An 82,352-nucleotide genomic window follows, 5' to 3' on the forward strand; every position below is an offset into this window, starting at 1 on the left:
CGTCGGGCCCGGTCCCGACGGTCCCCGGGACCCTGCCCCGCCCGGCGCCCCCGCCCCGGTACCTGCTCCGCCCGGCATCCCCCGGCATCCTGCTCCGCCCCGGCACCCTTGCGCCGCCCCGGCCGCCCCGGCCGCCGCTGCCGCCTCCGGCCCTACGGGGCCTCCAGCCACCCCTCGTACTCCGCCGCGAAGGCGTCGAGAGCGTCGGTGTCCAGCCGCCCGTCCGGGTCCTCCACGACCACCAGCCACTGGGCGTCCTCGGCGTCGTCCTCACCGGCCAGCGCGTCCCTCAGCACCTGCGGTTCCTCGCCGACGGCGAAGCGGTCGGGGAGTTCTTCGGCCACCTCCCGGGCGGCGTCACGGTCGGGCAGCACCAGTACGTGTCTCACATCGCTCACCCCCGTATTCTCGCCCGCGTTCCACCGTGCCCAAGACCCGGGACCGGGGACCGGGGGCCCGGACCGGGGACCGGGGGCAGGGGCAGGCGGCAGACCGGGCGGGTGGCAGCGGCGGCAGACCGCGCTGTCGGTGGGGCGTGGGATGCTGGACGGCGATGGCCACCAGAAGGAACCCCACCGACGACCCGCTCGCCCCTGTCACGCTCGCCGTGGGCCAGGAGGACCTCCTCCTCGACCGCGCCGTGCAGCAGGTGGTGGCGGCTGCCCGCGCCGCCGACGCCGACACGGACGTCCGCGATCTCGCCTCGGAGCAGTTGCAGCCCGGCACGCTCGCCGAGCTGACCAGCCCGTCCCTCTTCGCCGAGCGGAAGGTGGTGATCGTCCGCAACGCCCACGATCTCTCCGCCGACACCGTGAAGGACGTCAAGGCGTACCTCGACTCCCCGGCCGAGGAGATCACCCTGGTGCTGCTCCACGCGGGCGGCGCCAAGGGCAAGGGCCTGCTGGACGCGGCCCGCAAGGCCGGAGCGCGTGAGGTCGCCTGCCCGAAGACGACGAAGCCGGCCGAGCGGCTCACCTTCGTACGGTCGGAGTTCCGGGCGCTGGGCCGTTCGGCCACCCCCGAGGCGTGCCAGTCCCTGGTGGACTCCATCGGCAGCGACCTGCGGGAGCTGGCGAGCGCCGTCTCCCAGCTCGTCGCGGACGTGGAAGGCACCATCGACGAGGCTGTCGTCGGGCGCTACTACACGGGCCGCGCCGAGGCGTCCTCGTTCACCGTCGCCGACCGGGCGGTCGAAGGGCGGGCGGCCGAGGCCCTGGAGGCGCTGCGCTGGTCGCTGTCGACGGGGGTCGCCCCCGTCCTCATCACCAGCGCTCTCGCCCAGGGGGTCCGGGCCATCGGCAAGCTCTCCTCCGCCAGGGGCGGACGCCCCGCCGACCTGGCCCGCGAGCTGGGCATGCCGCCGTGGAAGATCGACCGGGTACGCCAGCAGATGCGCGGCTGGACCCCGGACGGGATCGCGGCGGCGACCCAGGCCGTGGCCGCCGCCGACGCGGGCGTCAAGGGCGGCGGGGACGACCCGGAGTACGCCCTGGAGAAAGCGGTCGTCGCCGTGGCGCGAGCCGCCCGCGCGGGCCGCTGAGCGCCCGCGCCCGCCGTACATCCACGCCCCCCTCGTACACCCGCGTCCTCGTACGTCCGCGCCGCACACGCGGACACTTCCGCACCGTACAAGCGGACACCTCCGCGCCGCACACGCGGAAAGGCCCCGTTCGTCGCCCCGGGGGAGGGGGACGAACGGGGCCTTTCCGTTCACGCTCTGGTGTGCCGCACCCGCGTGGCGAACGCAGGTTCGGTGTGCGGCACGGGGTGCCGGTCAGGAGCGGGAGAGAGGGCCCGCTGTGTCCGTTCCGGCGATCACATCAGGGTGCTCAGGCGCTGAGGGCGGCAACCTTGGAGGCCAGGGCCGACTTCTTGTTGGCCGCGGCGTTCTTGTGGATGACACCCTTGGAGACGGCCTTGTCGAGCGCGCGGGAAGCGTCGCGAGCGGCCAGGGTGGCCTTCTCGACGTCACCGGCGACGGCAGCCTCACGGGCCTTGCGGATCGCGGTCTTGAGCGACGACTTGACGGCCTTGTTGCGCAGGCGCGCCTTCTCGTTGGTCTTGTTCCGCTTGATCTGGGACTTGATGTTCGCCACGAGAGAGCCTTTTCAGGTTCGTTGGATCTTCTGAGTGCGCCGCGCGTCTCCGCGGTATCACCCAGGGAGCCACGAGGCACAGCTGCCCACGGTACCAGTCACCCTCCTACCGGCCCAAACCCGTGGCTGCGGCCCGGGCGTGGGACGATGGAAGCTACGTATAGATCCGACCCGACCCGACATCGACCCGAGACACGGCGTTCGGCGTCTCAAGAATCAGGACCCTGCGTGCCCGCGACTCCCACCAACGTGCCTGCGCCGAGCCGTACCGACCCGGCGCTGATCCGCAACTTCTGCATCATCGCGCACATCGACCACGGCAAGTCGACCCTTGCCGACCGGATGCTCCAGCTGACGGGCGTGGTCGACCAGCGGCAGATGCGCGCCCAGTACCTCGACCGGATGGACATCGAGCGCGAGCGCGGTATCACCATCAAGTCCCAGGCGGTCCGTCTGCCGTGGGCGCCCACCACGGCGGAGGGCAAGGGCAGCACCCACATCCTCAACATGATCGACACCCCCGGGCACGTGGACTTCACGTACGAGGTGTCGCGTTCGCTCGCCGCCTGCGAGGGCACGATCCTGCTGGTCGACGCGGCCCAGGGCATCGAGGCGCAGACCCTGGCCAACCTCTACCTGGCCATGGAGAACGACCTCACCATCGTTCCGGTGCTGAACAAGATCGACCTTCCGGCGGCGCAGCCCGAGAAGTTCTCGGAGGAGCTGGCGAACCTCATCGGCTGCCAGCCGGAGGACGTCCTCAGGGTCTCGGCGAAGACCGGCGTCGGCGTGGACGCGCTGCTGGACCGGGTGGTCCGCGACGTTCCGGCGCCCGTGGGCAACGCGGACGCCCCCGCCCGCGCGATGATCTTCGACTCGGTCTACGACTCCTACCGCGGTGTCGTCACGTACGTCCGTGTGGTCGACGGCCAGCTCAACAAGCGCGAGCGCATCCGGATGATGTCGACCGGTGCCACGCACGAGCTGCTGGAGATCGGTGTCTCCTCCCCGGAGATGACCCCGGCGGACGGTCTCGGCGTGGGTGAGGTCGGTTACCTCATCACCGGCGTGAAGGACGTCCGCCAGTCCAAGGTCGGTGACACGATCACCTCCCTGAACAACGGCGCCACCGAGGCGCTGGGCGGTTACAAGGACCCGAAGCCGATGGTGTTCTCGGGCCTCTACCCGCTGGACGGCTCGGACTACCCGGACCTGCGCGAGGCCCTGGACAAGCTCCAGCTCAACGACGCGGCCCTGGTCTACGAGCCGGAGACCTCCGCCGCGCTCGGCTTCGGTTTCCGGGTGGGCTTCCTCGGCCTGCTCCACCTCGACGTGATCCGTGAGCGCCTGGAGCGCGAGTTCGGTCTCGACCTCATCGCCACCGCACCGAACGTGGTGTACCGGGTGACGATGGAGGACGGCACCGAGCACACCGTCACCAACCCGAGCGAGTTCCCCGAGGGCAAGATCGACTCGGTGCACGAGCCGGTCGTCCGGGCCACTGTCCTCGCGCCCAGCGAGTTCATCGGCGCGATCATGGAGCTCTGCCAGAACCGGCGCGGCACCCTGATCGGCATGGACTACCTCTCCGAGGACCGGGTGGAGATCCGCTACACCCTGCCGCTCGCCGAGATCGTCTTCGACTTCTTCGACCAGCTGAAGTCGAAGACCCGCGGGTACGCCTCGCTCGACTACGAGCCCACCGGCGAGCAGTCGGCGCAGCTCGTCAAGGTCGACATCCTGCTGCACGGCGACAAGGTGGACGCGTTCTCCGCCGTCACCCACAAGGACAAGGCGTACGCGTACGGTGTGCGGCTCGTCGCCAAGCTGCAGAAGCTCATCCCCCGGCAGAACTTCGAGGTGCCGATCCAGGCGGCCATCGGCTCCCGGGTCATCGCCCGTGAGACCGTCCGCGCCATCCGCAAGGACGTCCTCGCCAAGTGCTACGGCGGTGACATCTCCCGTAAGCGGAAGCTGCTGGAGAAGCAGAAGGAAGGCAAGAAGCGGATGAAGATGGTCGGCAACGTCGAGGTGCCGCAGGACGCGTTCATCGCGGTCCTGTCCACCGACGATTCCGGCGCCGAGGCCAAGAGCAAGAAGTAGCCCCGCCCCGCGGCCCCGCCGGCCGCGGCATCTCCGCGTTCGACGCGTCACACGTTCGGGCCCCTGTTCCTCCGCACAGCGCGGAGGGCGGGGGCCCGTTCGTTATCAACCGGCGGCCCGTGGCCCCTTACGCGGACACCGGGCGCGCTTTACCCTGATCACGGCTCGGTTAGTTACTCGCCAGTTAAGCAAGCCGGTGGCGAGCCGGCCGTGCGGTCGGTGGTGAGCCGGCCGGGCAGGGCGGGAACAGTCGAGCGAGCGGGACGAGCAGGACGCGCGGTGGATCAGGATCACGCGCAGAGCGGGAACGAGAAGCAAGCAGACACAGCAGGATCACCAAGCGGCCGGTCGTAGTGATGCCGCAGGCCCGGAGGACGTCGTGAGCGACACACCACAGACCCTGATCGACAACCGACCGCCCTCCGTGGCGCATCTCTTCATCGAGCGGGTGGCCGCCACGCCGGACGGTGAGGCGTACCGCTACCCGGTGCCCTCGTCCACGGGCGAGGGGCCGGACGAGTGGAAGTCGCTGACCTGGGGAGAGTCCGCCGAACGGGTCTACGCCATCGCGGCGGGCCTGATCGCGCTCGGCGTGCGGCCCGAGGAGCGGGTCGCGCTCGCGTCCTCCACCCGGGTCGAGTGGATCCTCGCCGACCTGGGCGTGATGTGCGCCGGGGCCGCGACGACCACGGTCTACCCCTCCACCAACACCGAGGAGTCCGCCTTCATCCTGGCCGACTCCGAGAGCCGGGTGCTGATCGCGGAGGATGCGGCCCAGGTCGCGAAGGCCCGCGAGGCCCGGGACGAGCTGCCCGACCTCACCCGTGTCGTCGTCATCGACCCGGCCGCCGCCGAGCCCGCCGAGGGCGACCCCGAGGGGTGGCTGCTGACCCTCGCCGAGCTGGAGGCGCGGGGCACCGCGTACCTGGCGGAGCACCCGGAGGCCGTCGAGGAGCGGGTGGCGGCCATCGCCGCCGACCAGCTGGCCACCCTGATCTACACCTCCGGCACCACCGGGCGGCCCAAGGGCGTGCGGCTGCCGCACGACAACTGGTCGTACATGGCCAAGGCCATCCCGGCGAGCGGGCTGGTCAGCACGGAGGACGTCCAGTACCTCTGGCTGCCGCTCGCGCACGTCTTCGGCAAGGTGCTGATCTCCGGCCAGATCGAGGTCGGTCACGTCACCGCCGTCGACGGCCGGGTCGACAAGATCATCGAGAACCTTCCGGTGGTCCGCCCCACCTACATGGCGGCCGTCCCGCGCATCTTCGAGAAGGTCTACAACGGCGTCGCCGCGAAGGCCCGCGCCGGCGGCGGGGCCAAGTACAAGATCTTCCAGTGGTCGGTGGGCGTCGCCCGCGAGTACGCCAAGGTCTCGCAGGACAACTTCCGCCGTACGGGCACCGCCTCCGTCCCCTTCACCCTCGCCGCCAAGCACCGGACCGCGGACGCCCTCGTCTTCGCGAAGATCCGCGAGGCGTTCGGCGGCCGGCTGCGCGCCTGCGTCTCCGGCTCGGCCGCCCTCGCCCCGGACATCGGCTACTTCTTCGCCGGAGCGGGCGTGCACATCCTGGAGGGGTACGGCCTCACCGAGTCCAGCGCCGCCTCCTTCTGCAACCCGGGCGAGGCCTACCGCACCGGCACCGTCGGCAAGCCGCTCCCCGGTACCGAGGTCCGCATCGCCGACGACGGCGAGGTGCTGCTGCGCGGCCCCGGCATCATGCAGGGCTACCACCGGCTCCCGGACAAGTCGGCCGAGGTGCTGGAGTCCGACGGCTGGCTGCACACCGGCGACATCGGCGAACTCTCCGTCGACGGGTACCTGAGCATCACGGACCGGAAGAAGGACCTGATCAAGACCTCGGGCGGCAAGTACGTCGCGCCGGCCGAGGTCGAGGGCCAGTTCAAGGCGGTCTGCCCGTTCGTCTCCAACATCCTGGTGCACGGCGCGGACCGGAACTTCTGCACCGCGCTCATCGCCCTGGACGAGCCCGCGATCCTCGGCTGGGCGGCCGAGAACGGCCTGGACGGCAGGTCGTACGCCGAAGTGGTGGCCGCCCCGCAGACCGTTGAGCTCATCGAGGGCTACGTCAAGGAGCTCAACGGGGGACTTCAGCGGTGGCAGACCATCAAGAAGTTCCGCCTCCTCCCGCGTGATCTGGACATCGAACACGGCGAGCTGACGCCCAGCCTCAAGCTGAAGCGGCCGGTTGTCGAGCGCGCCTACAAGTCGCTGATCGAGGACATGTACGCGGGGACGCGCGAGGCCTGAGCGCGGGCGGCGCGGGGGCCGGGGGCGCGGGGCCGGGGCGGTACGGCGGACGGCCGTGCCGCCCCGCGCTCCTTCCGGGGCCGTTCCCGCGCTTCCTCCGGGGCCGCCCCGCGCTCCTTCCGGGGCCGTTCCCGCGCTTCCTCCGGGGCCGCCCCGCGCTCCTTCCGGGGCCGCCCCGCGCTCTCCTTCCGGGCTGCTCCTCGACCGGCGCGCCCTCCGGCCGACCCTCCGGCGGGCGCGTCGGGCCGGATCCGCCGCGCCGTGGCCGCGCTCCCCGCTGCCTACGCCATGCGCCCGCCGTGCGCCCCGGCGTGCGACCCGCGCGGGGTTGGCGTGTATTCCTTCTCCCAGTTCGGTAACTCCGTGCGCCTGTGCACGGTCGGTCTGTCACTCTGTCGTGTGTCGGCGGCGTTTCGAGATCCGGAGGAGCCGCACCGTGGGGCCAATTCCACTGCAACGGGCCACCATTCACCGGCCGGGTGGCACCGACGCGGACCGGGCGGGCGGAACCCCGCTCGTCAGTACGACCAGCCTGCCCGCGACACCGCAGTCCCCCTCCGGGGCCCGCCGGTTCGTCCGCGCCGTGCTGGCCGAGTGGGCCGGGCTCGGGGTGCCGGCCGCCGTGGGGTTCAGCGACCGGCTCGCCGACGACCTGGTGAACGTCGCCAGCGAGCTGGTCACCAACGCCGTGGTGCACGCCGGGACCGTGGTCGACGTGCTGGTGCGCCTGGAGCACGCGACCGGCGAGGAACCCGCCGCCCTGGTCCTGGAGGTCACCGACCACCACCCGGCCCGCGCGACCGGGGAAGAGGCCGGGGACCCGGCCACCGCGCCCAAGGCGCTCCCCGGCGCGGGCGCGGCCACCCCGCCCGCCGTCACCGCCGCCACGGCCACCGTCACCGCTCCCGCTCCCGGGGCGCCCGGCGCCTTCGACCCGTACGGTCTGGCCGAGTACGGGCGCGGGCTCGACCTCGTCGCCGCGCTCTCCGTCGCCTGGGGCATCACCTACCGGACCGGGCACAAGACCGTCTGGGCCCGGCTCCCCGTGGACGACTGGGGCGCCGGCGCGCCGGCCTGCCCGGACACCCCGGTCGAGCACCGGCAGGGCGCCGAGCCCGCGGCGGCTGCGTCCGGCCACCCGGTCCTGGTGCCCCCGCAGCCCGCCGCGGACCACTTGGTGGCCGCCGCTCCGCCGGGGGCGCGCGACGACAGCGTCTGGGACCGGCAGGGTGCGCTCGCCTTCCTCGCGGAGGCCTCCGACCTGCTCACCGGCCAGCTCGACGAGGAGCTGGTGGCGACGATAGCGGGCCGGATGCTCGTCCCCCGGCTGGTCGACTGGTGCGCGATCTGGCTGGACGAGGAGGGCTCGGGCGCTCCGGGCGCACCCCGTCTCACCCGGGTGCGGCACGGCGAGGAGCCGGGCGCGGGTCCGCTGGGCGGGGCGCTGGAGAGCGAACCGTTGCTGCCGGGCGGCGCCGGACCGGGGCCCGTGCCGCTGCCCTGGCCGCCCGGCGGACGGGAGCCGGGCGCCCACGACGGGGCCGCCCTCGCCTGCCGCATCACGGCGGGCGGACGCACGCTCGGCACCGTGCTCGTCGGCCGCGACCACGACTCCGGCGCCGAGCTGCCCGAGGCCGTGGTCCGGGTCGTGGAGGACTTCGTGCGCCGCCTCGGGCAGGCGGTCGGCGCCGCCCGCGCCTACACCCGGCAGGCCACCATCAGCCGCATCCTCCAGCGCGGACTGCTGCCCAACAAGGTCGCCGACATCCCCGGCATGAGCAGCGCCGTCGTCTACGAGCCCAGCGACGACGGCGTGGTCGGAGGCGATTTCTACGACATCTTCCCGTGCCCGAAGAGCCGCTGGTGCTTCGTCCTCGGCGACGTCCAGGGCAGCGGCCCGGAGGCGGCGGTGGTGACCGGTCTGGCCCGGCCCTGGCTCCGGCTGCTGTCCCGCGAGGGCTTCGGGGTCGGCGAGGTGCTGGACCGGCTGAACCGGCTGCTGCTGGACGACGCCATGGAGGCCGCCGAGGCCGCCGCCCTGATGGTCGCGGCGGCGGGCGGGCAGCAGCTGACGGACGCCGGGCAGTCCCGGTTCCTGTCGCTGCTCTACGGCGAGGTCGTCCCGCTCCCCGGCGGCGGTGCCCGGTGCACGGTGGCCAGCGCGGGCCACCCGCTGCCGCTGCTGCTCCGCCCGGACGGCACGGTGCGCCCGGTCGCCGAGCCGCAGGTGCTGCTCGGGGTGGTGGAGGACGTGGCGTACGAGAGCCAGAGCTTCGTCCTGGAGCCGGGCGACAGCCTGCTCTGTGTCACCGACGGGGTCACCGAGCGGCGGTCCGGCTCTGCGCTCTTCGACGACGGCGACGGCCTCTCCCGGGCCCTCGCGACCTGCGCCGGGCGGAGCGCGTCGCAGGTCGCGGAGGAGATCCGCCGGGCCGTGCACGGCTTCTCCGAGCTGCCGCCGGACGACGACGTGGCGCTGCTGGTGCTGCGCGCCGACTGAGCGGCCGGGACCGGGTGATCCCGGCAGCCCGTCGGCTCACTCCTGGCCGGCGGGCTCCTCGGTGGTGCGGGAGTCGGTGAGGGTGAGCGCACCGGCTGCCGAGATCAGGCCGACGACGACCGCCAGCACGGCGTAGGTGATCCGCTCGCCGTGGAAGAACGAGGCCACCAGGGTGCCGCTCCAGGTGCCCGCGGGCAGCTGGGTGGTGACCAGCGCGGCGATCAGGGTGCCGACCACCGCGGTGCCGATGCTGCTTCCGACCTCCTGGGCGGTGTCGTTGAGCGCCGTACCGATCGACGTGCGGTTGGCGGGCATCGCGTCGACGAGGGCGATGGCGCAGATGGTCATGACGGTGCGCAGTCCGATGGTCATCACGACCATGCAGACCGCGATGGCGGCGTACCCGTGGCTGACGCCCCAGGACAGGCCGGCGAGGGAGCCGGCCAGGCAGGCCGCGCCGACCAGGCAGGCGACGCGGTGGCCGAACCGTCCCGCGAGCCATTCGGAGAGCGGAGTCGCGGCGATCATGGTCACGATGAGCGGCAGGTTGGCCAGGCCGGCCCGGACGGGGCTCCACCCGTAGGCGTACTGGAAGTGGAGGATCAGCCCGAACATCACCGCGGCCATCGCGATGGCCGTGCCGATCTGCGCGAGGGCGGCGCCGCGGACCGTGCCGCCGGCGAAGAGGCGGAGGTCCAGCATGGGTGCGGCGCTGCGGCGTTCGCGCACCACGAACGCGAGGCCCGCCGCGAGGGCGCCGAGGACCGAGGCGAACGTGGCGGCGGAGAGCCAGCCGTGTTCGACGCCGCTGGTCAGCGCGTAGCAGGCGAGGCCGATGGTGGCGACGCTCAGCGCGGCACCGGGCAGGTCGAGCTTGTCGCGGGTCAGGTCCTCGGGGCGGTCGGCCGGGACGCCGAGGCGGACGCCGACGGCGGCGATCAGCGCGATCGGAGCGTTGACGAGCAGCAGCCACTGCCACCGCGCGTGGGCCAGGGCGGTGCCGCCCAGCAGGGGGCCGAGGACGAAACCGGACATGCCGACGGTGATCATCAACGTCATCGCGCGCATCCGCAGCGCCTTGTCGTCGAAGAGCCGGAAGACCAGCGAGTTGGTGATGGGGGCCATCGCCGCCGCGGCGATGCCGAGGCCGGCCCGCAGGGCGATGAGCTCGCCCGAGGTGCTGACCGCGGCGACGCCCAGGCTCAGCAGGCCGAACACCGCCAGGCCCACCAGCAGCACCCGTCGGCGTCCGAGCCGGTCGGCCATCGATCCCGCCGTCAGCAGCAGGCCGCCGAAGGTCAGGGAGTACGCGCCGGTGACCCATTGGAGCGCGGTCGTGCCGCTGCCGAGGTCGCGGCCGATCGTGGGGAGCGCGATCGACAGCAGGGTGTTGTCGACCATCTCGACGAAGAAGGCCAGGCAGAGCGCGGCCAGCGGGATCCAGGCCGCCCGCAGGGACGGATAGGTGCGCGACGCCTCGGGCGGCGCGGGGGCGGTCGTGGTCATGGCGGGGCCTCCACACGGAACGTCACCGTTGTCGAACGATGTTCTATAGAACGGTGTTCCAAGATAGAACCACGTTCGAGAAGATGGCAAGCTGTGATTGGATGTGGACCATGACAGGCCCGCGCCCCCGACCCGCCGACCGTCCCGCACGCGGACGCCGGCGCGGGTCGCACTCCATCGAGACCGTCCTGTCCGCAGCCGTGGACCTGCTCGACGAGTCGGGCGAGCCGGCGCTGACCCTGCGCGCCCTCGCGGCCCGGCTCGGCACCGGCGTCGGCAGCATCTACTGGTACGTCTCCGGCAAGCACGACCTGCTCGACCGCGCCATCGACCACGTGCTCTCCGGCGTGCTGACCGCCGTCGAGGCGCAGCCCCGCACCGACGACGCGATCGACGACCTGCGCGTGATGGCTTTCACACTGTTCGACGCGATCGTGGACCGGCCGTGGCTGGGCGCGCACTTCATGCGCACCGCCGTCGTCCGCGGCAATTCGCTGCGGCTCTACGAGATGCTGGGCGAGCAGACGCTCCGGCTCGACCTCACCCCGCGCCAGCGGTTCCACGCCGTGTCGGCGATCGTGAGCGTGGTGGTCGGCAGCGCCGCCGACATGGGGCAGGAGCCGCCCCCGGAAGTGCTCGACGGTTCCGTTGACCGCGACGAGTTCCTCGGCCGTTTCGCCGACACGTGGCGGTCCCTCCCCGCCGAGGAGTTCCCGTTCGTGCGCGACATCGTCGAGGAGTTCGACGGGCACGACGACAAGGAACAGTTCCTCGCCGCCTTGGAGCTGAGCCTGGCGGGCCTGCGCCTCCAGGCCGGGGCCTGACACCAAGGAGTCTCCCGGGCCCGGCCGGCGGTTCCGCGCCCCGCCGCGGGTGCCCCGCCGCGGGTGCCCCGCCCCGGGTGCCCCGCCCCGGGTGGGACCCGTGTGGCCGGGGCCACTCCGACGGCGAGCGACAATGGACCCCATGCCTTCCGTACTGCCCGATGGTGAGCCCGTGCCCGACGACGGGGCGCTGCCCCGCCATGCCCTGGAAGGCGCCGCCGACCGCCCCCTCGGCTTCTACCTGCACGTTCCGTACTGCGCGACCCGCTGCGGCTACTGCGACTTCAACACCTACACCGCCACCGAGCTGCGCGGTTCCGGCGGTGCCCTGGCCTCCCGCGACAACTACGCGGCCCACCTCGTCGAGGAGGTCCGCCAGGCCCGCAAGGTCCTCGGCGACGACCCGCGCCCGGTGCGCACGGTCTTCGTCGGCGGGGGGACGCCCACCCTGCTGGCCGCCGCCGACCTGGTCCGGATGCTCGCGGCGATCCGCGACGAGTTCGGACTCGCCCCGGACGCGGAGATCACCACCGAGGCCAACCCGGAGTCGGTGAACCCGGACTATCTGGCCCAACTGCGCGCGGGCGGCTTCAACCGGATCTCCTTCGGCATGCAGAGCGCCAGGCAGCACGTGCTGAAGATCCTCGACCGCACCCACACCCCGGGCCGCCCCGAGGCCTGTGTCGCCGAGGCCAGGAAGGCCGGGTTCGACCACGTCAACCTGGACCTGATCTACGGCACCCCCGGCGAGTCGGACGACGACTGGCGGGCCTCCCTGGACGCGGCGATCGGCGCCGGTCCCGACCACGTCTCGGCGTACGCGCTGATCGTGGAGGAGGGCACCCAGCTGGCCCGCCGCATCCGGCGCGGCGAGGTCCCGATGACCGACGACGACGTGCACGCCGACCGGTACCTGATCGCCGACGAGGCGATGGCCGCCGCGGGCTTCTCCTGGTACGAGGTGTCGAACTGGGCCCGCACCCCCGAGGGCCGCTGCCTGCACAACGAGCTGTACTGGCGCGGCGCCGACTGGTGGGGCGCCGGACCCGGCGCGCACAGCCACGTCGGCGGGGTGCGCTGGTGGAACGTGAAGCACCCGGGGGCGTACGCCCAGGCGCTCTCCGAGGGCCGCTCACCGGGCGCGGGCCGGGAGATCCTCTCCGCCGAGGACCGCCGCGTCGAACGCGTCCTGCTGGAGCTCCGGCTCCGCGAGGGCTGCCCGCTCTCCCTGCTCAAGCCGGACGGCCTCGCCGCCTCCCGCCGCGTCCTCGGCGAGGGCCTGCTGGAGCCGGGACCGTACGAGGAGGGCCGCGCGGTCCTCACCCTGCGCGGGCGCCTGCTCGCCGACGCGGTCGTGCGCGACCTGGTCGACTGAGGCCGAAGCCGAAGCCGAAGCCGAAGCCGAAGCCGGGGGCCGGGGCCGGGGCCGGAGCCGGGTCCAGGGCCGGAGCCGGGGCCCGGGGACCGGAGTCACGGCCTGCACAGCTCCGGGGTCAGTTTCGGCGCCGGGCCCGCGGGCTTGCCGCACACGACGCTGCTGACCGTCTGCTCCCCCCGGCGGGTGACCTTGACCACGTCGATCCCGTGCAGGTTGTCGCTGACCGACGAGGGCGAACCCGCCAGTGAGATCGTCCCGGTGGGCATGTTCTCGCGGTTGACCGTGTGCAGCAGCGCCCAGGTCTCGGCGGCGCTCCTCGGGACGTCGCGCCGGGCGGCGGCGTCGTAGAGGGCGGTCGTCGCGCTGTAGGACATGACGATCTGACCGCTCGCGAAGAGGGCGTTGCCGTATCCCGGCGGACCGGTCTCGGCGGCCGTACGCTCGGTGCCCTCCGGGAGCAGCGCGGCGAGGGCGGCGGCGGCGCTCCGGTAGAAGGCGGAGCCGCGCTGCGGGGCCATCGGGGCGAGAGCCGTGTAGTAGAGGGTGACCCTGCTCGTGTCGTTGAAGGTGGCCTTGGTCAGGTCGTCGCCCGTGAAGACGGTGATGTCCTTCTCCGAACAGCCCGCGGTCTGCGACAACTTGTCCAGCAGCGGGTTGATGTCTTCGGCCCGCCCCGCGAAGTACAGCGCGTCCGGGACGGGCTGCTCCTCGCACATCTCGCCGACCGCGCCGCCCAGGGCCGCCGCGCCGTTCTCGGCGAGCGGGTAGCCGACGTTCTCGCCCACCTGGTAGCCCGCGGATTCGAGCATCGCCCGGCCCGCGTCCCGCTGGTCGATCGTGTACTGGTCCTTGTCGCCGTTCTCCTCCAGCCGGGAGAGCACGCGCGCGTGGCCGGTGCCGCCCTCGGGCCGCAGCTGGCGGGCGACGAGCCCGAGCGCGTACGTCTGCTCCGTGTCGGTCGCCGCGAGCCCGAAGTAGTTCGACTCCTTGGGCAGTTTGCTGCTGGAGTTGGTGGTGTCCACCACGGCGAGCCCCGCTTTGCGGAGTGCTTCGGTGGCGGCCGGGCTCTCGGTGGTGTTCCGGCCCATGCCCACCACCCCCACGACGTGCGGGTCCCGGCGGGCCACCTCGATGATCTTCCGCACGGCGACGGTCTGCCGCAGCATGTCCTCACCGCCGTTGGCCAGGAGAACCTTCAGTTTGACGGGGTGCTCGTCGGTGGTGGTGCCGTTGACCGACTGCTGCTCCAGGTAGACCCCGGTGAGCTCTTCCAGCCCCTTGCGGGTGTCCGTCTCCTCCTCGGCGGTGAGCGGACCGGCGTAGACGACCGTGACGTACGACTCGGTGGGGCCGATCCGGGCGTTCTCGTCCCGGATCGCCTGCTCGACGCGTTCGAACGTGACCCCCGCGCCGAGCCCCTTCAGCTCCAGGTGGTTCCCCTTCGCGAACCGCACCTCGGGCGCCGTGGCCACGCCGACGCACTCCTTGGGCCCGTGGCCCGGGGAACTCCACACGGCGTCCGTGTTCCGGTCGGTCAGCGGCCCGTGGCAGTAGGTGTCCTGCCAGTGCACGCTCCAGAGATAGGTACCGAGCAGGCTCCCGACGAGGACCAGCGCGACCGTCGTCCGGGACATCACGTACCAGGCCCACGTCCGGCGCACCCGCTCCGTGCGCAGCTGGGCGTCCGCGTGGTCGTGGGTCAGCTGCGCGGTGGAGAGCGGCAGGCGCAGCACCCAGGAGAGCGACGAGGCGCCGGCGGGGGACTGGCCGACGCTCAGCTCGTCCACCCACAGCCGGTAGCGGGCCTGCGCCCCCAGCCACGGCGCCCGGCCGCCCGCCGCCGGCCGGCCGGGCGGCTGCGAGGGGGTGTGGACCAGCTCCTCGGCGGCCGGCAGCGTGGCCAGGAGCAGCAGCGGGTCGACCTCGCTGCGGCGCGAGCGCACGTTGTTGATCGCGTTGATCAGCAGCACGCCCCCGTTCTCGTTGGTCGCCGTCGGCAGCAGCACCACCGGGGGGACGGTGCGCTTGCTGCGCCGCCAGTCCAGCGCGCGCGGCCGGTAGCTGTGGCGCAGGTCCTCCAGGAGCGCCTGGACCCGCAGCTCCAGATGGAACTGGCGGGCGGCGGCGTCGCCCTCCTCGGCCTCCGCCACCCGGAGCGCGACGGCGGCGGCGCGGGCCCGGATCACCCGCCACGAGCCGCGCGGCGACAGCCAGGACCAGCCGTCGGAGGGGTACCCGGTGCTGGAGGCGGCGAGCGAGGAGGTGGTGGCGAACCAGCGGCTGGCCCGCCGCAGCCAGAGCAGCGGGGGAGCCGAGGTCGTCAGCAGCCGGACCACCGCCAGGACCAGCGTCGCGGCGGCGGTCAGCAGCAGGGTGGCGGTCCAGCCGATCTCGCCGAGCAGGGTGCCCAGCACCGCGATGAACACGGCGCCCAGGAAGGTCTCGGGGCGGACGGACGCGCGCAGCGAGCGGGACCAGTCGCCGCCCCCGGACCGGGCGGGCCGCCAGCGCAGCGCGCCCAGCTCCTCCAGGATGCGTTCGCCGCGGTCGGCCCGGGTGGCGGGGCCCGGCTGCGCGAGCACCTGGGCGGTCGCCTGCTCGATGGCGCCCAGCAGCCGCGACCGGGGAAAGGTGAAGGGCTTGTACTGGCTGCGCTCCCGGGTCTCCCAGGGGCGCTCACCCAGCCTGCGCACCATGTCGAGCGCCGACGCGTACGGGGAGGTGCCCCGGCTCTCCAGCAGCCGCACCGGGACCCGGCGCGGCTCGTTGGCGCGGTACACCAGGTGCGCGATCTCCCGGACCCGGTCGTCGATCTCGGGCGGGGCCCCGCCGTCGTCGGCCTGGACCACCATGATCGGCATCACCGGGCGGTTGATCCGGTACCGGTCGACGAGTTCCTGCACGAGGTGGAAGACGGCGGAGGACGCCTCGTTTCCGCCGCTTTCCTGCCAGTCCCCTTGCGACATCCCCGTATCCCCCCGTCGCAGACGAATCGCGTACTCCCAATTAACCGGTCAGGAGTGCGAACCGCAGCGCTTTCTCCGGATCGGAACCCGATCCGGCGCAGCGGTTGCGGGGCGGCGGCGCGAGCGGCTTCGGGCGTCACCCCGGAAGCGTGACAAAGTCAATCAATTCCTCTACGCGGCCGAGGAGTTGAGGCTCAAGATCCTTGTACGAGCGGACCCCCGACAGGATGCGCTGCCAGGCCGCCCCGGTGTTCTCCGGCCACCCCAGCGCCCGGCACACCCCGGTCTTCCAGTCCTGCCCGCGCGGTACGGACGGCCAGCCGGCGATCCCCACCGAGGCGGGCTTCACCGCCTCCCAGACGTCGATGAAGGGGTGCCCCACCACCAGCAGGTGCGGATCGGACACCTCGGCCGCGATCCGGGACTCCTTGGAGCCCGGTACGAGATGGTCCACCAGGACCCCGAGCCGCGCGTCCGGCCCCGGACCGAACTCCCGCACGATCGCCGGAAGATCGTCGATGCCCTCCAGGTACTCCACGACCACCCCCTCGATCCGCAGGTCGTCGCCCCACACCCGCTCGACCAGCTCGGCGTCGTGCCGGCCCTCCACGTAGATCCGCCCGGCCCGCGCCACCCGCGCCCGCGCACCCGGCACCGCCACCGACCCGGAGGCCGTACGCGCCGGGACCACCGGGCCGCCGGACGACGGGCGCACCAGCGTCACCACCCGCCCCTCCAGCAGGAAGCCGCGCGGCTCCATCGGGAACACCCGGTGCTTGCCGAAGCGGTCCTCCAGCGTCACCACCGGACCCTGGGCGGACTTCTCGCAGCGGATCACCGCACCGCAGAAGCCGGTGGACACCTCCTCCACGACCAGATCCGGATCGGCGGGCACCTCGGGCACGGGGGCGGACCTCTTCCACGGCGGGGTCAGGTCCGGCTGGTAACTGCGCATGGCACGACGATAATTCGGCCCACGTCCGGCACGGGGGAGCCCCCGCCCCGGCGCACCGCCCGTCCGCGCGCCGTCACACGCCGAAGCGCCCCGCCAGCAGCTCCCGCTGCGCCCGCACGAACGCCGCGTCCACCGCAGCCCCGTGCCCCGGCACGTACACCGCGTCCTCGCCACCCAGCGCGAGGAGCCGGTCCAGGGCGGCGGGCCAGCGGGGCGGCACCGAGTCCGGGCCCGTCTGCGGCTCACCGGACTCCTCGATCAGGTCTCCGCAGAGCACCACCGCGCGCGCCCCCGGGGACCCCGACCCGGGCACCAGGACCGCCAGATCGTGCCCGGTGTGCCCCGGCCCCACGTTGGCGAGCACCACTTCGCGCCCGCCGCCCAGGTCGAGCGTCCAGCGGTGGCACACCTCGCGGCCGGGGAGCACCAGCGCGTCCACCGCCTCCGCCGCGTCGTGCTCGGGCAGACCGTTGCGCACCGCGTCGGCGTGCATCTCGTCCACCGACCCCCGCATCCGCGCCGCCGCCCCGTACGCACCGAACACCTCCGTGCCCGCGAAGGCCGCGGTGCCGAAGACGTGGTCGAAGTGGGGATGGGTCAGTGCGACATGGGTCACCCTGCGGCCCAGCAGCCGCTGCGCCTCGATCCGCAGCCCGACGCCCTCGCGCACGCTCGCGCCGGTGTCCACCACCAGCGCGCGGTCCGCCCCGGCGACCAGGGCGGCGGTCGCGTCCCAGCCGGGAAGCCGCCGGCGGCCCACGCCGTGGCCCAACCGCTCCCAGCCCAGCTCTTCCCAAGAGAGGTCCATGAGGAGACGCTATCCGCATCGACCTGCGCGGTCTCGCGGACCGCGGCCGGTCGCCCTTGCCCGGTGCCCTCCCCACCCCCGTACACTGGCCGGGGGGAAGCTGGCACTCAGACGCACAGAGTGCCAGGCAGAAGCCACCACGACCGACAGCTGGAGGTGTGCGCGATGCTCAGCGAACGCAGACTTGAAGTGCTGCGCGCCATCGTCCAGGACTACGTCGGCACCGAGGAGCCGGTCGGCTCCAAGGCGCTCACCGAGCGGCACCGGCTCGGGGTCTCCCCGGCCACCGTCCGCAACGACATGGCGGTGCTGGAGGACGAGGGCTTCATCGCCCAGCCCCACACCAGCGCCGGGCGCATCCCCACGGACAAGGGGTACCGCCTCTTCGTCGACCGGCTCGCGGGCGTCAAGCCCCTGTCGTCGCCGGAGCGCCGGGCGATCCACAACTTCCTGGACTGCGCGGTCGACCTCGACGACGTCGTGGCCCGCACGGTACGGCTGCTCGCGCAGCTGACCCGGCAGGTCGCCATCGTCCAGTACCCCTCACTGACCCGCTCCACGGTGCGTCACGTGGAGCTGCTGGCCCTGTCGCCGGCCCGGCTGATGCTGGTCCTGATCACCGACACCGGCCGGGTCGAACAGCGTATGATCGACTGCCCCGCGCCGTTCGGCGAGACCCCTCTCGCCGATCTGCGGGCCCGGCTCAACAGCAGGGTCGTGGGACGCCGCTTCAGCGACGTCCCACAGCTCGTGCAGGACCTGCCGGAATCCTTCGAGAACGAGGACCGCGGGACGGTTTCCACGGTCCTGACCACCCTCCTCGAAACCCTGGTCGAGGAGACGGAGGAGCGGCTGATGATCGGCGGCACCTCCAACCTCACCCGCTTCGGGCACGACTTCCCCCTGGTGATCCGGCCCGTGCTGGAAGCGCTGGAGGAGCAGGTCGTCCTGCTGAAGCTGCTCGGTGAGGCCACGGACTCGGGCATGACCGTACGGATCGGGCACGAGAACGCCCACGAGGGCCTCACCTCCACGTCCGTCGTCACGGTCGGCTACGGTTCGGGCGACGAGGCAGTCGCCAAACTCGGCGTGGTCGGACCGACCCGCATGGACTACCCCGGAACGATGGGAGCGGTACGCGCAGTGGCACGTTACGTCGGACAGATCCTGGCGGAGTCGTAAGTGGCCACCGATTACTACGCCGTGCTCGGCGTACGGCGCGACGCGTCGCAGGACGAGATCAAGAAGGCATTCCGTCGGCTCGCCCGCGAGCTGCACCCGGATGTCAACCCCGACCCGAAGACCCAGGAGCGGTTCAAGGAGATCAACGCCGCTTACGAGGTGCTCTCCGACGCCCAGAAGAAGCAGGTCTACGACCTGGGCGGGGACCCGCTGTCGGCCTCGGGCGGCGGCGGGGGCGCGGGCGGCTTCGGCGCCGGCGGCTTCGGCAACTTCTCCGACATCATGGACGCCTTCTTCGGCACGGCCTCGCAGCGCGGACCCCGTTCGCGCACGCGGCGCGGCCAGGACGCCATGATCCGGCTGGAGATCGACCTCGCCGAGGCGGCCTTCGGAACCACCAAGGACATCCAGGTCGACACCGCCGTCGTCTGCACCACGTGCAGCGGCGAGGGCGCGGCCCCCGGCACCTCGGCCCAGACCTGCGACATGTGTCGCGGGCGCGGCGAGGTGTCCCAGGTCACCCGGTCGTTCCTCGGCCAGGTCATGACCTCGCGGCCCTGCCCGCAGTGCCAGGGCTTCGGCACCGTCGTGCCGACCCCCTGCCCGGAGTGCGCCGGCGACGGCCGCGTCCGCTCGCGGCGCACCCTCACGGTCAAGATCCCCGCGGGTGTCGACAACGGGACCCGCATCCAGCTGGCCGGCGAGGGCGAGGTCGGCCCCGGCGGCGGCCCGGCCGGTGACCTCTACGTCGAGATCCACGAGGTCTCGCACGCGGTCTTCCAGCGGCGCGGCGACGACCTGCACTGCACGGTCACCATCCCCATGACCGCGGGCGCGCTCGGCACCAAGGTGCCGCTGGAGACGCTCGACGGCATGGAGGAGATCGACATCAGGCCCGGCACCCAGTCCGGCCAGTCGGTCCCGCTGCACGGACGCGGCATCACGCATCTGCGTGGCGGCGGCCGGGGCGACCTGATCGTGCACGTCGAGGTGCTGACCCCGAACAAGCTCGACCCGGAGCAGGAACGCCTGCTGCGGGAGCTGGCCAAGCTGCGCGGCGAGGAGCGGCCCACCGGGCAGTTCCAGCCCGGACAGCAGGGGCTCTTCTCCCGTCTGAAGGACGCCTTCAACGGCCGCTGAGGCCCGTACGTCCTTGCACTCCGCACCGCCCGCCGGGATCCGTCCCGGCGGGCGGTGCGCGTGTGCGGCACCACCGGCCGGTCGCGGATTCGGCACGGCGGACCGGACATGACACGATGCGGGGATGTCCTCCCTGACCGATCTCTGCCGATATCCGATCGTGCAGGCGCCGATGGCGGGCGGGCCCTCCACCCCCCGGCTCGTCGCCGCCGTCGCCGACGCGGGCGGGCTCGGCTTCCTCGCCGCCGGGTACCGGACGGGCGGGGAGATGCGCCAGGAGATCGACCAGGTCCGCTCGACGACCGCCGGAGCCTTCGGCGTGAACCTCTTCATGCCGCAGCCCCCGCCCGCCGACCCGGGCGCCGCGGCGGCGTACCGCGACCGCCTCGCTGCCGTGGCCGGCACGTACGACACCGCGCTCGGCGACCCCGGTCCCGGCTCCGACGACCCCGACGATTCCGAAGGCTCCGACAAGTTCGACGGCTCCGACGGTTACGACGCCAAGGTGGCCGCCCTCCTGGCGGAGCCGGTCCCGGTGGTCTCCTTCACCTTCGGCTGCCCCACCCGCGACACCCTGGACGCCTTCGCCCGCGCCGGTACGTACACGATCGTCACGGTCACGACCGCCGAGGAGGCGCGCGACGCCCAGTGGGCCGGGGCCGACGCCGTCTGCGCCCAGGGCGTCGAGGCGGGCGGCCACCAGTCCACCCACCACGACGACCCGCGGGCCGACCACACCGGCATCGGGCTGCTCACCCTCGTCACCCAGGTCCGCGAGACCGTGCAGCTGCCGGTCGTCGCGGCGGGCGGGATCATGCGCGGCGCGCAGATCGCCGCCGCCCTCGCGGCCGGGGCCGACGCCGCGCAGCTGGGCACCGCCTTCCTCGCCTGCCCGGAGTCCGGCGCGCACCCGCTGCACAAGCAGGCCCTGACCAGCCCGATGTTCGTCCGCACCGCGCTGACCCGCGCCTTCTCCGGACGGCCCGCCCGGGGGCTGGTCAACCGCTTCGTGCGCGAGCACGACCCGTACGCCCCTGCCGCCTACCCCCAGGTGCACCGCGTCACCTCCGGGCTGCGCAAGGCGGCGGCCCGGGCCGGGGACGCCCAGTCGATGGCGCTCTGGGCGGGGCAGGGCCACCGGATGGCACGCGAGCTGCCCGCCGGGGAACTCGTCGAACTGCTCGCGGCGGAAATGTCGGAGACGGCCCAGCGCGCCGTCGGCATGAGGAGTGCACAGTGACCGCACCGGTCTTCGTCGTCGAGAAGCTGCCCACCGGGCCCGAGTTCGTGCTGGAGGGCCCCGAGGGACGGCACGCCGTCTCCGTGAAACGCCTCCAGCCGGGCGAGGAGGTCGTACTGACCGACGGGCTCGGCCGCTGGGCCGAGGGCGTCGTACGCGCCGCCGAGGGCAAGGACCGGCTGGTCGTCACCGTGGAGCCGGTCCAGGAGGAGGAGCTTCCCGCCCCCCGGATCACGGTCGTCCAGGCGCTGCCCAAGGGCGACCGGGGCGAGGTCGCCGTCGAGACGATGACCGAGACCGGCGTCGACGCGATCGTGCCCTGGCAGGCCGGCCGCTGCATCACCCAGTGGAAGGGCGACCGGGGACTGAAGTCGCTCGCCAAGTGGCGCTCCACCGCCCGCGAGGCGGGCAAGCAGTCCCGCCGGGTGCGGTTCCCCGAGGTCGCCGAGGCGATGTCCACCAAGCAGGTCGCGGCGCTGCTGGCCGCCGCCGACTTCGCGGGCGTGCTGCACGAGGACCGCGACTGCGACAGCGAACCGCTGGCCACCGCCGAACTCCCCGCGACCGGCGAGATCGTGCTCGTCGTCGGCCCCGAGGGCGGGGTCTCCCCGCAGGAGCTGGAGGCCTTCGCCGCCGCCGGGGCCCGTACGTACCGGCTGGGCCGCAGCGTGCTGCGCACCTCCACCGCCGGGACCGCCGCGACCGCGCTGCTGCTGGGGCGCACCGGCCGCTGGGGCTGACCCCGCCGCGGGCGGGCGCGGCTCCGTGCCGCCCCGCCGCGGGCGGTGCCCGCCCCGATACGATGCGCTGAACGGATCATCGGCGTCACCGCCCGATGTCATCAGCGTCACACGCACCGAGGAGGCCGGCCCATGGCGGGAGAGCCGCAGCCCGACTGCCTGTTCTGCAAGATCGTTTCCGGAGAGGTCCCGGCGACCATCGTCCGCGAGAGCGACACCACCGTCGCCTTCCGGGACATCAACCCGCAGGCACCGACCCACGTCCTGGTCATCCCCAAGGTCCACTACCCGGACGCCGCGTCGCTCGCCGCCGCCGAACCGCAGATCGCCGCCGACGTGCTGCGCGAGGCCGGAGCGGTCGCCACCGGGGACAAGGTCGACGGCAACGGCTACCGCGTCGTCTTCAACACCGGCGCCGGCGCCGGCCAGACCGTCTTCCACGCGCACGCGCACGTCCTGGGCGGACGCGGCCTCCAGTGGCCCCCCGGCTGACCGGAGCGCCCATCCATGTCCGCACGTGAGCTGGTGGTGCTCGGCACCGCCAGCCAGGTCCCCACCCGCCACCGCAACCACAACGGCTACCTGCTGCGCTGGGACGGCCAGGGCATCCTCTTCGACCCCGGCGAGGGCACCCAGCGCCAGATGCTGCGGGCCGGTGTCGCCGCGCACGACATCGACCGGATCTGCGTCACCCACTTCCACGGCGACCACTCGCTCGGGCTGGCCGGGGTGATCCAGCGGATCAACCTCGACCGGGTCCCGCACCCCGTCACCGCCCACTACCCGGCGAGCGGGCAGCATTTCTTCGAGCGCCTCCGGTACGCCACCGCCTACCGCGAGACCGTCGAGCTCACCGAGGCCCCGGTCGCAGCCGACGGTGTGCTCGCCATCACCGGCGCGTACACCCTGGACTCGTTCCGGCTCTCGCACCCCGTCGAGTCGTACGGCTACCGCCTCACCGAGCCCGACGGGCGCCGCATGGTCCCCGCGCTCCTCGCCGCCCACGGCATCCAGGGCCCCGACGTCGGCCGCATCCAGCGCGAGGGCTCCCTCGGCGGCGTCCCGCTCGACGCGGTCTCCGAGCACCGGCCCGGACAGCGGTTCGCGTTCGTCATGGACACCAGGCTGTGCGACGGTGTGTACAGGCTCGCCGAGGGATGCGACCTGCTGGTCATCGAATCGACCTTCCTCGACGAAGACCTCGCCCTGGCCACCGACCACGGCCACCTGACCGCCGGCCAGGCGGGCCGGGTGGCCGCCGAAGCGGGCGTACGCCACCTCGTACTCACCCACTTCTCCCAGCGGTACGACGACCCGGAACTCTTCGAGGTCCAGGCCCGCGCCGCCGGGTTCGAGGGCGCGATCACCGTCGCCCAGGACCTGACCGTGGTACCGGTCCCCACCCGGCACCACTGACGTACCGGTGCCGACCCCGGCGCCACCGAACCACCCACCGGTGCCCACCCGGCGCCACCGAAGTACAGGTGCCCCACCGGGCACCACCGAACCACCCACCGGTGCCCACCCGGCACCACCGAAGTACCGGTGCCGACCCGGCACCACCGATTCACGTCACCACCCCCCTTTCGTGAGCGAGACACCGTGCACCTCCCCAAGGCAGAACTCCACCTCCACATCGAAGGGACCCTCGAACCCGAGCTGGCCTTCGCGCTGGCCCGGCGCAACGGGGTGACCCTGCCCTACGCCACCACCGACGAGCTGCGCACCGCGTACCTCTTCGACGACCTGCAGAGCTTCCTCGACCTGTACTACGCGCTGATGGCCGTGCTCCGGACCGAGGAGGACTTCGCCGAACTCGCCGACGCCTACCTCACCCGGGCCGCCGCCCAGGGCGTCCGGCACGCGGAGATCTTCTTCGACCCGCAGGCGCACACCGCCCGGGGCGTGCCCATCGGCACCGTCATCGAGGGGCTCGGCCGCGCGCTGGAGCGCAGCGAGGAGACGCACGGCATCTCCACCCGGCTCATCCTCTGCTTCCTGCGCGACCAGTCGGCCGCATCGGCCCTGGAGACGCTGGAGGCCGCCAAGCCGTACCTGCACCGGATCACCGCCGTCGGCCTCGACTCCGCGGAGGTCGGCCACCCGCCGGCCAAGTTCCGCGAGGTCTACGAGGAGGCCGGGAAGCTCGGCCTGCGCAAGGTCGCCCACGCCGGTGAGGAGGGCCCGCCGGAGTACATCCGCGAGGCCCTCGACGTCCTCGGCGTCGAGCGCGTCGACCACGGGCTGCGCTGCATGGAGGACCCCGAGCTGGTCGCCCGGCTCGTCGCCGACCGCGTACCGCTCACCCTCTGCCCGCTCTCCAACGTCCGGCTGCGCGCCATCGACGTCCTGGAGGAGCACCCGCTGCCCGCCATGCTGGCGGCCGGGCTGCACTGCACGGTGAACTCCGACGACCCGGCCTACTTCGGCGGGTACGTCGGAGACACCTTCCACGCGGTCCACGAAGCGCTCGCCCTCGACCACGAGCAGCTGCGCACGCTGGCCCGCAACTCCTTCGAGGCGGCCTTCCTCGACGACGACGAGGAGCGCAGGGCGCGCTACCTGTCCGAGGTCGAGGCGTACGCGTTCGACTGACCGATCCCGCCCGCCGGACCGGCCGTCCGGAACGCGCTCCGCCCCAGCCGCCTGCGGCGCAGGGCGGGTACGGCGAGTTCCGTGACGGCCTGCTCCGGCGCGCCGAGCTTCGGTACGGCCCCCGGCAGACCGCCCGTCGTCGCGGCGAGCAGCGCGGCCGGGGCGCCACCGCGGCGGCGCACCGAACCGGGCACCAGCGGACGCCCGCCCGCGTGCAGGGCCACCGCCGTGACCGGGGCCGCCACCAGCAGGGTCGCCGCCCCGAGGATCAGGCCCATGGCGGGGAACCCGGCGCCCTCGGAGAGCACGCTGCCGAGCACCGGCCCGCAGGCCACCCCCACCGAGGAGGCGGACCCGGCGAGCACCGCCCAGCGGCCCCGTACGTCGAGTGAGGCGGCCAGGCCGATCAGATACGAGAGGACCACCGGGTAGACGGTGTTCCACAGGATCTCGCCGGTCGCGAACGAGCCGAGACCGCGCGCCGAGGCGCTCAGCACGATGCTCCCGGCGATGACGACCGTGCCGCAGCCGATCGGGACCGCGCGGCCCAGCCGGGAGCCCAGCGCCCCGGCGCCCATGACGCCGAGCAGCCCGGCGCCCAGCGCGGCGGCGAACACCGCGCCGACGGTGACCTCGGAGAGCCCGACCTGGTCCACGCCGATCCGGCTGCTGACGCCCCAGAGCGCGTTCTGCGCCATGGACCAGACGAGCATCCCGCCCGCCAGCAGAAGACCCGAACGCCGGTGCGGCAGACGACCGGTGACCGGGGTGCCGGTCGCGGCGGGGACCGGGGCGGCGAGGCGCGAGGTGGCCGGCCAGACGAGCAGGGCGACCAGCGCGATGGCGGCGAAGGGCAGCCGGTGGCCGCCGCCCAGGTGCGGGATCGTCAGGTAGAGGGCGCCCGCGGTCGCGGAGACGCTGAGCAGCCCGAGCGAGGAGGTGCGGTGCGGGTCGCTCTGCGCCGCGATCCCGGACGCGGCGACGGCGGTGGCCGTGCCGGAGCCGAAGCCGCCGACCGTCGCGCCCAGCACCACCAGCGGCACCGAGGTGGTCAGCGCGGCGCAGCCGTATCCGGTGACCGCGAGGAGAAGCCCGAGCCGCGCGGGACCGCGGGCCCCGAACCGCTCGACCCGGCCCGCCAGCGAGAAACCGGCGGAGGCCGAACTCAGCAGCAGGGCGCTGCCGACGAGGCCGGCCTGAGCGGTCGTCAGGCCGAGATGGGCGCTGAGCCGCCCGACGACGGTGGGAAGGAGGTAGGCAGCGAGGTAACCGGCGGTGAACACGGCGACCAGGGGCCACGCGGCGCGAGGGCGCGAGGACATGGGCGTTCCTGAAGACATGCCGGAGGCCGGCAGGGAGGTGGGGGGAGAGGTGGGGCACGGGTGAAGAGAGGTGGGGGAGCACCAGGGTGACGCGAGAAATGGGGGGAGAAGGGCGGTTCCCCGGTCTTCGTACCCGATCGTGTTCGCCGGGCAATTTGTATCAAGCACGCACAGGTGATCGAAAGGCGGGATTATGTGATCCGCGCCACTTCTGTGTTTGCTGCCGTGTCATGGGGGTAGCGGTCGAGGTTCGCCCAGGTCGACCGCAGGGGTGCGAAGGCGTGTGTGGCCTGCGGAAGCACCCGTGAATCGGGCAGACTGACCGGATTCCGCAGGGTCGCGGAGCACGTCGGCGCAGAGCGCCGACGGAGCGCACCGGAGAGCCCGCGGACCGCGTCGGCACGACTCGACACGTCAGCGCGGCACGTCAACACGGCACCACACGCCCGGGGAGCGCGAGATGAGCACGGAGAGCAGCCCAGCCGTCGATCCACTGGTGGGGCTGCGCGTCCCCGAGGACCCGGCCTGCGACGTCTTCCTGACCGGCACCGTCTTCCTCGACATCGTCTTCACCGGCCTGGACAGCGCCCCCGTGCGCGGTACGGAGTCCTGGGCCCGGGGCATGGGCTCCAGCCCCGGCGGCGTCGCCAACATGGCCACCGCCCTCGCCCGCCTCGGCCTGCGCACCTCGCTCGCCGCCGCCTTCGGCGACGACCACTACGGCGAGTACTGCTGGGACGCCCTCGAACAGGGCGAGGGCATCGACCTGTCGATGTCGCACACCGTCCCCGGCTGGCACTCGCCCGTCACCGTCTCCATGGCGTACGAGGGCGAGCGCACGATGGTCTCGCACGGCCACGAGGCCCCGCTCCCGGCCGCCGCCCCCGGTACGGAATGCCGCCCCTTCCCGCACTGCCCGCCCCGCGCCCGCGCGGCCGTCGCCTCGCTCACCCCCGGCCGCAGCGAACCCTGGGTCGCCGCGGCGGCCCGGCACGGCGCCCAGATCTTCGCCGACGTCGGCTGGGACGAGACCGGCCGCTGGGACCTAGCCGCCCTCCCCGACCTCGCGCACTGCGCCGCCTTCCTGCCCAACGCGGAGGAGGCCATGCGCTACACCGGCCGCGACACCCCCCGCGCCGCCGCCCACGCGCTGGCCGACCACGTACCGCTCGCCGTGGTCACCCTCGGCGCGGAGGGCGCCTACGCCGTGGACGCGGCCACCGGCACCACCGCCGAGGTCCCCGCCATCGACGTGGCGGCCCTCGACCCCACCGGCGCCGGGGACGTCTTCGTCGCCGGGTTCGTCACCGGCACCCTCGCGGACTGGCCGCTCGCCGACCGCCTCGCCTTCGCCGGCCTCACCGCCGCCCTCTCCGTACAGGAGTTCGGCGGCTCGCTCTCCGCCCCCGGCTGGGCCGAGATCGCCGCCTGGTGGCAGCAGGTACGCACCTTCGAGGCCCAGGACCCGGCCGCCCTGGAGCGGTACGCCTTCCTGGAGCGCCTGCTGCCCGCCGCCGCCCGCCCCTGGCCACTGCGCCGCGCGGTGCCCACCATCGGCTTCCGGGCGCCCTGAAGCACCATGGTGCGCCCCGTCCCCGTGCCGGAGAACGGGGCGCAAAAGCCCTCGGCGTTGTCGGCGCGGAGTCGTAGGCTGGACACAGAGGTTGTCGACCGGCGAGAACCCCGCAACAGGAGGTATGCGCAGGCCCGAGGGCCGGCCCATGACTCAGTCACCCACACGGCCACAGGCGCGTGCCCACATCAGGATTCCGGCCGCTCACCCCATGGTGATGCTCCTGGGATCGGGCGACTCGCTGCTGCGCGTGATCGAAACGGCGTTCCCGGCCGCCGACATCCATGTCCGGGGAAACGAGATAAGCGCTACGGGCGACCCCGCCGACGTCGCCCTCATCCAGCGCTTGTTCGACGAGATGGTGCTGGTGCTCCGCACCGGGCAGCCGATGACGGAGGACGCAGTGGAACGCTCGATCGCCATGCTCAGGGCGTCCGGCAACGGCGAGGGCGACCCGCGGGGCGAGACCCCCGCCGAGGTGCTCACGCAGAACATCCTCTCCAACCGCGGGCGCACCATCCGGCCCAAGACGCTCAACCAGAAGCGGTACGTCGACGCCATCGACAAGCACACCATCGTCTTCGGCATCGGCCCCGCGGGCACCGGCAAGACCTACCTCGCCATGGCGAAGGCGGTCCAGGCGCTCCAGTCGAAGCAGGTCAGCCGCATCATCCTGACCCGGCCCGCCGTCGAGGCGGGGGAGCGGCTCGGCTTCCTGCCCGGCACGCTCTTCGACAAGATCGACCCGTACCTGCGCCCGCTCTACGACGCGCTGCACGACATGCTCGACCCCGACTCGATCCCGCGCCTGATGGCCGCGGGCACGATCGAGGTGGCGCCCCTCGCATACATGCGCGGCCGTACTCTGAATGATGCTTTTATCATCCTGGACGAGGCCCAGAACACCAGCGCCGAGCAGATGAAGATGTTCCTCACCCGCCTCGGCTTCGACTCGAAGATCGTCATCACCGGTGACATCACCCAGGTCGACCTCCCGAACGGCACCAAGAGCGGTCTCCGGCAGGTCCAGGAGATCCTCGACGGCGTCGAGGACGTCCACTTCTCCCGGCTCACGTCCCAGGATGTCGTCCGGCACAAGCTCGTCGGCCGTATCGTCGACGCGTACGAGAAGTACGACGACCGAGCCGGTACCAACGGGAAGTAGTTTCAGCGCACCATGTCGATCGACGTCAACAACGAGTCCGGAACCGAGGTCGACGAGCAGGCGATCCTCGACATCGCCCGCTACGCCCTCGCCCGGATGCGGATCCACCCGCTGTCCGAACTCTCGGTGATCGTGGTGGACACCGACGCCATGGAGCAGCTCCACATCCAGTGGATGGACCTCCCCGGCCCGACCGATGTCATGTCCTTCCCGATGGACGAGCTCCGTCCGCCGTCGAAGGACGACGAGGAGCCCCCGCAGGGCCTCCTCGGTGACATCGTGCTCTGCCCGGAGGTCGCGAAGCGGCAGGGTGAAGAGGCCGAGACGCGGCACTCCATGGACGAAGAGCTCCAGCTCCTCACCGTCCACGGAGTGCTGCACCTGCTCGGGTACGACCACGAGGAGCCCGACGAGAAGGCCGAGATGTTCGGCCTCCAGGCCGCCATCGTGGACGGCTGGCGGGGCGAGCGCGGGCTGACCGGACCCTCCCCGGCTCCCACGGTCTCGTGAGCTTTCCCCTCGTCGCCGGAGCCGTCCTGCTGGTGATCGTCGGCTGGCTCGCCGCCTGCGCCGAGACCGCCATCGCCCGCATGTCCAGCTTCCGGGCCGCCGAGGCGGTCCGGGCCGGACGGCGCGGCAGCGACAAACTCGCGCAGGTCGCCTCCGACCCGACCCGCTACCTCAACGTCGCCCTGCTCGTGCGGGTCGCCTGCGAGATGGCGGCCGGCGTCCTCGTCACGTACGCCTGCCTCCAGGAACTCTCCGAGACCTGGGAGGCGCTGGCCGTCGCGATGGGGGTCATGGTCCTCGTCAGCTACGTCGCCATCGGCGTCTCGCCCCGCACCATCGGCCGCCAGCACCCGCTGAACACGGCGACCGCCGCCGCGTACGTCCTGCTGCCGCTGGCCAGGATCATGGGCCCGATCCCGCAGCTGCTGATCCTCATCGGCAACGCCCTCACCCCCGGCAAGGGGTTCCGCAAGGGACCGTTCGCCAGCGAGGCGGAGCTGCGCGCTCTGGTCGACCTCGCGGAGGCCGAGTCGCTGATCGAGGACGACGAGCGCCGCATGGTGCACTCCGTCTTCGAACTGGGCGACACCCTCGTCCGCGAGGTGATGGTGCCCCGCACCGACCTGGTCGTCATCGAGCGGTACAAGACGATCCGCCAGGCCACCACCCTCGCGCTGCGCTCCGGGTTCTCCCGGATCCCGGTCACCGGGGAGAACGAGGACGACATCGTCGGGATCGTCTACCTCAAGGACCTGGTCCGCAAGACCCACATCAACCGCGACTCCGAGGCCGACCTCGTCTCCACGGCGATGCGGCCCGCCGCGTTCGTCCCCGACACGAAGAACGCCGGTGACCTGCTGCGCGAGATGCAGCAGGACCGCAACCACGTCGCCGTCGTCATCGACGAGTACGGCGGCACGGCCGGCATCGTGACCATCGAGGACATCCTGGAGGAGATCGTCGGCGAGATCACCGACGAGTACGACCGTGAGCTGCCGCCCGTCCAGGAGCTGGAGAACGGCTGCTACCGGGTGACCGCCCGCCTCGACATCGGCGACCTCGGCCGGCTCTTCGGCTTCGACGCGTACGACGACGAGGACGTCGAGACGGTCGGCGGCCTCCTCGCCAAGGCGCTGGGCCGCGTCCCGATCGCCGGAGCGACGGCGGTCATCAGCCTCCCGGACGGCCGCGAGCTGCGGCTGACGGCGGAGGCCACGGCGGGGCGCCGCAACAAGATCGTCACGGTGCTGGTGGAGCCGGAGGCCGAGGGGTCGGAGGCGGAGCCGGAGGGGGAGGCGAAGGCGGAGTGACCGGGGCCGGGCTGTCCGGGGCCGGAGTGTCCGGGGCCGGGGTGTCCGGAATCGGAGTGGTCCACGTCGGAGCAGGGGAAAGGGAGTCGGAATGAACGGCGCACAACTGCGGGCCTTCTGCCTGGACTTCAACGAGGCCGTGGAGGAGTTCCCCTTCACGCCGGAGACCTCGGTCTTCAAGGTGCTCGGCAAGATGTTCGCGCTCAGCACCCTGGACGCCCGCCCGCTCACCGTCAACCTCAAGTGCGACCCGGACGAAGCGGTGCGCCTGCGCGAGGAGTACCCGGCGATCGTCCCCGGCTGGCACATGAACAAGCGCCACTGGAACACCGTCACGGTCGGCGACCTCCCCGCCAAACTGGTCCGCGAGCTGGTCGAGGACAGTTACGACCTGGTGGTGGCGGGGCTGCCCCGGGCGGAGAGGCTCCGGCTGGACCGGGCTTGAGTGTGGGGTGGTCCTCGGCGCCCCCGGTGAACGTACCGGGGGCGCCGAGCCGTTCTCAGCCGCGCCTTGCCCAACTTGTGCGCTCGTAGCCATGATCACGAGTGGTACCCCGGAGCGGAACCGGTCCGGGGTACCACTCGTGAGTTCGGGCGCGGACATCACGAACGACGGTCCGGTCGGTAGAACGGGATCGTCGGCCGGTACGGTTCCGGCGCCGTAGGGAGCCTCCCGAACGTCGGAAGATCAACCCGCTCTGCCCGGGATGAGATGTCCTCGGCGGTCTCCCGGCCTGTGGCGGAGTAGTCCTCGGCGACACCTTCCGGAACCCACTGATGCCCGTCCCACACTTGAACAGCGCGTGGTGTGTCAGGATCGACGTGCGCCCCGCGCCCTACGTCGTTTCCGAGCGGAACCGTCCGCCGCTCACCGACCTCGGGCCTTCGCCGTTCTCGCCGATCGGCCCACTCCTCCAAGGGTTCGTCGTCCACCGGGAACCTCCTCCTCGTCGGTCCGATCCAGTCTGCCGGACATGGCGCCGGGTCACAGAGTGATGCCCCACCCCCCGCGAGTGAACGTGGTCTCGCCGTCAGGGGTGATGGTGACCTTCGCTCCGTAGACCGGGAGTTCGCCTTGCTCGATCCACCGCCACCGGATGCTGTCCAGCAGGTCGTACAGGCGTCGAGGGCCACCCTGGTGAACGGTGGCGGTGCGCTCTCCCTTCGCCGTACGCGCGCGTGCCCAGGAACCGTCGGGGTGGAGCATCCACGTCATGCGACTGCCGTCCTCCGCCGTTCCGGTGCGGTGCTCGATGCCGGGCGTGGTCAGAGTGAGCATCGACCACACCTCCCATGCCTGCACGACGTCGAGCACGGGGAGCGGGGACACGGCAACATCTCCGTGCTCCGTACTGGCCGTGATGAACAGATCGTCGAGCGCGGGCGGGTAGTCGGTCCCGCTGCGGGCCTTCATGAACGCCGCCCGGTCCCATTCGACGCGCCCCGACGCCGAACCGTCCCGATTCCTGTCAGCGGTGACGATCAGGCCCGTGCCGGCGATCGTCGTCACGAGTCGCCCGCTGGGTGCGAGAGCCGTCAACCACTCTGCGGGGACGCGCGGCACGGACACCATGGACACGATCCGGTCGAACTCTCCCGGTAGCGCCGCAGTGGTGGCGTCCGCCCTCACCACCTGCGGGTGGAGGCCCGCGCGGTGGAGGCGGTCACCAGCGGCAAGGGTGAGGTACGGGTCGACGTCCAGGGTGGTGACGAGCTGATCGCCAAGCCGTTGGCAGGCCAGGGCTGCGCTGTACCCGGAACCGGTGGCGAGGTCCAGAAATCGGACCCCGGGGATGAGCCGGCCGTGCCGAAGCATGGTGACGACGAGACTCGGATGGGTGGAAGACGATGTGGGATGCCCGGTGACAGTCAGACCGGTCTGGGTGTGGTCGGCGTGCACGGGCCCGATCTGCGTGACCAGGGTCGTGTCCGAGTACGAGGCCGCCGCCCATGCCTCTTCGTCGTCCGAACCGTCCACGGCGGTCCAACCGCCCGGCCCGGCGGTGAACCACCGCTCCACGAACTGGTGTCGCGGCGTACTTGCTACGGGCAGCCACCAGTCCGAGCCCGGATGGGCAACCTCGGCCGCGAGAGCCGCAGCGTGCGGTTTCCAATGCATCACGATCCTCCTGTCAGGTCGTCAACGATGGCCTCGACGATGGGGAGACCCGTGTGGCCTTGAATCCAGTCCCACTGACCGCACGGGTTGACCTCCAGGAACGTCCATCGGCCGTCCGGACCCACCACGAAGTCTGCGGCGCCGTAGCGAAGTTGCAGGCGAGCCATCAGCCGTCGCATCCCCTGCGCGACGTCCTCGGGCACCGTAGTGGTGGTGTAGGTCAATGACCCGTAGTCGCTGCGCCAGTCCTCGTGCGCGGCGGCGCTGCCGGCGTGGATGGCGGCGGCGAAGGCACGGCCGCCGACCATGGTGAGCCGCACTTCGTGGTCCTTGTCGATCCAGGACTGGAAGAGGTGCGCTGTCGTGTTGATGCCCCGTAGGTCGGCCAGGTCGGCATCTTCTACACGTCGCGTGTAGACCGACTTGAGCTGGCCGCCCTCGATCAGGACTGGCGAGGCGACGGGCTTGCACACGATGGGCCGGCCAATCTCCTTGGCGAAGGTCCGCACGTCCTCCGCGCGGTTCGTGATGAGGGTGGCCGGGATACTGAGTCCGCTCGCACGTGCGGCGGCGAGTTGCACCGGCTTGTACTCGGCGCGCGCCATGGCCGCCGGATAGTTCACCCAACGGCACTCCAGCGCCGACAGCACACCTCCGAGACCGGCGCGGGCCTGTGATGCGGCGAATCTCTCCTCCGGGCCGGACATCCCCACAGGGAACTGGAACGCCCCGGGGGCGCGGTAGTACACCGCGCCGACCCGGGACATCTCCACCATCCGATGCTCGGTGGCGAGTTCGCCCGTCCAGCCCCGCTCCTGGCCGATCCTTCCGGACAGGGCGAGGTGCTGCGGGAAATCGGAGGTGTCCATGCGGAACACCTCGACGCCGCGGCGGTCCAGCTCCATGACGACTTTGTCCGTCGGCCAGTCGTCGGAGGCTGCAACGATCAGGACGGGCGCGGCCATCAGTCCTTCGGTCCTTCGTCCAGCGGCGGCGGGTTCTTGATGTCGCCGTCCGGGATCGTCGCCGTGTGCGTGTTCGCCATGGCGGTCAGCACACCCCCGTCGTACGACACGTTGACCTGCCGGTCCGTGTCGTAGACGTGCGCCGGCAGAGCGACTGCTCCGGTGGAGTCCGGGGTGCGGGCGAAGCGTAGGGCCCACGGCCGGGTCTCCGGCGCGGACGGTGCCTCGGCGCTGAAGGGGGTGCGTCCCCCCGGCGGGGTGAGGGGGAACGCCTCACGGAGCAACGTATTCGTCACTGGTTTCCTCCTGTATCGGGTAGCCGTTCGGGGTGGTGCAGCCCGGGCGCGGGACTGTCGCGGAGAAGACGGGTTGAAGGTGACCCCGCGCCAGGGAGTCTGGGGTCGTCAGTGCGGCTGGGTGATGGGCAGGCTGAACGTCGACGGCCTGGCCGGGGTCAGGCCCGAGGGCGGCCGACTGCGGGCGGCTCAGGGGCCGGGGGCGTACCAGGCTCCGTGTCGGAGTGGGGGATCAGAGCCTCGCCCCACTGGGTTCACCGAGTGCCGGACGCCCGCCCTGGAGCACGACGATGGAGCTGCTCCTCCACGCGCTCCACATCCAGCGGAACCGGCGGTACTGGTTCGGGCTCATGCAGGTGCGGGCCGTCTCGGGGTTGAGCCACGCGTACCCCGACACCTCCAACTCGCCGCCCTCCGGTGCCCGAGGCGGAGCGATGTCGGTGTCGCTGCTGACCGGTGCACAGAGGTAGACGAAGTCCTGGCCCATGGCCTCAACCCCCAGCTCGACCGGGAGGCGCGGCACCCAGTCGGTTCCGAGGAGCCCGAGCGGCAACGGCTCGATACCCGTCTGGTGCCGGACGTTGTAGGCCATCGAGATGAGGCTCGACTCGTAGTCGTCGACCGGGCCGCCCGGAAGCAGGTGGTACCCGTCCCTCCTCCTGGCGTTCACCAGCACGGTCAGGACGTCGCCGTGCTCGTTCGGTATCCAGGCGAGGCCACGCATACGGCAAGCCGGAGGCAATGTCCGGGATGGGGGCTGGCTCATGGCGTCCTGCCGTCGAGTGGGCCGGTGAGGTCCGCTGCGGAAGTGGTTGGGCGCGGCGAGCGCGCGGCGCTCGGTACGGGCACGAAGACGGCACCCGTGGAGACGGTGCACCAGACGACGGCCCCGTTCTCGCTGATGCCCCACGCGTCGCTCAGCGCCTTCACGAGGAGGAGTCCCCGCCCGTTCTCGTCCTCATCCGTCGCGCAGGCTCGCGCCGGCCACGTGCCCGGCGTGCGGTCGTCGACTTCGATGCGGGTCTCCCACGGTGAGGACGAGATGGACATGCTGATCTCGTTCGACTGCCCGTACAGCATCGCGTTGGACAGGAGTTCGCTCACGATCAGGACGGCGTCGGCCGAACTGCTGCCGCCGATGCCCCACTGCGTCAGACGCTCCGCGACCAAGTGACGCTGCTCGCGCACCAGCCAGGTGTCCCGAGGGACAACAGCCACGTATCGGTGCCGGAAGGAGAACGGTGAAGATGTCGCCATGCCCAGGCTGGTCGCGCCGCGAGGGTGCGGTGCTCCTTCGCGGGAGGCAGTAGCACTACAGGACGTGCTTCGGAACCGGCTCATACGGTGCCTTTCCCGGTGCGGCCGGATAAGGGGTCAGGAGGTGCTTCCGCTTCATTCAACGACTCCCGTCGGAGGTTCAACACGAAGAGTGCTGCGCGGACTTGGTGCAGAGAACCGGAAATCTTTACCTTTCAGATTTGCGACATAACGAACGGCGACGCGGTACGGTCGGCCGCATGACCCCCAACCGGGCGCTCGCGCAGAAGATGATCGAACTCGGCTACACGCAGGAACAGTTGGCCGAGGAGATGAATGTCGCGCTGCGGCAGATCACGGGCAGCACCGGGAACGTGTCTGTTCGTACGATCTGGAACCTGCTCCACGGCCGTACGCGCCGCCCGATCGGTCGCACCCGGGTCGCCCTGGAGCACGTCTTCGACTGCTCGATCAAGGACTTAGGGTTTGACCAGCCCAGCCCTACCCCATCGGAGGAAAGCGTGCTGCGACGCACCTTCGCCGGCGCGGCAGCGGGGATCGCCGCCGCAGCTGCCCTTCCGCCCACTCCGGGCCCCCGCATCGGCATGGCTGATGTGGACCGCCTCGATGCCGCGTTCGCGGGGCTCGTGGCCGCCGACAACTCTCACGGCGGCACGGTCAGCCTTGAGACCAGAGCTGTAGCCTTCGCCCACCACGCCATGGAGTTGCAAGCGGTCGGCTCCGCCAGCCAGCGTGTCCGCCAGCGGCTGTACTACCTCGCTGCGGCGTTCACCGGCACCGCCATGTGGGCAGCCCTCGACGCTTACCAGCCCGACCGGGCGGAGGGCCACTTCGAACGGGCCATGCGGCTGGCCGGTCTCTCGGGCAACGCGGACATCCAGCTGCGGCTCTGGGGACACGCAGCGGTGCTCTCGACTCAGAAGAAGAGCCCACACGACGCTCTGGCCGCAGCGGAAGCCGGACGGGCATCCTCCACCTGCCGGAGGGACCCGCTCGCCCGATCGCTCGCGGCAGCGCGGCTCGCAGGAGTTCAGGCGGAAGCGGGCGACGAGCGTTCGGCAAGGCGCAGTCTGGACAGCGCCGTCGACGCCTTCCTCCGAGCGGACAAGAGCGAGCTGCGGCCCACGTGGATGGCCTTCTACGATCAGTCCGAGTTGAGCGGCCTGTCAGGGCTCGCCATGTCCCGGCTTGGCCGCCACGACGAGGCCGAAGCTCATTTCCATCGAACCCTGGGTGAATTGCGTCCCGCCTACGTCAGGAACCGGTGGTTCTACTCCACGCACCTGGCGCTTTCCCAACTTCGCCAGGGCGATGTGGAGCTGGCCTGTTCGACTGCCACCTCTGTACTGCAAGATCCCGTGAGTGATTCACTGACCGGGCGCATCGAAAGACTGCTCGGCACGTTCAGCCGCGAGCTGGCCGGCCGTGCCCCCCGGGCTCAGGCAACGGAATCCTGGAAAGAGCAGTACGGCAGAAGAAAGGGCCTCCTGTGACCGTCGAGATCCACCACTACGCCGCAGACCGGCTCCCCGAGATCCGGCAGGCCCTCCTGGACATCCATGTCGAGGTCCGGCACCACGACTTCGGACTCACCGGGCCATTTTACGACGTCGCGCGATTTGACGAACGGCTGAGCAGCTACGCGTCACGGCCGGGCTGGGCCGCAACCGTCGGCTACGAGGACGGCAGGCCTGTCGGGTTCGCGTTCGGTGTGCCACTCGGCCCTGACACCCGCTGGTGGGCCGCGATGACCACACCTTTGCCGGACGGATACGCAGAAGAGGACGGCACCCGTACCGTTGCCCTGAACGAGATCGTGGTGCGCAAGCCTTGGCGAGGGCGCGGCGTTGCCTGGCAGATTCACGAGGCATGGCTTGCTCAGCGCAAGGAAGAGCGCGTCACTCTCCTCGTCAACCCGGCGGCTGGGAACGGCGCCGTCCTCGCCAGGTACGAAGCCTGGGGTTACCGGAAGGTCGGCGACCAGCAGCCGTTCTCCGACTCCCCTGTGTTTGCCTCCATGACCAGGCCCGTACGCCAGCGGTAGCCCTGTACGCGGCAACGTCCGGCCGTGGGCCGAAGGCACGGTACCGGCCCCGCCGGAGCCGGCCCGGAAGCTACGACCCGGCCTGCTCGGGGCCCCCGTCCAGCACCAGCATGATGTGCTCGTTCTCGCCGTACCGGACGGTCCCGGTGCGCCGGAATCCGTGCTTCTCCAGGAGGCGCACCGAGCCGGTGTTCCCGGCGTAGGGATCGGCGTACAGGGGGCGGGCGGGTTCCCGTTCCAGGAACAGGGCCAGCGCCCGGGTGCCGATACCCCGGCCCCAGTACGCCCTGCCGAGCCAGTACCCGATGAAGCGCCGCTCCTCGTGCCACCAGGCCACCGCGTTGCCCGCCAGTTCTCCGTCGACGGTGATGGCCTGCACGAAGACGGTGGGATCGCCGAGAACCTTCGTCTTCCAGTGGGTCATGAAGGCATCCCGTTCCCGGGGTGGGAACTTCGACCGCCGTGCGGACTCGGGATCGTGCTCCTGAGCCAGGAACACTTCCAGATCTCCGAGTTCGACCTCTCTCAGACTCACCTGATCGCTCATACCGGCGGAGTCTGCCAGGTGGCACTGACACCCCGACGGCCCCTGACCGATGGCCTGGTCAGGGGCCGTTCATCCGAGGTGGGTGGGCCGGCCCCGCCCCACCTCACCCCCGCCGCCGCAGCCCCGCCGCCACGACCACCGCGCCGACCAGCAGCAGCGCCGCGTCGAGCGCCATGACGGTGCGGACGCCCGTGAACAGTTCGCCCTGCGTGGTGGCGAGGACGCCCAGCAGAGGGATGCCGAGGGTCAGGCCGACCTGTTGGGTGGTGGTGACCAGGCCGGTGGCCAGGCCCTGTTCGGCGTCGGGGACGCCGGAGGTCACCGCGAGGCCGTAGCTCACGATGGCGCCCAGGTGGCACATGCTCGCCAGCGAGACGCCGACCGTGGCGACCAGCACCCCGCTGTGCGCGCCCAGGGCCAGCAGCAGGGCGACGAAGGCGCCTTGGCCGAGCAGCGAGCCGACCAGGGTGCGGCGGGCGCCGAAGCGGCCGATGACCCGGGGGGCGTACGTACCGGCCACCGCCGACAGCAGGCCCTGCACCCCGAAGACCAGCCCGGTGGCGAAGGCCGACAGGCCCAGGACGTCCTGGAGGTAGAGCGTCAGCACGAAGACCACGGTGGACATCAGCGCGAAGGTCAGCAGCCCGCCGAGGTTGCCGAACGCCACGGTCCGGCGGCGCAGCATCGGCAGCGAGACCAGCGGTTCGGCGGCCCGCGACTCCACCACCGCGAACGTCACCAGCAGCGCCACCCCGAGGACCAGCGCGACCAGGACGTCGGTGTGCCCGAAGCCGTCCTGGGCGGCGGTCGACAGGGCGTAGATCAGGGCCAGCAGCCCGCCCGTGACGGTGACCGCGCCCGGTACGTCCAGCCGGGGCCGCTGCGGGGTACGGGACTCCGCCAGCGCCTTCGGGGCCAGGGTCAGGACGCCCGCCGAGGCGAGCGCCAGCAGGCCCATGGTGGAGCGCCAGCCCAGCGTGTCGGTGAGGACGCCGCCCGCCACCATGCCCACGGTGAAGCCGAGGGAGAGCAGCGTGCCGCTGATGCCCAGCGCCCGGTCGCGCTCAGGGCCCTCCTTGAACGTGGTGGTCAGCAGCGACATCCCGGTGGGTACGATCGCGGCGGCGCCGAGGCCCTGCAGGGCGCGTCCGGCGAGGAAGGCCGCCGGGTTCCAGGCGAGCGTGGCCAGCAGCGAGGCCGCGCCGAACACGACCAGACCGGCGAGGAAGAGCCGGCGCCGCCCGTAGAGGTCGCCGACCCGCCCGAAGAGCAGCAGGAATCCGCCGGAGGGGAGGGCGAAGGCGGTGACGGCCCACTGGAGCTGGGCGGTGCTCAGCCCGAGGTCGGTACCGAGCGCGGGCAGCGCCACGTTCAGTACGGAGAAGTCGAGCGCCACCATGAACTGGGCGGCGCAGAGGACCATGAGGATCAGCCGGGACCGGCCGGAGAGCCGGGCGGGACGGGTCGTGTGCGGGAGGGAGGGGGCGGCGGGACCGGGGGTGCCGGTGGCCTCGGGAGGGGATTCGATCGCCATGTCCCAACCTTCGGTCGCACGCGACGGGGGTGGGGAGACGCTCCTTATCCTGTTGGTACGACCACCAGTTGGCGATGACCAGGCGGCGCCCGCCCGGTCGGCACCGTGCGCAGACCCAGGGGGAGTGACGTGGCGACACCGGCCCGCTCGACGACGGACAGCACCAAGGCCCACCGGCTCGCCGAGCTGCGGGAGTTCCTGATGAGCCGCCGGGCGCGGGTCACCCCGGCCCTCGCCGGGCTCCCCGACGGCGGTGCGCGCCGTCGCACCCCGGGGCTGCGCCGGGAGGAGGTCGCCGTCCTCGCGGGTGTCGGGGTCTCCTGGTACCAGTGGCTGGAGCAGGGGCGCGACATCACCGTCTCCCCGCAGGTGCTGGACTCGGTGGCGCGCGTCCTGCGGCTCACCAGCGCGGAGCGCCGCCACCTGTACGTCCTGGCCGGGCTCAACCCGCCCGCCCCCGAGGTCGATCCGGCGGACGCCGACATGTGCGACGGGCTGCGGCGGCTCATCGACGCGTGGATGCCGTTCCCGGCGCACATCATGGACCGGTACTGGAACGTCGTCCTCTACAACGACGCCGCCTCCCTCGTCCTCGGGCTGCGCCCCGGCATCGTGCAGAACTGCCTGATCTCCTTCTTCACCGACGACGTCTACCGGTCCCGCGCGACGACCTGGGAGCAGATCGCCCCGCAGGTCGTCGCGCAGTTCCGCGCCGGCTGCTCGGAGAACCCGGAGGACGAGGGTTTCCAGGCCGTCGTCGCCGAGGCGAAGGAGGCGAGCCCCGAGTTCGCCGCGCTCTGGGAGCAGCGCGACATCGCACCCGGCGGGCAGATGCGCAAGGAACTGGAGCATCCGACGGCCGGAACGCTCCAGGTGGAGTCCACCCAGTTGCGGGTGCCCGCCCGTCCGGACCTGGCGATCGTGCTGCACACCCCGCTGCCCGGCACCGGCACCGAGGAACGGCTCAAGTGGCTCGCCTCCCCGGAGGGGCGGCGCGACGCGATGTACCCGGTACCGGGATGAGGCGCGTGCCACACGGTTCGTATGCTCGGCACATGACTGACAGCACCGACCTCGGGGCCGAGGACCGCAAGATCGTCACGCTGGCGCGCAGCGCCCGCGCCCGCAACGGAGTGCCGGAGGGCGCGGCCGTACGGGACGAGACGGGACGTACGTACGTGGCGGGCACGGTGGCCCTGGAGTCGCTGCGGCTCAGCGCCCTCCAGACCGCCGTCGCGATGGCCGTGGCCAGCGGGGCCACCTCGCTGGAGGCCGCAGCCGTGGTCTCGGACGCCGAGGCCCCCTCCGACGCGGACCGGGCGGCGGTGCGCGACCTCGGCGGGGCGGACACCCCGGTGTTCCTCGCGGGACCGGACGGGAACGTGCGGGTGCGGGTCACCGCGGGGTGACACCGTGACTTCGCCCACGTCCCGGACGCCTTCCGAGTGAGGCGGGTCGGCCGTGATCGGGTCAGTGCCCCCGGGGCGCGTACATGATCACGGCCATGCCGGCGAGGCAGATCAACGCGCCCGCGATGTCCCAGCGGTCCGGGCGGTAGCCGTCCGCGACCATGCCCCAGGCGATCGAGCCGGCCACGAAGACCCCGCCGTAAGCGGCGAGGATGCGGCCGAAGTTGTCGTCGCTCTGCAGCGTCGCCACCGCCCCGTACACCCCGAGGGCGATCACTCCCGCGCCGATCCAGGCCCAGCCCCGGTGCTCGCGGATGCCCTGCCACATCAGCCAGGCGCCCCCGATCTCGAAGAGGGCGGCGACGACGAAGAGGGCTGCGGAGCGGGCGACGAGCATGAAGGGCACGCTATCCCGGGCGCCACCGCGGGTGGCCGTGCGAGGGCCCGGGCGCACGCGTCGCCGGGCCGGGCGGGCGGCCGTTGTGCACCGCGCCGCCGCGATCGGGGACAATGGGCGCCATGAGCGCTCGACCGAACCCCGAAGCCGCTGCGCGGCAGGCCACGGACACCGCCCCCCACCGGGCCGGTTTCGCCTGCTTCGTGGGCCGCCCCAACGCGGGCAAGTCCACCCTCACGAACGCTCTGGTCGGGCAGAAGGTGGCGATCACGTCCAACCGCCCCCAGACCACCCGGCACACCGTGCGCGGCATCGTGCACCGTGACGACGCGCAGCTGATCCTGGTCGACACCCCGGGACTCCACAAGCCGCGCACCCTGCTCGGCGAGCGGCTGAACGACGTCGTGCGGACCACCTGGGCCGAGGTCGACGTCATCGGCTTCTGCCTGCCCGCCGACCAGAAGCTCGGCCCCGGCGACAAGTTCATCGTCAAGGAACTCGCCGCCATCAAGAAGACCCCGAAGATCGCCGTCATCACCAAGACGGACCTGGTCGACTCCCGGGCGCTCGCCGAACAGCTGCTGGCCGTCTCCCAGCTGGGCCAGGAGCTCGGCTTCGAATGGGCCGAGATCGTGCCGGTCTCGGCGGTCAAGGACGAGCAGGTCGGGCTGCTCGCCGACCTGATCGCCCCGCTGCTGCCGGTGAGCCCGCCGCTCTACCCGGAGGGCGACCTCACCGACGAGCCCGAGCAGGTCATGGTCGCGGAGCTGATCCGTGAGGCCGCGCTCGAAGGCGTACGCGACGAGCTGCCGCACTCCATCGCGGTCGTCGTCGAGGAGATGCTGCCCCGCGAGAACCGTCCCGCGGACAAGCCGCTGCTGGACATCCACGCCAACGTCTACATCGAGCGCCCCAGCCAGAAGGGCATCATCATCGGCCCCAAGGGGCAGCGGCTGAAGGACGTCGGGACCAAGTCCCGCAAGCAGATCGAGGCGCTGCTCGGCACGCCGGTCTTCCTCGACCTGCACGTCAAGGTCGCCAAGGACTGGCAGCGCGACCCGAAGCAGCTGCGCAAGCTCGGCTTCTGAGCCGCCCCGCCGGCCTTTCTGCCCGCCTTTCCGTCAGCGGCATCGGCGCGCCGCCGGTCTCACGCCCCCTCGCCGAGGACGCGTGAGACCAGCGTGCGCTGGTCGTCGGTCAGGTGCGGGTCCGCGCAGTGCACGGACCGCCCGTCCACGGTGATCGTGTACCGGAAGCCGTCCGGCACTCCCGCCGGAGGGGACCCGGCCCCCTCCGCGAGCGCGGAACGGGCCAGGGACTCCCAGGCGGCGGCGTCCTCCCGCCCGGCCGTGTCGATCTCACCCCGGCGGGAGAGGCCGGCGAACCCGCCGGTCCTGCTCACTCGAATGCGCATGGGACCCATACTGACCCGCTCACGAGGTCGGCACGCCCACTTCCGACCAGCCCTTGATCACGGCCTCGCGCTCGTCCCCGTCGCCGAAGCGGTCGCGGGCCGCCGCCACCGTGAGCCGGGCGAAGTCCGCGAAGTCCGCCGTCGCGGTCAGCTCGCCGCCGGTCAGCACGTCGTACCAGATCTGGCCCGCCCGCTCCCAGGCGTTGCCGCCGAGGGCGGACGCGGCGAGGTAGAAGGCGCGGTTGGGGATGCCGGAGTTGAGGTGGACGCCGCCGTTGTCGTCGTCGGTCTCGACGTAGTCCTCCATGGAGGCGGGCTGCGGGTCCTTGCCGAGCACGTCGTCGTCGTACGCGGTGCCCGGCGCCTTCAGTGAACGCAGCCCCTCCCCGGTGACCCGGGGGGCGAGCAGCCCCGCGCCGATCAGCCAGTCGGCCTGCTCGGCGCTCTGCCCCAGGGAGTACTGCTTGACCAGGGAGCCGAAGACGTCCGAGACGGATTCGTTGAGCGCGCCGGCCTGGCCCTCGTAGACGAGGTTGGCGGTGTGCTGGGTGAGTCCGTGCGCCAGCTCGTGGGCGATCACGTCGATGGAGAGGGTGAAGTCGAGGAAGATCTCGCCGTCACCGTCGCCGAAGACCATCTGCTGGCCGTCGAAGAAGGCGTTGTTGTAGTCGCGGTCGTAGTGGACCGAGCCGATGAGCCGCATTCCCTTCCCGTCGAGCGAGCTGCGGCCGTAGGCGGAGAGCAGCAGGTCGAAGGTGGCGCCGAAGCCCGCGTACGCGCGGTTGACGCTGGCGTCGCCGGTGGGCTCGTCGCCCTCGCCGCGGACTTTGCGTCCGGGCAGCAGGGTGTGGTGGCGGCAGTCGTAGAGGGTGCGGCGGGGCTTGCTGGGAACGGCGCCCGCGGTGGCCGGCGCCGGGGCGGTGGCGGCCAGCGAGGCCGCGTGCCGCAGGGTGCGGCGCGTGCCGTCCGCGTCGAGCGTGCGCCGGGCGGGTCCGGCGACCGCGGGGTCGTCGGACTGCGCCAACTGGTCGAGGAGGTGCGGCGGAACGATGGTGCAGAAGACGGGGTGGATACCGGAACCGTCGTGGGATCGAGAGATCATGCAAATGACTGTGGCACTCTGTCATCGCTCTGTCACTGGTTGCGACGGCAATTGACGAAATAGAGTGATGCATCACTGTTTACTCGTCATGTGTGCACGGTCCCGCATACTGATACGGACCGGCGTCCCGCACACCTCTCGGTTACTCTCGTCGCATCATGCGTTTCGGGCTGCTTCTCCTTAGCTGCCGCGGCGAGGGCCTGTAGTCGTAGGCCGACCCCCTCCCCGCGGAGTCTGGTGCTGCAGCGACACAGTCGGCCGTCCCACCAGCTGGACCCCGAGGAGCCCCACGTCATGACCACCGTGAACACTTCCGGTAATTCTGTCGGCCGTCCCACGCCGATCACCAACGCGACGCAGCTCCAGAAGACTTCCGGAATGCCGATCCACAAGTACGGCCCGTACGAAGCGGTCGAGATCCCCGACCGCACCTGGCCGGACAAGCGGATCACGGTGGCGCCCCGGTGGCTCTCCACGGACCTGCGCGACGGCAACCAGGCCCTGATCGACCCGATGTCCCCGGCCCGCAAGCGCGAGATGTTCGACCTGCTCGTGAAGATGGGCTACAAGGAGATCGAGGTCGGCTTCCCGGCCTCCGGCGAGACCGACTTCGCGTTCGTACGCTCCATCATCGAAGAGGGCGCGATCCCCGAGGACGTGACGATCTCCGTCCTGACCCAGTCCCGCGAGGAACTGATCGAGCGGACCATCGAGTCGCTGCGCGGCGCGCACCGGGCCACCGTCCACCTGTACAACGCCACCGCCCCCACCTTCCGCCGCGTGGTCTTCCGCGGTTCGAAGGAGCAGGTCAAGCAGATCGCGGTCGACGGCACCCGGCTGGTCATGGAGTACGCCGAGAAGATCCTGGGCGGCGACACGATCTTCGGTTACCAGTACAGCCCCGAGATCTTCACCGACACCGAGCTGGACTTCGCCCTGGAGGTCTGCGAGGCCGTCTGCGACGTGTGGCAGCCGGAGGAGGGCCGCGAGATCATCCTCAACCTGCCCGCCACCGTGGAGCGTTCGACGCCGTCCACGCACGCGGACCGGTTCGAGTGGATGTCGCGCAACCTCTCCCGCCGTGAGTTCGTCTGCCTGTCGGTCCACCCGCACAACGACCGCGGCACGGCCGTCGCCGCCGCCGAGCTGGCGCTGATGGCCGGCGCCGACCGCGTCGAGGGCTGCCTGTTCGGCCAGGGCGAGCGCACCGGCAACGTCGACCTGGTCACCCTGGGCATGAACCTCTTCTCCCAGGGCGTCGACCCGCAGATCGACTTCTCGCAGATCGACGAGATCCGCCGCACCAGCGAGTACTGCAACCAGATGGAGGTCCACCCGCGCCACCCCTACGCGGGCGACCTCGTCTACACCTCCTTCTCCGGCTCCCACCAGGACGCCATCAAGAAGGGCTTCGACGCCATGGAGGCCGACGCCGCCGCCCGGGGCAGGACCGTCGACGAGATCGAGTGGGCCGTCCCGTACCTGCCGATCGACCCGAAGGACGTCGGCCGCTCCTACGAGGCCGTGATCCGCGTCAACTCGCAGTCCGGCAAGGGCGGCATCGCGTACGTCCTGAAGAACGACCACAAGCTGGACCTGCCGCGCCGGATGCAGATCGAGTTCTCCCGGATCATCCAGGCCAAGACCGACGCCGAGGGCGGCGAGGTCACCCCGGCGCAGATCTGGTCGGCCTTCGAGGACGAGTACCTGCCCAACACCGACGACGCCGCCGCCCGTTGGGGACGGGTCCAGATCCGTTCGGGCCAGACCACCACCGAGCAGGACGGCCGGGACACGCTGACCGTCGAGGCGACCGTGGACGGCGTGGACACCGTGCTGACCGGTACGGGCAACGGCCCGATCTCCGCCTTCTTCGAGGCGCTGGCGGGCATCGGCATCGACGCGCGCCTGCTGGACTACACCGAGCACACCATGAGCGAGGGCGCCAGCGCGCAGGCCGCCTCCTACATCGAGTGCGCGATCGACGGCAAGGTCCTGTGGGGCATCGGCATCGACGCCAACACCACCCGGGCCTCGCTCAAGGCGGTCGTCTCCGCCGTCAACCGCGCGGGCCGCTGACCCCGTGCCGCGGCACCGGTCGCGCGATGGCCGGTTGACGCCGTCGCCCGGCTTCCCGGCCGGTTCGCCGCCGACCGGGCGACCTGTGGGGGTACGCCCCGTACGCATGTCCGGTTGATCCGGTGAAGCACGGTTCGCCGAACCCCGTCCGCCCCTTCCGGGCGGGCGGGGTTCGGCCATTTCCGGGTGTTGTGACAGTGAGGGTGATGACGCCGCCGCGCGCATGTGGCTAACATCACGTGCAACACACGGCAATGTTGCCGGAGCGTTACGGAGGTGTGCGACGTGCGGTCAGCCAAAGGACAACGCGCCCTGAGAACAGGTCTCTACGGCCTCCGCACCGCGTGGGACGTCGTCGGCGACGGCGAATTCTTCTGCCAGGACTGCGGCGGGGACCGCAACTACCGCCGCCTCACCGGCCGTCGCAGGCTCACCGTGCTCGGAGTGCCGCTGCTGCGGCGCGGCGAGACGGGCCCCGTCGTCGAGTGCGCCGACTGCGGCGCCCACTTCGGCACCGAGGCGCTGGAACACCCCACCACCACCCGGTTCTCCACCATGCTCCGGGAGGCCGTGCATACGGTCGCGCTCGCCGTCCTGGCCTCGGGCGGCACCCCCCGGACCGCCCTGGAGACCGCCGCGCACACCGTCCGCGACGCCGGGCTCGACGAATGCTCGGAGGAGCAGCTCCTCACCATCGTGGAGGTGCTGACCGCCGACATCGGCCACGACGACGCCGTCGGCGCCGCCGGGGCGTGCGGTGCGGCGCTCGCCATCGAGCTGCACGAGGTGCTCACGCCGCTCGCCCACCACCTGGTCCCGGCGGGCCGCGAGTCGGTGCTGCTCCAGGGTGCCCGGATCGCGCTGGCCGACGGCCCGTACGGCGCCGCCGAGCGCGAGGTACTGACGACCGTGGGCCGCGCCCTGCGGATCTGCCCCGAGGACACCGCCCGACTGCTCACGGAAGCCGCCCGCACGCCCTCCTGAGCGCCGCGGGGCCCTCCCGGCGTCGCCGGGGGTGAGAGGGGGCGGCAGGGGCGCCCGCAGGCACCCCCGGCCCGTTCGCGGGCCGGTGGGCGACAATGGGTCCATGAGCTTGTTCCGGGACGACGGCGTCGTACTGCGTACGCAGAAACTGGGCGAGGCCGACCGGATCATCACCCTGCTGACCCGCGGCCACGGCCGGGTGCGTGCCGTCGCCCGGGGGGTGCGCCGCACCAAGTCCAAGTTCGGCGCCCGCCTCGAACCCTTCTCCCACGTGGACGTGCAGTTCTTCGCGCGCGGCAGCGAGCTGATCGGCCGCGGCCTGCCGCTCTGCACGCAGAGCGAGACCATCGCCCCGTACGGCGGCCGGATCGTCACCGACTACGCCCGCTACACCGCCGGCACCGCGATGCTGGAGACCGCCGAGCGCTTCACCGACCACGAGGGCGAACCCGCCGTCCAGCAGTACCTCCTCCTCGTCGGCGGACTGCGCACCCTGGCCCGGGGCGAGCACGCGCCCCACCTCATCCTCGACGCGTTCCTGCTGCGCTCCCTCGCCGTCAACGGCTACGCCCCCAGCTTCGAGGACTGCGCGCGGTGCGGAATGCCCGGTCCGAACCGTTTCTTCTCGATCGCGGCCGGCGGAGCCGTCTGCACCGACTGCCGGGTGCCCGGCAGCGTCGTACCCTCGGCGGAGGCCCTGACCCTGCTGAGCGCGCTGCTCAGCGGCGACTGGGCGACGGCGGACGCGTGCGAGGCGCGGCATGCCAGGGAGGGGAGCGGACTGGTCTCCGCCTACCTGCACTGGCATCTGGAGCGCGGTCTGCGCTCGCTGCGGTACGTGGAACAGTGACCCTCGCAGCGGTTCGTGGAAGAGCGACACAGGGAGACGAGAGAAGCTCATGGCAGTACGCGGGATCCTCGGCGGCCGTAACCGGCGCACGTACAAGACCCCCGAGCCGCACCCCTCCGGTGCGACGCCCCCGAAGATCCCCGCCGAGCTGGTGCCTCAGCACGTGGCCGTCGTGATGGACGGGAACGGCCGCTGGGCCAAGGAGCGCGGCCTGCCGCGCACCGAGGGCCACAAGGTCGGCGAGGGCGTCGTGATGGACGTCCTCAAGGGCTGCATCGAGATGGGCGTGAAGAACCTCTCGCTCTACGCGTTCTCCACCGAGAACTGGAAGCGGTCCCCGGAAGAGGTGAAGTTCCTGATGAACTTCAACCGGGACGTCATCCGCCGCCGCCGCGACGAGATGGACGAACTCGGCATCCGCATCCGCTGGGTCGGCCGGATGCCCAAGCTGTGGAAGTCCGTCGTCCAGGAGCTCCAGGTCGCCCAGGAGCAGACGAAGGACAACGACAAAATGACGCTGTACTTCTGCGTCAACTACGGCGGCCGGGCCGAGATCGCCGACGCAGCGCAGCGCATCGCCGAGGACGTCGCCGCCGGGAAGCTCGACCCCTCGAAGGTCAACGAGAAGACCTTCGCGAAGTACATCTACTACCCGGACATGCCGGACGTGGACCTCTTCGTGCGCCCCAGCGGCGAGCAGCGCACCTCCAACTACCTGATCTGGCAGAGCGCGTACGCCGAGATGGTCTTCCAGGACGTGCTGTGGCCCGACTTCGACCGCCGCGACCTGTGGCGCGCCTGCCTGGAGTACGCCCAGCGCGACCGCCGCTTCGGCGGTGCGCAGGAGACCGCCCCGGCGGCCGTGGAGCCCGCACCCGGAGCGTGACGAAGGGGAGAGGGGGAGAACCGGTGGCCGGTTCTCCCCCTCTCCCGCCGTCGCCGTGCGTCAGTGCTTCTCGTCCGCGCAGCCCGCGCACTCGGCGCAGGTCCCGAAGATCTCCACGGTGTGCGCCACGTTGACGTAGCCGTGCTGCGAGGCGATCGTCTCGGCCCACTGCTCCACGGCTGGGCCCTCCACCTCCACGGCCTTGCCGCAGACCCGGCAGACCAGGTGGTGGTGGTGCTCACCGGTCGAGCAGCGGCGGTAGACCGACTCGCCCTCGGTGGTGCGCAGCACGTCCACCTCGCCCGCGTCGGCGAGGGACTGCAGGGTGCGGTAGACGGTGGTCAGCCCCACCGAGTCGCCCCGGTGCTTGAGGACGTCGTGCAGCTCCTGGGCGCTGCGGAACTCGTCGACCTCGTCGAGCGCCGCCGCGACAGCCGCCCGCTGGCGGGTGGACCGCCCCCGTACCGGAGCCGCGTTCGTGCCACTGATCGGCGCCGCCACAGCTGCCTCCTCATGTCGCCCGTACAGATGTCGGGCCATTGTGCCAGCCGGACCGGGCGAAATCCTCATACGTGCACGTCGTCCGCGGCGGTGCGGCCGGCCGGCACTTCCAGGGTGCACGCTTCCGTCCGCGCGGTGCGCCCACGGGCCCTGCGGCGGGCCAGTGGCGCGGCCAGCGCGGTCAGTGCGACGAAGGCGGCGATGGCCAGCAGCACGATCGTCGCGCCGGGCGGGACGTCCTGGTAGTACGAGGTGACGGTGCCGGCCAGGGTGACGGCGGTGCCGATCACCACGGACAGCACGAAGGTCAGCCGGAAGGACTTCGACACCTGCTGGGCCGCCGCGACCGGCACCACCATCAGGGCGCTGACCAGCAGCAGGCCGACGACCCGCATGGCGACGGTCACCGTCACGGCGGCCGTCACCGCGATCAGCAGGTTCAGCAGCCGCACCGGCAGCCCGGTGACCCGGGCGAACTCCTCGTCCTGGCTGACCGCGAAGAGCTGACGGCGCAGCCCCACGGTCACCAGCACCACGAACGCGGCGAGCAGACCGATCGCCCACACGTCCGAGGAGGAGACGGTGGAGAGCGAGCCGAAGAGGTACGAGGTGAGGTTGGCGTTCGAGCCGGTGTCGGAGATGTTGATCAGCAGCACACCGCCCGCCATGCCGCCGTAGAAGAGCATGGCCAGCGCGATGTCGCCGCGGGTGTGGCCGAACCAGCGGATCAGCTCCATGACGACGGCGCCGGCGATCGCGACCGCGGTGGCCATCCAGACGGGGCTGGTGGAGAGCAGGAAGCCGAGGCCGACTCCGGTCATCGCGATGTGCCCGATGCCGTCGCCCATGAGGGCCTGGCGGCGCTGGACGAGGTAGATGCCGATGGCGGGGGCGGTGATGCCGACCAGGACGGCGGCGATCAGCGCGCGCTGCATGAAGGCGGGTTCGAGGAATTCCATCAGGTCAGCAGTCCCGTTCGGACGGGCTCGGAAGCCGCGTGGGGGTGGACGTGGTCGTGGCCGGGGAGCGCGTGCTGCCCGACCGAGCGCGGCGGCGGGCCGTCGTGCGTCACGCAGCCGTCGCGCAGCACGACCGCGCGGTCGATCAGCGGCTCCAGCGGGCCCAGCTCGTGCAGGACCAGCAGCACGGTGGTCCCTGCGGCGACCTGCTCGCGCAGGGTGGCGGCGAGGATCTCCTGGCTGGCCAGGTCGACCCCGGCCATCGGCTCGTCCATGATCAGCAGTTCGGGCTCGGAGGCCAGCGCGCGGGCGATCAGGACCCGCTGGTGCTGGCCGCCGGAGAGCGCGCTCACCGAGTCCCCGGCGCGGTCGGCGAGGCCGACGAGGGCGATGGCCCGGTCGACGGCGGCGCGGTCGGCGCGGCCCGGGACGCGCAGCTTGGTGCGGGACAGCCGCCCGGAGGAGACGACCTCGCGGACGGTCGCGGGGACGCCCGCCGAGGCGGTGGTGCGCTGCGGTACGTAGCCGACGCGCGCCCACCGGCGGAAGCGGCGGAGCGGGGTGCCGAAGAGTTCGACGGTGCCGCCGGTCAGGGGGACCTGGCCGATGACGGAGCGTACGGCGGTGGACTTGCCGGAGCCGTTGGCGCCGAGCAGGGCGACGACCTCGCCGCGGTGGACGGCCAGGTCGACCCCGCGCAGGACGGGGCGGGAGCCGAGGGTGGCGGTGGCGCCGGTGAGCCGGATCACGGCTTCGGTCGCCGGCCTTCCGGCCCCGGCGCCGGTCCTGCTGTCGGCGGCTGCGCCGGTCCTGCTGTCGGCGGCGGGGGCCGGGGCGGGGATGCTGGGCTGGTCCATGCGCTTCTCCGGTCCGGTCGCGGGGGGCGTGGCGTCGGTCACTTGGCGCCCAGGGCCTTCTGGAGGGCGGCGAGGTTGGACTTCATGACCTCGATGTAGTCGTGGCCCTTGGACTTCTCCGTGATGCCCTCCAGCGGGTCCAGGACGTCGGTGCGCAGTCCGGTGTCCTTCGCGAGGGTCTTCGCCGTCTTGTCGCTGGCGAGCGTCTCGAAGAAGACGGTGGTGGCGCCGTCGTGCTCGGCGACGTGCTGGAGGTCCTTGATGCGGGCCGGGCTCGGCTCCGCCTCGGGGTCGACTCCGGCGATGCCCTCCTGGGTGAGGCCGTAGCGCTCGGCGAGGTAGCCGAAGGCGGAGTGCGTGGTGAGGAAGGTCTTGGTGGTGGTGGACTTCAGCCCGGCCGCGTACTCCGTGTCCAGCGCGTCCAGCTTCCCGACCAGCGCCTCGGTGTTCGCGCGGTAGTCGGCGGCGTTGTCCGGGTCGGCCTTCTCCAGCGACTTTCCGACGCCCTGGGCGACCTCGGCGTACTTCACCGGGTCCAGCCAGACGTGCGGGTCGCGGCCGGCCGTCTCCTCGTCGGAGTCCGCGTGCTCCTCGGCGCCGGAACCGGCGTGGTCGTGGCTGTCCACCTCGGCGCCGTGCGTCTCCATCGTGGTCAGCGTCGCCGCGTCCACGGTGTTCTTCACGCCGGACTGGGCGATGGCGTCGTCCACGGCGGGCTGGATGCCCTTGAGGTACAGGATGTAGTCGGCGTCGCCCAGCGAACCGATCTGGCGGGGGCTGAGCTCCAGGTCGTGCGGTTCGACGCCCGGCTTGGTCAGCGTGGTGACCGAGACGTGGCTGCCGCCGATCTCCTCGGCCAGGTACTGCATCGGGTAGAAGGACGCGACGACGTCCAGCTTGCCGTCGGACCCGCCGGCGGTGCCGGGGCCCGAGCAGGCGGAGAGCGCGGTGATGCCGAGGGCGACCGCGCCGGCGACGGCGGTGGCGGGTATGAGGCGGCGTACGTTCATGAATCCCATTTTCAACAAAGCTGGAAACGATTGTCAACAAGGATGATGAACCGACTGGTGGCATGAGGGGTGCGGGAGCGCACAGCGGCCCCCGATTTGATCCGGGGGGTGCGCCCGCCGGTAATCTTGGCCATTCGCTCGCCCGTCTCCTGAGCACCACCCCCCAGCGAGGCGCTCAGCGCCGCTTCTGTCCCATTTCGCCGTCGTAATGAAGAGAGCACCGTGGCCGCCGACAAGATCGACTCCATCGTCAGCCTGAGCAAGCGCCGTGGCTTCGTCTATCCCTGCAGTGAGATCTACGGTGGCCAGAAGGCCGCCTGGGACTACGGCCCGCTGGGCGTGGAGATGAAGGAGAACCTCAAGCGTCAGTGGTGGCGCTACATGGTCACCTCGCGCGAGGACGTGGTCGGTCTCGACTCGTCGGTGATCCTGGCCCCCGAGGTCTGGGTCGCCTCGGGCCACGTCGCCACCTTCAGCGACCCGCTGACCGAGTGCACCTCCTGCCACAAGCGCTACCGCGCCGACCACCTGGAGGAGGCGTACGAGGCGAAGCACGGCAAGCTCCCCGCCAACGGCCTCGCCGACCTCAACTGCCCCAACTGCGGCAACAAGGGCACCTTCACCGAGCCCAAGCAGTTCTCGGGTCTGCTCTCCACCCACCTCGGCCCGACCCAGGACTCCGGCTCGGTCGCCTACCTGCGCCCCGAGACCGCCCAGGGCATCTTCACCAACTTCGGCCAGGTGCAGCAGACGTCCCGCAAGAAGCCGCCGTTCGGCATCGCGCAGATGGGCAAGTCCTTCCGGAACGAGATCACTCCGGGCAACTTCATCTTCCGCACCCGCGAGTTCGAGCAGATGGAGATGGAGTTCTTCGTCAAGCCGGGCGAGGACGAGGAGTGGCAGCAGTACTGGATGGACCAGCGCTGGAACTGGTACACGGACCTCGGCATGCGTGCGGAGAACATGCGCTGGTTCGAGCACCCGAAGGAGAAGCTCTCCCACTACTCCAAGCGCACCGCCGACATCGAGTACCGCTTCCAGTTCGGCGGCAGCGAGTGGGGCGAGCTGGAGGGCGTCGCCAACCGCACCGACTACGACCTGAAGGCGCACTCCAAGGCCTCCGGCACCGACCTGGTCTACTACGACCAGGAGGCCAACGAGCGCTGGACGCCGTACGTCATCGAGCCGGCGGCCGGTGTCGGCCGCGCCATGCTGGCCTTCCTCCTGGACGCCTACGTCGAGGACGAGGCGCCCAACGCCAAGGGCGTCATGGAGAAGCGCACCGTGCTCCGCCTCGACCCGCGCCTCGCGCCGGTCAAGGTCGCCGTCCTGCCGCTCTCCCGGAACCCGCAGCTCTCGCCGAAGGCCAAGGGCCTCGCCACCGACCTGCGCAAGAACTGGAACATCGAGTTCGACGACGCCGGTGCCATCGGCCGCCGCTACCGCCGCCAGGACGAGATCGGTACGCCGTTCTGCGTCACCGTCGACTTCGACACCCTGGACGACAACGCGGTGACCGTCCGCGAGCGCGACACCATGAAGCAGGAGCGCGTCTCCCTGGACCAGATCCAGGCGTACCTGGGCGCCCGCCTGCTGGGCTGCTGACGCTCCTACCGGCGTCGCGGCACCCCACGGTTCAGCGCACCACGGTTCAGCGCATCGCAGTTCAGCGCATCACGGTTTCACTCCGAAGCCCCCGGACCCCGCACGGGTCCGGGGGCTTCGCCGCACACTGGGCGCACCCCTACCCCGGAGGCCGCCATGGTGTCCACGACGCAGAGCAAGGTCACCCGCTGGGACCGGCACGGCCGTGAACACGTCGTCCACGTGCGGAAGTCGGGGGTCCAGCGGCTGTTGACCTGCGCGACCTGCGGCTGGCGCAAGGGCGCGCAGTTCCTCCCCTGGCTGAAGGCGCAGGAGCACCTCGCCGAGGCCCACCAGGCGGTGATCGACCCGGGGGCCTGAGGCGCCGCCAGGACCCTACGGGGTGCGGGGCGGGGGAAAATCCGGTGCGGGCCGCTCCGGGCGCGGGGTACGGTTCCCGGCATGTCGTTCTTCCAGATCTACGAGTGAGCGCGCGGCAGGGCCGAGCGGTACGACCCCGTACGAGCTCCGGGCCCGCCGCCCCACGGATCGATCCGTGTGTCCCACGGACCCCCTTCTCACCCCACATCGGAGAACACCATGGCCAAGAGCCGCAACAACCTCCTCGGCGTCGGCGGTCAGCGCAAGAAGCTGACCCGGGCCGACCAGCAGGGCGCGGGCACCGTCCGCGACGCCGACCGCAAGGCGGCCGAGGACAAGAAGCAGGAACTCCTCCGCAAGATGCGCGAGCGCGCCACCGGTACGACCGCCGCCCCGGAGACGGACACGGCGGACACGGCTGCGGCGGACTCCGCCGGGGGCCGGAGCTGACGCGCTGACCTGAGCACGGCCGTGGGGCCCGGACCGCCGTCGTGGCGGGCCGGGCCCCACGGGCGTTGCGGGGGCCCGGCTCAGCCGACCGCCGCCGCCAGTACCGCCGCCGTCCTCGCCACCAGCGGATGGTCGCCGACAGCCGCCTGCTGCGGCTTGGTGGTGAGCACCGTCACCACCACCGGCTCGCCCCCGGCGGTCCAGGCGACACCCGCGTCGTTGCAGGTGCCGTAGGAGCCGCCGCCCGTCTTGTCGGCGACGGTCCAGTCCTGCGGCAGCCCGGTCCGGAAGCGGGTCGCGCTGGTCCGGCAGTTCAACAGCCAGCCGGTCAGCCGTTCCCGGTCGGCGGGCGCGAGGGCGTCACCGACGACGAGCCGGGCGTACGTCAGGGAGAGCGCGTACGGAGTGGTGGTGTCCCGCCACTGCCAGGGCTCGGCCGAGTTCAGCTCCGTCTCCCACCGGTCCAGCCGGGTCGTGCGGTCACCGAGCGACCGGCAGAAGCGGGTGACCGCCGCCGGGCCGCCCAGCTCCCGCAGCAGCAGGTTGCCCGCGGTGTTGTCGCTGTCGCAGACCGCCGCGTCGCAGAGCTCCGCCACGGCCATCCCGGTGGCGAGGTGGGCCCGGGTGACGTCGGAGGCGGAGACCAGGTCGGCCTCCGTGTAGCGGACCAGCCGGCCCAGCACCTCGCCGTCCCGGTCCAGGTCGCGCAGGACGGCCGCCGCCGCGAGCGTCTTGAAGGTCGAGCAGAGCGGGAAGCGCTCGTCGGCGCGGTGGGCCACCGTGCGGCCGGTGGCGAGGTTGCGGGCGTACGCCCCGACCCGGGCGCCGTGCTCGTGCTCCAGGGCCCGCAGCGCGTCCCGTGCGGGGTCCGCGGCAGCGCCCGGGGGCGCTGCGGCGTGCGCGGTTCCGGCCGCGAGCAGCGTGGCGGCCCCGGCCGCCCCGGCCAGCGTCAGCAGGCTCCGGCGGGAGGGGCGCGAGGCGGGGGAGCGGTGCGGCACGGGGGGAACCTCTCGTCGTTCCGTACGTAAGGTCATGCCGCCCGACGCTAGCCACCCAGGGCCGGAACCCCGCGTTCCGGCGGTGCGGGCGTGGCGCCCGGGACGTACGGGGGCGGAAGGGCGCGGCGGGACGGGCGGGACCGACGGGGCGGAGGGGTGCGGCGGGACGGACGGGACCGGCCCGGCGGAGGAGTGCGGCGCGTACGGGACAATGGGGGGATGACCACGCTCGCCCCCGCGCCCCAGCAGCTCCGCATCGGCCCGCACACCGTGCAGCCGCCGGTGGTCCTCGCCCCCATGGCCGGTATCACCAACGCGCCGTTCCGCACCCTGTGCCGGGAGTTCTCCGGCGGCCGGGGGCTGTTCGTCAGCGAGATGATCACCACCCGGGCGCTGGTCGAGCGCAACGAGAAGACGATGCAGCTCATCCACTTCGACGCGAGCGAGACCCCCCGGTCGATCCAGCTCTACGGTGTGGACCCGGTCACGGTCGGCAAGGCCGTCCGCATGATCGTCGACGAAAACCTCGCCGACCACATCGACCTGAACTTCGGCTGCCCGGTCCCCAAGGTGACCCGTAAGGGCGGCGGCTCGGCACTCCCGTACAAGCGGCCGTTGCTCCGCGCCATCCTGCGCGAGGCCGTGGGGAACGCCGGTGAGCTGCCGGTCACGATCAAGATGCGCAAGGGCATCGACGACGACCACCTCACCTATCTCGACGCGGGCCGGATCGCCGTCGAGGAGGGCGTGACCGCCGTCGCGCTGCACGGCAGGACCACCGCCCAGCACTACGGCGGGACCGCCGACTGGGAGGCCATCGCCCGCCTCAAGGAGCACGTGCCGGAGATCCCCGTCCTCGGCAACGGCGACATCTGGTCCGCCGAGGACGCCCGGCGGATGATGGCGGAGACCGGCTGCGACGGCGTGGTCGTGGGCCGCGGCTGCCTCGGCCGCCCCTGGCTCTTCGGCGACCTGGTCGGCGCCTTCGACGGTACGAACACCAGGCACGAGCCCGTCCTGCGCCAGGTCGCCGAGGTGATGGTGCGCCACGCGACCCTGCTGGGCGAGTGGATCGGCGACGAGGCGCGCGGCGTGATCGACTTCCGCAAGCACGTGGCCTGGTACCTCAAGGGCTTCGCGGTCGGCTCGGAGATGCGCAAGAAGCTCGCGATCACCTCCTCCCTGGAGGAGCTGGCCGGTCAGCTGAACGAGCTGGACCTCGACCAGCCCTGGCCGGACGGCGCGGACGGCCCGCGCGGACGCACCTCGGGCAACAACCGGGTCGTGCTCCCGGACGGCTGGCTGAAGGACCCGTACGACTGCTCCGGCGTGAGCGCGGACGCCGAGCTGGACACCTCCGGCGGCTGACAGCGGCCGACCGGCGACGGTCCGCCAAGGGGGTACGGAGCCTCCGGTGCGGCGGTGGCACCTCGTGCCAGAGGGCCACCGGCGCACCGGCCGCCGTCAGTTGACGGTCAGAACCGCCGTGTTGTTGGTGAGGTCCGGGTCGAAGCCGAACGGCGGGGCGCCGAACTCGCCGTACCCGGGGTGGATGCTCACGGCCCCGGTCGCGCCGGGCACCACGGTGGTGACGCGCAGGGAGAGCGTGAACGTGTGCCGCGTGTCCTCCCGGACCCAGTAGGGCAGGGCGCAGTCGTAACGCGGGGCGCCCGTCCGCGACGGGTAGTAGCTCCCGGCGAGGGTGCGGGGGGAGCAGTCGGACGGCACGCCCGTGACCGTGGTGCCCTCGGGCACGATCAGCCGGACCTTGGCGGCCGGATCGCCGGAGCCGAGGTTGCCGAACCAGGCCGGGCCGTGGTTTTCGAACGTGAGGTCGGCCGTGACGGTCTCGCCCGCGGCACCGGAGACCGCGTCACCGGTCACGGAGAAGTCGGCGGTGTTCTCCGCGCCGATCTGAACGATGGCGTAGTTGTTCGCGGAGTCGAGATCCTGGGTTCCGCCGCCGGGCTCGACGTCGATGTCCAGGCGCTCGTTCAGCGCGTGGGCGGCGAGCCGTACGGTCAGCGGCTCGGGCAGCTCGAAGGACTCGCCCGGCGCCAGCACCTGGTCGAACGCGCAGTTCACGTGGCCCGAGGGTGCGTACTCGTCGCTGTCCGACGTGGTGTAGTCGCAGGCGTCGTACGGGGTCGGGTCCGTGAGGCCGTACGAGGTGTACAGCGTGACGCTGAACCCGTTCGCGTTCTCGTTGCCGTGGTTGGTGACCCGGAACGGGATCGTCAGCTCGGCGCCGGGCTGAGCGCCCTCGACGTCGGCGACGGGGTCGAGAGCGAGGTCGGGCCCCGAGCCGACGGTGACCGTCGTGGAAAAGCTCTCCTGCGGTGCGGTGAGCGCGCCGTCGGGGCCGCCGGTGGCCGTTGCCCCGTAGGTGATGGTGCCCTGCGTGCCGGCTCCGGCTCCGTCGGCGGCGCGGACCGTCAGCAGTACCTGGGGCTGGTAGTCCCTCCCGATCACGGGCACCGTCGGGATGTCGCACACCGCGGTCGCACCCGTCGGCGCGCAGTTGTCGGGCCAGGTCACGTCGGCGACACCGGTGAGACCGGAGGCGTCGACGGTCAGTCTGCCGTCGGTCACCGTGAAGTTCTGGTTGTCGTGGTAGAGGCCGACATCGAGGACGCGGGTCTGCGGCTGCCCGCCCCCGGTGCCGAGCGGCAGAGTCTGCTCGTACGGGCTGTTGATCCACAGCTGGTCGGTCTGCGGCGGATCGTCGTCGGCGAACGCGGGGACGCTGAGGCCGCCGACCAGCAGGCCGGCCACGGCCAACGTCACGGCACCGGATCTGAGACGTACCTGATGTCCAGCAGCGATCTGCCTCAAGGAGTTCCCCCAGGGTGTGATGCGGAAGCCGCCGGCGGACCCGACGTGCCGGAAGGATCATCACATGAGAGGGCGTCCCGAAGCGCTTCTGTTTTCATGCCAGTTGGCGGGCCCGCGGTCGCCGGCCTTCCCGTGGGCGGCGGGCGCCCGGCCTCCGGTTTCCTCGCCGCCCTCAGGCCCCCGCTCCCCGGGCTCCAGGAGAGCGGCGGGTGGCGACGGCCTGATCACGGGATGTCCGCATGGTGGCATCGGGGCGCTCCGGTCGGCGTGATTCTCGCCACGTCTGAGGCATGTTTTGCTCAGATGAGCGGCTTGCACGGCCCTCCGGTGTGACGCAACTTCTCAAATGATGGCACTGCGTGCCAGATGTGCGGACTTTGATCGATCGGCCCCTTCCTCACCGGGCGTCACGATTTCGCGGTGGCGTGTCGACGGAGCGTCATCCCGTGTTCGAGAGGTGAACGCACCGCCCCGGGAGGCCTCGACGGCCCCTCACTTTCGATCTGCTGGCAGACGGGTGGTTGCGGTCGCACGATGGAGAAGCGGACACCACCAGACGCCTTTGATCTGGGTATGTTCCTGGCCGTCAGGGCACCCACCGCGTCCTCAAGGAGTCGAGACCCGTGTCGGGAAACAACGGTCCTCAGAAGTTCGTCTACGACTTCACCGAGGGCAACAAGGATCTGAAGGACCTGCTCGGCGGGAAAGGTGCGAACCTCGCCGAGATGACCAACCTCGGTCTGCCGGTCCCTCCCGGCTTCACCATCACCACCGAGGCGTGCAAGGTCTACCTCGACACCGGCGTCGAACCCGCCGAGCTCCGCGACGAGGTGAGCGCCCATCTCGCCGCCCTCGAAGCCCGGATGGGCAAGACCCTCGGCCAGGCCGACGACCCGCTCCTGGTCTCCGTACGCTCCGGCGCCAAGTTCTCGATGCCCGGCATGATGGACACCGTCCTCAACATCGGCCTCTCCGACGCCTCCGTCGTCGGACTCGCCGCGCAGGCGGGCGACGAGCGGTTCGCCTGGGACTCGTACCGCCGGCTCATCCAGATGTTCGGCAAGACCGTGCTCGGCGTCGACGGCGACCTCTTCGAAGAGGCGCTGGAGGACGCCAAGCGGGCCAAGAAGGTCGAGGTCGACACCGACCTCGGCGCCGACGACCTCAAGAAGCTCGTCAAGAACTTCAAACGGATCGTGAAGACCGAGGCGGGCCGCGACTTCCCGCAGGACCCCCGGGAGCAGATGGATCTGGCCATACACGCCGTCTTCCAGTCGTGGAACACCGACCGGGCCAAGCTCTACCGCCGCCAGGAGCGCATCCCCGGCGACCTCGGCACCGCCGTCAACATCTGCTCCATGGTGTTCGGCAACCTCGGACCCGACTCGGGCACCGGCGTCGCCTTCACCCGCGACCCGGCCAGCGGCCACCAGGGCGTCTACGGCGACTACTTGCAGAACGCCCAGGGCGAGGACGTCGTCGCGGGCATCCGCAACACCGTCGCGCTCGCCGAACTCGCGACCATCGACCGGACCTCGTACGACCGGCTGATGCAGATCATGGAGACGCTGGAGACCCACTACCGCGACCTCTGCGACATCGAGTTCACCATCGAGCGCGGCCAGTTGTGGATGCTCCAGACCCGCGTCGGCAAGCGCACCGCGGGTGCCGCCTTCCGGATCGCCACCCAACTCGTCGACCAAGGGCTCATCGACGAGGCCGAGGCGCTCCAGCGCGTCACCGGCGCCCAGCTCGCCCAGCTGATGTTCCCGCGCTTCGACGACACCGCGAAGACCACGCTGCTCGGCCGGGGCATCGCCGCGTCCCCGGGCGCCGCCGTCGGCAAGGCCGTCTTCGACTCGTACACCGCCATCAAGTGGTCCCGCTCCGGCGAGAAGGTCATCCTGATCCGCCGCGAGACCAACCCCGACGACCTGGACGGAATGATCGCCGCCGAGGGCATTCTGACCTCGCGCGGCGGCAAGACCTCGCACGCCGCCGTCGTCGCCCGGGGCATGGGCAAGACCTGTGTCTGCGGCGCCGAGGAGATCGAGGTCGACACCAAGCGCCGCCGGCTCACCGTGGGCGACACCGTCGTCGAGGAGGGCGACCTCGTCTCCGTCGATGGCTCCACCGGCAAGGTCTACCTCGGCGAGGTGCCTGTCGTCCCCTCCCCGGTCGTCGAGTACTTCGAGGGCCGGATGCACGCGGGCGCCGACGACGCCGACGAACTCGTGGGCGCCGTCCACCGGATCATGGCGTACGCCGACCGGATGCGCCGCCTGCGGGTACGGGCCAACGCCGACAACGCCGAGGACGCCCTGCGCGCCCGCCGCTTCGGAGCCCAGGGCATCGGGCTCTGCCGCACCGAGCACATGTTCCTCGGTGAACGCCGCGTCCTCGTGGAGAAGCTGGTCCTCGCCGACACGGACGCCGAACGCGAGGCGGCCCTCGCCGAGCTGCTGCCGCTCCAGAAGGCCGACTTCATCGAGCTGTTCGAGTCGATGGACGGACTGCCCGTCACCGTACGGCTGCTCGACCCGCCGCTCCACGAGTTCCTGCCCGACATCACCGAACTCTCGGTGCGGGTCGCGCTCGCCGAGTCCCGCAAGGACGCCAACGAGAACGACCTGCGGCTCCTCCAGGCCGTCCACAAACTGCACGAGCAGAACCCGATGCTGGGCCTGCGCGGAGTCCGCCTCGGGCTGGTCATCCCCGGCCTCTTCGCCATGCAGGTACGCGCCATCGCCGAGGCCGCCGCGCACCGGAAGAACGCCAAGGGCGACCCGCGCGCCGAGATCATGATCCCGCTCGTCGGCACGGTCCAGGAGCTGGAGATCGTCCGCGAGGAGGCCGACCAGGTCGTCGCCGAGGTCGAGGCCGCCACCGGCACCGACCTCCGGCTCACCATCGGCACCATGATCGAGCTGCCCCGCGCGGCGCTGACCGCAGGTCAGATCGCCGAGGCCGCGCAGTTTTTCTCCTTCGGCACCAACGACCTCACGCAGACCGTGTGGGGTTTCTCCCGCGACGACGTGGAGGCCTCCTTCTTCACCGCCTACCTGGAGAAGGGCATCTTCGGGGTCTCCCCCTTCGAGACCATCGACCAGGACGGCGTCGGCGCCCTGGTGCGCAGCGCCGCCGCGGCCGGCCGCGCCACCCGCCCCGACCTCAAGCTCGGCGTCTGCGGCGAGCACGGCGGCGACCCGGAGTCGGTGCACTTCTTCCACGAGGTCGGCCTCGACTACGTCTCCTGCTCGCCCTTCCGCATCCCGGTCGCCCGGCTGGAGGCGGGGCGGGCCGCCGCGGCGCCGAAGGGCGGCGACGCCACCGGCTGACCTCTTCCTCCACCCCTGACTTCCGGAGCCGCCACCACCGGGCCACACCCGACCCTCGCCCAGGCCCGGGCGGCGCCTCCGGAACCGGAGCGGCGGCACCCTGTGCGGGGGTGCCGCCGCTCCTCCCATGCCTCCGGGGACACGGGCTCACGGGTACGGGCTCACGGGTACGGGCTCACGGGCGCGGGCTCACGGGCCCGCCGCTCACGGCGTGGTGAAGAGCAGTGCCGCGTTCTGGCCGCCGAAGCCGAAGGAGTTGGAGACCGCGGCTTCCACCTCGGCCGGGCGCGGGGCGCCGGTGACCACGTCCAGTTCCAGGCCCTCGTCCTGGCGGGAGAGGTTGGCGGTCGGCGGGACCAGCTGCTTCTCCAGGGTGAGGACCGTCAGGGCCGCCTCGATGGCGCCGGCCGCGCCCAGCGAGTGACCGAGCACGCCCTTGGGAGCGGTGACCGGCGGGGGCGTGCCGTCGAAGACCCGGAGCAGGGCCCTCGCCTCGGCGGTGTCCCCGGCCCGGGTGGACGTGCCGTGCGCGTTGACGTGGCCGATGTCCGAGGGGGCGCACCCGGCGTCGGCGAGGGCGGCGCGCAGGGCGCTTTCGGCGCCCCGGCCCTCCGGGTGCGGAGCGACCGGGTGGTGGGCGTCGCTGGTCGAGCCGAAGCCGCGCAGCAGCGCCCGGGTGTGCGCGCCCCGGGCCAGCGCGCGGTCGGGGCGTTCCAGGACGAGGACGGCTGCCCCCTCGGAGAGGACGAAACCGTCGCGGTCCGTGTCGAACGGGCGGGACGCCACGTCCGGTCCGCCCCGGGAGAGCGCCCGCATCTGGGTGAAGCAGGTGGCGGCCATCCGGGAGCGTCCGGATTCGCTGCCCCCGGCCAGCACGATGTCGCAGGCGCCGGAGGCGATCAGGCCGCGGGCGACACCGAGCGCGGTGGCCCCGGAGGCGCAGGCGCTGGTGACGGTGAAGTTGGGGCCGCGGACGCCGAGGTCGAGCGCGACCTCGGCGGCGGCCATGCTGGACACGCTGCGGGGCAGCGCCAGGGGCGAGACCAGGTGGGGCCGGTCCTCGCCGAGCAGCGTGAACTCGCGTACGTAGGTCTCCATGCTGTTGCAGCTGACGCCGAGGACGACGCCGATCCGGTCGGCGTCCCAGGTGGCCGCCGAGAGCTTGGCGTCCGCCACGGCCTGGCGGGCGGCCACCAGGGCGAGCTGGCAGAAACGGTCCAGCCGACGGGTCAGGCGGCGCCCGAGAGCGGCGTCCGGGTCGAGGTCGACGGGGCAGGAGAGGTCGACGGGAAGACCCGCCAGCACGGGATCGCGCCGGGCGAGGCTCCTGCCCGCGCACACGCCGTCCCAGGTCGCGGCGGCGGTCCCGCCGGCCGGAGTGATCATGCCGATGCCGGTGACGGCGGCCTCAGCGGGCATGGTGCGTCCCCTCGGTGGTGGCGGCGCGGTGGCGTACCGCGGGAACGGGGCCGGGCGGGGACGTGCGGGTGGGGGTCATCGGGTCGCTCTCGCGGTGGTGGTGAGCAGACGGACGTGGTGGGGGAGGGCGATTCCGGCCATCGGTGCGGGGTCCAGCGGCGCGCCCGGGGCGGGATCGCCGGGCACCGGGGCGTCGGCGAGGCGCAGGGACGGGAACCGGCTGAGCAGAGCGGGAAGGAACTCGCCCAGCTGAAGGCGGGCGAGGGCCGCGCCCAGGCAGTAGTGGACGCCGACCCCGAAGGTCAGATGCGCGGTGGCGGCTGCCCGGGTGTCGCGGTTGGCGGCCGGAATCACCACGATCAGCCGCTGCTGGGCGGCGACGGGTACCCCCGCCAGCACACAGCCGCGGGTCGCGACGCGGCCGACGACCGCCGCGGCCGGGCGGGTGCGCAGCACCTCCTCCACGGCCGCCCCCATGTCCTCGGGCCGCCTGCGCAGCGCGGCCGTCAGCCCGGGACTGCTCAGGACGGCGTACGCCGCGCTGGTCAGCGAGGACTGGACGGTCATGAAGCCGGTGACGAACAACTGGGCGGTGTGCACCACGATGTCGTCGATCCCCACCCCGTCGGCCCGGGCGGCGGCCACCCAGGTGGAGAGGAAGTCCCTGCCCGGGCACCGCTCGCGTTCCTGGACGACCCGCAGGAAGTACGCGACCAGCGCGGAGTCCGCCGCGTCCGCGTCGTCCAGGTCGGCCTCCGAGGGGAAGAGTTCGGCGGCGGCGGTCCAGCGGGCGGTCAGGCCCGCCAGCACCGGGGCGTCCTCGTCGGGCAGCGAGAGGACCTTGCACATGACCCGGGAGGGCAGCGGCCTGCTGATGTGCTCGGTCAGGTCGGCGGTGCCGTGGGCCCTGAGTGCCGCTCCCAGGTCGTTGAGGCCGCTGTGGACCAGGGCGGTCACCACGGGCCGCAGTTCGGCGAGCGCGGTGCGGTGGAAACCCTGGGCGAGGTGGGCCCGGAGCGCGGTGTGCCGGGGCGGGTTGGCGTTGGGCAGGGAGGCCGCGTAGCTGACCACGCTGCGGTGGTGGCGCCAGCCGTCGGCGTGCGCGTCGCGCCAGGCGGTGTCCGGGAGGATGAACGCCGGATCGCGCAGCACGTGGCGGCACTCCTGGAAGCCCGTGACGACGGCCGCGTTCAGCGCGGGTACGGGGATCACCGGGCCGAGCTCCCGCAGCCGGTCGAACACCGGGTACGGGTCGGCCTCGGTGCGCAGCCTGCGGAGCAGGCGCATCACCTGACCCTGCGGGCCGGCGGCTTCGGGTTCGGTGGAGGACGCGGTGGTGGGGGAGGGCGTGGGGGCGGTGGGGAGGACGGCGCTCATGGGGTTCGGTGCTTCCAGTGGTTCACGGGGAGCGGCGGGTGCGCCGCGCCGTTCGGTGCGTTCACGGGGTACGGCGGATCGCCGTTCGTGCGGTGGCAGGGGGTACGCGGGTGGGCGGGCGGTCCGGGGTGCGGCGAAGGGGGCCGGAGCGGCGGTGCGGCGAGCAGGTGCGGAATGCGGTGCGGGCGTCGGGCGGTGCGCGCGTCGGGGCGGTGCGGGCGTCGGGGTGGTGCGGGCGTCGGGTGGTTCGGGGTCAGGGGGCCGTCAGAGCCAGGGCGCTGTTCTGGCCGCCGAGGGCGGTCGAGACGCACAGCGCGGTGCGGGGCGCGCCGGGACGGGGGGCCTTGGTGACGAGGTCGATCCCGTCGGCGAAGGCGGGGTCCGGTTCGGTGACGGTGGCGGTCGGCGGGATGGTCCGGCGGGCCAGGGTGAGCACGCTCAGCACGGCCTCGATGCCGCCCGAGCCCGCGCCGGCGTGCCCGAGGGCGGCCTTGGTGGCGGTGACCGGAGGGCGGTGCGGCAGCACCCGGGCCAGCCAGGACGCCTCCGCCGCGTCGTTGGAGGGGGTCGCCGCGCCGTGGGCGTTGACGTGCTCCACGTCCTCCGGCCGCCAGCGGGCGTCGGCGAGCGCGGCGCGTACCGCCCGCTCGGCGCCCCGGCCCTCGGGGTGGACGGCGGCGATGTGGTGGGCGTCGCCCGCGGACCCGTAACCGGACGTCCAGGCCAGGACCGGCGCGCGTCGGGCGCGGGCGTGCGCGGCGCGCTCCAGCACGAGGATTCCCGCGCCCTCGGAGACCACGAAGCCGTCCCGGCCGGCTCCGAAGGGGCGGGCCGCCTCGCGCGGGTCGCAGGTCCGGGTGGAGAGGATGCCCAGTTGGGCGAAGGCGGTCACGGTGAGGGGGTGGCGAAGGCACTCGGAACCACCGGCCACCACGATGTCCAGGGCCCCGGAGCGGAGCAGGTCGCGGGCGATCCCGATGGCGGTCAGCCCGGAGGAACAGCCCGCCGAGGTCGCGAAGTTCGGCCCGGCCGCGCCGAGGTCGAGGGCGACCTCGGCCGCGCCCGCGCTGGGCAGGCTGCGGGGGAGCGCCATCGGAGGGACGGTCTCGGGGCGTCCGGCGGCGAGCTTGTCGCAGATGTCCATGAGGCCGTCGACGCTGGAGCCGCCCGTACCGATCACCACGCCGACGCGGACCGGGTCCCAGTTCCGTTCCGTGAGCCCCGCCATGGCCACGGCCTCGCGGGCGGCGACCACGCTGAGCTGCGTGTTCCGGTCCATCCGGCGGGCCAGGCGGCGGCCGAGCAGTGCGTCGGGGTCGAAGTCCGGCACCCGGCAGGAGATGTCCACCCGCAGTCCGGCCAGCAGCGGGTCGCGGGCGGCCGTGGACACCCCGGCGAGGGCGGCGTGCCAGCCTGCCTCGACGCCGGTCCCGCCGGGCGTGACGAGGCCGAGGCCCGTCACGACGACACCGGCTCTCACGACTGCGCGGGCGTGACGAGCAGAGCCTGGTCGAGCGAGGGTACGGAAGCCGGGGCCGCGGCCGTCGTGGCGGCCCGGTCGGCGCAGGGGGAGGCGGGAGGCGTGGCGCCGGTGGAGTCCGTGGCCGGGGGCCGGGCCCGGTCGAACACCTCGGCCATCTCCCCCAGGGTGCTGTCGGGGCTCACCTCCACGTCCTCCAGGCGCACCCCGGTGCTCTCGGTGACGATCACCGCCAGCTCGGCCAGGGAGAGGGAGTCCAGCTCCAGTTGACGGGCCGTGGCGTCGGGCCGCACCTGTTCCTCGTCGAGTCCGAACTCCTCGACCAGCAGTCTGCTCAGCATCTCGTACATCACGCCGTCCTCCGTGTTGTTTCTTGCGCAAACACAGTCGCCAACGAGGCCAGGGGCTCCTGGTCACCCCGAAACACCGATTCGCCAGGGTTGGCACGCGAGAGTCCCCGCGTACGGCCGTGTGGCGGGGGGTGGCGCGAGCGGGGGTGGGGTGGCGCGAAGCCCCGTACGCCGTGTCCGACCGGGTGCCCGGGCCGGTGCCGAGGGGCGTTGTCAGTGGGCGCACGTATGTTCAGTGGTGTTCCGCTTCCGCCGTCGCGGAGTGGACCTCCTTCCCTGTGCGCAAACCCCTTCGGGCCCCCAAGGCCCTTTCACAGCAAAGGACATGACGTGTCGTCAGATGTGGAGAGGTCGAGCCTCGCGCGGGTGATCCCGCCCGCCCGGCCGCGCAGGCTCGCCAAGGTCCCGTTCGTCGAACTGGCCGACGGGCGACTGCAGGGCGTGGTGTCCAGCGGGTCGGACATCGCGCGCGTCTACGTCTCGTCCGTCGAGACGCGGACCTTCGCCTACGCCTGCAGTACCAACAACAATCGCCCCTGCGGCGGGGCGCGCGGCGGCTTCTGCAATCACATACGTGCCCTGGTCAACGAGTCCGTCCTCCAGTACGGCCCCGAGCGCGTGGCCCGGTACCTGAAGGCCGAGCCCGCCGACGGCGAGCCGGACGCGCGGAGCATCACGGCCACCATGACGGCGGCCCGCCCCGGACCGGCGGACAGCAAGGCCGCCGCACCCGTCTTCAGCCGGTTCCTGCACCATCTCGCGTACCTCGAACTCGCTCCGAGCACGCTGCCGTTGCCCGAGATGCAGTGGTTCCCGCCGACCCGCTCCCCGGCCCGGGAGGCGGCGTGATGCGGGCCGGGCTGCTCGTCGAGGAGATCGACGGACTGGACGAGGCACTGGCCGCCGTCGACTCCTTCGACCGGGTCCTGGTGACCGGTCTGCTCCGGCCGCGCCCGGCGCAGGCCGCCGCGCTGGCGGAGTTCGCCGACACCCTCGCGGGGAGCCCGCTCGCCGCCCGGGTCGCCGAGGCAGCCGGAAAGGCGGCCTCCGGGGCGGCGGGCGAGGAGCACTTCACCGCGCTGGCCGCCGCGCGCGCCGCGCTGCTCGGCTCCGCGCACGACGCGCTGTGCGCCCGCGCGGCGGAGGCCACCGGCCGCACCACCACCCCGGTGACCGCCCCCGCCCCCGCCACCGGGGCGGGGGCCCCGGCGAACCTGCTGGTCGCCGCCCGTTCCTGGCTCTGCGACCTGGCGCGCTGCGGCTGGCGGGGCATCGACCAGGAGGTGGTCTCCGGGGCCGCGCGGATCGTCTCCGCGCTGCTCGACGCCCCGGAACACCGCCGCCTGGCCGCCCTCCTGGACGGCTTCGCCGCCGAACTCGCCGCCTCCTGCCCCGGCGCCTCGCTGGAAAGCGTCCCGGGCCGGCGCTGGGCCGACCTCTGGACGCGGGCGATGCTGCTCACCCTGCCCGGCGCGGCCGGCGCCCCGGAGACCGCCCCGGCCACCGGCCGGCTGCTGCCGCTCGGGGTGGACCTGCAGGAGCACGCCACCGCCGTACAGGCACAGGTGCACGCGGTGTTCGAGCCCGCGGACGGCGCCACGCCGTACCTGGTCCGCGCGTCGGTGTCGGCGCCCAAGCCCGACTCGGTCGTCGGCGCCGGACTCTGGCAGCTGCTCCGCCCCCACCTCTCCCTCCTCGCGGCGGCCGGCGAGGGGCGCGCGATGGAGCTGACCGGCATGCCGGTCACCCCGGCGGGCGACCTGATCTGGAGCGAGGCGCACGCCCGCACCGGCGAGCCCGCCGACTCCTTCGCCACCGCCCGGGTCGCCCTGCCCACCGCGACCGGCCGGGCGACCGCCCCGCTGGACCGCCACCCCACGGCCGTCGCCGTCCCCGTCTTCCTCGACGGATACGCGGCGGGGGCCGAGGAGGACGGCTCGGTGGCGTTCACCCTCGCCGGAGGAGCCCTCCAGGTGGACGTGGACCGGATCCCGGCCGCCGGACCGCTCACCCCCGAGGCCGTCCTCGCGTCGGCGGCCTGCATCGGGCTGCTCCGCTGGGACGCGGGGACGTACCGCCTCCAGCCGCTCGCCGTGGAGACCCTCGTACGGAAGAAGGCGGTGGCGGTGCACGCCGGTGCCTGGGCCGGAGGCACCACCGACAAGGCCGGCACCCGGGCCGAGAAGGCCGCCACCGACGCGGCGGCCGTACTGCGCGAACGCGCCGGAAGGCTGCTGAGGAAATGACCGGACGGACGGACACGGACGACATCGGACGGCGCGAGGCCGCGGGAGCCCCCGGGACGGAGGCCGACGGCACCCCCGGCGCGGACTCCCAGGACAACCGCCGCCAGGTCCTCTACTGGCGCCTCCTCGCCCAGCTCTTCGACCCCGAGGAGCAGCCGGCGCTGGAGTCGGCGAGCCTCGCCGTGGTCGAGGACATCGGCCTGCCGCCCGCGCTGCTGGACCCGAGGGCGGCGGTCGACTCGGTCGTGCAGCGCCACCCGGGACTGGCCGCCGAGTTCGACGGACTGCTGACGGGGGAGCCCGACCCCGGAACGGACGCCGTACCCGAAGACGACAGCCCCGGGGACGACAGCCCCGGGGACGACAGCCCCGGGGACGACAGCCCCGGGGAGGCCTCCGGGCGGGACCGGGCGGCCGAGGTGCGGCGCGCCGCGCTGGTGTCGAAGGTGCTGCTCAACGTCTTCGCGACGGGCAGAGGCCCGGTCACCGCCGGGCAGTTGTCGCGCTGGCAGTCCGACGCGGGCTGGCTGGAACGGGCGCTCGGCTGCGAGCCCGGCGCACTGCGCGGCGGACGTCCCGCCGGGCGCCACGCCGGGGGCCCCGGTGCGGGCCCCACCGGACCGGGCGGCGGCACGACTCCCGATCTCAGCCGGCTGATCCCGGCGATCGGCCCCGAACTCGGCGCCCTCGAAGCCGACCTCGTCCGGCGGATGCGGCTGCGCGAGGTGCTCGCCGACCCGAAGCTCGCCGCACGGCTCACCCCGAGCATGTCGCTGATCGAGCAGCTGCTGCGCGACAAGAACAACCTGGACGGCGTCGCCCTGGCCAACGCCAAGGCGCTGATCCGGCGGTTCGTGGACGAGGTCGCCGAGGTGCTGCGTACCCAGGTGGAGAAGGCCACCGTCGGGTCGCTGGACCGCTCGGTCCCGCCGAAGCGGGTCTACCGCAACCTCGACATCGACCGCACGATCTGGAAGAACCTCACCAACTGGAGTCCGGAGGAGGAGCGGCTCTACGTCGACCGCCTCCACTACCGCCACACGGCCCGCAAGACGACGCCCCAGCGGCTGATCGTGGTGGTCGACCAGTCGGGTTCGATGGTCGACTCGATGGTCAACTGCACCATCCTGGCCTCGATCTTCGCCGGGCTCCCCAAGGTCGACGTCCACCTCGTCGCGTACGACACCAAGGCCCTCGACCTCACCCCGTGGGTGCACGACCCCTTCGAGACGCTGCTCCGCACCCAGCTCGGCGGCGGCACGGACGGCACGGTCGCCATGGCACTGGCCCAGCCGAAGATCGCGGAGCCCCGCAACACCGTCGTGGTGTGGATATCCGACTTCTACGAGTGGAGTTGCGAACCGCTCTTCGAGAGCATGGCCGCCCTCCACCGCTCGGGCGTCAAGTTCATCCCGGTGGGCTCGGTGACCAGCTCGGGGCGCGGCAGCGTCAACCCCTGGTTCCGCGAACGCTTCAAGGACCTCGGCACGCCGGTCCTCTCCGGCCACATCCGCAAGCTCGTCCACGAGCTGAAGAACTTCCTCACCTGAGCCCCGGCTCACGACCCCGTCGCTTCCGCCCGCGTACCCCAGACCCGAGAAAGGCCCGACATGTCCGACCTGCTGCGCGCCCCCGCCGAGATCAAGTACGCCGAGGAGCTGGACTGGCTGGAATCGGTGGACGACGGCCCCAAGCCGTTCTCCTGGCGCCTGTCGCCGAAGATGGTCCGCCTGTTCGTCCTGGGCTCCGAGCGCGCCGACGGCCTCGACCGGGAGATCGGCCAGAAGTGGTTCGGCGACCGCAGTTTCGTCGAACGCTCCATCGTCACTCTCGCCTCCGACCGGGGCCTGCTCCTGATCGGCGACCCCGGCACCGGCAAGTCCTGGCTGGCCGAGCTGCTCTCCGCCGCCATCAGCCGCAACTCCACCCTGGTGGTGCAGGGCACGGCCGGCACCACCGAGGACCACATCAAGTACTCCTGGAACGTCTCCATGGTGATAGCCAAGGGCCAGTCCCGGGAGTCGATGATCCCCTCACCGATCATGACCGCGATGGAGACCGGCACCATCGGCCGCTTCGAGGAGCTCACCCGCTCCACCAGCGACGTCCAGGACGCGCTGATCTCCATCCTCTCGGAGAAGTACGTCTCCGTCCCCGAACTGGAGAGCGGCGACGGCGACAACATCGTCTTCGCCAAGCCCGGATTCTCGGTCATCGCCACCGCCAACAGCCGCGACCGGGGCGTCAACGACCTCTCGTCCGCGCTCAAGCGCCGCTTCAACTTCGTCCGCATCCCCGTGGTGACGAACAAGAAGAGCGAGGCGGAGATCGTCCGCTTCCGCACCGAGGAGCTGCTCCGCCGCCACCGCATCGAACTGGACGTGCCGCCCACCCTGCTCGACGTGCTCCTCCAGAGCTTCGCCGACCTGCGCGCCTCCGCCGCCGCGGCGGGCAGCGACGACGAGAAGCTGGAGTCCGCCCTCTCCAGCGCCGAGCAGATCGGGGTGCTGGAGGACGCGATCCTGCACAGCAACTTCTTCGGGGAGCGGGAGCTCACCGCCCGTACCCTCGCCTCCTCGCTCGTCGGTTCGCTGGTGCGGCGGGAGCCGGAGGACCTGGCCATCCTCAACAAGTACCTGCACGGAGTCGTGGAGCCGCGCGGCAAGGAGGAGGGCGGCGCCTGGCCCGAGTTCCTGGAGGGCGGCCGGGACGCGATCGCCACCCTGGCGTGACGGGCGCGGGCGGGATGACCGAGGTGACCGGAGCGAGGGAGGGGGACACCGTGCCGGAGACGGACACCGTGCCGGAGAAGGACGCGGGACACACGGCCGCTGGGCAGACCGTCGCGGGGCAGCGGCAGGACACCGGATTCGAGGCGCTGCGCGAGCAGTTGCGGGAGGCGGCGGCGTCCTTCGCGGACGGGCCGGACGCGCTGGAGGGCATCCTCCTCGGACTCGTCGACGACGTGGACCGCGCGGTGCGCGAGCCGCTGGAGATCTTCCCGGTCTGCCACCACTCGCCCGCCTCGGCGACGGCGATGGCCCGGCGGCTGCGGGAGAAGCGACCCAAGGTCGTCTACCTGGAGCTCTGCGAGGACATGGCGCCGCTCCTCACCGAACTGCGCAACTGCCGTCTCCCGGTGGCGGTGCAGGCGTTCGCGAGCGACGCCGAGGGCTTCCCCGCCGCCTGGGCCCCGCTCTCGGTGGTCGCGCCGATCACCGAGGCGTCCGCCGAGTACCAGGCCATCGCCTACGCCCTGGACACCCCGGGCGTCGAACTGGTCCTCGTCGACCGGTCCTCGGACCACGTCTTCCAGTGGCGGACGCGCGACGAGCCCACCGACGGCGAGGGACCCGCCCCGGTCCCTGCCGCGGAGTCCGCCCCGGCCCCCGCCGCCGGGGAGGAAGCCGCGCTGCACGGTGACGCGGTCGGCGTGGAGATCGGCGAGCTGCGCCCGCGCTTCGCCGAACTGGAGGAGCACCTGCTCCGCCACGGCCGGGTGCGGCACTGGTCGGAGTGGTGGCACAGTTACGTCGAACTCCCGCTCGGCGACAGCGACCACGACACCTACCGGCAGGTCATGCTGCTGATCGGCAGCCTGTTCCGGCGGCTGGCGCCCGAGGACGCCGGACGCATCCGGGTGGACGAGGACCGCGAGCGGTACATGTGGACCCGGATGCGGCAACACCTGGCCGCCACCGGCACCGACCCGGCCGACTGCCTCTACGTCTGCGGCGCGTTCCACGCGGTCAGCCGGGTCGCGGAGTTCGGGGTGGCGGGCGCGGACGGCTTCGAGATCTCCGAGCCGAGCGACAGCGTCTGGAGTTACGGCCTCATCCCGTCCAGCCACGCCGCCATCGAGGCGCAGTTCGGTCTCGCCCCCGGTTCGGTGTCGATCGCCGCGACCCAGTGGGCGAAGAACCTCAGGCGCACCCGGGTGAAGCCCTACCGGCTCGTCGGCCAGGACGGTTCCAAGAAGTCCGCGCGGACGGCGGCGAAGGCACCGGCACCCGTCGAGACGCCGGACACCGTCCCGGACCGGCTCTCCGGATTCCTGCGGCTGCCGCCCGTGCTCGACGGCCTGGACGAGGCCGAACTCCTCGGCTGGTCCGTGGAGCTCGTGCGCGCCGCGCGCCGCAACGGCTACCTCGCCTCCACCGCCGACGCCATCGCCGTCTTCGAGACCTCGATCCTGCTGGCCGGGATGCGCGACCGCGCCCGCCCCACCCCGTACGACTTCCAGGACGCGGCCGTCACCTGCATCGAGAAGGACGTCGTGCCCGGCCGCCGGGACGTGCGCCGCCTCGTGGAGATCATGATGGGCGGCGACCGGACCGGCCGGGTCGGCTACGACTCGCTGCCGCCGCTCGCCCGCGACGTGCACGACCGGCTCGCCCCGCTGGGGCTCGACCTCCAGCAGCGCGGGGTGCGCCGGGCGCTGCTCGACATCAGCTCCCGCCCGGAGCTGGAGCGCTGTTCCGACGTGCTGTGGATGCTGCGCCGGCTGATGCCCGAGGGCACCGCCCGGCCGATCATGGGGGAGCGGCGGCTGGGCGAGCGCTCCCTCCAGGAGTCCTGGGACCTCGCCCTCGGCACCCATCAGCGGGCCCTGATCGAGCTGGGCCACGAGGGCGTCAGCATCGAACAGGTCCTGGAACAGCGGTTGCGGCGGGACGCGTACGCCCCGCGGGCGACGACCGCGACCGTGCTCCGGGCGGTGGAGGACGCCACGCTCCACCTGCGCGGCGGACGCCTCGCCGCAGAGCTCGGTGCCCGCGCCCTGGAGGTGCTGACCACCGAACGCGGTGTGGACGGCGCCCCCGAGGTGCTGCTCAGGGTGCGCCGCCTGCTGGCGTACTACCGCACCAGCGAGGCGGTGCTGCCACCGTGGATCGAGTCCTTCGTCAAGGCCGGGTACGCGCACTACTGCACCCTGCTGCCGACCGCCTTCCACGACGAGGACGCCACCGGCCGCCAGGTCGCCGCCACGCTCGGCTTCCTCTTCTCCATGGAGGGTCTGGCGCTCTCCCTGGGCTGCGACCGGACCCAGCTGGAGCTGGCCCTCGCCCAGGCGCATCCCGAGGAGCCCTCCCGGGTGGCGCTGCTCTGGGCGGCCCGGACGCACCTCGGGCAGCTCTCCCGGCAGGAGCTGCGTGCGCGGTGCGACGGACTCCTGGCCAACCCCCTGGTCGTGCCCGCCTATCCGCGCTATCTCAGCGGATTCCTGCACGCCCTGGAGCCGGTTCCGCACCTCGCCGACTTCGTCGTGGAAGCCGTGTCGAACGCCTTCGCGCGCCTGCCCGACCGGGTGCTGCTGCCCTGGCTGCCGACGCTCATCACCACCCTGCGCGCCGAGGGCGCCGACCTCGCGCCGCTGCTGATCCGGGAGGCCGGACGGATCTTCCCCGGCCGCCTCGACGCGCTGGACACCTTCGTACCGCCCTGGCACGAGCCCGCCCCGGACGCGGCGGCGCCCCGGGACCCCGGAGCCGGTACCGGAGCGCGTACGGGCGTCGCCCTGCTCGCCGCGCACCCGGCGACCTGCGACGCGGTGGCCGCACTGCTGGGCTGCGACGGTGCGTGGACGGCGGCGGACCCCGCTCCGGCGGGCGCCGCGCTCCTCGCCCGGCACCCGGAGCCGGCCGGGGCCCTGGAGGCGCTGCTGGCCGGGGTGTGACACGACCGGACCGGACCGCGCCCTCTCCGAGCGGTGCGGTCCGGTCCGGGGCGCGATCCCTCCTCCGGGCGCCGTCGGGTCCGGCCCGGGAGTCCGGATGCTCCTGTGGAAGTCAGTCCTCCTGTACGTGGACGACGGGCTCGTGGGTGACGGGGAAGTTCACCGAGCGGGCGATGAAGCAGAGCGCGGGGACGTCGCCGTGCAGCGCGCGGGCCTTCTCCACCATCGACGCGTCGGTGACCGTCACCTCCGGGCGCAGCACCACCCGGGTGATCCGGCCGCTCCCACCGGTCTTGTCCATGGTCATCACTCCGTGGGCGTTGTCCTCGTAGTCGGTGACGACGACCCCGCCGACCGCGCAGAGGTGCAGGTACCAGAGCATGTGGCACTGGGCGACGGAGGAGACCAGCAGCTCCTCGGGGTTCCAGCGGGCGGGGTCGCCGCGGAACGCCGGATCGGAGGAGGCCGCGATCCCGTCCTTGCCGTCCGCCAGGACCTCGTGGTCGCGGCTGAAGGACGCGTAACCGTCCGTGCCCGAACCGAGGTTGCCCGTCCACTCGACCTGGACCTCGTAGGTGTGCGCAGTCGTCATGGCCAGAGCCTAAGGGTTGTCCCCGCGAAGCCTTGTCGGGCGTGGCGGGTCGCACGGTGCCGTGGCGGGGGAGGAGCGCAGGGCGGCGCACCTCATTGCGGCAACATGAATATTTTTCCGGGAGGTTGACGAAAAAATTCGGGCCTCCCCATGCTGGAGCCCATGCACTCCCACAGAGGCCCCCTCGCACAGCTGAGGCGGGGTCACGAAGAGCGCGTGCTCGGACTGCTGCGCCGGCACGGCCAGTTGAGCCGCGCCGAGCTCGGGCGGCTCTCGGGGCTCTCGCGCACCACGCTGTACGACATCGTGGCGACCCTGGTCGCGGGCGGCGCCGTGGTCCCCGGCGCGGCCGATCCCGGGCCGCGCAAGCGCGGCCGTCCCGTCGAGCACCTGACTCTCGACCCGGCCGCCGGGCAGGCGCTCGGCATCGACTTCGCGCGCCGCTCGGTCCATGTGGCCGCCGCCAACGTCGCGCACGAGATGATCGGTTCGGCCAGCCTCCCGCACCCGCCGGACCTCCCCTGGGAGGGCCGCGTCGACCTCGCCGAGAAGCTGGTCGCCTCGCTGGCCGACGGCGCGCTGCGGCTCTCCTCCCTCGGCGCCACCGGGGCGGTCGGGGTGGGTGTCGTCGGGCCGGTGCGCCGTACGGAGACCGAGGAGGGCGCGCGGGCGGCGGAAGACCGCCGGATCACCCGGCCGGGCGGAGGCCACGGCGGCCCGCTCGCCGACCTCGTGGAGCTGCTGGCCGCCCGCTTCGGCGCCCCCGTCCTCATCGACAACAACACCCGCCTGGCCGCCCTCGCCGAAGCCACCTGGGGTGCCGCCGCCGGCAGCCGCGACGTGCTCTATCTGCGGCTCTCGCACGGCGTCGGCGGCGGCCTGGTCGTCAACGGCGCCCTGCACCGGGGCGTCGACGGGCTGGCGGGCGAACTCGGCCACATCACCGCCGACCCGTCCGGCGGCCCCTGCGAATGCGGCGGCACCGGCTGCCTGGAGACCGTCGCGTCCGTCGGGGCCGTACTCGCCGCGTACCGCGAACAGGGCGGCAAGGCCGGGGACTTCGACGGATTCCTGGCCGCATCGGAGGACGGGGACACGGTCGCCGAGGACGTGCTGCGCAGGGCCGGGACCGCCGTCGGGACCGTACTCGCCTCGGTCGTGGGCGCCCTCGGCCCCAGCACCATCGTGCTCGGCGGCGAACTCGCCGGGGCCGGTGACGCCCTGCTCCGCCCGGTCGCCGACGCGCTCGACGCCCATGTCCTGCCGCTCGCCCGGGACCGCGTGACGCTGCGCCCCGCCGCGCTCGGCGAAGCGGGCGGTGCGCACGGCGGCGTCGCCCTGGCCCTGCACGAATCGCCGCTGCTCGCCCGCTACCAGGGCCCGGCACTCCCCGAGGACGACGCATGACATCCCCCTCCCAGCCCCTCGTCAAGGACTCCCGCACCCCCGAGGGCCCCGCGTCCGAAGAACCCGGCGCCCCCGCACCCGCCCCGCCCGGCCGTGCGGCCCGCACCGGAAGGCGCGGCGGGCGATCGCTCCTCTCCTCGCTCGGGCTCAACCTCATCGCGCTCGCCGTGGGCCTCGGCGTCTGGGCGCTGCTCGACCCGCTCGGCTTCGACACCGTGCCGGGTCCCGGCGAGGTCGCCTCCCGGGCGGGCGAGCTGATCGCCGACGGCACGCTCGCCGACGACGCCCTCGCCAGTGTGCGCCGGGTGCTGACCGGCTTCGCGCTGGGCACCCTGGCCGCCGTACCGGTCGGGTTCCTCATGGGCTGGTACCCGGTGGCCCGGGGGCTGCTGGAGCCGTACGTCCAGTTCTTCCGCACCGTCCCGCCGCTGGCCCTGATCCCGCTCACCATCGTGCTGATGGGCATCGGCGAGACCCCCAAGATCTTCGTCATCTTCCTCGCCGCCTTCCTCTCCAGTGTGGTCGCCGCCTTCCAGGGCGTCGTCGGGGTCGACCGCACCCTGATCGACGCGGCACGGGTGCTCGGCGCGAAGGACGGGACGATCTTCCTCAAGGTCGTCGTGCCGGCGTCCGCGCCGTTCATCCTGGTCGGCATGCGCATCGGCCTCGGCTCCGCCTGGGGAACCCTGGTTGCCGCCGAACTCATCGCCGCCCCCGAGGGCCTGGGCTTCCGCATGCAGCAGGCCCAGCTCTACTACGACCTCCCCACCATCTTCGTCGGGCTGATCTCGATCGGCGTGCTCGGCCTGCTGATGGACCGCCTGCTCCTCGTCGCCGAACGACGCCTCACCCACTGGCAGGAAACCCGATGAACGCCAAGATCTCCTTCCGGGGGGTCTCCCGGACCTACCCCGTCAAGAACACGGTCTTCACCGCGCTCGACGACGTCTCGCTGGACATCGGCGACGAGGAGTTCGTCACCGTCGTCGGCCCCTCCGGCTGCGGCAAGAGCACCCTGCTGAACCTGGCCGCCGGACTCGCCGAGCCCACCTCCGGCACCGTCCTGGTCGACGGGAAGCCGGTCACCGGACCCGGCCCCGAACGCGGCGTGATCTTCCAGCAGTACGCCCTGTTCCCCTGGCTGACCGTGCGCGGCAACGTCGAGTTCGGACTCAAGCTGGCCTCCGTACCGGCGGCCGAACGCAGGGCCCGCGCCCAGCGGGCCATCGAACTCGTCGGCCTCGGCGACTTCGCCGACGCCCTGCCCAAGACGCTCTCCGGCGGCATGAAGCAGCGCTGCGCCATCGCCCGCGCCTACGCCGTCGACCCCCAGGTGCTCCTGATGGACGAACCGTTCGGCGCGCTCGACGCGCTGACCCGGGTGCAGTTGCAGGACCAGCTGCTGGACACCTGGAGCCGCGACCGGCGGACCGTCCTCTTCATCACGCACGACGTCGACGAGGCCGTCTACCTCGCCGGACGCGTGATCGTGATGGCCGCCCGGCCGGGCCGCGTCCACCGGGTCATCGACGTCGACCTGCCCTACCCGCGCACCGAAGCGGTACGGCTCTCACCGGAGTTCGCCGACATCCGCAACGCCGTCTGGCAGGCCGTCTACCACCAGCCCGCCGCCGTCTGACCCGCCCCCCGCGGCCCCTTTCCCCTCCGTACCACCCACACCCACCGAAGGATCACTCCGCCATGCGTCTCTCCCAGCGCGCCCTCACGGCCGCGGCCACCGTGTCCGTCCTGGCACTCTCCGTCACCGGCTGCTCCGGGGACTCCGGCGACTCGGCCGGCGGCGGGGGCAGCGCCAAGGTGCGGTTCGGCTACATCAGCGACTACAACGGCGCCAGCCTGCTCGCCATCGCCGACCAGCAGGGCCTGTGGAAGAAGGAAGGGCTCTCGCCCCAGTACAGCGTCTTCACCAACGGCCCGCTCCAGATCCAGGCGCTCGGCGGCGGCTCCCTCGACTTCGGCTACATAGGCCCCGGCGCGATGTGGCTGCCCGCCACCGGCAAGGCCCGGGTCGTCGCCGTGAACACCCTCGCCTACGCGGACCGGGTCATCGCCCAGCCCGGCATCAAGACCATCCAGGACCTCAAGGGCAAGAAGGTCGGCGTCCCCGCCGGCACCTCCGGCGAGATGGTCCTCAACCTGGCGCTCCAGAAGGCCGGGATGAAGCCCTCCGACATCCAGAAGGTCCCGATGGACCCGGCCACCGTGGTCTCCGCCTTCGTCTCCGGACAGATCGACGGCGCCGGCCTCTGGTACCCGCTCATCGACTCCATCAAGGCGAAGAAGCCCGGCCTCAACGAGGTCGGCTCCACCAAGGACTTCTCCGACAAGGCGTTCCCCACCGCGTTCGTCTCGGGCACCAAGACCGACAAGGGCCTCACCACCAAGGTCGTCAAGGTCCTCCAGCAGGCCAACGACTACCGGGCCGCCCACCCCGAGGAGGCGATCGACGCCGCCGCGAAGCTGCTGAAGGTCGACCGCGCCAAGGTCGCCGCCGACGCCGCCAACGTGAAGACGATGACCACCGCCGACCTGGTGGCGAAGACCGGTGACGGCACCGTCGCCTCCTGGCTGGACGGCCTCGGCGAGTTCTTCGTCGGCACCGGCCAGCTCACGACCGTGCCGAAGTCCGACACGTACTACGACGGCGACCTCTACACGAAGGCGTACGCCAAGTGAACCTGCTGTTCCTCATGACCGACCAGCACCGGGTGGACACCCTCGGCGCCTACGGCAACCCGCACGTCAGGACCCCGAACCTGGACCGGCTCGCCGCCACCGGCACCCGCTTCGACCGGTTCTACACCCCCACCGCCATCTGCACCCCCGCCCGCGCCAGCCTGCTCACCGGCCAGGCCCCCTTCCGCCACCGGCTGCTCGCCAACTACGAGCGGAACGTGGGATACCTGGAGGACCTCCGGGAAGACGTCTTCACCTTCCCGGCCGCCCTGAAGGAGCGCGACTACCAGCTCGGGCTGATCGGCAAATGGCACGGCGGCACCCACCGCAACGCCGCCTCCTACGGCTTCGACGGCCCCGACCTGCCCGGCTGGCACAACCCCGTCGACCACCCCGACTACCTCGCCTACCTGGAGGAGCGGGGCCTGCCCCCGTACCGCATCAGCGACCACATCCGGGGCACGGCACCGGCCGGCAACCCCGGGAACCTGCTGGCCGCGCGGCTGCACCAGCCGGTGGAGGCCACGTTCGAGCACTACCTCGCGACGCGCGCCATCGAGCAGTTGGAGAAGTACGCGGCCGACGGGCGGCCCTTCTTCCTCGCCACCCACTTCTTCGGCCCGCACCTGCCCTACCTGCTGCCCGACTCCTACTTCGACCTCTACGACCCCGAACTCGTCGAGCTGCCCGCGTCGATCCACGAGACCTTCGCGAACAAGCCGCCGGTGCAGGCCAATTACAGCGCGCACTGGGCCTTCGACACCATGCCGCTGGAGGTCAGCCGCAAACTCGTCGCCGTCTACTGGGGTTACGTCACCCTCATCGACGAGCAGATCGGGCGCATCCTGACCCGCCTGGACGAACTCGGCCTCCAGGACGCCACCTCGGTGTTCTTCACCGCCGACCACGGCGAGTTCACCGGCGCCCACCGGCTGCACGACAAGGGCCCGGCGATGTACGAGGACATCTACCGCATCCCCGGCATCGTGCGGGTCCCCGGCGAGGCGCCGCAGGTCCGCGACGAACTCGTCAGCCTCACCGACTGCACCGCGACCCTGCTCGACCTGGCGGGTGTCGACCCGTCCCCGGCCGTGGACAGCCGTTCCCTCCTCCCGCTGGTGCGCGGCGAACACCCCGACTGGGCGCCGGAGCTGGTGGCCGAGTTCCACGGCCACCACTTCCCGTACCCGCAGCGGATGATCCGCGACGACCGCTACAAGCTGGTCGTCAACCCGGAGTCCGTGAACGAGCTGTACGACCTTCTCGACGACCCCGACGAGCTCGACAACCGGTACCGGAACCCCGAACTAGCCGGTGTGCGCGACCGGTTGATGCAGCGGCTCTACACGCTGCTGCGCGACCGCGGCGACAACTTCTACCACTGGATGACGTCGATGTACGACATCGGAGGCTCGGACGCCGACGTGACCCTCAGCTCCTTCGAACCGGACGGCACGGCCCCGGCCCCGACGACCACGGAGACCCGATGAGACGCACGCGCAACCCCGCCCGCGCACGGCGGCTGCCCCGCTGGGCGGCCCCGGCCGCCGCGCTGATCTGCCTGCTCGGCACGGCCGCGGCCCCCTCGTACGGGGCACAGGCCCAGGGGCACCACCCGGCCCACGGCGCCCCCGCGGAGGCCGCCGCCCCCGCCACGTACACCAACCCCGTCACCGCCGGGACCGTCGACACCTTCCCCGACCCCGCGATGATCCGGGGCAAGGACGGCTACTGGTACGCCTACGGCACCCAGAACCCGGTCTTCCAGAGCAAGGGCGAGGACGGCGAGCGCATCCTGCCGATCCTGCGCTCCCCGGACCTGGTGACCTGGAGCTACGCCGGTGAGGTCTTCACACCTCAGACCCGGCCCGCCTGGCTCCAGGGCTCCCGGCTCTGGGCACCGGACGTCCACTACGCCTTCGGGCAGTACTACCTCTACTACTCCGTCCCCGGACGCGGCACCGTCGGCCTGGTCACCGGCCCGACGCCCACCGGCCCGTGGACCGACAAGGGCGCGGTGCTGCCCACGCCCAGCGGCTGCCCGACCGGCAGCATCGACCAGGCACAGTTCACCGACACCGACGGAACCCCCTATCTCTACTGGGGGAGTTACGACACCATCTGCGTCGCGAAGATGAACGGCGACCGCACCCGCATCGAGGGCGCCGTCACCCAGGTCGCGCGCGGCCGACGGGTCGAGGGCGGGTTCGTCGTCCACCGCGACGGTTTCTACTACCTCTTCTACTCGGACGCGGGCTGCTGCGACGGCGCGTACAGCGGCTACCAGGTGAAGGCGGGCCGCTCGACCAGCCCCACCGGCCCCTTCACCGACGACGAGGGCACCGACCTGATGGCCCTCGGCAGCAAGGGCGGCGTGGTCGTCGGCGCCAACGGCGACCGGTGGATCGGCCCCGGCCACAACGCCATCCAGACCGACCTGTCCGGCCAGGACTGGCTCGTCTACCACGGCATCCCCGCCGAGTCGCCCGACCTCGCCCCGGCCTCCGGCGGCACCCTCAAGCTCTCCCGGCGCCCGATGCTGATCGACCGCCTCGACTGGATCGACGGCTGGCCCGTCGTCCGCGCCGGTGCCGGCCCCTCGGACACCGCGACCGCCGCACCCGTCACCACCTGGACCGCGGGCGGCACCTTCGAGACCGGGCTGACCGGCTGGCGCACCCAGGGCGCGGCCCCGGCCGGCTGGACCACCGCCGACGCCACCGACGGCCACGGCTACGTCACCCACACCCCCGCCGCCGGCTCCACCGCCCCCGGCTACCTGGTCTCCACCGGCACCGCCCCCGCCGCCGTACGCGCCGAGGCCGACCTCCGGGTCACCGCCGCGGGAGGAGCCGCAGGCCTGACCCTCGCTCACACCGACGCCGACAACCGGGTCGCCGTCTGGCTGGACCGGGCGAAGAACGCCCTGGTCACCGAGGTACGGATCAAGGGCGTCGACCAGGGCGAACAGATCTCCGCCCTGCCCACCGGGTTCTCCTGGGACACCTGGCACACCGTCTCCGCCGAGATCCGGGGCACCCGCCTCACCGTGGAGGTCACCGGCGACCGGCTCCGCGACCCGGTGGGCGAGCAGTCCCGCACCCTGCCCGCCGCCGCCGTCCACGCCGGAGCGGTCTCCGCCGCCGCCAAGGGCGCCGGGGCCGAGGCCGACAACGTCGGCGCCACCGCCCTGTACACCCCCGTCACGCAGCGGGCCCCCGTCGCCCGGCCCGGAGCCCTGCTCCCCGCCTACAGCGACGAGTTCGACACCGCGACCCTCCCCGGCACCACGGCCGGCTCCGCCTGGAGCTGGGTACGCGGCCCCGCCACCGGCACCACCATGGTCAACGGCGCGCTCTCCTGGCCCACCTCCGACACCGAGCTGTACCTCGGCGACAACACCGCCCCGGTCCTGCTGCGCCCCGCGCCCGCGGGCGACTACACGGTGGAGACCAAGCTCCACTTCACCCCCACCACCAACGCCCAGCAGGCGGGGCTGGTGCTCTACGAGAACGACGACCGCTGGTTCAAGCTCACCCACTCGGTGCTGCCGCTCAACAACGGCAACGGAGCCATGCTCCACGTCACCGAGTTCGGCAAGGAGGGTGAGCGGCCCACCACCACCCCGCCGACCGCCGTCGCCAACGCCCCGATGTTCGGCGGCCCGACCGCCGACACCCTCTGGCTGCGGCTCACCCACCACCTCGACACGGCGAACCAGGAGCACGAGGTCCGCGCCTCCTCCAGCCGCGACGGCGTGCACTGGACGCTCAGCGGGGTGTGGACGCTGCCGGTCAAGGGCGATCTGCGGATCGGCCTGATCTCCGACAACCACGTCGGCGCGGTCGCCGACTTCGACTACGTACGGACGTACGGGCCCGCCGCGACGACCCTCGCACCGGCGAAGCCGGGCCCGTCGAAGCCCGCGCGCGGGAAGCCGTCGCACGGGAAGCCGCACGGGAAGGCCGCGCACGGTTCGTCGGGGGCTGAGAAGTAGGACGGCCGTACGAGGAAGCAGGAACGGACAGCGAGAGAGGTCCGGCCCGCCGGGACGAACCGGCGGGCCGGGCCGCCACCCGCCACCCGCCCGGGACCGGGCACGCGC

72 protein-coding genes are annotated in these 82,352 nt (G+C 72.2%); 43 read left to right on the plus strand and 29 right to left on the minus strand.

The annotated features are described in order from the left end of the window. Positions 1–152 precede the first annotated feature (152 nt). Positions 153–398, minus strand: coding sequence for a hypothetical protein (locus ACFWEE_RS24120; RefSeq protein ID WP_386892027.1), 246 nt, complete (start codon positions 396–398; stop codon positions 153–155). 155 nt (positions 399–553) lie between these two features. Between ACFWEE_RS24120 and holA the strand changes: the two genes are divergently transcribed. Beyond that, a complete protein-coding gene (gene holA / locus ACFWEE_RS24125) occupies positions 554–1,540 on the plus strand; it encodes a DNA polymerase III subunit delta (RefSeq protein ID WP_386892028.1) in 987 nt (328 codons plus the stop codon). Positions 1,541–1,829: 289 nt separating this feature from the next. Here holA and rpsT read toward each other — a convergent pair whose 3' ends face one another. Next, a complete protein-coding gene (gene rpsT / locus ACFWEE_RS24130) occupies positions 1,830–2,096 on the minus strand; it encodes a 30S ribosomal protein S20 (RefSeq protein ID WP_386892030.1) in 267 nt (88 codons plus the stop codon). 228 nt (positions 2,097–2,324) lie between these two features. Here rpsT and lepA point away from each other — a divergent pair, with 228 nt between their 5' ends. From lepA to ACFWEE_RS24145, 3 genes are all read left to right on the plus strand, one after another. Continuing rightward, entirely contained in the window at positions 2,325–4,199 is a 1,875-nt protein-coding gene (gene lepA, locus ACFWEE_RS24135; protein WP_386892032.1) for a translation elongation factor 4, read from the plus strand. A gap of 379 nt (positions 4,200–4,578) precedes the next feature. Continuing rightward, on the plus strand, positions 4,579–6,471 hold the full coding sequence (locus tag ACFWEE_RS24140; RefSeq protein ID WP_386892034.1) for an AMP-dependent synthetase/ligase: 1,893 nt from the start codon (positions 4,579–4,581) through the stop codon (positions 6,469–6,471). 436 nt (positions 6,472–6,907) lie between these two features. Then, positions 6,908–8,971, plus strand: a complete 2,064-nt coding sequence (locus ACFWEE_RS24145) for a SpoIIE family protein phosphatase (RefSeq protein ID WP_386892035.1) — start codon at positions 6,908–6,910, stop codon at positions 8,969–8,971. Positions 8,972–9,007: 36 nt separating this feature from the next. On the opposite strand, the gene ACFWEE_RS24150 is transcribed toward ACFWEE_RS24145, so the two are convergent. Continuing rightward, positions 9,008–10,477: an MFS transporter gene (locus ACFWEE_RS24150; RefSeq protein WP_386892036.1), complete on the minus strand. Its 1,470-nt coding sequence runs from the start codon at positions 10,475–10,477 to the stop codon at positions 9,008–9,010. Positions 10,478–10,653: 176 nt separating this feature from the next. Here ACFWEE_RS24150 and ACFWEE_RS24155 point away from each other — a divergent pair, with 176 nt between their 5' ends. Then, a complete protein-coding gene (locus ACFWEE_RS24155) occupies positions 10,654–11,301 on the plus strand; it encodes a TetR/AcrR family transcriptional regulator (protein WP_386892138.1) in 648 nt (215 codons plus the stop codon). Between the two features lie 142 nt (positions 11,302–11,443). Next, the gene (gene hemW, locus ACFWEE_RS24160) at positions 11,444–12,676 is read left to right on the plus strand and encodes a radical SAM family heme chaperone HemW (RefSeq protein ID WP_386892037.1); all 1,233 of its coding nucleotides are present in this window, start codon (positions 11,444–11,446) and stop codon (positions 12,674–12,676) included. Between the two features lie 95 nt (positions 12,677–12,771). Here hemW and ACFWEE_RS24165 read toward each other — a convergent pair whose 3' ends face one another. From ACFWEE_RS24165 to ACFWEE_RS24175, 3 genes are all read right to left on the minus strand, one after another. Further along, complete coding sequence (locus tag ACFWEE_RS24165) at positions 12,772–15,645, minus strand: hypothetical protein (protein WP_386892038.1); 2,874 nt, start codon at positions 15,643–15,645, stop codon at positions 12,772–12,774. Between the two features lie 136 nt (positions 15,646–15,781). Next, positions 15,782–16,600 carry a DUF3097 domain-containing protein gene (locus ACFWEE_RS24170; protein ID WP_386892040.1) on the minus strand — a complete coding sequence of 273 codons (819 nt, stop codon included), beginning with the start codon at positions 16,598–16,600 and terminating at the stop codon, positions 15,782–15,784. Between the two features lie 73 nt (positions 16,601–16,673). Then, a complete protein-coding gene (locus ACFWEE_RS24175; RefSeq protein WP_386892041.1) occupies positions 16,674–17,408 on the minus strand; it encodes an MBL fold metallo-hydrolase in 735 nt (244 codons plus the stop codon). 165 nt (positions 17,409–17,573) lie between these two features. Between ACFWEE_RS24175 and hrcA the strand changes: the two genes are divergently transcribed. From hrcA to ACFWEE_RS24210, 7 genes are all read left to right on the plus strand, one after another. Next, positions 17,574–18,590 (plus strand): heat-inducible transcriptional repressor HrcA, encoded by a 1,017-nt coding sequence (gene hrcA, locus ACFWEE_RS24180; protein ID WP_386892140.1) that lies wholly within the window; start codon positions 17,574–17,576, stop codon positions 18,588–18,590. Beyond that, positions 18,591–19,730: a molecular chaperone DnaJ gene (gene dnaJ / locus ACFWEE_RS24185; protein ID WP_386892043.1), complete on the plus strand. Its 1,140-nt coding sequence runs from the start codon at positions 18,591–18,593 to the stop codon at positions 19,728–19,730. A 124-nt stretch (positions 19,731–19,854) separates the two neighbouring features. Beyond that, a complete protein-coding gene (locus ACFWEE_RS24190) occupies positions 19,855–20,970 on the plus strand; it encodes a nitronate monooxygenase (RefSeq protein ID WP_386892045.1) in 1,116 nt (371 codons plus the stop codon). Beyond that, positions 20,967–21,710: a 16S rRNA (uracil(1498)-N(3))-methyltransferase gene (locus ACFWEE_RS24195; protein ID WP_386892046.1), complete on the plus strand. Its 744-nt coding sequence runs from the start codon at positions 20,967–20,969 to the stop codon at positions 21,708–21,710. Before ACFWEE_RS24190 ends, ACFWEE_RS24195 begins: the two co-directional genes overlap by 4 nt. A 132-nt stretch (positions 21,711–21,842) precedes the next feature. Further along, on the plus strand, positions 21,843–22,202 hold the full coding sequence (locus tag ACFWEE_RS24200) for a histidine triad nucleotide-binding protein (protein ID WP_386892048.1): 360 nt from the start codon (positions 21,843–21,845) through the stop codon (positions 22,200–22,202). 15 nt (positions 22,203–22,217) lie between these two features. Continuing rightward, positions 22,218–23,126, plus strand: coding sequence for a ribonuclease Z (locus tag ACFWEE_RS24205; protein ID WP_386892050.1), 909 nt, complete (start codon positions 22,218–22,220; stop codon positions 23,124–23,126). A 186-nt stretch (positions 23,127–23,312) separates the two neighbouring features. Beyond that, on the plus strand, positions 23,313–24,305 hold the full coding sequence (locus tag ACFWEE_RS24210) for an adenosine deaminase (protein ID WP_386892052.1): 993 nt from the start codon (positions 23,313–23,315) through the stop codon (positions 24,303–24,305). Here ACFWEE_RS24210 and ACFWEE_RS24215 read toward each other — a convergent pair. Next, on the minus strand, positions 24,269–25,627 hold the full coding sequence (locus ACFWEE_RS24215; protein ID WP_386892054.1) for an MFS transporter: 1,359 nt from the start codon (positions 25,625–25,627) through the stop codon (positions 24,269–24,271). The genes ACFWEE_RS24210 and ACFWEE_RS24215 overlap by 37 nt on opposite strands. Before the next feature lie 460 nt (positions 25,628–26,087). Here ACFWEE_RS24215 and ACFWEE_RS24220 point away from each other — a divergent pair, with 460 nt between their 5' ends. From ACFWEE_RS24220 to ACFWEE_RS24240, 5 genes are all read left to right on the plus strand, one after another. Next, entirely contained in the window at positions 26,088–27,200 is a 1,113-nt protein-coding gene (locus ACFWEE_RS24220; RefSeq protein WP_386892056.1) for a carbohydrate kinase family protein, read from the plus strand. Between the two features lie 148 nt (positions 27,201–27,348). Beyond that, the gene (locus ACFWEE_RS24225; protein ID WP_386892058.1) at positions 27,349–28,365 is read left to right on the plus strand and encodes a PhoH family protein; all 1,017 of its coding nucleotides are present in this window, start codon (positions 27,349–27,351) and stop codon (positions 28,363–28,365) included. Between the two features lie 12 nt (positions 28,366–28,377). Continuing rightward, positions 28,378–28,875, plus strand: coding sequence for an rRNA maturation RNase YbeY (gene ybeY / locus ACFWEE_RS24230; protein WP_327175758.1), 498 nt, complete (start codon positions 28,378–28,380; stop codon positions 28,873–28,875). After that, a complete protein-coding gene (locus ACFWEE_RS24235) occupies positions 28,872–30,185 on the plus strand; it encodes a hemolysin family protein (RefSeq protein WP_386892060.1) in 1,314 nt (437 codons plus the stop codon). Before ybeY ends, ACFWEE_RS24235 begins: the two co-directional genes overlap by 4 nt. A 91-nt stretch (positions 30,186–30,276) precedes the next feature. Beyond that, positions 30,277–30,630 (plus strand): MmcQ/YjbR family DNA-binding protein, encoded by a 354-nt coding sequence (locus ACFWEE_RS24240; RefSeq protein ID WP_386892062.1) that lies wholly within the window; start codon positions 30,277–30,279, stop codon positions 30,628–30,630. A gap of 158 nt (positions 30,631–30,788) precedes the next feature. On the opposite strand, the gene ACFWEE_RS24245 is transcribed toward ACFWEE_RS24240, so the two are convergent. The 6 genes from ACFWEE_RS24245 to ACFWEE_RS24270 all read right to left on the minus strand — a co-directional run bounded on the left by ACFWEE_RS24245 (position 30,789) and on the right by ACFWEE_RS24270 (position 34,783). Further along, the gene (locus ACFWEE_RS24245) at positions 30,789–31,118 is read right to left on the minus strand and encodes a DUF6087 family protein (protein WP_386892063.1); all 330 of its coding nucleotides are present in this window, start codon (positions 31,116–31,118) and stop codon (positions 30,789–30,791) included. Between the two features lie 52 nt (positions 31,119–31,170). Continuing rightward, the gene (locus ACFWEE_RS24250) at positions 31,171–32,304 is read right to left on the minus strand and encodes a methyltransferase domain-containing protein (RefSeq protein ID WP_386892065.1); all 1,134 of its coding nucleotides are present in this window, start codon (positions 32,302–32,304) and stop codon (positions 31,171–31,173) included. Further along, a complete protein-coding gene (tgmB, locus tag ACFWEE_RS24255) occupies positions 32,304–33,269 on the minus strand; it encodes an ATP-grasp ribosomal peptide maturase (RefSeq protein WP_386892067.1) in 966 nt (321 codons plus the stop codon). Before tgmB ends, ACFWEE_RS24250 begins: the two co-directional genes overlap by 1 nt. Further along, positions 33,269–33,565: a putative ATP-grasp-modified RiPP gene (gene tgmA, locus ACFWEE_RS24260; RefSeq protein ID WP_386892069.1), complete on the minus strand. Its 297-nt coding sequence runs from the start codon at positions 33,563–33,565 to the stop codon at positions 33,269–33,271. The genes tgmB and tgmA overlap by 1 nt, the downstream gene beginning before the upstream one ends. 232 nt (positions 33,566–33,797) lie before the next feature. Continuing rightward, a complete protein-coding gene (locus ACFWEE_RS24265) occupies positions 33,798–34,289 on the minus strand; it encodes a hypothetical protein (RefSeq protein ID WP_386892070.1) in 492 nt (163 codons plus the stop codon). Between the two features lie 38 nt (positions 34,290–34,327). Beyond that, entirely contained in the window at positions 34,328–34,783 is a 456-nt protein-coding gene (locus ACFWEE_RS24270; RefSeq protein ID WP_386892072.1) for an ATP-binding protein, read from the minus strand. Between the two features lie 299 nt (positions 34,784–35,082). Between ACFWEE_RS24270 and ACFWEE_RS24275 the strand changes: the two genes are divergently transcribed. Beyond that, the gene (locus tag ACFWEE_RS24275; protein WP_386892074.1) at positions 35,083–36,336 is read left to right on the plus strand and encodes a helix-turn-helix domain-containing protein; all 1,254 of its coding nucleotides are present in this window, start codon (positions 35,083–35,085) and stop codon (positions 36,334–36,336) included. Beyond that, positions 36,333–36,887 (plus strand): GNAT family N-acetyltransferase, encoded by a 555-nt coding sequence (locus ACFWEE_RS24280; RefSeq protein WP_386892075.1) that lies wholly within the window; start codon positions 36,333–36,335, stop codon positions 36,885–36,887. The genes ACFWEE_RS24275 and ACFWEE_RS24280 overlap by 4 nt, the downstream gene beginning before the upstream one ends. Positions 36,888–36,957: 70 nt before the next feature. Here the strand turns inward: ACFWEE_RS24280 and ACFWEE_RS24285 are convergent, their stop codons facing one another. Both ACFWEE_RS24285 and ACFWEE_RS24290 read right to left on the minus strand, forming a co-directional pair. After that, positions 36,958–37,434 (minus strand): GNAT family N-acetyltransferase, encoded by a 477-nt coding sequence (locus ACFWEE_RS24285; RefSeq protein ID WP_386892077.1) that lies wholly within the window; start codon positions 37,432–37,434, stop codon positions 36,958–36,960. A gap of 103 nt (positions 37,435–37,537) precedes the next feature. Further along, positions 37,538–38,968, minus strand: coding sequence for an MFS transporter (locus ACFWEE_RS24290; RefSeq protein WP_386892079.1), 1,431 nt, complete (start codon positions 38,966–38,968; stop codon positions 37,538–37,540). Between the two features lie 129 nt (positions 38,969–39,097). Between ACFWEE_RS24290 and ACFWEE_RS24295 the strand changes: the two genes are divergently transcribed. Both ACFWEE_RS24295 and ACFWEE_RS24300 read left to right on the plus strand, forming a co-directional pair. After that, positions 39,098–39,991, plus strand: coding sequence for a helix-turn-helix transcriptional regulator (locus tag ACFWEE_RS24295; protein WP_386892080.1), 894 nt, complete (start codon positions 39,098–39,100; stop codon positions 39,989–39,991). Positions 39,992–40,023: 32 nt separating this feature from the next. Further along, complete coding sequence (locus ACFWEE_RS24300; protein WP_386892082.1) at positions 40,024–40,377, plus strand: cytidine deaminase; 354 nt, start codon at positions 40,024–40,026, stop codon at positions 40,375–40,377. A 61-nt stretch (positions 40,378–40,438) separates the two neighbouring features. Here the strand turns inward: ACFWEE_RS24300 and ACFWEE_RS24305 are convergent, their stop codons facing one another. Further along, positions 40,439–40,774 carry a YnfA family protein gene (locus tag ACFWEE_RS24305; protein WP_386892084.1) on the minus strand — a complete coding sequence of 112 codons (336 nt, stop codon included), beginning with the start codon at positions 40,772–40,774 and terminating at the stop codon, positions 40,439–40,441. A gap of 113 nt (positions 40,775–40,887) precedes the next feature. On the opposite strand from ACFWEE_RS24305, the gene era reads away from it, so the two are divergent. Beyond that, positions 40,888–41,862, plus strand: coding sequence for a GTPase Era (era, locus tag ACFWEE_RS24310; protein ID WP_386892086.1), 975 nt, complete (start codon positions 40,888–40,890; stop codon positions 41,860–41,862). 59 nt (positions 41,863–41,921) lie between these two features. Here era and ACFWEE_RS24315 read toward each other — a convergent pair whose 3' ends face one another. Next, positions 41,922–42,188 carry a protealysin inhibitor emfourin gene (locus ACFWEE_RS24315; RefSeq protein ID WP_386892088.1) on the minus strand — a complete coding sequence of 89 codons (267 nt, stop codon included), beginning with the start codon at positions 42,186–42,188 and terminating at the stop codon, positions 41,922–41,924. A gap of 19 nt (positions 42,189–42,207) precedes the next feature. Then, positions 42,208–43,290, minus strand: a complete 1,083-nt coding sequence (locus tag ACFWEE_RS24320; protein ID WP_386892090.1) for a M4 family metallopeptidase — start codon at positions 43,288–43,290, stop codon at positions 42,208–42,210. A 294-nt stretch (positions 43,291–43,584) separates the two neighbouring features. On the opposite strand from ACFWEE_RS24320, the gene leuA reads away from it, so the two are divergent. The 4 genes from leuA to ACFWEE_RS24340 all read left to right on the plus strand — a co-directional run bounded on the left by leuA (position 43,585) and on the right by ACFWEE_RS24340 (position 48,089). Further along, a complete protein-coding gene (gene leuA / locus ACFWEE_RS24325; RefSeq protein WP_386892091.1) occupies positions 43,585–45,369 on the plus strand; it encodes a 2-isopropylmalate synthase in 1,785 nt (594 codons plus the stop codon). Between the two features lie 285 nt (positions 45,370–45,654). Next, entirely contained in the window at positions 45,655–46,353 is a 699-nt protein-coding gene (locus ACFWEE_RS24330; protein WP_386892093.1) for a TerB family tellurite resistance protein, read from the plus strand. Positions 46,354–46,456: 103 nt separating this feature from the next. Beyond that, entirely contained in the window at positions 46,457–47,203 is a 747-nt protein-coding gene (recO, locus tag ACFWEE_RS24335) for a DNA repair protein RecO (protein ID WP_327175732.1), read from the plus strand. A gap of 49 nt (positions 47,204–47,252) precedes the next feature. Beyond that, positions 47,253–48,089 carry an isoprenyl transferase gene (locus ACFWEE_RS24340; RefSeq protein WP_386892095.1) on the plus strand — a complete coding sequence of 279 codons (837 nt, stop codon included), beginning with the start codon at positions 47,253–47,255 and terminating at the stop codon, positions 48,087–48,089. Positions 48,090–48,149: 60 nt separating this feature from the next. Here the strand turns inward: ACFWEE_RS24340 and ACFWEE_RS24345 are convergent, their stop codons facing one another. The 4 genes from ACFWEE_RS24345 to ACFWEE_RS24360 are packed head-to-tail and all read right to left on the minus strand — an operon-like array spanning position 48,150 to position 51,416. Next, a complete protein-coding gene (locus ACFWEE_RS24345; RefSeq protein WP_386892096.1) occupies positions 48,150–48,629 on the minus strand; it encodes a Fur family transcriptional regulator in 480 nt (159 codons plus the stop codon). Between the two features lie 26 nt (positions 48,630–48,655). Continuing rightward, positions 48,656–49,549 carry a metal ABC transporter permease gene (locus tag ACFWEE_RS24350; RefSeq protein WP_386892098.1) on the minus strand — a complete coding sequence of 298 codons (894 nt, stop codon included), beginning with the start codon at positions 49,547–49,549 and terminating at the stop codon, positions 48,656–48,658. Beyond that, entirely contained in the window at positions 49,549–50,406 is an 858-nt protein-coding gene (locus ACFWEE_RS24355) for a metal ABC transporter ATP-binding protein (RefSeq protein ID WP_386892100.1), read from the minus strand. The genes ACFWEE_RS24350 and ACFWEE_RS24355 overlap by 1 nt, the downstream gene beginning before the upstream one ends. A gap of 38 nt (positions 50,407–50,444) precedes the next feature. After that, a complete protein-coding gene (locus ACFWEE_RS24360; protein ID WP_386892102.1) occupies positions 50,445–51,416 on the minus strand; it encodes a metal ABC transporter substrate-binding protein in 972 nt (323 codons plus the stop codon). Between the two features lie 222 nt (positions 51,417–51,638). Between ACFWEE_RS24360 and ACFWEE_RS24365 the strand changes: the two genes are divergently transcribed. The 3 genes from ACFWEE_RS24365 to ACFWEE_RS24375 all read left to right on the plus strand — a co-directional run bounded on the left by ACFWEE_RS24365 (position 51,639) and on the right by ACFWEE_RS24375 (position 53,831). Beyond that, positions 51,639–53,021 carry a glycine--tRNA ligase gene (locus ACFWEE_RS24365; protein WP_386892104.1) on the plus strand — a complete coding sequence of 461 codons (1,383 nt, stop codon included), beginning with the start codon at positions 51,639–51,641 and terminating at the stop codon, positions 53,019–53,021. A 156-nt stretch (positions 53,022–53,177) separates the two neighbouring features. After that, on the plus strand, positions 53,178–53,381 hold the full coding sequence (locus ACFWEE_RS24370; RefSeq protein ID WP_386892105.1) for a hypothetical protein: 204 nt from the start codon (positions 53,178–53,180) through the stop codon (positions 53,379–53,381). A gap of 219 nt (positions 53,382–53,600) precedes the next feature. After that, the gene (locus ACFWEE_RS24375; protein ID WP_386892106.1) at positions 53,601–53,831 is read left to right on the plus strand and encodes a DUF6243 family protein; all 231 of its coding nucleotides are present in this window, start codon (positions 53,601–53,603) and stop codon (positions 53,829–53,831) included. 80 nt (positions 53,832–53,911) lie between these two features. Here ACFWEE_RS24375 and bla read toward each other — a convergent pair whose 3' ends face one another. Further along, positions 53,912–54,829, minus strand: coding sequence for a class A beta-lactamase (bla, locus tag ACFWEE_RS24380; RefSeq protein ID WP_386892108.1), 918 nt, complete (start codon positions 54,827–54,829; stop codon positions 53,912–53,914). A 219-nt stretch (positions 54,830–55,048) separates the two neighbouring features. Here bla and dusB point away from each other — a divergent pair, with 219 nt between their 5' ends. Next, positions 55,049–56,197 carry a tRNA dihydrouridine synthase DusB gene (dusB, locus tag ACFWEE_RS24385; RefSeq protein ID WP_386892109.1) on the plus strand — a complete coding sequence of 383 codons (1,149 nt, stop codon included), beginning with the start codon at positions 55,049–55,051 and terminating at the stop codon, positions 56,195–56,197. 96 nt (positions 56,198–56,293) lie between these two features. Here dusB and ACFWEE_RS24390 read toward each other — a convergent pair whose 3' ends face one another. After that, complete coding sequence (locus tag ACFWEE_RS24390) at positions 56,294–57,616, minus strand: hypothetical protein (RefSeq protein WP_386892111.1); 1,323 nt, start codon at positions 57,614–57,616, stop codon at positions 56,294–56,296. Positions 57,617–58,287: 671 nt separating this feature from the next. Between ACFWEE_RS24390 and ppdK the strand changes: the two genes are divergently transcribed. Next, positions 58,288–61,002 carry a pyruvate, phosphate dikinase gene (ppdK, locus tag ACFWEE_RS24395; RefSeq protein ID WP_386892113.1) on the plus strand — a complete coding sequence of 905 codons (2,715 nt, stop codon included), beginning with the start codon at positions 58,288–58,290 and terminating at the stop codon, positions 61,000–61,002. Positions 61,003–61,206: 204 nt separating this feature from the next. Here the strand turns inward: ppdK and ACFWEE_RS24400 are convergent, their stop codons facing one another. The 4 genes from ACFWEE_RS24400 to ACFWEE_RS24415 all read right to left on the minus strand — a co-directional run bounded on the left by ACFWEE_RS24400 (position 61,207) and on the right by ACFWEE_RS24415 (position 65,628). Continuing rightward, positions 61,207–62,421, minus strand: coding sequence for a beta-ketoacyl-[acyl-carrier-protein] synthase family protein (locus ACFWEE_RS24400; protein ID WP_386892114.1), 1,215 nt, complete (start codon positions 62,419–62,421; stop codon positions 61,207–61,209). A 75-nt stretch (positions 62,422–62,496) separates the two neighbouring features. After that, the gene (locus ACFWEE_RS24405) at positions 62,497–63,798 is read right to left on the minus strand and encodes a cytochrome P450 (protein ID WP_386892115.1); all 1,302 of its coding nucleotides are present in this window, start codon (positions 63,796–63,798) and stop codon (positions 62,497–62,499) included. 253 nt (positions 63,799–64,051) lie between these two features. Further along, entirely contained in the window at positions 64,052–65,260 is a 1,209-nt protein-coding gene (locus ACFWEE_RS24410) for a beta-ketoacyl-[acyl-carrier-protein] synthase family protein (RefSeq protein WP_386892117.1), read from the minus strand. A gap of 14 nt (positions 65,261–65,274) precedes the next feature. Further along, positions 65,275–65,628 (minus strand): acyl carrier protein, encoded by a 354-nt coding sequence (locus ACFWEE_RS24415; protein ID WP_386892119.1) that lies wholly within the window; start codon positions 65,626–65,628, stop codon positions 65,275–65,277. 330 nt (positions 65,629–65,958) lie between these two features. Between ACFWEE_RS24415 and ACFWEE_RS24420 the strand changes: the two genes are divergently transcribed. From ACFWEE_RS24420 to ACFWEE_RS24440, 5 genes are all read left to right on the plus strand, one after another. After that, the gene (locus tag ACFWEE_RS24420) at positions 65,959–66,477 is read left to right on the plus strand and encodes a hypothetical protein (protein WP_386892120.1); all 519 of its coding nucleotides are present in this window, start codon (positions 65,959–65,961) and stop codon (positions 66,475–66,477) included. After that, positions 66,477–67,874 carry a hypothetical protein gene (locus tag ACFWEE_RS24425; protein WP_386892142.1) on the plus strand — a complete coding sequence of 466 codons (1,398 nt, stop codon included), beginning with the start codon at positions 66,477–66,479 and terminating at the stop codon, positions 67,872–67,874. Before ACFWEE_RS24420 ends, ACFWEE_RS24425 begins: the two co-directional genes overlap by 1 nt. Continuing rightward, on the plus strand, positions 67,871–69,424 hold the full coding sequence (locus tag ACFWEE_RS24430) for a VWA domain-containing protein (protein WP_386892121.1): 1,554 nt from the start codon (positions 67,871–67,873) through the stop codon (positions 69,422–69,424). Before ACFWEE_RS24425 ends, ACFWEE_RS24430 begins: the two co-directional genes overlap by 4 nt. A gap of 60 nt (positions 69,425–69,484) precedes the next feature. Then, positions 69,485–70,606, plus strand: a complete 1,122-nt coding sequence (locus tag ACFWEE_RS24435) for an AAA family ATPase (RefSeq protein ID WP_386892123.1) — start codon at positions 69,485–69,487, stop codon at positions 70,604–70,606. A 146-nt stretch (positions 70,607–70,752) separates the two neighbouring features. Next, complete coding sequence (locus ACFWEE_RS24440) at positions 70,753–73,551, plus strand: hypothetical protein (RefSeq protein ID WP_386892144.1); 2,799 nt, start codon at positions 70,753–70,755, stop codon at positions 73,549–73,551. Positions 73,552–73,663: 112 nt separating this feature from the next. Here ACFWEE_RS24440 and ACFWEE_RS24445 read toward each other — a convergent pair whose 3' ends face one another. After that, entirely contained in the window at positions 73,664–74,143 is a 480-nt protein-coding gene (locus ACFWEE_RS24445; RefSeq protein ID WP_386892125.1) for an OsmC family protein, read from the minus strand. A 150-nt stretch (positions 74,144–74,293) separates the two neighbouring features. Between ACFWEE_RS24445 and ACFWEE_RS24450 the strand changes: the two genes are divergently transcribed. The 6 genes from ACFWEE_RS24450 to ACFWEE_RS24475 all read left to right on the plus strand — a co-directional run bounded on the left by ACFWEE_RS24450 (position 74,294) and on the right by ACFWEE_RS24475 (position 82,244). After that, on the plus strand, positions 74,294–75,550 hold the full coding sequence (locus ACFWEE_RS24450) for an ROK family protein (RefSeq protein WP_386892127.1): 1,257 nt from the start codon (positions 74,294–74,296) through the stop codon (positions 75,548–75,550). Continuing rightward, a complete protein-coding gene (locus ACFWEE_RS24455; RefSeq protein ID WP_386892129.1) occupies positions 75,547–76,422 on the plus strand; it encodes an ABC transporter permease in 876 nt (291 codons plus the stop codon). The genes ACFWEE_RS24450 and ACFWEE_RS24455 overlap by 4 nt, the downstream gene beginning before the upstream one ends. Next, the gene (locus ACFWEE_RS24460; RefSeq protein WP_386892131.1) at positions 76,419–77,189 is read left to right on the plus strand and encodes an ABC transporter ATP-binding protein; all 771 of its coding nucleotides are present in this window, start codon (positions 76,419–76,421) and stop codon (positions 77,187–77,189) included. Before ACFWEE_RS24455 ends, ACFWEE_RS24460 begins: the two co-directional genes overlap by 4 nt. 62 nt (positions 77,190–77,251) lie before the next feature. Beyond that, entirely contained in the window at positions 77,252–78,247 is a 996-nt protein-coding gene (locus tag ACFWEE_RS24465; protein WP_386892133.1) for an aliphatic sulfonate ABC transporter substrate-binding protein, read from the plus strand. After that, complete coding sequence (locus ACFWEE_RS24470) at positions 78,244–79,737, plus strand: sulfatase-like hydrolase/transferase (RefSeq protein WP_386892135.1); 1,494 nt, start codon at positions 78,244–78,246, stop codon at positions 79,735–79,737. Before ACFWEE_RS24465 ends, ACFWEE_RS24470 begins: the two co-directional genes overlap by 4 nt. Beyond that, entirely contained in the window at positions 79,734–82,244 is a 2,511-nt protein-coding gene (locus tag ACFWEE_RS24475; protein ID WP_386892137.1) for a family 43 glycosylhydrolase, read from the plus strand. Before ACFWEE_RS24470 ends, ACFWEE_RS24475 begins: the two co-directional genes overlap by 4 nt. Positions 82,245–82,352: the final 108 nt, after the last annotated feature.

It is taken from the genome of Streptomyces sp. NPDC060184 (assembly GCF_042728795.1).
Taxonomy (GTDB): Bacteria; Actinomycetota; Actinomycetes; order Streptomycetales; family Streptomycetaceae; genus Streptomyces.

What these genes read in the sequence shown, in the direction of transcription:
- holA (WP_386892028.1), top strand. Translation starts at nt 554, where the DNA reads ATGGCCACCAGAAGGAACCCCACCGACGACCCGCTCGCCCCTGTCACG.
- ACFWEE_RS24150 (WP_386892036.1), bottom strand. Translation starts at nt 10,477, where the DNA reads ATGACCACGACCGCCCCCGCGCCGCCCGAGGCGTCGCGCACCTATCCG.
- hemW (WP_386892037.1), top strand. Translation starts at nt 11,444, where the DNA reads ATGCCTTCCGTACTGCCCGATGGTGAGCCCGTGCCCGACGACGGGGCG.
- ACFWEE_RS24165 (WP_386892038.1), bottom strand. Translation starts at nt 15,645, where the DNA reads ATGTCGCAAGGGGACTGGCAGGAAAGCGGCGGAAACGAGGCGTCCTCC.
- ACFWEE_RS24170 (WP_386892040.1), bottom strand. Translation starts at nt 16,600, where the DNA reads ATGCGCAGTTACCAGCCGGACCTGACCCCGCCGTGGAAGAGGTCCGCC.
- ACFWEE_RS24175 (WP_386892041.1), bottom strand. Translation starts at nt 17,408, where the DNA reads ATGGACCTCTCTTGGGAAGAGCTGGGCTGGGAGCGGTTGGGCCACGGC.
- hrcA (WP_386892140.1), top strand. Translation starts at nt 17,574, where the DNA reads ATGCTCAGCGAACGCAGACTTGAAGTGCTGCGCGCCATCGTCCAGGAC.
- ACFWEE_RS24190 (WP_386892045.1), top strand. Translation starts at nt 19,855, where the DNA reads ATGTCCTCCCTGACCGATCTCTGCCGATATCCGATCGTGCAGGCGCCG.
- ACFWEE_RS24200 (WP_386892048.1), top strand. Translation starts at nt 21,843, where the DNA reads ATGGCGGGAGAGCCGCAGCCCGACTGCCTGTTCTGCAAGATCGTTTCC.
- ACFWEE_RS24205 (WP_386892050.1), top strand. Translation starts at nt 22,218, where the DNA reads ATGTCCGCACGTGAGCTGGTGGTGCTCGGCACCGCCAGCCAGGTCCCC.
- ACFWEE_RS24215 (WP_386892054.1), bottom strand. Translation starts at nt 25,627, where the DNA reads ATGTCCTCGCGCCCTCGCGCCGCGTGGCCCCTGGTCGCCGTGTTCACC.
- ACFWEE_RS24220 (WP_386892056.1), top strand. Translation starts at nt 26,088, where the DNA reads ATGAGCACGGAGAGCAGCCCAGCCGTCGATCCACTGGTGGGGCTGCGC.
- ACFWEE_RS24225 (WP_386892058.1), top strand. Translation starts at nt 27,349, where the DNA reads ATGACTCAGTCACCCACACGGCCACAGGCGCGTGCCCACATCAGGATT.
- ybeY (WP_327175758.1), top strand. Translation starts at nt 28,378, where the DNA reads ATGTCGATCGACGTCAACAACGAGTCCGGAACCGAGGTCGACGAGCAG.
- ACFWEE_RS24240 (WP_386892062.1), top strand. Translation starts at nt 30,277, where the DNA reads ATGAACGGCGCACAACTGCGGGCCTTCTGCCTGGACTTCAACGAGGCC.
- ACFWEE_RS24250 (WP_386892065.1), bottom strand. Translation starts at nt 32,304, where the DNA reads ATGCATTGGAAACCGCACGCTGCGGCTCTCGCGGCCGAGGTTGCCCAT.
- tgmB (WP_386892067.1), bottom strand. Translation starts at nt 33,269, where the DNA reads ATGGCCGCGCCCGTCCTGATCGTTGCAGCCTCCGACGACTGGCCGACG.
- ACFWEE_RS24265 (WP_386892070.1), bottom strand. Translation starts at nt 34,289, where the DNA reads ATGCGTGGCCTCGCCTGGATACCGAACGAGCACGGCGACGTCCTGACC.
- ACFWEE_RS24275 (WP_386892074.1), top strand. Translation starts at nt 35,083, where the DNA reads ATGACCCCCAACCGGGCGCTCGCGCAGAAGATGATCGAACTCGGCTAC.
- ACFWEE_RS24285 (WP_386892077.1), bottom strand. Translation starts at nt 37,434, where the DNA reads ATGAGCGATCAGGTGAGTCTGAGAGAGGTCGAACTCGGAGATCTGGAA.
- ACFWEE_RS24290 (WP_386892079.1), bottom strand. Translation starts at nt 38,968, where the DNA reads ATGGCGATCGAATCCCCTCCCGAGGCCACCGGCACCCCCGGTCCCGCC.
- ACFWEE_RS24300 (WP_386892082.1), top strand. Translation starts at nt 40,024, where the DNA reads ATGACTGACAGCACCGACCTCGGGGCCGAGGACCGCAAGATCGTCACG.
- ACFWEE_RS24305 (WP_386892084.1), bottom strand. Translation starts at nt 40,774, where the DNA reads ATGCTCGTCGCCCGCTCCGCAGCCCTCTTCGTCGTCGCCGCCCTCTTC.
- era (WP_386892086.1), top strand. Translation starts at nt 40,888, where the DNA reads ATGGGCGCCATGAGCGCTCGACCGAACCCCGAAGCCGCTGCGCGGCAG.
- ACFWEE_RS24315 (WP_386892088.1), bottom strand. Translation starts at nt 42,188, where the DNA reads ATGCGCATTCGAGTGAGCAGGACCGGCGGGTTCGCCGGCCTCTCCCGC.
- ACFWEE_RS24320 (WP_386892090.1), bottom strand. Translation starts at nt 43,290, where the DNA reads ATGATCTCTCGATCCCACGACGGTTCCGGTATCCACCCCGTCTTCTGC.
- leuA (WP_386892091.1), top strand. Translation starts at nt 43,585, where the DNA reads ATGACCACCGTGAACACTTCCGGTAATTCTGTCGGCCGTCCCACGCCG.
- recO (WP_327175732.1), top strand. Translation starts at nt 46,457, where the DNA reads ATGAGCTTGTTCCGGGACGACGGCGTCGTACTGCGTACGCAGAAACTG.
- ACFWEE_RS24340 (WP_386892095.1), top strand. Translation starts at nt 47,253, where the DNA reads ATGGCAGTACGCGGGATCCTCGGCGGCCGTAACCGGCGCACGTACAAG.
- ACFWEE_RS24345 (WP_386892096.1), bottom strand. Translation starts at nt 48,629, where the DNA reads ATGGCCCGACATCTGTACGGGCGACATGAGGAGGCAGCTGTGGCGGCG.
- ACFWEE_RS24350 (WP_386892098.1), bottom strand. Translation starts at nt 49,549, where the DNA reads ATGGAATTCCTCGAACCCGCCTTCATGCAGCGCGCGCTGATCGCCGCC.
- ACFWEE_RS24355 (WP_386892100.1), bottom strand. Translation starts at nt 50,406, where the DNA reads ATGGACCAGCCCAGCATCCCCGCCCCGGCCCCCGCCGCCGACAGCAGG.
- ACFWEE_RS24360 (WP_386892102.1), bottom strand. Translation starts at nt 51,416, where the DNA reads ATGAACGTACGCCGCCTCATACCCGCCACCGCCGTCGCCGGCGCGGTC.
- ACFWEE_RS24370 (WP_386892105.1), top strand. Translation starts at nt 53,178, where the DNA reads ATGGTGTCCACGACGCAGAGCAAGGTCACCCGCTGGGACCGGCACGGC.
- ACFWEE_RS24375 (WP_386892106.1), top strand. Translation starts at nt 53,601, where the DNA reads ATGGCCAAGAGCCGCAACAACCTCCTCGGCGTCGGCGGTCAGCGCAAG.
- dusB (WP_386892109.1), top strand. Translation starts at nt 55,049, where the DNA reads ATGACCACGCTCGCCCCCGCGCCCCAGCAGCTCCGCATCGGCCCGCAC.
- ACFWEE_RS24400 (WP_386892114.1), bottom strand. Translation starts at nt 62,421, where the DNA reads ATGCCCGCTGAGGCCGCCGTCACCGGCATCGGCATGATCACTCCGGCC.
- ACFWEE_RS24405 (WP_386892115.1), bottom strand. Translation starts at nt 63,798, where the DNA reads ATGAGCGCCGTCCTCCCCACCGCCCCCACGCCCTCCCCCACCACCGCG.
- ACFWEE_RS24415 (WP_386892119.1), bottom strand. Translation starts at nt 65,628, where the DNA reads ATGTACGAGATGCTGAGCAGACTGCTGGTCGAGGAGTTCGGACTCGAC.
- ACFWEE_RS24425 (WP_386892142.1), top strand. Translation starts at nt 66,477, where the DNA reads ATGCGGGCCGGGCTGCTCGTCGAGGAGATCGACGGACTGGACGAGGCA.
- ACFWEE_RS24430 (WP_386892121.1), top strand. Translation starts at nt 67,871, where the DNA reads ATGACCGGACGGACGGACACGGACGACATCGGACGGCGCGAGGCCGCG.
- ACFWEE_RS24435 (WP_386892123.1), top strand. Translation starts at nt 69,485, where the DNA reads ATGTCCGACCTGCTGCGCGCCCCCGCCGAGATCAAGTACGCCGAGGAG.
- ACFWEE_RS24445 (WP_386892125.1), bottom strand. Translation starts at nt 74,143, where the DNA reads ATGACGACTGCGCACACCTACGAGGTCCAGGTCGAGTGGACGGGCAAC.
- ACFWEE_RS24450 (WP_386892127.1), top strand. Translation starts at nt 74,294, where the DNA reads ATGCTGGAGCCCATGCACTCCCACAGAGGCCCCCTCGCACAGCTGAGG.
- ACFWEE_RS24455 (WP_386892129.1), top strand. Translation starts at nt 75,547, where the DNA reads ATGACATCCCCCTCCCAGCCCCTCGTCAAGGACTCCCGCACCCCCGAG.
- ACFWEE_RS24460 (WP_386892131.1), top strand. Translation starts at nt 76,419, where the DNA reads ATGAACGCCAAGATCTCCTTCCGGGGGGTCTCCCGGACCTACCCCGTC.
- ACFWEE_RS24465 (WP_386892133.1), top strand. Translation starts at nt 77,252, where the DNA reads ATGCGTCTCTCCCAGCGCGCCCTCACGGCCGCGGCCACCGTGTCCGTC.
- ACFWEE_RS24475 (WP_386892137.1), top strand. Translation starts at nt 79,734, where the DNA reads ATGAGACGCACGCGCAACCCCGCCCGCGCACGGCGGCTGCCCCGCTGG.